Annotated in this window: 115 protein-coding genes, 2 pseudogenes and 2 riboswitches (2 of these 119 running past the window's edge); of the genes and pseudogenes, 37 read left to right on the top strand and 80 right to left on the bottom strand. The window is 51.3% G+C overall.

The window, feature by feature from the left end:
* From pyk to EDM56_RS10250, 8 genes are all read right to left on the bottom strand, one after another.
* Positions 1–79 carry the beginning of a pyruvate kinase gene (gene pyk, locus EDM56_RS10215; RefSeq protein ID WP_122917812.1) on the bottom strand. It extends 1676 nt beyond the left edge of the window, so only the first 79 of its 1755 coding nucleotides appear in the window; the start codon lies at positions 77–79; the stop codon falls past the left edge of the window.
* 115 nt (positions 80–194) lie between these two features.
* On the bottom strand, positions 195–1154 hold the full coding sequence (pfkA, locus tag EDM56_RS10220) for a 6-phosphofructokinase (RefSeq protein WP_122917813.1): 960 nt from the start codon (positions 1152–1154) through the stop codon (positions 195–197).
* A 231-nt stretch (positions 1155–1385) separates the two neighbouring features.
* Positions 1386–2345: an acetyl-CoA carboxylase carboxyl transferase subunit alpha gene (gene accA / locus EDM56_RS10225; RefSeq protein WP_122917814.1), complete on the bottom strand. Its 960-nt coding sequence runs from the start codon at positions 2343–2345 to the stop codon at positions 1386–1388.
* Between the two features lie 2 nt (positions 2346–2347).
* The gene (gene accD, locus EDM56_RS10230; protein WP_122917815.1) at positions 2348–3229 is read right to left on the bottom strand and encodes an acetyl-CoA carboxylase, carboxyltransferase subunit beta; all 882 of its coding nucleotides are present in this window, start codon (positions 3227–3229) and stop codon (positions 2348–2350) included.
* A gap of 16 nt (positions 3230–3245) precedes the next feature.
* Positions 3246–3431 carry a glutamate decarboxylase gene (locus EDM56_RS10235; protein ID WP_122917816.1) on the bottom strand — a complete coding sequence of 62 codons (186 nt, stop codon included), beginning with the start codon at positions 3429–3431 and terminating at the stop codon, positions 3246–3248.
* 86 nt (positions 3432–3517) lie between these two features.
* On the bottom strand, positions 3518–4189 hold the full coding sequence (locus tag EDM56_RS10240) for a FadR/GntR family transcriptional regulator (RefSeq protein WP_122917817.1): 672 nt from the start codon (positions 4187–4189) through the stop codon (positions 3518–3520).
* Between the two features lie 47 nt (positions 4190–4236).
* Complete coding sequence (gene ystJ / locus EDM56_RS10245) at positions 4237–5481, bottom strand: NADP-dependent malic enzyme (RefSeq protein ID WP_122917818.1); 1245 nt, start codon at positions 5479–5481, stop codon at positions 4237–4239.
* Positions 5482–5626: 145 nt separating this feature from the next.
* On the bottom strand, positions 5627–9091 hold the full coding sequence (locus EDM56_RS10250; RefSeq protein ID WP_122917819.1) for a DNA polymerase III subunit alpha: 3465 nt from the start codon (positions 9089–9091) through the stop codon (positions 5627–5629).
* Between the two features lie 133 nt (positions 9092–9224).
* Between EDM56_RS10250 and EDM56_RS10255 the strand changes: the two genes are divergently transcribed.
* The 4 genes from EDM56_RS10255 (at position 9225) to EDM56_RS10270 (ending at position 14398) form a co-directional block, all read left to right on the top strand.
* A complete protein-coding gene (locus EDM56_RS10255; protein WP_122917820.1) occupies positions 9225–10490 on the top strand; it encodes a S8 family peptidase in 1266 nt (421 codons plus the stop codon).
* Between the two features lie 154 nt (positions 10491–10644).
* The gene (locus tag EDM56_RS10260; protein ID WP_122917821.1) at positions 10645–12795 is read left to right on the top strand and encodes a YhgE/Pip domain-containing protein; all 2151 of its coding nucleotides are present in this window, start codon (positions 10645–10647) and stop codon (positions 12793–12795) included.
* An 81-nt stretch (positions 12796–12876) separates the two neighbouring features.
* Positions 12877–14004, top strand: a complete 1128-nt coding sequence (locus EDM56_RS10265) for a glycosyltransferase family protein (RefSeq protein WP_122917822.1) — start codon at positions 12877–12879, stop codon at positions 14002–14004.
* Positions 14005–14086: 82 nt separating this feature from the next.
* Positions 14087–14398 carry a YtpI family protein gene (locus EDM56_RS10270; RefSeq protein ID WP_122917823.1) on the top strand — a complete coding sequence of 104 codons (312 nt, stop codon included), beginning with the start codon at positions 14087–14089 and terminating at the stop codon, positions 14396–14398.
* Between the two features lie 99 nt (positions 14399–14497).
* On the opposite strand, the gene EDM56_RS10275 is transcribed toward EDM56_RS10270, so the two are convergent.
* The 7 genes from EDM56_RS10275 to EDM56_RS10305 all read right to left on the bottom strand — a co-directional run bounded on the left by EDM56_RS10275 (position 14498) and on the right by EDM56_RS10305 (position 20676).
* Positions 14498–15067: a DUF2087 domain-containing protein gene (locus EDM56_RS10275; RefSeq protein WP_122917824.1), complete on the bottom strand. Its 570-nt coding sequence runs from the start codon at positions 15065–15067 to the stop codon at positions 14498–14500.
* Positions 15068–15193: 126 nt separating this feature from the next.
* Positions 15194–15394, bottom strand: coding sequence for a copper chaperone CopZ (copZ, locus tag EDM56_RS10280; RefSeq protein ID WP_122917825.1), 201 nt, complete (start codon positions 15392–15394; stop codon positions 15194–15196).
* A gap of 26 nt (positions 15395–15420) precedes the next feature.
* Positions 15421–15741 (bottom strand): metal-sensitive transcriptional regulator, encoded by a 321-nt coding sequence (locus EDM56_RS10285; RefSeq protein ID WP_122917826.1) that lies wholly within the window; start codon positions 15739–15741, stop codon positions 15421–15423.
* 478 nt (positions 15742–16219) lie between these two features.
* Positions 16220–17530, bottom strand: coding sequence for a DRTGG domain-containing protein (locus EDM56_RS10290; RefSeq protein ID WP_122917827.1), 1311 nt, complete (start codon positions 17528–17530; stop codon positions 16220–16222).
* A 256-nt stretch (positions 17531–17786) separates the two neighbouring features.
* Positions 17787–18482, bottom strand: coding sequence for a metal-dependent hydrolase (locus EDM56_RS10295; RefSeq protein WP_122917828.1), 696 nt, complete (start codon positions 18480–18482; stop codon positions 17787–17789).
* 208 nt (positions 18483–18690) lie between these two features.
* The gene (locus EDM56_RS10300) at positions 18691–19446 is read right to left on the bottom strand and encodes a polysaccharide deacetylase family protein (protein WP_122917829.1); all 756 of its coding nucleotides are present in this window, start codon (positions 19444–19446) and stop codon (positions 18691–18693) included.
* A gap of 66 nt (positions 19447–19512) precedes the next feature.
* Positions 19513–20676 (bottom strand): DUF445 domain-containing protein, encoded by a 1164-nt coding sequence (locus EDM56_RS10305; RefSeq protein ID WP_342772386.1) that lies wholly within the window; start codon positions 20674–20676, stop codon positions 19513–19515.
* 78 nt (positions 20677–20754) lie between these two features.
* Between EDM56_RS10305 and EDM56_RS10310 the strand changes: the two genes are divergently transcribed.
* The 6 genes from EDM56_RS10310 (at position 20755) to EDM56_RS10335 (ending at position 27386) form a co-directional block, all read left to right on the top strand.
* Positions 20755–22194, top strand: coding sequence for a YheC/YheD family endospore coat-associated protein (locus tag EDM56_RS10310; protein ID WP_122917831.1), 1440 nt, complete (start codon positions 20755–20757; stop codon positions 22192–22194).
* Between the two features lie 6 nt (positions 22195–22200).
* Entirely contained in the window at positions 22201–23313 is a 1113-nt protein-coding gene (locus tag EDM56_RS10315) for a YheC/YheD family endospore coat-associated protein (RefSeq protein ID WP_122917832.1), read from the top strand.
* A 2-nt stretch (positions 23314–23315) separates the two neighbouring features.
* Positions 23316–24692: a YheC/YheD family endospore coat-associated protein gene (locus EDM56_RS10320; RefSeq protein ID WP_122917833.1), complete on the top strand. Its 1377-nt coding sequence runs from the start codon at positions 23316–23318 to the stop codon at positions 24690–24692.
* 38 nt (positions 24693–24730) lie between these two features.
* Complete coding sequence (locus EDM56_RS10325) at positions 24731–26041, top strand: YheC/YheD family endospore coat-associated protein (protein WP_122917834.1); 1311 nt, start codon at positions 24731–24733, stop codon at positions 26039–26041.
* 114 nt (positions 26042–26155) lie between these two features.
* On the top strand, positions 26156–26845 hold the full coding sequence (locus EDM56_RS10330) for a hypothetical protein (RefSeq protein ID WP_122917835.1): 690 nt from the start codon (positions 26156–26158) through the stop codon (positions 26843–26845).
* A 121-nt stretch (positions 26846–26966) separates the two neighbouring features.
* Positions 26967–27386 carry a hypothetical protein gene (locus tag EDM56_RS10335; RefSeq protein WP_122917836.1) on the top strand — a complete coding sequence of 140 codons (420 nt, stop codon included), beginning with the start codon at positions 26967–26969 and terminating at the stop codon, positions 27384–27386.
* Here EDM56_RS10335 and EDM56_RS10340 read toward each other — a convergent pair.
* The 11 genes from EDM56_RS10340 to EDM56_RS10390 all read right to left on the bottom strand — a co-directional run bounded on the left by EDM56_RS10340 (position 27378) and on the right by EDM56_RS10390 (position 38625).
* Positions 27378–27911, bottom strand: coding sequence for a hypothetical protein (locus tag EDM56_RS10340; protein ID WP_122917837.1), 534 nt, complete (start codon positions 27909–27911; stop codon positions 27378–27380). The genes EDM56_RS10335 and EDM56_RS10340 overlap by 9 nt on opposite strands.
* 14 nt (positions 27912–27925) lie before the next feature.
* Entirely contained in the window at positions 27926–29047 is a 1122-nt protein-coding gene (locus tag EDM56_RS10345) for an HD-GYP domain-containing protein (RefSeq protein ID WP_122917838.1), read from the bottom strand.
* Between the two features lie 55 nt (positions 29048–29102).
* Positions 29103–30209, bottom strand: a complete 1107-nt coding sequence (locus EDM56_RS10350; RefSeq protein ID WP_183192386.1) for an ATP-binding protein — start codon at positions 30207–30209, stop codon at positions 29103–29105.
* Positions 30210–30521: 312 nt separating this feature from the next.
* Entirely contained in the window at positions 30522–30959 is a 438-nt protein-coding gene (locus tag EDM56_RS10355) for a DUF350 domain-containing protein (protein ID WP_122917840.1), read from the bottom strand.
* A gap of 15 nt (positions 30960–30974) precedes the next feature.
* Positions 30975–32180: a glutathionylspermidine synthase family protein gene (locus tag EDM56_RS10360; RefSeq protein ID WP_122918258.1), complete on the bottom strand. Its 1206-nt coding sequence runs from the start codon at positions 32178–32180 to the stop codon at positions 30975–30977.
* A 49-nt stretch (positions 32181–32229) separates the two neighbouring features.
* Complete coding sequence (locus EDM56_RS10365; RefSeq protein ID WP_122917841.1) at positions 32230–32517, bottom strand: hypothetical protein; 288 nt, start codon at positions 32515–32517, stop codon at positions 32230–32232.
* A gap of 14 nt (positions 32518–32531) precedes the next feature.
* Positions 32532–32981: a hypothetical protein gene (locus EDM56_RS10370; RefSeq protein ID WP_122917842.1), complete on the bottom strand. Its 450-nt coding sequence runs from the start codon at positions 32979–32981 to the stop codon at positions 32532–32534.
* Positions 32982–33270: 289 nt separating this feature from the next.
* Positions 33271–34503 (bottom strand): imidazolonepropionase, encoded by a 1233-nt coding sequence (gene hutI, locus EDM56_RS10375; protein ID WP_221175978.1) that lies wholly within the window; start codon positions 34501–34503, stop codon positions 33271–33273.
* Positions 34504–34674: 171 nt separating this feature from the next.
* On the bottom strand, positions 34675–36339 hold the full coding sequence (hutU, locus tag EDM56_RS10380) for a urocanate hydratase (RefSeq protein WP_122917844.1): 1665 nt from the start codon (positions 36337–36339) through the stop codon (positions 34675–34677).
* A complete protein-coding gene (locus EDM56_RS10385) occupies positions 36336–37325 on the bottom strand; it encodes an agmatinase family protein (protein ID WP_122917845.1) in 990 nt (329 codons plus the stop codon). Before EDM56_RS10385 ends, hutU begins: the two co-directional genes overlap by 4 nt.
* 70 nt (positions 37326–37395) lie before the next feature.
* Complete coding sequence (locus tag EDM56_RS10390) at positions 37396–38625, bottom strand: helix-turn-helix domain-containing protein (RefSeq protein ID WP_122917846.1); 1230 nt, start codon at positions 38623–38625, stop codon at positions 37396–37398.
* A gap of 188 nt (positions 38626–38813) precedes the next feature.
* Between EDM56_RS10390 and EDM56_RS10395 the strand changes: the two genes are divergently transcribed.
* From EDM56_RS10395 to EDM56_RS10405, 3 genes are all read left to right on the top strand, one after another.
* On the top strand, positions 38814–39485 hold the full coding sequence (locus EDM56_RS10395) for a hypothetical protein (protein WP_148040377.1): 672 nt from the start codon (positions 38814–38816) through the stop codon (positions 39483–39485).
* 166 nt (positions 39486–39651) lie between these two features.
* A complete protein-coding gene (locus EDM56_RS10400) occupies positions 39652–40302 on the top strand; it encodes a phosphatase PAP2 family protein (protein ID WP_122917848.1) in 651 nt (216 codons plus the stop codon).
* A gap of 79 nt (positions 40303–40381) precedes the next feature.
* Positions 40382–41515, top strand: a complete 1134-nt coding sequence (locus EDM56_RS10405) for a glycosyltransferase family 4 protein (protein ID WP_122917849.1) — start codon at positions 40382–40384, stop codon at positions 41513–41515.
* Positions 41516–41546: 31 nt separating this feature from the next.
* Here the strand turns inward: EDM56_RS10405 and EDM56_RS10410 are convergent, their stop codons facing one another.
* The 4 genes from EDM56_RS10410 to EDM56_RS10425 form a co-directional block, all read right to left on the bottom strand.
* The gene (locus EDM56_RS10410) at positions 41547–42167 is read right to left on the bottom strand and encodes a DedA family protein (protein ID WP_246009337.1); all 621 of its coding nucleotides are present in this window, start codon (positions 42165–42167) and stop codon (positions 41547–41549) included.
* 30 nt (positions 42168–42197) lie between these two features.
* Entirely contained in the window at positions 42198–43139 is a 942-nt protein-coding gene (locus tag EDM56_RS10415) for an alkaline phosphatase family protein (protein ID WP_246009338.1), read from the bottom strand.
* A gap of 116 nt (positions 43140–43255) precedes the next feature.
* Complete coding sequence (locus tag EDM56_RS10420; protein WP_246009339.1) at positions 43256–44515, bottom strand: sensor histidine kinase; 1260 nt, start codon at positions 44513–44515, stop codon at positions 43256–43258.
* 31 nt (positions 44516–44546) lie between these two features.
* The gene (locus EDM56_RS10425; protein ID WP_122917851.1) at positions 44547–45224 is read right to left on the bottom strand and encodes a response regulator transcription factor; all 678 of its coding nucleotides are present in this window, start codon (positions 45222–45224) and stop codon (positions 44547–44549) included.
* Between the two features lie 266 nt (positions 45225–45490).
* On the opposite strand from EDM56_RS10425, the gene EDM56_RS10430 reads away from it, so the two are divergent.
* Positions 45491–46633: a glycosyltransferase family 4 protein gene (locus tag EDM56_RS10430; protein WP_122917852.1), complete on the top strand. Its 1143-nt coding sequence runs from the start codon at positions 45491–45493 to the stop codon at positions 46631–46633.
* Between the two features lie 82 nt (positions 46634–46715).
* Here the strand turns inward: EDM56_RS10430 and EDM56_RS10435 are convergent, their stop codons facing one another.
* From EDM56_RS10435 to ribD, 5 genes are all read right to left on the bottom strand, one after another.
* Positions 46716–47483 (bottom strand): DODA-type extradiol aromatic ring-opening family dioxygenase, encoded by a 768-nt coding sequence (locus tag EDM56_RS10435; protein ID WP_122917853.1) that lies wholly within the window; start codon positions 47481–47483, stop codon positions 46716–46718.
* Between the two features lie 387 nt (positions 47484–47870).
* A complete protein-coding gene (ribH, locus tag EDM56_RS10440; protein ID WP_122917854.1) occupies positions 47871–48338 on the bottom strand; it encodes a 6,7-dimethyl-8-ribityllumazine synthase in 468 nt (155 codons plus the stop codon).
* A gap of 6 nt (positions 48339–48344) precedes the next feature.
* Entirely contained in the window at positions 48345–49547 is a 1203-nt protein-coding gene (locus EDM56_RS10445; RefSeq protein ID WP_122917855.1) for a bifunctional 3,4-dihydroxy-2-butanone-4-phosphate synthase/GTP cyclohydrolase II, read from the bottom strand.
* Positions 49548–49594: 47 nt separating this feature from the next.
* A complete protein-coding gene (locus EDM56_RS10450; protein ID WP_122917856.1) occupies positions 49595–50251 on the bottom strand; it encodes a riboflavin synthase in 657 nt (218 codons plus the stop codon).
* A 27-nt stretch (positions 50252–50278) separates the two neighbouring features.
* Complete coding sequence (gene ribD, locus EDM56_RS10455) at positions 50279–51379, bottom strand: bifunctional diaminohydroxyphosphoribosylaminopyrimidine deaminase/5-amino-6-(5-phosphoribosylamino)uracil reductase RibD (RefSeq protein ID WP_122917857.1); 1101 nt, start codon at positions 51377–51379, stop codon at positions 50279–50281.
* 140 nt (positions 51380–51519) lie between these two features.
* Positions 51520–51667: riboswitch (FMN riboswitch) on the bottom strand.
* A 408-nt stretch (positions 51668–52075) separates the two neighbouring features.
* Here ribD and EDM56_RS10460 point away from each other — a divergent pair.
* The gene (locus tag EDM56_RS10460) at positions 52076–52621 is read left to right on the top strand and encodes a helix-turn-helix domain-containing protein (protein ID WP_122917858.1); all 546 of its coding nucleotides are present in this window, start codon (positions 52076–52078) and stop codon (positions 52619–52621) included.
* 88 nt (positions 52622–52709) lie between these two features.
* Here EDM56_RS10460 and EDM56_RS10465 read toward each other — a convergent pair whose 3' ends face one another.
* The 3 genes from EDM56_RS10465 to EDM56_RS10475 all read right to left on the bottom strand — a co-directional run bounded on the left by EDM56_RS10465 (position 52710) and on the right by EDM56_RS10475 (position 55420).
* A complete protein-coding gene (locus EDM56_RS10465; RefSeq protein WP_342772380.1) occupies positions 52710–53558 on the bottom strand; it encodes an alpha/beta hydrolase in 849 nt (282 codons plus the stop codon).
* Positions 53559–53982: 424 nt separating this feature from the next.
* Positions 53983–54381: a DoxX family protein gene (locus EDM56_RS10470; RefSeq protein ID WP_122917859.1), complete on the bottom strand. Its 399-nt coding sequence runs from the start codon at positions 54379–54381 to the stop codon at positions 53983–53985.
* Positions 54382–54481: 100 nt separating this feature from the next.
* The gene (locus EDM56_RS10475) at positions 54482–55420 is read right to left on the bottom strand and encodes a LysR family transcriptional regulator (RefSeq protein WP_122917860.1); all 939 of its coding nucleotides are present in this window, start codon (positions 55418–55420) and stop codon (positions 54482–54484) included.
* A 117-nt stretch (positions 55421–55537) separates the two neighbouring features.
* On the opposite strand from EDM56_RS10475, the gene EDM56_RS10480 reads away from it, so the two are divergent.
* From EDM56_RS10480 to EDM56_RS10495, 4 genes are all read left to right on the top strand, one after another.
* Positions 55538–56776: an MFS transporter gene (locus EDM56_RS10480; RefSeq protein WP_122917861.1), complete on the top strand. Its 1239-nt coding sequence runs from the start codon at positions 55538–55540 to the stop codon at positions 56774–56776.
* Positions 56777–56842: 66 nt separating this feature from the next.
* Positions 56843–57226, top strand: a complete 384-nt coding sequence (locus EDM56_RS10485; RefSeq protein WP_122917862.1) for a GntR family transcriptional regulator — start codon at positions 56843–56845, stop codon at positions 57224–57226.
* Complete coding sequence (locus tag EDM56_RS10490) at positions 57227–57940, top strand: ABC transporter ATP-binding protein (RefSeq protein ID WP_122917863.1); 714 nt, start codon at positions 57227–57229, stop codon at positions 57938–57940.
* Positions 57937–59580 carry a hypothetical protein gene (locus EDM56_RS10495; RefSeq protein WP_122917864.1) on the top strand — a complete coding sequence of 548 codons (1644 nt, stop codon included), beginning with the start codon at positions 57937–57939 and terminating at the stop codon, positions 59578–59580. Before EDM56_RS10490 ends, EDM56_RS10495 begins: the two co-directional genes overlap by 4 nt.
* 168 nt (positions 59581–59748) lie before the next feature.
* Here the strand turns inward: EDM56_RS10495 and EDM56_RS10500 are convergent, their stop codons facing one another.
* From EDM56_RS10500 to EDM56_RS10510, 3 genes are all read right to left on the bottom strand, one after another.
* Entirely contained in the window at positions 59749–60051 is a 303-nt protein-coding gene (locus EDM56_RS10500) for a hypothetical protein (RefSeq protein WP_122917865.1), read from the bottom strand.
* A 91-nt stretch (positions 60052–60142) separates the two neighbouring features.
* Positions 60143–60439: a hypothetical protein gene (locus EDM56_RS10505; RefSeq protein WP_122917866.1), complete on the bottom strand. Its 297-nt coding sequence runs from the start codon at positions 60437–60439 to the stop codon at positions 60143–60145.
* Positions 60440–60722: 283 nt separating this feature from the next.
* On the bottom strand, positions 60723–61517 hold the full coding sequence (locus EDM56_RS10510) for an alpha/beta fold hydrolase (RefSeq protein WP_122917867.1): 795 nt from the start codon (positions 61515–61517) through the stop codon (positions 60723–60725).
* 449 nt (positions 61518–61966) lie between these two features.
* Between EDM56_RS10510 and EDM56_RS10515 the strand changes: the two genes are divergently transcribed.
* Positions 61967–62419 (top strand): hypothetical protein, encoded by a 453-nt coding sequence (locus EDM56_RS10515; RefSeq protein WP_122917868.1) that lies wholly within the window; start codon positions 61967–61969, stop codon positions 62417–62419.
* A gap of 336 nt (positions 62420–62755) precedes the next feature.
* Positions 62756–63116, top strand: a pseudogene (locus EDM56_RS10520) (IS110 family transposase); the annotation flags it as partial.
* Between the two features lie 401 nt (positions 63117–63517).
* Here the strand turns inward: EDM56_RS10520 and EDM56_RS10525 are convergent.
* On the bottom strand, positions 63518–64288 hold the full coding sequence (locus EDM56_RS10525; protein WP_342772388.1) for a metallophosphoesterase family protein: 771 nt from the start codon (positions 64286–64288) through the stop codon (positions 63518–63520).
* 110 nt (positions 64289–64398) lie between these two features.
* On the opposite strand from EDM56_RS10525, the pseudogene EDM56_RS10530 reads away from it, so the two are divergent.
* The 7 genes and pseudogenes from EDM56_RS10530 to EDM56_RS10560 all read left to right on the top strand — a co-directional run.
* Positions 64399–65103, top strand: a pseudogene (locus EDM56_RS10530) (HAD-IA family hydrolase); the annotation flags it as partial.
* Between the two features lie 226 nt (positions 65104–65329).
* Complete coding sequence (locus EDM56_RS10535) at positions 65330–65611, top strand: ArsR/SmtB family transcription factor (RefSeq protein ID WP_122917870.1); 282 nt, start codon at positions 65330–65332, stop codon at positions 65609–65611.
* Between the two features lie 69 nt (positions 65612–65680).
* A complete protein-coding gene (locus tag EDM56_RS10540; RefSeq protein ID WP_122917871.1) occupies positions 65681–66877 on the top strand; it encodes an MFS transporter in 1197 nt (398 codons plus the stop codon).
* A gap of 383 nt (positions 66878–67260) precedes the next feature.
* Entirely contained in the window at positions 67261–67593 is a 333-nt protein-coding gene (locus tag EDM56_RS10545) for a hypothetical protein (protein WP_122917872.1), read from the top strand.
* Positions 67594–68059: 466 nt separating this feature from the next.
* Positions 68060–68254: a tautomerase family protein gene (locus EDM56_RS10550; protein ID WP_012685646.1), complete on the top strand. Its 195-nt coding sequence runs from the start codon at positions 68060–68062 to the stop codon at positions 68252–68254.
* Positions 68255–68373: 119 nt separating this feature from the next.
* The gene (locus EDM56_RS10555; protein ID WP_246009340.1) at positions 68374–68676 is read left to right on the top strand and encodes a hypothetical protein; all 303 of its coding nucleotides are present in this window, start codon (positions 68374–68376) and stop codon (positions 68674–68676) included.
* 171 nt (positions 68677–68847) lie between these two features.
* Complete coding sequence (locus EDM56_RS10560; RefSeq protein ID WP_122917873.1) at positions 68848–69369, top strand: dual specificity protein phosphatase family protein; 522 nt, start codon at positions 68848–68850, stop codon at positions 69367–69369.
* Positions 69370–69570: 201 nt separating this feature from the next.
* Here the strand turns inward: EDM56_RS10560 and EDM56_RS10565 are convergent, their stop codons facing one another.
* The 8 genes from EDM56_RS10565 to EDM56_RS10595 form a co-directional block, all read right to left on the bottom strand.
* A complete protein-coding gene (locus EDM56_RS10565) occupies positions 69571–69867 on the bottom strand; it encodes a barstar family protein (RefSeq protein ID WP_122917874.1) in 297 nt (98 codons plus the stop codon).
* A gap of 65 nt (positions 69868–69932) precedes the next feature.
* Positions 69933–70262, bottom strand: a complete 330-nt coding sequence (locus EDM56_RS10570; protein WP_122917875.1) for a hypothetical protein — start codon at positions 70260–70262, stop codon at positions 69933–69935.
* Positions 70246–70530: a hypothetical protein gene (locus EDM56_RS10575; protein ID WP_122917876.1), complete on the bottom strand. Its 285-nt coding sequence runs from the start codon at positions 70528–70530 to the stop codon at positions 70246–70248. Before EDM56_RS10575 ends, EDM56_RS10570 begins: the two co-directional genes overlap by 17 nt.
* A gap of 35 nt (positions 70531–70565) precedes the next feature.
* The gene (locus EDM56_RS10580) at positions 70566–70919 is read right to left on the bottom strand and encodes a hypothetical protein (RefSeq protein WP_122917877.1); all 354 of its coding nucleotides are present in this window, start codon (positions 70917–70919) and stop codon (positions 70566–70568) included.
* Between the two features lie 747 nt (positions 70920–71666).
* The gene (locus EDM56_RS10585; RefSeq protein ID WP_122917878.1) at positions 71667–71927 is read right to left on the bottom strand and encodes a hypothetical protein; all 261 of its coding nucleotides are present in this window, start codon (positions 71925–71927) and stop codon (positions 71667–71669) included.
* 282 nt (positions 71928–72209) lie between these two features.
* Positions 72210–73484: a DNA cytosine methyltransferase gene (locus EDM56_RS10590; protein ID WP_425456291.1), complete on the bottom strand. Its 1275-nt coding sequence runs from the start codon at positions 73482–73484 to the stop codon at positions 72210–72212.
* A gap of 27 nt (positions 73485–73511) precedes the next feature.
* Positions 73512–73832 (bottom strand): DNA cytosine methyltransferase, encoded by a 321-nt coding sequence (locus EDM56_RS32220; RefSeq protein WP_425456292.1) that lies wholly within the window; start codon positions 73830–73832, stop codon positions 73512–73514.
* A 123-nt stretch (positions 73833–73955) separates the two neighbouring features.
* Positions 73956–74696, bottom strand: a complete 741-nt coding sequence (locus EDM56_RS10595) for a class I SAM-dependent methyltransferase (RefSeq protein ID WP_122917879.1) — start codon at positions 74694–74696, stop codon at positions 73956–73958.
* Between the two features lie 540 nt (positions 74697–75236).
* Between EDM56_RS10595 and EDM56_RS10600 the strand changes: the two genes are divergently transcribed.
* Positions 75237–75767 (top strand): NAD(P)H-dependent oxidoreductase, encoded by a 531-nt coding sequence (locus tag EDM56_RS10600; protein WP_122917880.1) that lies wholly within the window; start codon positions 75237–75239, stop codon positions 75765–75767.
* 82 nt (positions 75768–75849) lie between these two features.
* Here EDM56_RS10600 and EDM56_RS10605 read toward each other — a convergent pair whose 3' ends face one another.
* Positions 75850–76209, bottom strand: coding sequence for a winged helix-turn-helix transcriptional regulator (locus EDM56_RS10605; RefSeq protein WP_122917881.1), 360 nt, complete (start codon positions 76207–76209; stop codon positions 75850–75852).
* Positions 76210–76699: 490 nt separating this feature from the next.
* Positions 76700–77329, bottom strand: coding sequence for a class I SAM-dependent methyltransferase (locus tag EDM56_RS10610; RefSeq protein ID WP_122917882.1), 630 nt, complete (start codon positions 77327–77329; stop codon positions 76700–76702).
* 1021 nt (positions 77330–78350) lie between these two features.
* Between EDM56_RS10610 and EDM56_RS10620 the strand changes: the two genes are divergently transcribed.
* The gene (locus EDM56_RS10620) at positions 78351–78722 is read left to right on the top strand and encodes a hypothetical protein (protein ID WP_122917884.1); all 372 of its coding nucleotides are present in this window, start codon (positions 78351–78353) and stop codon (positions 78720–78722) included.
* 62 nt (positions 78723–78784) lie between these two features.
* On the opposite strand, the gene EDM56_RS10625 is transcribed toward EDM56_RS10620, so the two are convergent.
* The 16 genes from EDM56_RS10625 to cobJ all read right to left on the bottom strand — a co-directional run bounded on the left by EDM56_RS10625 (position 78785) and on the right by cobJ (position 94271).
* Complete coding sequence (locus tag EDM56_RS10625; protein WP_122917885.1) at positions 78785–79672, bottom strand: energy-coupling factor ABC transporter ATP-binding protein; 888 nt, start codon at positions 79670–79672, stop codon at positions 78785–78787.
* Complete coding sequence (gene cbiQ / locus EDM56_RS10630; protein ID WP_246009361.1) at positions 79669–80454, bottom strand: cobalt ECF transporter T component CbiQ; 786 nt, start codon at positions 80452–80454, stop codon at positions 79669–79671. The genes EDM56_RS10625 and cbiQ overlap by 4 nt, the downstream gene beginning before the upstream one ends.
* Positions 80455–80456: 2 nt before the next feature.
* Complete coding sequence (locus EDM56_RS10635) at positions 80457–80762, bottom strand: energy-coupling factor ABC transporter substrate-binding protein (RefSeq protein WP_425456293.1); 306 nt, start codon at positions 80760–80762, stop codon at positions 80457–80459.
* 3 nt (positions 80763–80765) lie between these two features.
* A complete protein-coding gene (locus tag EDM56_RS10640) occupies positions 80766–81524 on the bottom strand; it encodes an energy-coupling factor ABC transporter permease (RefSeq protein ID WP_122917887.1) in 759 nt (252 codons plus the stop codon).
* A complete protein-coding gene (locus EDM56_RS10645; protein ID WP_122917888.1) occupies positions 81521–83044 on the bottom strand; it encodes a cobyric acid synthase in 1524 nt (507 codons plus the stop codon). Before EDM56_RS10645 ends, EDM56_RS10640 begins: the two co-directional genes overlap by 4 nt.
* 19 nt (positions 83045–83063) lie before the next feature.
* Complete coding sequence (locus tag EDM56_RS10650; RefSeq protein ID WP_246009341.1) at positions 83064–83621, bottom strand: cob(I)yrinic acid a,c-diamide adenosyltransferase; 558 nt, start codon at positions 83619–83621, stop codon at positions 83064–83066.
* On the bottom strand, positions 83621–85033 hold the full coding sequence (locus EDM56_RS10655) for a cobyrinic acid a,c-diamide synthase CobB (RefSeq protein ID WP_425456294.1): 1413 nt from the start codon (positions 85031–85033) through the stop codon (positions 83621–83623). The genes EDM56_RS10650 and EDM56_RS10655 overlap by 1 nt, the downstream gene beginning before the upstream one ends.
* Positions 85030–86082, bottom strand: coding sequence for a cobalt-precorrin 5A hydrolase (locus tag EDM56_RS10660; protein ID WP_122918265.1), 1053 nt, complete (start codon positions 86080–86082; stop codon positions 85030–85032). The genes EDM56_RS10655 and EDM56_RS10660 overlap by 4 nt, the downstream gene beginning before the upstream one ends.
* A 65-nt stretch (positions 86083–86147) precedes the next feature.
* Positions 86148–86942 (bottom strand): precorrin-4 C(11)-methyltransferase, encoded by a 795-nt coding sequence (gene cobM, locus EDM56_RS10665; RefSeq protein ID WP_122917890.1) that lies wholly within the window; start codon positions 86940–86942, stop codon positions 86148–86150.
* Positions 86942–87664, bottom strand: coding sequence for a precorrin-2 C(20)-methyltransferase (cobI, locus tag EDM56_RS10670; protein WP_122917891.1), 723 nt, complete (start codon positions 87662–87664; stop codon positions 86942–86944). The genes cobM and cobI overlap by 1 nt, the downstream gene beginning before the upstream one ends.
* Positions 87661–88911 (bottom strand): precorrin-6y C5,15-methyltransferase (decarboxylating) subunit CbiE, encoded by a 1251-nt coding sequence (gene cbiE / locus EDM56_RS10675; RefSeq protein WP_122918266.1) that lies wholly within the window; start codon positions 88909–88911, stop codon positions 87661–87663. The genes cobI and cbiE overlap by 4 nt, the downstream gene beginning before the upstream one ends.
* Positions 88877–90022 (bottom strand): cobalt-precorrin-5B (C(1))-methyltransferase, encoded by a 1146-nt coding sequence (locus tag EDM56_RS10680; RefSeq protein ID WP_122917892.1) that lies wholly within the window; start codon positions 90020–90022, stop codon positions 88877–88879. The genes cbiE and EDM56_RS10680 overlap by 35 nt, the downstream gene beginning before the upstream one ends.
* A gap of 2 nt (positions 90023–90024) precedes the next feature.
* The gene (locus EDM56_RS10685; protein WP_122917893.1) at positions 90025–90684 is read right to left on the bottom strand and encodes a precorrin-8X methylmutase; all 660 of its coding nucleotides are present in this window, start codon (positions 90682–90684) and stop codon (positions 90025–90027) included.
* A gap of 6 nt (positions 90685–90690) precedes the next feature.
* Complete coding sequence (gene cobK, locus EDM56_RS10690; protein ID WP_122917894.1) at positions 90691–91473, bottom strand: precorrin-6A reductase; 783 nt, start codon at positions 91471–91473, stop codon at positions 90691–90693.
* A complete protein-coding gene (locus EDM56_RS10695) occupies positions 91470–92501 on the bottom strand; it encodes a sirohydrochlorin chelatase (protein WP_122917895.1) in 1032 nt (343 codons plus the stop codon). Before EDM56_RS10695 ends, cobK begins: the two co-directional genes overlap by 4 nt.
* Positions 92502–92516: 15 nt before the next feature.
* Positions 92517–94271 carry a precorrin-3B C(17)-methyltransferase gene (gene cobJ, locus EDM56_RS10700; protein ID WP_122918267.1) on the bottom strand — a complete coding sequence of 585 codons (1755 nt, stop codon included), beginning with the start codon at positions 94269–94271 and terminating at the stop codon, positions 92517–92519.
* Between the two features lie 247 nt (positions 94272–94518).
* A riboswitch (cobalamin riboswitch) is annotated at positions 94519–94711 on the bottom strand.
* Positions 94712–94738: 27 nt separating this feature from the next.
* On the opposite strand from cobJ, the gene EDM56_RS31465 reads away from it, so the two are divergent.
* The 3 genes from EDM56_RS31465 to EDM56_RS10710 all read left to right on the top strand — a co-directional run bounded on the left by EDM56_RS31465 (position 94739) and on the right by EDM56_RS10710 (position 96128).
* Positions 94739–94912, top strand: a complete 174-nt coding sequence (locus EDM56_RS31465) for a hypothetical protein (protein ID WP_183192387.1) — start codon at positions 94739–94741, stop codon at positions 94910–94912.
* Between the two features lie 166 nt (positions 94913–95078).
* On the top strand, positions 95079–95798 hold the full coding sequence (locus tag EDM56_RS10705) for a type 1 glutamine amidotransferase (RefSeq protein WP_122917896.1): 720 nt from the start codon (positions 95079–95081) through the stop codon (positions 95796–95798).
* 18 nt (positions 95799–95816) lie between these two features.
* Positions 95817–96128, top strand: a complete 312-nt coding sequence (locus EDM56_RS10710) for a hypothetical protein (protein WP_122917897.1) — start codon at positions 95817–95819, stop codon at positions 96126–96128.
* 153 nt (positions 96129–96281) lie between these two features.
* Here the strand turns inward: EDM56_RS10710 and EDM56_RS10715 are convergent, their stop codons facing one another.
* From EDM56_RS10715 to EDM56_RS10755, 9 genes are all read right to left on the bottom strand, one after another.
* Entirely contained in the window at positions 96282–97682 is a 1401-nt protein-coding gene (locus tag EDM56_RS10715) for an MFS transporter (protein ID WP_122917898.1), read from the bottom strand.
* Positions 97683–97980: 298 nt separating this feature from the next.
* Positions 97981–99213, bottom strand: coding sequence for a hypothetical protein (locus EDM56_RS10720; protein ID WP_122917899.1), 1233 nt, complete (start codon positions 99211–99213; stop codon positions 97981–97983).
* 242 nt (positions 99214–99455) lie between these two features.
* Positions 99456–101105 carry a M20/M25/M40 family metallo-hydrolase gene (locus EDM56_RS10725; protein ID WP_122917900.1) on the bottom strand — a complete coding sequence of 550 codons (1650 nt, stop codon included), beginning with the start codon at positions 101103–101105 and terminating at the stop codon, positions 99456–99458.
* A gap of 17 nt (positions 101106–101122) precedes the next feature.
* Positions 101123–101845 (bottom strand): amino acid ABC transporter ATP-binding protein, encoded by a 723-nt coding sequence (locus tag EDM56_RS10730; RefSeq protein WP_122917901.1) that lies wholly within the window; start codon positions 101843–101845, stop codon positions 101123–101125.
* Positions 101842–102546, bottom strand: a complete 705-nt coding sequence (locus tag EDM56_RS10735) for an amino acid ABC transporter permease (protein ID WP_122917902.1) — start codon at positions 102544–102546, stop codon at positions 101842–101844. Before EDM56_RS10735 ends, EDM56_RS10730 begins: the two co-directional genes overlap by 4 nt.
* 95 nt (positions 102547–102641) lie before the next feature.
* Positions 102642–103535, bottom strand: a complete 894-nt coding sequence (locus EDM56_RS10740) for an ABC transporter substrate-binding protein (RefSeq protein WP_122917903.1) — start codon at positions 103533–103535, stop codon at positions 102642–102644.
* 207 nt (positions 103536–103742) lie between these two features.
* Positions 103743–105299, bottom strand: coding sequence for an aminomethyl-transferring glycine dehydrogenase subunit GcvPB (gcvPB, locus tag EDM56_RS10745; RefSeq protein ID WP_122917904.1), 1557 nt, complete (start codon positions 105297–105299; stop codon positions 103743–103745).
* Between the two features lie 32 nt (positions 105300–105331).
* Complete coding sequence (gene gcvPA / locus EDM56_RS10750) at positions 105332–106717, bottom strand: aminomethyl-transferring glycine dehydrogenase subunit GcvPA (protein WP_122917905.1); 1386 nt, start codon at positions 106715–106717, stop codon at positions 105332–105334.
* Positions 106718–106771: 54 nt separating this feature from the next.
* Complete coding sequence (locus EDM56_RS10755) at positions 106772–107554, bottom strand: SDR family NAD(P)-dependent oxidoreductase (RefSeq protein WP_122917906.1); 783 nt, start codon at positions 107552–107554, stop codon at positions 106772–106774.
* A gap of 382 nt (positions 107555–107936) precedes the next feature.
* Here EDM56_RS10755 and EDM56_RS10765 point away from each other — a divergent pair, with 382 nt between their 5' ends.
* Positions 107937–109679, top strand: a complete 1743-nt coding sequence (locus EDM56_RS10765; RefSeq protein ID WP_122917908.1) for a sigma-54 interaction domain-containing protein — start codon at positions 107937–107939, stop codon at positions 109677–109679.
* 139 nt (positions 109680–109818) lie between these two features.
* On the opposite strand, the gene EDM56_RS10770 is transcribed toward EDM56_RS10765, so the two are convergent.
* A complete protein-coding gene (locus EDM56_RS10770) occupies positions 109819–110697 on the bottom strand; it encodes a LysR family transcriptional regulator (protein ID WP_122917909.1) in 879 nt (292 codons plus the stop codon).
* A gap of 100 nt (positions 110698–110797) precedes the next feature.
* On the opposite strand from EDM56_RS10770, the gene EDM56_RS10775 reads away from it, so the two are divergent.
* Positions 110798–111721, top strand: coding sequence for a carbon-nitrogen hydrolase family protein (locus tag EDM56_RS10775; RefSeq protein ID WP_122917910.1), 924 nt, complete (start codon positions 110798–110800; stop codon positions 111719–111721).
* A 128-nt stretch (positions 111722–111849) separates the two neighbouring features.
* Here the strand turns inward: EDM56_RS10775 and EDM56_RS10780 are convergent, their stop codons facing one another.
* Positions 111850–112542, bottom strand: a complete 693-nt coding sequence (locus EDM56_RS10780; protein ID WP_122917911.1) for an aspartate/glutamate racemase family protein — start codon at positions 112540–112542, stop codon at positions 111850–111852.
* Between the two features lie 128 nt (positions 112543–112670).
* Here EDM56_RS10780 and EDM56_RS10785 point away from each other — a divergent pair, with 128 nt between their 5' ends.
* Both EDM56_RS10785 and EDM56_RS10790 read left to right on the top strand, forming a co-directional pair.
* The gene (locus EDM56_RS10785; protein ID WP_122917912.1) at positions 112671–113555 is read left to right on the top strand and encodes a LysR family transcriptional regulator; all 885 of its coding nucleotides are present in this window, start codon (positions 112671–112673) and stop codon (positions 113553–113555) included.
* Between the two features lie 40 nt (positions 113556–113595).
* Positions 113596–114225, top strand: a complete 630-nt coding sequence (locus EDM56_RS10790; RefSeq protein ID WP_122917913.1) for a LysE family translocator — start codon at positions 113596–113598, stop codon at positions 114223–114225.
* Between the two features lie 79 nt (positions 114226–114304).
* Here the strand turns inward: EDM56_RS10790 and EDM56_RS10795 are convergent, their stop codons facing one another.
* On the bottom strand, positions 114305–114950 hold the 3' portion of the coding sequence (locus EDM56_RS10795) for an EamA family transporter (RefSeq protein WP_122917914.1). Its footprint extends 272 nt past the window's final position; only the last 646 of its 918 coding nucleotides appear in the window; its start codon lies beyond the right edge, outside the window — the gene reads right to left on this strand; it ends in the stop codon at positions 114305–114307.

Consider the following 114950-nt stretch of genomic DNA (forward strand, 5'->3'; position numbering starts at 1 on the left):
CGTGGATCATTTTGACCAATGTGGAAACAGATTCACTGGCTGGCCCAATCGTACAGACAATCTTCGCTTTTCTTAGCAATGCAAGTCCCTCCTTGAAGTGTGAAGCTATGTAGTGCTGGCACGCAAACAACCTGAAACGCCGGAACAGGAGAGCATATGCCTCCCGTCCCGTGCCATTTCAGTGCCAAAAATGATTATATAGAGAGCGAACGAGCCAGGTCATAGATAGACAGATCCAGCTCATGTCGCTGTTGTAACGCCTCATTGAAATCGAAATCGACAATTTGATTATTCTGAATTGCCACCATCCGATCTTTCTTTCCTTCCAACAGCAGGTCTACGGCCGCTGCCCCCATCCGACTTGCCAGCATCCGGTCAAACGCTGTCGGCGAACCGCCGCGCTGGATATGGCCCAAAACGGTGACGCGTGTTTCCCAGCCTGTTTTTTCCTTAATCTGGTCTGCGAACGATGCCGCACTGCCGCATCCTTCGGCAACGATGATGATGGAATGCTTTTTGCCGCGGCTGCTCCCCGCATGCAGACGTTCCACGATGTCGTTTATGTCATGGTCCGCTTCCGGGATAATGACGGTTTCTGCCCCTGCTGCAAGACCTGCCCACAGTGCCAGGTCACCCGCATCGCGTCCCATCACTTCAATAATATAAGTGCGTTCATGAGAGGTGGCTGTATCGCGAATTTTATCGATCGCTTCTACGATGGTGTTCAATGCTGTATCGAAACCGATCGTAAAATCCGTGCACGGAATGTCATTGTCAATTGTACCCGGTACGCCAATCGTCGGAAAGCCTTTTTCTGTTAATTTTTGTGCGCCGCGAAACGATCCGTCTCCACCGATGACGATCAAGCCATCGATCTCGTGCTGGTTGAGCTGCTCTACTGCTTTTTGCTGCCCCGCTTCCGTGCGGAACTCCTCACTTCGTGCGGTGTACAGCGTCGTGCCGCCGCGGTGAATGATATCACCGACTGACCCCAGGGTCATTTCTTTAATATCTCCCCGAATCAGCCCATCATAACCGTGGTACACCCCGAAAATTTGCAGGCCGTGAAAAGCCGCCCGTCGTACCGCTGCCCGAACAGCTGCATTCATTCCCGGCGCATCGCCGCCGCTCGTCAACACTGCCAATCGTTTCATATCGCTCACCTCTTCACCCTTCTCCATGATTAGGATGGCTGCAAACGAAAAACAGTATGTACTATTCTTCACATGCGCCACCCTGTTATATACAACCTTACCTATCTGTTATACAAATTAACGACAATATGACATACTTATTCTTCGCATGTCGCTAACCTGCAATCCATTGGTACGAATACGATTGTAGCAGATTTAATCAGGAGAAAAAAGCAGAAAAAAGCCTCCGTTTTATGAAAGGGAGGCGTATTGACCAATCTGTTTGAATTTCACGTAACGATCCTGTATCAATTCTTCCGGCGTCATCTGAATGAGCTGTTCTAGTCCGGATACAAGCGTTGCTTTAAGCAGCTCTGCCTGTTTGACCATGTCGCGGTGTGCACCGCCGAACGGCTCCTCGATCATACCATCGATGATCCCCAGCTCCAGCAGATCCGGTGCGGTGATTTTCATCGTTTCGGCTGCCCTCTGTGCCAGGCCCGCGTCTTTCCAGAGCAATGCCGCAGCTCCTTCCGGCGAGATGACCGAGTAGGTGGAGTTTTCGAGCATATAGATCCGGTTGCCCAGACTGATTGCTAACGCTCCGCCGCTTCCGCCTTCCCCGATGACCACGCACAAGATCGGAACGCCGAAACCGGCCATTTCACGCAGATTGCGCGCGATCGCTTCGCTCTGGCCGCGCTCTTCCGCCGTCTTGCCTGGAAAAGCGCCTTGCGTGTTGATAAAGCAGATGATCGGACGCTTAAATTTGTTGGCTTGCTGCATCAGGCGCAATGCCTTCCGATACCCTTCCGGATGCGGGCTGGCAAAGTTGCGCGCGATGTTTTCTTTCGTGTCTTTTCCTTTTTGGTGGCCGATGACGGTAATTGGACGCCCATCCAAATATGCGATGCCGCCCACGATCGCCATATCGTCCCCAAACAGCCTGTCCCCATGGAATTCGATAAAATCCGTAAAAATATGATTGATGTAATCAAGGGTAGTGGGGCGCTGCGGATGACGCGAAAGCTGAACGCGTTGCCATGGTGTCAGTTGGCCGTAAATTTGCTCAGCCATCTCTTTTGCTTTGATTTCCAAACGCGCAACCTCGTCGGAGAAATCAATGCCCTTCTCCTCGGTGAATCTGCGCAGCTCTTTGATTTTATCTTGTAGCTCAATTAACGGTTTTTCAAAAGGAAGCTCGCCTGCCATCCCTACACTCCTTCCCGCACGGTGTGCATTTCCACGATTTTGCCCAATGTTTCGCGCATGTTTTTGCGGTGCACGACCATATCGAGCTGACCGTGTTTCAGCAGGAATTCAGCAGTCTGAAAATCTTTCGGCAACTCCTGGCGAATCGTCTGTTCAATGATCCTGCGTCCGGCAAAGCCGATCGTAGCACCCGGTTCGGCGATATTGATGTCGCCCAGCGATGCGAAGCTCGCGGACACGCCTCCCGTCGTCGGATGCGTCATGACGGAGATAAACAGCAGCCCTTCGCGATCCATCTGTGCGAGCGCAGCGCTCGTCTTGGCCATCTGCATCAAGCTAAGTGCGCCTTCCTGCATGCGTGCACCGCCCGAGGCAGCAAACAAAATCACCGGCAGCTTGCGTTCGAGCGCACGCTCAATCGCACGGGTGATTTTTTCGCCAACAACGGAACCCATGCTGCCCATGCGGAAACGCGAGTCCATGACGCCGATGACGATGCGATTGCCCATCAAAAGGCCTTCTCCCGTCACAATCGCCTCATTCAAATTGCTCAGTTCCTTGTCCTTTTCCAGCTTGTCCAAGTAACCAGGGAACCCAAGCGGATTCGCGCTCAGCATATCAACATCGAATTCTTCGGTGAGCACGCCGTCATCGAGCAAAGACGCGATCCGTTCAGGCGCGGAAAGCGAATAATGATGCTGGCAGCCTTTGCACACGCGAAGATTTTTTTCCAAGTCCTTGGAATAATGAATAGTGCCGCAATGAGGGCACTTGCTCATCAAGCCCTCCGGCACTTCTTTTTGCTCTATAGCAGGTGCGCGTTCGATTGGCTTTGTTGGGACTGTCGCGAACTTGCGCTTTTTCCCGAAAAGATCTTTTAGCACCGTAACACCTCATCTTTCATTCAGTGAAGGATCGAGCCAACACCTCTTGGACTTCATGAAGCTCGCTCTGGGGGACAAGGATTTCAAATTGCTTCGATACTCCTGCTTCCCGAACCTTTACCAGGAATCCTTCGTCTGTCAGCCGATGCTGAATGCGTTCTGCGATTCTGGCGCTGGGAGCGATATAGATGACCGTCCACATGATGGTTCCCTCCTCCAAACTCCGCTACAATATGTAACCTGACATATCATATCACAGCGCGGTTTATCGCCGCAAACTCCTGTTTCTCACAGTTTGCTGTTCTCCAGATGGCTCAGCATTTTTTCGACTGCCGACTGTTCGTCTCCCGATCGGATTGCTTCCATGATGCCGCGATGCTCATCGACCGCCGTGCGGGCACGTCCTTCGCGGGAAAGCGATTCGTTGCGCACGCTTTCGCTGTATTCGACCAGCGGTGCCCAAATACGGTGCAGGACGGAATTGCGGCTGGACCGACAGATGACACGGTGAAACTGGTAGTCTTCCTCTGTCGGCACTTTACCTTCTGCAATCCGTTCCTCCGCTTGCGCTAAAATACGCTCCATTTCCTCGAAATGTTTGCTGGTGGCCCGCTTGCAAGCCAGGCGCACCGCATCGATTTCGAGAATTTTGCGCATCTCGACCAAATCTTTCTTGGTCTTGACATCGCGTAAAACAAACATGCCCAAGATGTCAATCAGCCGGTTGTGGCGATAATGCTTCAAAAATGTACCCTCGCCCCTGCGCGTCTCGATCAACCCCAAAAGCTCCAATGCTCTGAGTGCCTCGCGCACGGAGGAGCGCCCAGCGTTCAACGTTTCGGACAGATCCCGCTCCGAGGGCAATTTGTCACCCGGTCTCAGGTTGTTTTGCTGCACGATATCATGGAGCTGCAGCAGAATTTCTTCGTATACTTTGCGTTCTGTCTCGGAATGGAGCACGCCTATTCTCCTCTCGTGTGAAAGTCATTTGGTCTAGGGAGTGGAGATTATGCTTTTTGCAAAGCCGCTTGTGTCAGCTGGAACGTTTTTTCTTTAACCGCTTCAGGATCAACCGTTTTGCGCGCTACGCCCGTTTCCATCGCTGCTTTGGCAACAGCTGCCGCTACATTCGGTGCCACGCGTGGATCGAACGGAGCCGGAATCACTTTATCAACGGACAGCTCTTCAGGAGCGATTAGGCTTGCGATCGCATGAACCGCTGCCAGCTTCATCTCTTCATTGATGCCTGTCGCATGCACGTCCAGAGCGCCACGGAAAATGCCTGGGAATGCCAGCACGTTGTTCACTTGGTTCGGGAAGTCGGAACGTCCGGTACCGATAACAGCCGCGCCCGCTTTTTTCGCTTCTTCCGGCATGATTTCCGGAACAGGGTTCGCCATTGCGAAAATAATCGCATCGCGGTTCATCGTCGAAACCATCTCAGGTGTGAGCGCGCCTGCTACGGAAACACCGACGAATACGTCTGCACCCTTCATCGCATCTTCAAGCGTGCCTTGAAGCATGCTGCGGTTCGTGATTTTCGCCATTTCTTCCTTCACGGCGTTCATGCCGAACGGACGGCCTTCATAGACGATCCCTTTCGTGTCGCACATGATGACTTCTTTAACGCCCATGCTGATCAAAAGCTTCATGATCGCGATGCCCGCTGCGCCTGCACCGTTTGCAACCACGCGGATTTCTTCAAGCTTTTTGCCGACCACTTTCAGCGCGTTGAGCAAACCTGCAGCCGTTACAATTGCAGTACCGTGCTGGTCATCATGGAAAACAGGGATGTTGCACTCTTTTTTCAAGCGCTCTTCGATTTCGAAGCATGCAGGTGCCGCGATGTCTTCCAAATTCACGCCGCCAAAGGATGGTTGAAGCAATTTGACTGTTTCTACAATTTTGTCAATATCATTAGTTTGCAAGCAGATCGGGAATGCGTCCACGCCCGCAAAAGATTTAAACAAGACCGCTTTTCCTTCCATAACCGGCATAGCCGCTTCTGGACCGATGTTACCGAGGCCAAGCACAGCCGTACCGTCGCTTACTACCGCCACCGTGTTACCCTTCATCGTGTAATCATACACTTTGGATACATCATCGAAAATCTCTTTGCACGGCTCCGCAACACCCGGGGAGTAGGCCAAGCTCAGGTCGTATGCGTTACGCACTGGCACCTTCGTAACGGTTTCCAATTTCCCTTGGTATTTTCTATGCAGTTCCAATGCTTCTTCACGTAAGTTAGACATCCCGTCATTCACTCCTATCTCACCTATCAGGTCTCTGGTAGTACGCTTGGAAGTGGTCAGACCACTTTTTAAACTATGTACTCATTATATCAAAACACTTTCATCTGTAAACCTACGGAAAAATAGAAAAAAGGGAGGTTAACAATCATCCTCCCCAGTTTATGGTCATTTCTTTCAAGATTACGCTGCTATGTCCAACAATATCTCGCGCTTTCGCCAAAAATAGCTCGTCTGCATCGATCCGAATCGTCTCCGGCAGGCGAATTGACTGCTTTTTGGCTTCGTAATAAAGCACGATAGGAATCGTTCCCTTTTTTCCGACAAAAAGCTCCTGAAGCTTCGGCAATGTCGAATCATGCTCTTGCTCGGCGGTGATTTTGATGAACAGAACAGGCGCCGCGGCAGGCTTGGGCAGCGTCTCAAGGTCCCACATCCGGGACAGCATAAGCTTCGGCATATCCTCCTGTATGTCCACGCGTCCTTCTGCCAGTACCATCCGCTCCTTGCCAACGAGATCGCCATACTTGGCGAACACTTGCGGGAAAGCGACCGCCTCCACGAGCGCGGTTTTGTCCTCCAGCGTCAAAAAGGCCATCGGGTCGCCCTTTTTCGTCTGGATGCGCTTGAAGTCCAAGATCATCCCAACGACTTTCACCTGCTGGTCCTTCTTACCTTCATACATGGAAGCAACACTTGCGACCTCGGGCCGACTCATCACGTGCGCGTATTGGTCGAGCGGATGCCCGGACAGGTAGAGACCGAGCAGCTCCCGCTCTTCCTTCAACTGCTGCATCCGGTTGAACGGCGGCACTTCCGGATAGCCGTTGGCATCGGTCATCGTCTTGCCGACGGCATCCTGCGCCCTTGGCTCCTCTTCTTCCAGCGAGGCGAACAGATTCAATTGGGAGCCGCTCCGCTCCTGGCGCTTGGAGACAGCTTTGCCCATCGCCTCATCGAGCAAGACGAGCTGTTGAGCGCGGTGGCCCGGCAGGCTCTCCAATGCTCCAGCCAAAATCAGCGATTCCACAACACGTCTATTGACCAAGCGTCCATCCACACGCGTGCAGAAATCGAACAGGTCGCGGAAATGCTCCCCTTCCCGTTCGGTGGTGATCTGGTCGATTGCACCGTAGCCGACGTTTTTGATTGCGGCGAGGCCAAAGCGGATACCGCCCTCCTCAGGGATAAACCCGGCCTCGCTACGATTGACATCAGGCGGGAGCATGGCAATTCCGAGCCGTTTTGCTTCTTCCGCATATTCCGCGATTCTCGTCTGGCTGCCGATCGACAGCGACAGCAGGGCGGCCATGAAGGCGAGCGGGTAGTTTGCCTTGAGATACGCCATTTGGTACGCGATGACGGCATAGGCGACCGAATGGGCTTTGTTAAAGCCGTAATCGGCGAATTTGACGATCAGGTCATAAATTTGGTTGGCGAGCGCCTCGTCGTAGCCTTGGCGGACGCTGCCTGCCACGAATTTGGCTCGCTGCTCGGCCAAGAGCTCCCGTTTTTTCTTGCCCACCGCCCGTCGCAAAATGTCGGACTCGCCAAGACTGAAGCCTGCCATTTTCGACGAAATCTGCATGATTTGCTCCTGATAGATCATGCAGCCGTACGTTTCTTGTAAGATCGGCTCAAGGTCGGGATGGGCGTACTGGACTTTTGTCAACCCATGTTTGGCTCGGATGTAGTCAGGAATGATCTCCATCGGGCCGGGGCGGTACAGTGCCACTACGGCGATGATATCGGTAAACGCGGTCGGTTTCAGCTCACGCAGCACATTGCGCACGCCTGCCGACTCCAGCTGGAAGATCCCGGTTGTCTCGCCTCGCGTCAGCATGCGAAACGTCTTTTCATCATCGGTCGGCAAATTGTCCAAGTCGAGATAGATCTCTTGGTGCGCGAGATGGCGAAGCGTTTCCTGAATGATCGTCAGGTTGCGCAGCCCGAGAAAGTCCATTTTCAAAAGACCAACCGCCTCCAGCACCTCCATCGGGTATTGGGTCAGCGCCAGTCCCTCGTTGCCCTGCTGTAGAGGGACATACTCGGTCAGCGGCTCGCGTGAGATGACGACGCCCGCCGCATGTGTGGAGGCATGGCGCGGTAGTCCCTCGAGCCCCCGCGCAGCTTCGATCAAGCGGGCTACCTCCGCGTTTTGGAGCGCCAGCTTGCCGATCTCAGGGTTGAGCGCCATCGCTTTTTCCAGCGTCATCCCCGGCGATTGCGGGATCATTTTCGCCACACGGTCCACGATCCCGTGCGACAATCCAAGCGAACGGCCCACATCCCGCACTGCCGCCCGCGCTGCCAATGTTCCGAACGTGATGATTTGGGCGACGCGGTCACGACCGTATTTTTCGGCCACATACTGAATGACCTCATCGCGACGCTCCACAGAAAAGTCGATATCGATATCCGGCATCGTCACACGTTCCGGATTGAGAAAACGCTCGAACAGCAGGTGGTAGCGCAGCGGATCGACATTCGTGATGCGAAGCACATACGAGACAAGGCTGCCAGCTGCTGATCCGCGCCCTGGACCTGTCGGAATCCCCTTTTCATGCGCATACTTCATAAAGTCCCAAACAATGAGAAAATAATGGGTAAATCCCGTCCGCGTGATAATCGCCAGTTCGTGCATGAGCCGCTCGCGAATCTGTGGCGTGATTTCTCCGTATCGATCCTGGCAGCCTTGCTCGCACAGCTCTCGCAGGTAAGCATCGGCATCCGATCCCGGCGACAAAGGATACTGTGGCAAAATATGCTGGTCAAAAGCAAGCTCCACGGAGCAGCGAGCGGCAATGGCATCCGTATTGGCAAGCGCTTGGGGAGCGAAAGCAAACAAGCGCTCCATCTCGTCGCCGCTTTTCAAATAAAACTCTTCCGATTCGTAGCGCAGTCGATCTTTGTCTTCGATTGTTTTGCTCTCGCCGATTGCCAGGAGAATATCGTGCAGGGCAGCATCCTGCTTTTTCACATAATGAACGTTATTCGTTGCGACCAGCGGAATGCCGGTTTGCTGGTGCAGCCGCAACAGACGCTGATTCAGTCGGCGTTCCGTCTCCAGCCCGTGGTCCATCAGCTCCAAATAAAAGCGTTCCGGTCCAAAGGTTGTTTGGTACCACATAGCCGCTTCACGCGCGCGATCGGCATCGCCTGCTAGCAGGTGGGTGCCCACCTCGCCTCGCTGGCAGCCGGATAAGGCGATCAGCCCTTGGCTATGAGCTTTTAGCCATTCTTTATTGATACGCGGCAGCATCTGGTACCCTTTCGTGGCAGCCAACGTCGCCAGCTTCAAGAGATTTTGGTAACCGGCATTGGTTTCAGCCAGCAATGTCAAATGGTAGGGAGCGACCGCCTGATTGCGCGGCTTGATTTCCTGCAGGTCGCCATCGATCACGTACATCTCCATCCCGATGATCGGCTTGATCCCCGCTCCCACACAAGCCCGGTAAAACGGGACCGCTCCATATAAATTCGCATGGTCGGTAATCGCCAAGGCCGGCATGCCAAGCGCTGCGGCCCGTGCGATCAGCTCGTCGATACGCGCCGCGCCGTCAAGCAAGCTGAATTCGGTGTGTATATGCAAATGAACGAAAGACATGTCCATAAATCCTCCAGGCGATTATTTGTTCTCCTCCATTATAACGCAGCTTTCTCTTTTTTCACGTATGTGGGTATTCAAACACGCTCTTTTTCGCTGCTAGCCATAACGTAGTGTATTCGTAAGGGAGGTGCGAACCATGGCCCTGTATACCACCGACTGGATAAGGCAGCACAAGCACTTGCTTGATCTCCCCTTGCGTAAGGGATTGCGGCGGGCATCCCCTCAAACGAAAAAAGAAAACGCACGCTATCCAGTGATTGTCCAATTCAAAAAAAAGACCCTTCCGTCAACGATCCAATCGTGCAAAAAACAGTGGGGGCCCTCATCGTTCATCGCGGCCCGCCGCTTAGGCATCATAAAAGCTATCTCGGGAACCGCTACGCTTTCCTGTCTGCAGAAAATGTGCGAATCCAAGCATGTGGAACGCATTTATTTGAATCAAAAGGCAAAAATGTCGCTTGATGTCGCGGCACCGAGCGTCGGTCTAACTAAATCGACAACAAATCGTTTCACAGGAAAGGGGGTGACCATCGCTATCCTCGATACGGGAATTTACCCCCACCCCGACCTGAAAGGAAGGATCATCGCATTCCGCGATATCATCCGAAAGCGCACGAAGCCTTACGATGACAACGGGCACGGGACGCATGTCGCCGGATGTGCAGCTGGGTATGGCAACAACTCCAAAGGAAAAGTAGCCCGCCGGTTCATAGGTGCCGCTCCTCATGCCAAACTCGTCGGTGTTAAAGTACTGGCTAAGGACGGGCAAGGAAATTTTGATGACATTATTGCCGGTGTGCAATGGTGCATCCGCAATCGCAAAAAATACGGCATTCGCGTGCTCAACCTCTCGCTGGGGGCTGAACCGTTGTCTCACAACAAAAACGATCCGCTCTGCCAAGCGGTTGCCCGTGCCGTCCGCGTCGGTTTGGTCACCGTCGTCTGCGCCGGTAACAACGGGCCCAACCGCCGCACGATTTACACGCCGGGAATCTGTCCTACAGCGATTACGGTCGGAGCGACGGATGACCGAAACAAGCTGAAACAGACCGCTCACAAGATCGCCCGCTTCTCCAGCCGTGGCCCCAGCATTTACGGCCAGCTCAAGCCTGATTTGGTCGCGCCTGGGGTCAATATCACCTCGTTGCGCGCGCCCGGCTCCTTTTTGGACCGCGAGCTGGTGCGTCATCGCGTCGGTCGCTGGTATTTCACGCTGTCCGGCTGCAGTATGTCGACACCGCTGGTCGCCGGAACCGTCGCCTGCATGCTGGAGGAAAATACCAAACTGACGCCACGGCAGGTGAAATCCCGCTTGCTGCAGCATACCGTCCATCTGGTCAAAACCAACCGCTACGCGCAAGGAAACGGAGAGCTGAACGCCAGGTTCCTAAAGAAAAAATGAATACCAGCCAAAATGGCACCGGAAGAACGGCCGAAATGGGCGTTCTTTTTTCACTAGGCGTTTTTTCTTTTCTGCACATGTTTGGAAAGTTTTGAGGCATGGTAAAATATACAAAAACCTGCGTGGCCGGCGTGTGAACAGGAGAGAAGCTGCTATGAACAAAATCGGAACCATTTACTGGACAGACCTGAAAAAAATCGCCACCAACTGGGCTGCGGCAGTCGTCATTCTTGGACTGGTCTTTTTGCCGTCACTGTACGCCTGGTTTAACATCAAGGCATCCTGGGACCCGTACAGCCAGACGAGCGGAATCGCCATCGCTGTCGCCAACAACGACACCGGCTCTGCCATCCGTGACAAACAGATCAATTTGGGAAATGAAATCGTAAACTCCCTAAAGGACAACAAGAAAATCGGCTGGACGTTCGTATCCGAGGAAGAGGCGATCAAAGGGGTGCAGGAAGGCGACTATTACGCCAGCATCGTCATCCCCGCCGATTTTTCCGCCAAAATTGCAACAATCATGACCAATAATCCGCAAAAAGCCGAAATCATTTACACCGTCAATGAAAAAATCAACGCGATCTCCCCGAAGATTACCGCCAAAGGCGCAAGCGGCGTGATCGAGGAAGTGAACCAAAATTTCATCAAGACCGCTAACGGCACGATCTTTCGGATCTTTAATGAAATCGGCGTTGAGCTACAAAATCAGCTGCCCACCATCGAAAAGCTGAAAGCACTGGTTTTTCGCCTCGAAGGCATGTTCCCCGAGATCAACCAGGCGGTGGGGCGCGGGCTGACTGACGTCGAGCGAGCAGCGCAAATCGCCGCGAAGGTTCAGCAGGATTTGCCGCTCGTCGCCCAACTGGGCAAAGACGGCACCGACTTTTCCAATCGGCTTGGCGATTTTCTTACCAAAAGCGAGGATGCCCTGATCAGCGTATCCCCCACGATCAAAGCGGACTTGGCGCTGTTGCAGCAAGCAGCGGCGGCAGCGGAGCAATTGGCTGTTGTTCTGCAGGAGAACAAGCCTGACCCCGCCGTCGCAAAAGCGTTGATCGACCAGACGATCAAGCGGCTTACGGTGGCTGCTTCCGTGACCGACAAGCTAAAGCAAGCGCTGACGCGTCTGGAGGACATCTCCGACGGCACCAGGCTGATGCCCGCCATCAACAAGCTGGGACAGGCCCAAAGCAGATTCCAGGAGCAGGTCGCGACGTTAACCAAAATCAAGAACGCCATCGACAAGGGCGAGCAGCCTGCCGCAGAGCTGGTCGACCACATGCACAAGCTGGCTGCTGAGACGAATGCGATAGTCGGCGATATTCTCGGACGCTACGATAGCGAAATCCAGCCGTCCGTTTTGAACGCAATTGAGCAGGCGAAAAAGGCGAATCAGCGGGTCGGTGCCGTCTTGACCGACGCGGTGCAGAAGCTGCCCGAGGTGACACGCGTCGTACAAGATGTCGCCAAGGCATTCGCTACCGGAAAAAAAGAACTGCAAACCATCCAGCAAAACTTGCCCACTTATGAAGCCCAGCTAAAAGCGCTTGCCACCAAAATGCGCGCTTTAGACAAAGAGGCCAATCTGCGGGAAATCATCGACCTGCTGCGTCATGACGCGCAAAAAGAAAGCGAATTTTTTGCAGAGCCTGTCGTGTTGAAGGAAAATCGACTTTTTCCGATTCCTAACTACGGCTCAGCCATGTCGCCATTTTTTACGACGCTTTCGCTTTGGGTCGGGGCGCTATTGCTCGTATCGCTGCTCACGGTCGAGGTACATCATCCTGAGACGTCTTACCGTAGCTACCAGATTTATTTCGGCCGATTCTTCACCTTTCTCACGATCGCCTTGCTGCAGTCCTTGTTCGTCACGCTCGGTGACATCTATCTACTGGGCACGTATGTATGCAACAAGCTGTGGTTCGTCCTGTTCGGGCTGGTGCTGAGTGCCGTTTTCATGCTGATCGTCTATACGCTCGTCTCCGTATTCGGCAACATCGGGAAAGCTCTGGCGATCGTGCTGCTCGTGCTTCAGTTGGCAGGCTCTGGCGGGACGTTTCCGATCCAGGTGACGCCACCGTTTTTCCAGGCGATCCACCCGTTCCTCCCCTTCACCTATGCAATCAGCATGATGCGTGAGGCGGTCGGCGGCATTTTGTGGCATGTAGTGACACGCGATCTGATGATGCTAGCCGTCTATGTCGGCATTTTCCTTTTGCTCGGCCTTGCTTTAAAAAAGGTCATCAACCGCGCAAGTACCGGTTTTATCCAGAAAGCGAAGGAAAGCAAGCTGATCCATTGACGCTCTAATGGACAGACACCTTTTAGGCTCTCTTTGCCATATCATGGGTTATAGTTTACGTGATCAAAGGGAGCGAACCCGATGAAAATATGCTTTTCGTGCAATCTGGAGAAATACAAGCCAAAAGGTAATGTGCTGCAGTTTCTCGGCATGCTCAAGGCGTTTGACCATGAAGTGAGCAAGCTGCCAAGCAAAAAGCGAAAGAAATTCGTTGTCGACTGCGTGCTGCCCTTCGAATTCCAAAACGGCCACGACGGGTTCAAATTTCATCACGTGCGTTTCCATAAAGCAGACGATCTGACGGACAAAATCGTCAAGCAGGATGAAAAAAAGGACTACGACTTCATTTTCATCCGCGGGCGAGACCAGGCGCTCGATCTGGTAAAGAAGAAGCGTTCACTTGGCGACAAGCTCCTGTTTCTGTCGATCAACTACAACCTTCATGATCCGCGCATCATGAAGGAAGTCAATTTTTTGCTGCGCCATACCCGAATCATCTTTTTTCAGTCTGTACCGATCGCCGAGCGGTTTAAAGCATATTTGCGCCGAAAAAAATGGGGGGAAGATCGCATCGAGCGCCAGATCAAGGTGCTGCCGCAGTTCGTCGAAGCAATGTCGGAAGAGAAAATGCTCCGGATTCACCGCGCCACTCCTCCCCAGCTCATCAATTGCGGTGTGATCCGTCCGCGTTATGGCTTGCCAGTAGCCGTCAAAGCGATCCACCTAATCCGGAAGCGCGTCCCGGAGGCGAAGCTGAACCTGCTCTACCCATCGATTGTCAACGCCTACCGACCGACTGCGGAAAAGCTGTTGAAAAAGCCGGGTGTCGTCAATCACGGACAAAAAAACGTCTGGGAAACAAAGAAAATGATCGTGAAAGCAGGAATCGGGATGGCCCTGATTTATGACAACACGCCCGATTTGACCCCGTCCCATGCTTATTTGTCCCGCGTCCTCGAATATATGGCGCTTGGCGTGCCAGTGCTGACGACCCGCACCTTTGGCAATATTCATCTCTTGGGCGACAATTACCCGCTATTCGTCCATGATGAGCACGATATCGCACGCTGTTACCACAAGCTCAATGAACCAGCATACTATGCGGAAATGAGCGAATATGTCAGGGAAAGGGGCAGGGCATATCTTGGCGAAAATGCGATTAAAGATTTTTGGAAGGTGCTGACGACGGAATTGGGGATGCCTGCTTAGGCATCCCTTTTGACTGTTCCGGAATTATTTTGGTACGATGGAAGTGTATGGCTTGTACGATAATTGAGGGGTTGGTTTTTCAGTGTGGTTTGCAATTTATTTGACAGGATTTGTCGGGTCGCTTGTGCTCGCGCTTTATTTCAGCATCATGGCGCGTCAACGCGGCATTCATCCGCTCGTATCGCGCATGACACTGGGGAAAATGAACATGGCGATCGGCGTCCTGTTTACGCTGATGGCGCTGAACCAGTTTACGTTTGAAGATTTGACAGGGGTACGCATCGGCGTCGCACTTGTGCTGCTTTTGGTCGGGCTGGTCAATTTGATTTTTGGTACTCGCAATTATATCCAATACCGCCGTGGTTGGATCATGGAGCTAAAGAAAAACGGTTGATCCCGTAATCCGCTTCACAAACGGCTCGGAAATGAAAAGAAGGAGCTCAGTTCCCATTACTTCCGGGAAACGGCTCCTTTTTTCGTTTTCGCGCAAACATCATTCCGGTTGTGCCCACATTTCCTGCGGATTCAGCTCGTAAATGTTGTTCTCGCGGTACATGTAGTGATTCATGATGAACTCGCGGCGAATCGTGGCAAAGTCTTCATGAAACCGGCTGATGTATTCGTTGATTTCCTTTTCCGTATACTTGCGTCCCACTTCCAGTCCGGAAACGATGTGCTCGAAAACGTAGAGCTTCTTTTTCCGTTGAACAGGAATCGACTTCAGCTTGCCATCGACATTGAAGAAATTTTTGATGACTTTTTCCTTCTCGTTTCCATCCACGCTGCTCTCTCCCCCCCGTACAACATCCAAAATCGCTTGTGCATCACGACGCAAATGATCGGCATCCAAATAAAAGTAAATCGTGTTTTTGTCCCGTCGCTCATAAACAATGCCGACCTCGCGAAGCTTTGCCATATGGTGCGTAATCGTCGGCGGCGTCAATCCGAGCTTGCCTGCGATCGCCTGACCGTGCAGAGGGCCTTTGGATAACAGGGTCAAAATCCGTATCCGAGTCGGGTCTCCCATCGCCTTGTGAAAATTAACCAAATGCTGTAGCTGCATCTAGTTCCTCTCCTTTCCTCATGTAATTCGACATTTATGTAATTAGATAATAATTTAATTACCTGGAAATAGCAAGCAGGCACATGACTATTCCATGTGCCTGCTTGCTTCCTACTTATGTTTCTTTTACTTTACATCGTAACCTTGATCTTCGATCGCTTCTTTGATCGCTTCAAGACTTACCTTGCTTTCGTCGAAAGACACATCGACCGTTTTGCTGGCCAAGTCCACTTTTCCACTGGCACCGATATTTTTCAGCGTACCTTCCACAGCATTGACACAATGATTACAGGACATGCCCTCGACTTGCAGCGTAATGTTTTGCATCTCTCCCGCTCCCTTTCATACAATCGTTATTTCATCAGCTTGTTAACGGTAACTAACAGCTCATCGATAACATCGTGATCGCCCGATTGGATGCGATCGATCACACAGCTTTTCATATGGCCTTCTAGCAGCAGTCTGCCGACGCTGTTCAGCGCGGATTGAATCGCCGCGATTTGATTCAATACATCGTCGCAGTACGTGTCTTTTTCGATCAGTCCTTTGACGCCGCGAATCTGCCCCTCTATGCGATTCAATCTGGTAATCAGATTGCTCTTCATTTTGTCTGAGTGGTGACTCTTCCGTTCCTCACCTTGGGCACAATGGTTCATTTGATCTTCGTGGTCCATTTGTTTCCCTCCTCTTACTTTAAATATACAATACCCCCCTATACTATGTAAAGAGGTTTTGCTTCTATTCGCCTCACAAACTATTATACATCATAGTCATATGCAGAATCGCCGTCTCGTCTGACAAGTTCGTGTGGCTGTGGTGATTATGCGCATTTTCCAACCTAGGTTCGTGGAGGCGAGGGGCCTCGCGAAAAAAGCGCTCCGGCTCCGCTCTGACAGCGCTCGCTGGGGGTTAGACTGTCCGGCTCCGTGTAAAAAGCGGGACCGCGCCCCAAAGCCACACGCTGCGCGGCGGGTGCTTCTCAACGACGATGTGAGGCGCGAAAGATGTCCCGCTTTTTACACTGCGCCTGTGTTGGCGTTGCCAAGGCTCCGCGGCCCGCTTTTTTCGCGAGGCCCTGGCTTCAGCAATTCCATCGTTTTGGAAAAAAAGAACGATACATAACGATAAAAAAACAGCCCTCCGGCTGTTTTTTTATCGTTCTACGATTTGTGCGGTTACTAGGGCTTTGCAGACTAGCTGGTCCTGGTGGTATACGGCTACCTCTACTTTGCCGAATCGGCGGCTGATATCGAGCAGCTGTGGCTTGATTTCAATGCGGCTTTCGATTTGGACGGGCTTGAAGAAGTAGACCACGATGTTTTCCGGCACCATATCCCCACGGCGGTGTAGGCGCAGTAGGTTGCAGGCCGATTCGACCATGACGGTGGTCATGACGCCGGAAGCAACGGTTCCTAAGTGGTTGGTCATCTGCGGCGTGATGTCACCTTGGTAGACCAAGGTGTCCGCGATTTTCTCCTCGCGGAAGCGGCTCATGATCTGGGTCGGGAATGTCTCGCCCATCTGCGGCTGCTTTTGCATGTATTGGAGCGCTTTGAGCACGTCTTGGCGGCTCAATACACCCACAAGCCTTTTATGATTGTCGACGACCGGCAATAGCTCGATGCCCTCCCACACCATTAAGTGAGCGGAAGATGCAACCGAGACACGCGGCGATGTGGTGATCGGATTTTTCGTCATGACCTTGTCCATCGTCACCCAGCTGTCGTGCCCGATGATGTCTTTCGATGTCACGATCCCCACCAGTCGCATCTGGTCATCGACGACGGGAAAACGGGTATCATGGTGGTCTTGCGTATACTGGTGCCACACATCCACCGTATCATAGGTGTGCAGCATTGGTGTCTCTTCGATCGGTTTGAGCACATCTTCGACCATAACGATCTCTTTTTTGATCAGCTGGTCATAAATAGCCCGGTTGATCAACGATGCGACGGAGAATGTATCATAGCTCGATGAAATGATTGGCAGTGCCAGCTTATCTGCGAGCTGCTTGACCTCATCGCTGGTGTCAAATCCGCCCGTAATCAGCACTGCAGCGCCTTGCTGCAGCGACAGCTTGTGCGCTTGGGTCCGGTTCCCCACGATCAAGAGGTTGCCCGCGTCGACGTAGCGCATCATGGCATCTAGCTGCATGGCGCCGATCACGAATTTGTTCAGCGTCTTATGCAGCCCTTCACGTCCGCCCAGGACATGGCCATCCACGATATTGACCACCTCGGCAAACGTAAGGCGCTCAATGTTTTCCTTCTGCTTCTTTTCAATCCGCACGGTCCCTACACGCTCGATCGTGCTCACATACCCTTGTGATTCTGCTTCTTTGATCGCTCGATATGCCGTTCCTTCGCTCACATCCAGATCCTTGGCGATCTGGCGCACCGAAATCTTGGAACCAACGGGTAAATTATCAATATATTGTAAAATTTGTTCATGTTTTGTCATCATTCGCAAAACACCTTCCCTTTTGCTCAACAGTTATCGGGATCGCATCGACCAATCAATGCAGCAAAACAAATGAAGTGGGAGAATTCCGTATCCCTCCCACGACAACTATAACCGAATCTGTAGCAAAAAAAAAGAGTGCAGCCAGTGCTACACCTTCAAAAGTATATACATTAAGGGGGTTTTCATCGTGCTTTTATCTTACCCCGCAAATATTACAGGAGTATTACAACGGGATTACATTTTGTTTTCATTTTGATTAGGCAATTGTGTAGCTCTCGCCGGGCGTAAGTGCGCTGCCGCCAATACCTTTTTCCTGCAACTGTCTTATATAAGCGTCTCCATCCTGTGCCAACAGCGGGAACGTATTGTAATGAATTGGCACCACGGCACGAGCTTGCAAGAACTGTGCGGCGATGAGCGCATCTTCCGGTCCCATCGTATAATTGTCGCCGATTGGCAAGAACGCCAAATCGATCGTATTGAGTTCACCGATCAGCTTCATATCCCCAAACAGACCGGTGTCGCCAGCATGATAGAGCGTTTTGTCACCTAAATAGAGCAAAATACCAGCCGGGAAGCCGAGGAACTGGAATGTAGACGACCCTGGCAACAGCTCACCTGCGCCATGAAAGGCTAGCGTAAACTTGACTTTCCCGAACGGAAATTGAAACGATCCGCCAATGCCAAGCGAATGAACTTTGCAGCCTTGGCTTTCCATGTACATCGCCAATTCATACGTTGCGATGATCGTAGCGTCGTTTGCCTTGGCAATCTCCACAGCATCCTGGATATGGTCGTTGTGACCATGCGTCAGCAGCACGTAATCCACCTTGATGTCCTGCGCTTTCGCTTTTGCAACAGGATTGCCCGTCAAAAACGGGTCGATGATCAAACGGTGTTCGTTGTATGCGATTTCTACTGTGCTGTGTCCATGATACGTAACTTGAATCATGTCATGTCCTCCTTTTTCGTACAAACGTTATCATCCCTTATGTACTTTCATGCAGGAAGCGAGAAATCGCCAGAGTGCCCGCAACCTGATTGATTTGCGGTCCGCCTATTATTATACCAGACTCTGCCACAGGTTCGCGCGCTAGCAATGTGCTTTCCATGCAAAAGAGACCTGCCCAGCATGCTACTGGCACAAGCCTCTTTTTGCGCTACTTCCCGTTTACCCGTACCTTGCTCAATGTCAAAAGCTCCGACACGGTTACAAAGCGGTACCCTTCCTTCTGCAACGTGGGAAGAATTTCCTCGATAGCATGAACGGTCTGGTCGCGCGCGCCCCCGTAATCATGAAACAGGACAATGTCGCCGTTCCTTGCATTTTTCAGCACCTTTGCCACAATCTTGTTGGTCCCCGGATCAGTCCAGTCCTTCGTGTCTTGATGCCACGACCAGAGAACGACCAGGAAACCAGCTTTTCTCAGGCTATCCACGAGCGACTCGTCATAATAGCCGCCAGGCGGCCGGAACAGCACAGGCTTTTTGCCGGTTGCATCATAAATTGCCTTCTGCGTTTGTTCGACCTCCCGTTGCAGTCGAGCAGGAGACAGACGTCGCATATTGGGATGACTAAACGTATGATTGGCCAATTCATGCCCGTCGTCCGCTAACTGCCGAACAACGCTCGGGTTTTGCTTTACGCGGGACCCTACTACAAAAAACGTTGCCTTCGCATCGTACTTCCGCAGCAGATCGGCGATCTGCGACGTGAACACCGCATCCGGGCCATCGTCAAACGTGAGCGCCATCACTTTTTGTCCGGAAGGGACCTCCCACACAATTTCCCCCCGTTTTTCATAGTAAGCGCGCCCTTTTCCATCCTTTTTGGCGACAGCCGACGAACTGAGTGGAAGTACGGCCAGAATCATGACCGTTAACAGTGCAATTAAGGTTCGAGTACGTTTTCTCATACGCTTACTCTCCCATGAATGTAGGAAAATTAGTCATGCGCCTGAGATAAAAAGGGCGAATAAATCTTATACGAAAAGGGTAAGCATGCCTTGAACGAGGCCAATGATGGCACCCAACACGAAACCGAGCACCGTGATCATCCGAAACTCTTTCCCCGAAATGCCGATGATCATCTCCTCGACACGTTGAAGCGGAAAGCCTTCGACCTGCCGCGCAACGATATCTTTGATCGGCAGTTTGCCGAACAAGACATCCACATGAGTCTGAAGCGAGTTCACCGCCCATGTTGACAGGCGAGGAATCCAGCCGCCAAGCACCTGCTCGTGAAGCGGTGCCGTCAGATCGCAGATGCGCTTGTCCAGCACCTTTGCTCCTTCCGCTGCAAGACGAACAAACGCCTGCTCACGCCACGCATGGATTTGGTCCTCGCCGATCCACCGCTGCAGCTCAGAAAACGGCTTGTCCAAAAGAGTGTCGCATTCGCGCTTCAACACCCCGCTCACACGGTTTGCCAAATCTTCTCGGCGCAGCAGTTCGTCCAGATGCGGCAGCAGCATAGCCGTGAGTTTTTCCTCATTCAAAAACATGCCGACAAGCCCGCCAAGCATCCCTCCGCCACCTGCGAGAACACCTTTGATCATGCCCGATAGATTCTCCTGGCCTTCCGGGCTGTTCACGTGATCCCGCAAGCGGGCAAACAGCGACCTGGTGAGACTTTCAATTTCCCGTTCCAGCTTTTCTTCACCCGCAGGTGGCAAAAATGAGCGCAGCGGCTTATCCGCCATCTGTCCCTGCCAACGGTCTACCCCATTGTTCCACACCTGGCGTAGAGGCTCTTTCACCGCCTCTCCGAAACTGCCATCCTCAGCGATCAGTGCGGGCAGGTACGTCCGCAGCCAGTCCCGCAGCGTCGTCTCCTGCCCAAGCTGGGCAAGCGCCACGTTGGACAGCCAAACGCGCAGTGTCCCTTCCAAATCGCTTTTGGCAAGCGCGCGTTTTACCCCTTCGGGCGTCAACAGATGCTCCTGCACCAAACGCCCCATTTGAATCCCGATCTCATCTCTGCGCCGGGGGATCAGCCCTGGTGTAAACGGCACTCGGACGCCGCCTATTTTCCAAGGATGATAAGGGCGAAACAACATCCTGATAGCTAGTTCATTCGTTACTCCACCAATGACGGAGCCGATTATTACATTGACCGCAATCATTCCAATACCCAAGCCTAACACCCCTCTGTACGATGTAACCAAAGAACTTCACTGCTCATAAGATAAGACTAACCTAAAGCCTCCTGGAAGGGGATAGCCATGTCATATGTACGTACGATGATCCAGGCACTTGAACCCCGAACAGCCGAACAATGCGACGTTGCCATTCCCCAGTCCTTCATACGCCAGCTATCCATCCCTGCCGATTCCGTCGTCATTCAATTCGGCTCCCAGACGCACAGGGCTCAAGTGAAAGGGAGAGAGGCAGGCCGAGTGGTTCAAATGACCCCTACACTCGCCCGTTCACTGCTTCTCCCCGGAGGTGTGCCGCTTTTGATGCGCTATGATGCTAATTCAATGCGCCTCATTTTTGGCCCCTATATCGGTGTTCTGGTTTCTGCCTATGGCAAAGACCCACAAGTTCCGTTCGGTTCCTTCACCCCGTTTTTCAATGAGCTTGTCGACATCAGTAGACAGCATGCGGGCGTCGTCAGCGTTTTTACGTTCCACGATGTCGATTGGGAAACGAAGACCGTTCGCGGCATGATCCGGAGAAACGGCAACTGGCAACTGCGCACGCTCCCACTCCCACAAAGCATTTATAACCGTCTCGCATCACGCCAGCGCGAACGGTCAGAAAGTGTGGAGATGATGATCAAACGCTTCCGCGAGCATGACATTGCTTTTTTTAATGAACACTTTCTCAATAAGTGGCACGTGCACAAGGCGCTCTCTTCCGTGCCAGAAGCAACCGAATTTTTGCCCAAAACCATTTGTCTGGGCGACCTGAACGATATGAAAGATATGCTAGATCAGCATCGTTTCCTTTACGCGAAACCAGCAAACGGCAGCATGGGAAAAGGCGTCTATCGCATTCGTCGCGGACCTTCCGGCTATCAGCTAGCAAGCAGCTACTCGGCCAAAACACATAAAGACCTGCCCTCTCTTCACCGCGCCTTAAAAAAGATTGGGCAAGGCAAAAACTATTTGCTTCAACAAGGGCTGAAGCTGATCCGCAGTGGAGGTAGAACCGCTGATTTCCGCGTTCTCGTCCAAAAAAACGGCAATGGCGAATGGGCCGTCACTTCCATGGTGGCACGGATTGGCGCGGGCAGCGTCGTTTCCAACGTAGCGCGCGGCGGCACCATGATGCAGGTAAAACAAGCGCTCGCCGTCTGCGGTCCATGGGCCACAAACATGAAGCCCTCACCTCAAACGCTGCAAAGGACGGCACTCTCTGTTGCCGAGATGCTCGAAACCTCGATGGGCGGGCAATATGCTGAATTCGGCATCGATCTAGGAGTAGATATCCACGGCCACATTTGGCTGCTGGAAGTCAACAGCAAACCCTCCAAGGCGACGACTTCCCTCAATATCCCCGAGGGCCAGGAAGAAGTGCCCAGACGAGCTCGCCCATCGGTACGCCGTTTGTATGATTACGCAAAGTTTCTGGGTGGCTTTCCTAAGATAAAACCGACACCTAAAAAACGACGAAAACCATTGGCTACCAAGTCATTGAAGAAACGCAATCGTAGGTGACCATTCATGAAAAGTAAAATAACGAAACCAAAAGAGTGGTATAACTTAGGAATCATTGCGTATTGCAACGGGCCTACCTTTACCGAAAAAGATTATTATCGGAACTTGACGTTAGTCGGACGCAAGGTGGGCATCCGTGTCTTTGTTTTTTCTCCGCGCCAGGTAGACTTCGATTCGCGCACAACAATCGGGTATGAATTTAAAAACGGCGTCTGGCAAACGCACACGTTCCCGCTGCCTCCGCTCATTTATGACCGATGCTTTATGGGGCCTGCTTATCGAAACTATAAACCATTTATCGAGAAGTTGCAAAATGACCCCAAAATCATGTTCATGGGCCGTGGGCTGTCAGGAAAGTGGGAGGTTTACAAGATGCTAGAATGCCTTCCCGAGATCACCAAATGGCTTCCGGACACAAAGCCGCTCGCCATTTCTGAGATGATGGAACGCCTGAAATCCAACGAGACAGTCGTGATCAAACCGATGTCTGGAACGCACGGTTATGGTGTCGTGCGTTTCGCAAAAGGAGGCAACGGCTATGAAGCGACAGGACGCGCTCGCCGCACCAATGTACCGTTTCGCCGTTCGTTCAAGTCGCTTGCCCAGGTGAGGCAGTTTGTCACAAGCTTCACGGCAGGCCTCAACTTTATCATTCAGCCTTACCTGTCACTATCTACTCGAAACGGTGTTCCGTTCGACGTTCGGGTGCTGGTGCAAAAAAACGGGTCTGGCGAATGGCAAACGACCGGAAAAGCGGTTCGGCTCGGCAACAAGGAAAGCATCACCTCCAACTTGCATGGAGGCGGGCATGCCGCCCCGTTATCCAGCTTTCTTGCCGCTAATTTCTCATCTTCCCAGACAGCCATGATCGAAACGGAAATCAACGCTCTCGTTTCTGTCTTGCCCCCTGCTCTGGAAAAACACCATGGCTCATTGTTTGAGTTAGGAATCGATATCGGTGTCGATCAACAAGGCAGGGTATGGCTGATCGAGGTCAACAGCAGACCGGGTCGCGCCGTATTTCGCATGATCGACGACAGCACCGCTCGGCTTCGTGCTGTGACCCAGCCCATTTCGTATGCCAACTATCTTATGAAAGAGCGTGTAGGAGGTTACTAAGCATGGATTCAATCACCGTGCGGCTGCGCTTTCTCTCCTATCCCCAATTGGCAGGGATTGTCTTGCCGCCTTCGATTTGCCAGCAATTACAGCTCCGTCCTCGTCAGCAAATCACCTTATCACTTGGAAAACGCGAGACGATGGCAACGGTATTCCAGGACAAAAAAGCAGGAGAAAACAGCAACGTCGTCAAATTGACCAGCTCCCTTAAAGAAGAGCTTGGTGTCCCCCATGGCGGACTGATTCACCTGAAGCGCGACGGCGACACATTACGCATCGGTCCAGCCATCGGGATCGTCACAACTGGCGTGCAAAACAACGCCATCAAACCGATCGGGCCGCGCAGCTCATTTTTCCACAAATTGCTGCTAGCCCAGAAAGGAAAAGGCGTCTTTTACTTTATCTTCTCTCCAGCTGACGTCAATTGGGAACGAAACACGGTTTCCGCATGGTTTCTACGTCCCAAGAAGCAAGGCGGCTACGAATGGAAAAAGCTTTTGACCGCACTGCCTGATGTGGTATATGACCGCATTCCTTCGCGTGGGGCCGAGAAGCTGCCGCATGTGCAGCAGTTTAAGTTGCGCTTAGCCAACTTGAGCAACCTGCCTATGTTCAACCAAGGCTTTTTCAATAAATGGGGAGTCCATCAGCTGCTTTACCCCAATCCCGAGGTCAACGAGCATATACCGGAGACGTACACGACGCCGAGTCTGCAGCTGATGCGCACGATGCTGCGTCAGTACCCGATCGTCTATTTGAAGCCGAAAAACGGAAGCCTTGGGTACGGCATCATCAAGGTAACCCGGGCCACGGGAGGCTACGATGTCTCCTACCACAACGGCAGCGGCAATGTGAAGCGCCACTTCAAATCGATCTCGGCGCTGTTCCAGCACATCTTCCGCACGCGTCGCCAAAGTGCTTACCTGATCCAGCAAGGAATCAATTTGTGCACGTACCAAAACCGCCCGTTTGATTTCCGCGTTCACCTGCACAAAAACCAGGAGAACGAGTGGGTCGTATCCTGCATGGCCGCCAAAGTCGCCGGGGCCGGCAGCGTCACCACCCACGTGCGAACCGGAGGGATGGTCATCCCCGGTGAAGAATTGCTCAGCCATCTGTTCCGGAAACAAAAAAGCCTGATTGAGGAGCGTATCCGTGAGGCCTCCATCCGTCTGGCTTCCGCCATTGAAGACGCCAAGGGCGTCTATTTAGGTGAACTGGGACTTGATATGGGCATTGATTTGCAAGGAAATGTCTGGATGTTTGAGGCGAATTCCAAACCAGGTCGGTCCATCTTCAAGCACGCCAGGTTGAAGGAAGCCGATGCCGTCTCCCGCAATTTGATTGTCGACTACAGCCGCTATCTGGCCAACTTTTAAGCCCGCCATGAAGTGTCGAGCTGGAAGGAGGAATCCCCATGTCCCAAATAAACTCCGGTTGGCTGACTATTCTTCCCTCGGGCAGATGGTATCTGCAAGACACGCGGCTGAAACCTTATCGGCGAAACGGTAAGCGAATCATGCTTAACCTGGGTCCGTGCAATGTTCACAAGCCGTTGTTCATCGGCCTTCCGGCGCAGGCACCCGGTCGCATTCGCACGCGTATCCGATGGAAGTGGTCAAACGATAACATCAAGATGGGTCCGCTGATCGGCATCTTGACCGTCGGTTACGGGTCAACGTTCCGGGGCAATCGGGAAAATTTTAAAGACATTTTTCTCGCTGGTAAAAAGCTGGGTGCCTTGGTTTATGTGTTTACACCTGCAAGCATCGACTGGGAAAAAAACTGTGTCCGTGGTTTCGTATATGATGAAAAGCAGGGGGTCTGGGCAGAGTCTGAATTTCCCTTTCCACACGTTGTCTACAACCGTGTGCCTACACGCAAGGAAGAAATGAAGGAAGAAGTTAGCTCTGCCCTGACGAAAATTTCGTCAATGCCGGGGGTTACCCTTTTCAACATGCATTTCTTCAACAAGCAGGCGCTCTTCGCTACACTCGGGCGCTTGGAGCAAACCCATCATTTCTTGCCGGAAACGCGCAAGCTCGATACGCTGACTCGCTTGCGTTCATTCTGCTCCCGCTATCCCTTGGTCTATCTGAAGCCGGTGACGGGCAAAGCCGGTAAAGGCATCATGCGCCTCGAGCAAATCAACAACCGCTGGCAGCTGCGCCGCGTCTACGCCCGCACGTCCATCACCAAGCACTTCGCTTCCATCGATGCTGTCTGGGAGCACATCGAACAGACTGTGAAGAAGAAAAAATATATCATCCAGCAAGGAATTAACTTGGCCCGGTATAAAGGAAGGCCGTTTGACATACGGGTTCTGGTGCAGAAGAATGGCAATGGTGAATGGGGAATTACGGGCATCGGCATCCGTCAAGCGGGGGCACACAGCATCACCACGCATGTGCCACGCGGTGGCAGCATCCAATCACCTGCACGGGTGTTCAACCATCTGTACGGTGAAAGGGCTGTCAGCATCTTCGCCAAAATCGAGGATGCGGCCATGATCGTGGCCCGTTCACTCGCTGACGAGATCAACTGCCTTGCAGAAATGTCCATGGACCTCGGGCTCACGACGGACGGCATGCTCTGGTTCTTCGAGGCCAATGCCAAGCCGGAGAAATTCGATGAGCCGGCGATCCGCCAATCCTCACTCAAAACCTTGATCCAATACGCGCAGCATGTTTCCAGCTTGCATCCGAAACTAAATATACAAGTCGGGTAACGAAAGTTCCCGGCTTGTTTGTTCTTGTCAGTTAAATGAGAAAGTTACTTTTTTTGGTATCCGTGCATGGATAAGGCACCTCCTGCGCACAATTAAGTCAGGAGGTGGACATCCATGAATTATCAAAATCAAAGTCCCTTTGCACAATCTCAAATGTCCTATCAGCCAGTATCTGCATTAGGTAGCGCAAACGCCATTTTCCAACCGGGTTTTGCTGGCACGAATGTGCAAGAAGTGCGTCATTTGAACAGCAGTTACGCTGCTCCTGCGCTTTCCACTGGTTACACCGCTACATACGGAACAGGGCTCTCCAACAACATCGGAATCGGTACTCCGGTTCAAGCGATCTTCCAGCCTGGCTTCGCGAACACGAATGTTCAAGAAGTGCGCCACTTGAATCAAGGCGGCTATCTGCAACAGCAAGGTCTCGGTGCGTATGGTACCGGTATGCAAGCTGGTATGCAAACAGGCATGCAAGCTGGTATGCAAGCACCTTCTTTCCCTGCGACTGCCCAAGCGATCTTCCAGCCTGGATTTGCTGGCACCAATGTCAATGATGTGCGCGCTCGCAATGCGGGCGGCAACTACATCGGCCAAAACGCTTACACAGCGCTTCATGCCATTCCATCCCAAGGCATGCACACCCAAGCGTACATTCCAGTGCAGTCCTATGGACATACGGCACAATCTGTATTCCAACCAGGATTCGCGGGTACTAACGTGGCTGAAGTGCACCAAGATTACGCACTGGCCCAAAACACCCAACCACAACCGCAACCATACGTGCCATACCGCACATTCTAATTTTGCTTCCAGTATGGGAGCGAGGGGTCAGTCATTGTCTGCCAAATGTGCGGCTACTGACTTGGTTTCCAAAAACAAAACCGCCTTTCGGGGCGGTTTTGGCTGTTTATGAGGTGATTGGATGCGAACATACGGCAATTATGAAAAATTGTACAAGGAGCTCAGCCGCTATGGCGCTTCCCATGCGACTGTGAGCAACGTGAGGGACCTTTCCGACATTCACGCGATCTGGGCATTTTACGACAAACTGCCAGCTGAAGACTTGCGGCTGATTTATGCCGCCATCAAAAAAACGGAAGTGCAGCTGGGCTACATTCCGCTTTGCTTTACATCGGTTCCTTTTATTTTTCTGGTCTTCTCAAGCAAGCTGGCCAACTTGCTGGAGGAAAGCATCCCGGCGCTTCTTTGCGTCATCACGATTTTATGCGTGGTTGCCCTCTATTTGATTCATCGCCATTTTACATCCAAGGCGCAAAATGCGCTTCACCTGCACATCGTCGAACAAGTCTTGGCGCGCAAACAAAACAACCCATCAGGATGAGGACGGCCGCTGGTCCATGATCGCGTCATATAATCGCTTTAGCGACTGCACGCTTTGCTCATCTACCGAATAGGGAGTTCCGTCAAACCAATAGCGGTCGTCCGTCACGCATGCCATCTCCTCTCCGCATCGGACAAATTGCTCGGTAACACAGCTCTCCGTATTATCGACAATCTTTCGGATGCGCAGATGAAGCTCAAGATCATCATGAAACCGTTTGCGGATTTCCCCAAACGCTTCCTTTTGATCAGATTCTGCGAGCCGGTATAAGGCAAGATCGATCTGTAGCCAGCAAGTAAGGTAAAAATGAAATTCCTGAAAAAGAATGATCAGCTCGCTGACCAGACGCTCGCTTACACCGCTAGCCAGCATCTCTTCTCTCGCCAGCTCCACATCCCGCTTCTTCTCCTGAATGAACGGATAATGCTCGATCGCCGCCCGGGCAAACTTGCGAACCACCTGAAGCAGCATATCCGGCGTGCGCCGCGGAAGCCCTTGATAGCGATTGGCGATGTCTCGAACCATATGCTCCATCCCCTTTACCCTTCCAGAACTTCATCTCGATAGGCTTCCTTGATCGCGAGGAATTCATCCGTGTGATCCAAAAGCAGATCAACAAGCACCGGATCAAAATGTTCGCCACGCTCCTGTTTAAACAGGTCGATGACACGGTCAAAATCCCAAGCCCGCTTGTAGACCCGATCGCTTGCTAGGGCATCCAGCACGTCGGCTACCGCCGTGATCCGCCCATACAAGTGAATCTGCTCGCCACTGAGCCCTTGAGGGTATCCTTTCCCGTTCCATTTTTCATGGTGCTGATAGGCAATGATAGCCGCGGCTTTCAAGATGCGCCGGTTTGAATTTTTCAGCAAACGATATCCGATGTATGTATGAGTTTTCATGATTTCGAATTCTTCTTCGGTTAGTTTGCCAGGTTTTTTTAAGATCTCGTCGGGAATGGCCACTTTCCCGATATCATGCATGGGTGAAGCCATTTTGATCAATTCGGCTTCCTCAGGGCTCATCCCATACAAGTTGGCCAACAAAAACGAATACTCGGCTACCCGCTTCACATGGTTGCCGGTTTCTTTGGAGCGGCTTTCTCCAATCTCACCCATGCGGAAAATGATTTCCTTTTGGGTTTCCTCGATCTCCTGATACAAGAGCGCAGATTCCAGCGACTTGCCGGAATATGCAGAGGCAAGCGTCAGGTATTCCAAATCTTTCTCCGAAAAGACCTGGGCTTCCGTCATCTTGTTGATCGCCTGATAAGCGCCAATGATCCTGCCCTCATTGTCGCGGATCGGCGTTACCAAAACCGCCTTCGTTCGATAGCCTGTCTGCTTGTCTACCGTCTGGTTGAATCGCCTGTCGCCGTATGCATCCTCGATAATGATAGGCTCGCCACTCTGAATGGCGCTGCCCACCAATCCGCTGTCAGCCGGAATCCGAATTTCCTTGACGCCATGTGCCACTCGCGTCCACAGCTGATGGTTGCTTTCATCCAGCAACCATAATGTGCATCTGTCTGCAACAATCAGTTCTCGCCCCATATCAGCCATCAGCATAAGCAAACGGTCGAGGCATTTTTCATTGGCGATCTTAGCCGTGTATGTAAAGATGATTTTCAGCAATTCTTCCGGTTGTAAATCTTCACGCATTCTGGGTGCTATCACCAAGTCCCCGTCGCCCTCCACACCGAGTCACTCGCTTTCCTTACGATATTGGCAGCTCGACCAATATTTTCGTACCTTTGTTCAATTGGCTCTCAATCCGAATGGAGCCTTGATGCTGTCGAATAATTTTTTCGCTCATCATGAAGCCGAGACCTGTGCCAAAATGCTTGGTCGTGAAAAACGGCTCACCCAGCTTCTCAAGCTGCGCCTCCGGTATGCCGCACCCTTGATCGCTAAAAACAATCCGGTAGCTGGTATCTTCAGGCGCACAAAGATGAATGAAAATTTCTCCGCCATCGGGCATCGCTTCGATCCCGTTTTTAATAAAGTTGATAAATGCTTGTTTTAATTGATTCTCATCACAATGGATGACGGCTGTTTTCACTTCATAAGCAGCCTTGATCACCACGTTGTTTAAGATGGCTTTCGTCTCCAGAAGCGTCACCACATGCTTTAAAAGCTCTACGAGATCGCTCTCCTTGAACTGCACGGAAGCCGGTTTGGCGAGCGACAGCATTTCCCCGACGATGCCCTCGATCCGATTCAGCTCGGAAGACATGATTTGGAAATATTCGCGTTTTCCGGTTCCATGTGCCTGCATCAGCTGCAAAAAGCCTTTCAGCGACGTTAGTGGATTGCGGATTTCGTGGGCAATACCGGCGGCAAGCTGTCCCGCTAGCGACAATTTTTCCTGGTTGCGCAGTAGCTGTTGCGTCGCCTTCTGCTCCGTGATATCCCTTACCAGCACATGGATGGCAGGCCGTCGGTTATAGGAGGTAAGCGTTCCCTTCAACTCGATCTCCTTCATCCGCCCGTCTAGCCCGATCACTTTTCCTTCCACCAGGCCGATATTTTGACCTGTCTCAACCTTTCGAAAATGTTCAAGCGCATGTTCACGATGGTCAGGATGGTAAAACTCGCAGGCATGTCTACCGATCAGCTGTTCACAGCCGCTCGCCCCGAGAAGATCGAGCGCTTCCTGATTCACATAAACGATCGTGCCGCCATCCAAACAGATCAGCACAGGATCGGGGGACTGATCGACAAGGCGCCGAAATCCTTCTTCCATCTGCAGCAAATGATCGTGCGCATGCTGTCGCCGAGCCGTCGTGCTTCGCTTCAATTCGGTCTTGATAACATCGCTCATCGTTTTTGCGCACCCAACCCCTCTTTGCTTTTTACGCCATTGTTTCATGCGACTAAACATTCTTTGTTGTCTCACGCGAGAAAGCCAAGATGTTCCACCAAATAGACTGAATGTTATTAATTATACTGTGAAAATAAGGAACTGTAATCCACTATTTTATGTGACAGCGGTTCACAGACTGAACCGCGCATCATGTCAGATCATCTGTTTTCGCAAATCTCCCTGTCGAAATGCGGCAGACAAAAGAAAAACCCGCGCCCCTTTTTCCGGAAGCTGCGCGAGTTTTTGCTGATATAAAGGTGGTTCCTGATTTTAATAGCTGATCAATGCAGCTAAAAGTAAGCCAGCCGCCACGCTCAAGCGCGATGAGAAAATCCCAACCGCAACGTTCCCTTTGGGAATTTCCGATAGGACTCGAAATGGCGTCAAAAGCTCGAACAAATAAAAAACAATCACTTGGAAGATGATGCCGATCCCGCCCCAAACAACCAAATCGACCAGATTGACGGAATGATAGATGGCCGAGGCCAGCACGATCACCAAACCAAGTATCTTGCCGCCTAGGTCATGAGCCGCCGCTTTTGCCGCGTTTATTTTGGTCGGATCGCTCGTATCTGCGCCCTGTTTGATCAAGTCATACTCTTTATAGGGAGTTGTCACTAAAAAAACGAATATGCCCACGGCCAAAAGAGGCAGCGTCACCGCCAGATAGGTTAAAAAATTTAGTATGTATGCCCATTGGGTTATCATGTATCTCACTCCTTCTCAATTCTTATTGCCTCTTACTCCGACTGGCAGAAAGTACGACATGTTGTTCGTGATGCGCCCACCCACTCTTGCGACGAGCGCCGATGGTTCGCCGCCAATGAAGAACGATCCCCACAAAAGGTGGCCTGAAAACAATCCGCCAAGCGTTTCTACTTGAATCGCAGGCAGCTGGGCCATCTCTTGATAAATCATCTGCTGATCCCAATATTCGCTTTCCTGGTCGCGTTCAAGCTCCTGCCCGTCTGCACGGTACAAGGTCACGCCGCCTCCTTCGCGCCCAAAAATCGGCTTGGTCACATAGGCACGCCTACCGTGAAATTCATTGGTAAAATAGGTCGGAAGCATATAGGTGCGGATCGCCTCCTGCTCGTCATCGTCGAAAAACTCGCCTGCTTCGTGCAACCCCCAAATCAATGCTTGCAGCGCTTTTGTCTGTGCGATAAACGCCGAAGGTGGATTGATGATCCCTACTTTGCGGCCAGCGGTCAACGCGAGCAGCTGCGCACCGGAAGGGAACCCCTCCTCATCCGTCTCAAACGCAAGCTTTTCGAGCGCATGCAGCCGGTACAGCAAGTCGATCGAGCAAATCTCCTCCCCCACTGCAGCATAGACGCCTTCATCGGTGACACGCAGATCAGCGAGCGGTATAAACGAACCAGGCAATCCGGATTGCTGCAAAAGATAGCGGGTCGTTCCGGCGTCCTCTTCATGCCAGTCCAGTGCGCTGAACCAGATTCGCTCGGTCGGGTAGCCAAGCTCGCGGTAACGCTGTACGATCCGGGCGAATGCCTGGTGGATGTGCCGTTCCATGCCTGCATTCGGGTTTTTCACCTGAAAACGGCTGCATACCTCCCCATTCACATAAAAAGCCTCAACAATACCGGTCGGCGTATCGCTGTTGCACTCCAGCATTTTTAGCCCTTGTGGCGTTTGGGCGAAATCAAAGCGGCCGATTACGGTTGGGCATTCCGGCATAATCGCGAGCCGTACCGCTTCCACGGCAGCTTCCGGTACGCCCAGCTCGAGTAGCAATTGTTCATCCGCTTGTTGTACCACCGGCACCGTCTTAGCAAAAATTCGCGCGAGCACGGCTGTCGCAGCCGTCAATTCCTCGCGAAACGAATCGGTGATGAGGTGAACGGATGCGAGTGCATATTCTTCCCCGTACATTTCATCCCACGTGAAGATCCCTTCTTCCCGCATGTGTCCATATAGCTGTTGTCTGCGCTGCGCATAGGTCAGTCCATGTAAGTCATCCACCAAAAAATCCCCCCGAGCTACCGATTCCGCTCTTAGCCCCGGAGGAAATTCCCGAGCTTGTGCCCTTCACTTTTGTGCCACCGCTCCCACCATAGTAGTACCCGCCTGACGAGCCACCACCCGAATAGCTCGATGAGCCATCGTCGCAATACCCGTCGTTATTACTGTCGTTGCAGTCATCGTCTGGTGAGCTGCAGCCCGCCGTTGCGGTGGTTGCAACCAGAGACGCTACCAAAAACATGCGGATCAACGCAGTAGATTTTGTTTTCGGCGAAACCATAAAGAAAAACCCTCCTATCCTGATACGATTGCATAGTACACGTATACCATGCGGTCCTCATCGATTTCCGTTGAGCTTTTCGCCCACTCGCGCCCATTCAAATAGAGATAATCGCTTTGCAAATGGAGCAGAGCATCGTCGTCATCGTGGAATCGGTATGTGCCGATGACCGGATAACTGGAGTAGTCTTCGTGAAACTCCCTCACTTCCATGACGATATCTCGCTCATGAGCGGCTGATTTGGCATTTGGAACGTAGGCATCTTCATCATCGGCCGGTTTCACGTAGATGACATACGTGTTTTCTTCGATCGCACAGGACGTTTTTTCAAACACTTTGCGATCCTTCACCAAATAATCGCAAGCAAAGCGCAGCGAAACCTCATCCTTGTCGATCATGGGGTAATAATACAGAACGGGAAAATGGCGGTGCTCATCAAGCAAGCGGTATTCCAAACAGGCCACCTTGTTCACTCCTCCTTACATGAAGCCATCAACATTTCACTATATAAGTAATACAGAATGTCGCAAGAGAAGTTTCAGGAAATTGTTGTTTTCATCTGAAATTTTGGTTTATAAAGGAAGTAATGTCAAATCCAATAAATACCTGATTAGAAAACTTGGCTGCGCCAAGCCTTTGGCGTAGCCTTAGTTGCACTTATACTGGATAAGAATTGTTATAAATTCTTATTTGTATACCAAAAAAGCAAAAGCCCCGCCACCGAATGGCGAAGCTTTTGCTTTTTTTCTTCCTTTAAACAAGCCGTCCTTCCGCCACAACCACCCGGCCACGCTTCACGACCGTGTTTACATGATTGATGCCGAAATGATAGGGCAGATAGGCGAGATTATTCGCATTGAAGATAACGAGGTCCGCCTGTTTGCCAACTTCCAGACTACCGACCGTATTTGCCTTGCCGATCGCATGGGCTGCATTGACCGTGATGGCCGTCATCACTTCCTCCGGCGTCAGGCCCAGATTCAAGCAGCCGAGCGTCATCACCAATTGAATCGACTCGGTAGGCGAGCTACCTGGGTTGTAATCGGTAGAAATGGCGACCGGCACGCCCATCTCGATCATTCGCCGTGCGCGCGCATGTGTTTTCAGTCGCAGATTGAACGATGTCGCTGGTAGGCAGACCGCTACAGTACCCGCTTGCTGCATCGCAGCGAAACCTTCATCCGTTGCAGCGAGCAGATGCTCGGCGGAAATGCAGCCCAGCTCTCCTGCCAGCTGCGCTCCGCCCATCGGTTCGATCTCGTCCGCATGAATCTTGATACCAAACCCTAGCTCTTTGGCCGCGGTTAAAATTTTGCGCGATTGCTCTACGGTAAACACGCCATGCTCGCAAAAAACGTCACAAAACTGAGCCAAGCCTTGGCGCTTCACTTCCGGCAGCATCACGTTGATGACGAGATCTACATATTCATCGGCACGGCCTTTGTATTCTTCCGGTACTGCATGGGCGCCCATAAACGTGGAAACAAGCTCGACTGGATGCGTCTCGTTCAAACTCCGCGCTACCGTAAGCTGCTTCAATTCATCCTCCAGCGTAAGTCCGTAGCCGCTCTTGGCCTCGACGGTGGTCATCCCTTGCAGCAGCATGATATCGAGGCTTCTTCGCGCTTTGTCGTACAACTCCTGTTCGGTCGCTTTGCGCGTGGAACGAACCGTGCTCAAGATGCCGCCGCCGCTCGCCAAAATGTCCAAGTAGGAAACGCCCTTCAGCTTGAGGTCCAGCTCATGCTCGCGGGAGCCTCCGTGCACGAGGTGCGTATGTGCATCGATCAAGCCCGGCGTAACCAGCCTGCCTTCCGCGTCCAGCTCTTGCGCCACATTCATGCCTGCGATTTTGGCCCGGACCTCGTCCTCGCTGCCGACCGCATAAATGGTCCCATCCACAATCGCCACAGCGCCTTTGCTGATTTCTCCGACCTGTGCCATGGCATTGCCCGTGCGTGGGCCCGCCTCTCCTTGACCTTGCATGGTCACCAATCGGCCGATGTTGTGCACAAGCAAATCAATCTTGTTTTCCAACTTCTTTCACCTCGAAAAGGAAGTGCCCGAAAAACGCTTCGGACACCTCGCCAATTTTTATTCTGCACAAACTACACCGTGCTGTATGAATAATACGCTTATATTATAGAAGCTTTACGATTAAATACCTTGCATCGGCACGCGCACGCCGCGCTCTTTTGCCGTCTCGATCGCGATTTCATAGCCTGCATCGGCGTGGCGGATTACCCCCATGCCAGGGTCGGTGTTGAGTACGCGTCCCAAGCGCTCTTCCGCATCTTGGGAACCGTCTGCCACGACAACCATGCCTGCATGCAGTGAGTAACCCATACCGACACCGCCACCGTGGTGCACGGATACCCAGCTTGCGCCTGAAGCCGTGTTCACCAGCGCATTCAAGATTGCCCAGTCGCCAATGACATCGGAGCCATCTTTCATCGCTTCGGTCTCCCGGTTCGGGGAAGCTACCGAGCCGCAGTCCAAATGGTCGCGTCCGATAACGATCGGCGCTTTCAGTTCGCCTTTGCGTACCATTTCGTTGATTGCCAGACCCATTTTCACACGCTCGCCATAGCCGAGCCAGCAGATACGTGCTGGCAAGCCTTGGAATGCCACTTTCTCACGTGCCATTTTGATCCAACGGTGGAGATGCTCATTTTCCGGGAACAGCTTGAGCACCAGCTCATCGGTTTTGTAAATGTCCTCTGGATCGCCGGAGAGCGCTGCCCAGCGGAACGGCCCTTTTCCTTCGCAGAACAGTGGGCGGATGTAAGCCGGAACAAAGCCAGGGAAGTTGAACGCATCTTTGACCCCTTCATCGAGAGCCACCTGACGAATATTATTGCCATAGTCGAACACGACGGAGCCCAGTTTTTGTAGATCGAGCATCGCTTGCACGTGAGCTGCCATCGACTGCTTGGAAAGCTTCACATATTGTTTCGGATCGTTTTTGCGCAGCTCTGCGGCCGCTTCGAGCGTGAATCCAGCTGGCACGTAGCCGTTGAGCGGATCGTGTGCCGATGTTTGGTCGGTGACGAAATCCGGCTTGATACCGCGTTTCACGAACTCTGGGAAAATCTCGGCGGCATTGCCGACCAGACCGATTGCGAGCGGTTTTTGCTCCGCCTGTGCTTCTCGTGCCAGACGCAGAGCTTCGTCCAGATCGTATACCATCACATCGCAATAACGTGTATCGATGCGGCGTTGGATGCGGGTCGGATCGACGTCGACACCGATGACCACACCGTCGTTCATCGTCACGGCCAGTGGCTGAGCGCCGCCCATGCCGCCGAGACCGGCGGTTAGCGTCAGGGTGCCACGGAGCGTGCCATTGGCATGCTGGCGAGCCGCTTCTGCAAACGTCTCATACGTTCCTTGCAAAATGCCTTGCGTGCCGATGTAAATCCAGCTGCCCGCTGTCATTTGCCCGTACATCATCAGCCCTTTTTTGTCCAGCTCGTGGAATGTATCCCAGTTGGCGAAAGCCGGTACGAGCACGGAGTTGGAAAGCAGCACGCGTGGGGCTTGCTTATGCGTTTTGAACAGGCCAACCGGTTTGCCTGACTGGACCAGCAGCGTTTCGTCCGCTTCCAGATCTTTTAAGCATTCGACAATTTTGTCAAAGGACTCCCAGTTGCGCGCTGCTTTACCGATGCCGCCGTAGACGACCAAATCTTCGGGACGCTCAGCCACTTCCGGGTCGAGGTTGTTCATCAGCATGCGGAGCACCGCTTCCTGCTCCCAGCCTTTTGCACTCAATTCGGTACCGCGCGGAGCGCGGACTACGCGTTTTACGGATTCTGTCATTGTTTCGTCTCTCCTTTATCATTTCGTTTCATGTAGCCTGCCAGGAAATTTAAAATGACGTGCAGTGTAGTTCTTACTGTCGCTCTGCGTGGGTCCTGCATCGGATCGACGCATACGATGTCAAAGCCTTTTACTTTTGGATGTTGACCGAGCAGGAATGCGGCATCGATCAGCTGCCAGGAAGTCATGCCAGCAGGGACCATCGCTGGTACACCCGGCGCATAGGCCTGGTCGAGCACATCCATGTCGATCGTGACATAGATCGCGTCGGTTCCTTCGCCTGCAATCTCCAGCGCTTTTGCCACAAGTGGCTCAATTCCTTCGCGCGCTACCTGTCTCGCGGTGAACTGGGTGATTCCTTTGGATACCGCATAATCACGGTACGGCTTGGAGTTGGCAAAGCTGTGGATGCCGATCTGGGCAATATGCTTGCCTTCCACCGTGCCCGATTCAATTAGTCCTCGGATCGGTGTCCCGTTGGATGGCCCACCATCTTCGAGATTGCGCACATCCATATGGGAGTCAATTTGTACAATTCCGACTTTTCCGCCTATTTTTTGTTTAAACGCTTTGACCGATGGACAAGTGATCGAATGGTCACCGCCTGCAATGATCGGGAACATGTTGGGCAACGCCTCGTACACATTTTTCATGCCCTGCTCGATATTGGCATGGCAGCGCAGCAAATCGGTCACATGCATTTGTATGTCGCCCAGGTCATAAGCTGCCAGCTCCTGCAAATCCACATCATGATCGATGCTGTACGTGGTAACGTTTGCAAAAAGCTCGCGCAGCGCATTCGGCGTCATGGAGGCGCCGGAAATGCTGATGGAGGTTTTGGACAGCGGCAGGCCGATAAAGCCGATTTCCGGTGCGGTTTCCCCATCCCAAGGCGTCAGCCACTGCGATACCTTCGTTTCATAGCGATCCCGCCAGTTTGACCTGCGGATAAGCTCCGGCGGGTTCAGCAAATCGATTTGTTTCAATTTGCATGTCTCCTTTGCAGTTGCTGTTTGGTTGTTATCCTTATCTTAGCGAAAGTTCAGCCTTTTTCATCTAGCTGAACTTGTTTGAATCTAGCACAATCTTGCGCGAACGATACTCGGACGGGCTCAATTGATGTACCTTTTTGAACATCCTGCTGAAGTAATTGGCATCTTGAAACCCGACCTGGCTGGCGATCTGCTGCATCGTCCAGTCGGTCGTTTCCAAATAATACTTGGCTTTTTCCAGCCGCAGCTTGTTGATGAAATCCACGACGCTCAGTCCCACTTCCCGCTTGAACAGATGACTGAGATGATATTTGCTTAAGCAACAATATTGTGCTACTTCTTCCAGCATGATGCGTTCGTTCAACTGTTCTTTGATGAACCGGATCGCCTGCCGAATTAGCGGGGACACTTCCAGCATCTGCGTCAGCGCAACCTGTTCCGTCAATTGGCGTACGTACGTGCACACTTTCTGAACAAACTTGTCGTAGCGAATCGTCCGGTACAGCTCCTGAATGAAGTGCGCGTTCTCCGTCAAAATCGTTTCCGCGTTGAATCCGGCCTCCAGCACAAGCCGCGATACCATCATCACCAGATCGACCACCTCGGATTGAAACCGGCTCACATGGTATTGATTCGCTTGTGCCACCTTCTCCAGCAACGTCGGCAACACAGCGATCGCACCTTCGACGTCGCCGATATGGACCCGTGCCAGGAGATCAATTCGCTCATTCTCGATCATTTCTTTATAGGCGGACATCGTTTCGCGTGCGGCCGCGTCCGCCTGTTTCTTTTTCATATATGAAAAAATCAGCCGGTTGCCCTGAAAGAAGCGATCGACCATCGATTGCATCGCTTCGCGATACGAATGCTGCAGCATCGCCGGATCGTCATAGTGCGTGCCGATGCCGATCGAGACGGAAATCCGCTCCGCATCGGTCGCCTTTTGCATGTCCTTCGCGATTTGCAGCGCATTCAGGCCCGGGGGCAGTTGTTCCGTCTGCGCCAGCAGCTCCAGCAGAAGCGCCACCACTCCCTCTTCGATCCAGAGCCACGTGAACGGAACGCTCACCGTCTTGCAGATCGCCTTCATCAGCGTCTGTCCCAGCTCTACTTTCCACTCGATATCTTTCCCCATGATTAAATCGGGATAGCGATCTACGGAAACGAGCATGACGAGCGACGGATTGATCGTGACGCCGTACGCCTTTTGCAGCTGATCGTAGGTGTATTCATGCACATAGGTTCCCGTAAGCAGCAAGTGCGAAAAAGCCGCATGCTGAGGATGCTGGTTCATAGGCTCAATCTCCTCTTTTTGCATCAAGTCATCGCTTATCCTGCCTCTATTGTAGCGTGAATGGCCCGTCCATTCCAAATCGGGAATGGGAGGAAGAAGAAAGCATTATTAAAAAAAGCAGTAACATTTTGGCACGATGATCCGTCTAATTCGGTAGTCAACGTTTTGTGTCCAGAGGAAAGGAAGTTGTGAAAGTGGTAAGGCTAACGAGAAAAGCTCTGATCGGAGCTGCAGCGGCAGCATTATTGTTCATAAGCGGAATGATGTCAGGTGAAACGGTTTTTGCCAAAGCGACCCAAGCATTCAAAGGCGATCTGTCAGCGATGCTGGGCATCGGGCAGCCTCCTGCCCGCAACGATTCCCCGACTCAGGCGCCGAACGAACACGCGGAAGGATTCGATAACAGCGTTCAAGCTGCCAAAGCCGATCCGACTGTCATGGAAGATCATGCCAGCTATGCGCTGAATGCGCTCTATTATTTGCCGATTGGGCAAGATGTCGTGATGCAGGTGCTCACTCATAAAACGATCCCGATTCCCAAAAAAACGAATGGAAGCTTAACCCCGGTGAGCCGAATCGTCCATGACAATCTCTTTTTCATGGCGGAATCCGTCGCTGTAAACGGACGCTCGAAGGCTTCTATCAATTGCTACCAGCTAGACAGGGCAAATGACACGATCAGCTTGCTGTTTTCCCAACCCGTCCTCGACATTGCGGAAGGGACAGCGTACAGCTTCACATATAACGAAGCAGCCCAGCAATTAACCGTGAATCAGTACAAAGACGCCAAGCTATCGGCTGTCACGAATTACGTATTGGTAGACCATGCTTTCCTAAAAAAAGAAGAGCTGGTCAAATAAGCGGCGAACTTCGATGCCTCACCGAAAAAGACCGAAACCTGCAACAAACGATCCGTTGTTGCGGTTTCGGTCTTTTTTCATCGAGAAAGCTGCGTTTCCTCCCCTACTAACAAGACTCTCGTTTGGATAGACTTGATAAAAGTTGATCGTATGGGAGGATGCCACCATGAGTGCCAAAACGTTATCAAAGTCGATTCTACTCTCAATCGTGTCGGTGATCGGCTTCATTTTTCTCGCGAGCCTTGTCTCTCGGCACGCTCTTTCTCATTTTGACAGCGCGATCTCCGCATTCGTACAAGGATTTGAATTCCCGGCTATCACCACTGTGATGAAATTCCTGTCGTTTATCGGTTCACCCATTCCGATGGTGATTCTATCCGCTATCGTGTTACTTCTCTTGTATAGACATTATCCAAAACGCGCGGAAGTTTACCTATTTGTTTCGGTCATGTTCTTGACCATTCTCTCAAATTGGCTGCTGAAGAATGCTTTTAAGCGCGCGCGTCCCGATTTACACCAACTTGTGCATGAGACAGGCTACAGCTTCCCCAGCGGGCATTCGATGACGGCCTTTTCTTTTTATGGCATTCTCGCTTTTCTTTTGTGGCACCAAAGCGATCTGCCTTCTGTTCGTTTGGCCATCATTTTGGTGAGCACCATCATGATTGCAGGCATCGGCATCAGTCGCATTTATCTTGGCGTCCATTATCCGAGCGATGTGGTCGGGAGCTATTTTTTTAGCGGATTTGTGCTTGCGGTTGGAATCTGGTTCTATCAACGCTACCAAGAAAGGCATTATCTGCGTTCGGAACGGTAAATGATTCAATTGTCTAGAGAACTCCACTGATCCCTCACATATACTGTATGGCCCAGCATACTGACAGGGGGAATCTGTTTTGCGCATCCTGGTTATCGCACCAGAGCAATTACCCATCCCGCCCATTAAGGGAGGATCAGTGGAAACCGTCATTTACGAAATTTTTCGGCGGGTGAGCCGGAAGCACTCGGTTGTCCTTGTCAGCCGTTCTCATCCGAGATTGCCTTCCGTGAGCAAGCAAAATGGCGGACGGCTAAAAATCGTTCGTGTATCCGCTCCGAATCGCTACAGTTACATCAAGAAGGCGCTGCAAAACGTAAAAGGTCAAAAATTCAATGTCATTCAAGTAGAAAACCGTCCCACGTTCGTCCCCCATGTGCGTCGTGTATTCAAAGGCACTCCCATCATGCTGTCGCTTCACTCGCTCACGTTCATGTCCCACCTTTCCCAAAAGCGCGCCCAAGCCATTTTGAAGCAAACGAACGGCGTCACGTCGGTCAGCAAATTTTTGAAACATGCAATGAAGCGCCGCTTCCGAAAGCATGCCAAAAAGTTTCGAACAGCCCAATTGGGTGTAAACACGGACAGATTTCGCCCACGTTCCCCACAGTTTAAACAGCAGCTGCGCAATCAATGGGGCGTTTCTGGCACATACAACGTTTTGTTCGTCGGGCGAATGGTTCACGGCAAAGGACTGCACACGTTAGTCAAAGCGGTTGCCCTGTTGAAAAAACATTCCCCCAAAGTCCGTCTGATCGCCATTGGCTCGTCGTGGCCAGGCGTACGTGCCCAAAGCCCGTATATGAAGCGGGTTCGTCAATTGTCAAATTCATTAGGCGTTCCCATCCGATTCACCGGGTACATTCCCCCAGCTCGAGTAGCCAAGTTGTATCATTTGGGTGATGTACTTGTTTGTCCATCCATTTATCGCGAGGGCTTTGCTATGGTCAACACGGAAGCCATGGCGTCGGGAATTCCGGTGGTTGCATCCCGACGTGGCGGCATCACAAAGATCATAACGCATGGCAAGAGCGGCTTTTTGGTATCTGCGTATACGAGTCCGAAAGCTTTCGCCAGTCGACTCATCCAATTGAAAGGGTCCCCAACGTTAGCAAAAAAGCTGGCCGCTGGGGGGCGCCGTCGGGTCGTTCAATCGTTCAGCTGGTCAAAGACCGTGAAGAGACTTCTCAAGCACTATCGGAAAATACGCTGATGATTCCAAACAAATAGACGCCGGCACGTTTTTATCGCGAAGGCGTCTTCTTTACGTTTCGAAAAAGAAAGATCAACACCGCCAGCACAAGCCCGCCGAGAATGGCGTAGCTGATCGGTTTCATCCACGGCTCGATCTGGCTCCAATTTTCCCCTAAACGGTAGCCGCCGTAGGTCAGCAGCAAATTCCACGGGATGGATCCAAGGCTTGTCAAAATGACAAATCGATCAAATCGCATTCCGCTCACGCCCGCCGGAAGCGAGATGAATGTCCGCACCACCGGCAAGCAGCGGCAAAAAAAGACAGTCCCCCCGCCATACTTGGCAAACCAGGCGTCCGCTTTGGCGATATGGTTCTGCCGGATGAACACATACTTCCCGTAGCGCTCCAGAAGAGTTCTGCCGCCTTTTCGCCCGAACCAGTAGATGATGATGGAACCCACGATATTTCCTATGGTGCCCGCTGCAAATATCGCCCAAAAGCTTGCCTTGCCGATGGAAACGAGATAACCGCCAAATAGCATAATCACCTCGCTCGGCAGCGGAATGCAGGCGCTTTCGAGCACCATGCCGATAAATACGCCCAGATAACCAAAGGAATTGATCATGCTGGTCACGACCATGTCGAGCCAAACGCTGATAGCATGTAACAAAGCTGTAGACACCCTCCTCCTGCCCGATCGTTATTTCCAAACGTCCTTAATCGGGTTTGCCTTCGCACTTTCCCCCAGATGACCCAAATGGTACATATCTTCGATCGTGCGCAAGACGTTATAGTGGTTGATTGTCTCAGAATAGGTCCCGGGTTTGACCATGGGGCCGACAAACAATGTCGGGATATGGTTTTTCGGAGAAAAGTCGTCTTCATCCCAGGTGACGATCAGCAAGCTGTTGTGTTTTTTGGCCCATGTGACATAAGGGTCGATATGCTGCTTCAACCACTGATCCGCTTGCGCCACGGTCCCATCATGCATGTCGTCCATATGGTTGGGGATGATGAATGAAACGGTCGGAAGCTTTGCAAAGTCGCTTGGCAAGCTAGTAAGCGGCATATTTACCCCGGCCGGTACATTCGTGAAGTTGACCCATGGGTTATGCTTTCGTCCATACCCTTTCGAAGAGCAACCCGTAAACCCTACCTTCGGCATATCTTCTGAATATCCCCCGAACGACAGATGCGCACCCATCAATTCTGTCGCCAGGTTCGGTGTTGAAAAGGAGTGAGGACAGGAATCATCCTTCACGTTTTGCGCGGAACCTGAGAAAAGCGCCAAGTAATTCGGCTGACTCGGATGACGGATGCCAAAGGAGTTGCTGAACAGCGCCCCCTCCTTGACCAAGCTGTTCAAGTACGGTGCTGCGTTTTTACCAATGATTTGGCCAAACGAATGATTTTCCTCCACGAGGATGACCACGTGTTCGACATTCGCCGGTTTCGGCTTAGGTGTTGATCCCGCTATGGCAGACGGCGTAGAGGTTACCGATTGAGTGGCAGCAACCGGCTTTGCCGCAATATTATTGGTTGTCACATTCTGCATATCTGCAGGTGAAGGCTTGTACAGCATCACACCGAAAAGCACGGACAGGCAAAGCAAGCTGAAAGAAAGCATACGTATTCGTTTCATGCAAAAACCCTTTCGTAGCAGATGGCGTTTTTCCTTCAAAGATACCATCCGATTATGAAAACCACATGAAAAGACCGCAAAAGAGACGCCAATGCCGATCATCACTCTCGGCTATATTACTTTAGCGGCAGAAGAACTGTGAAAGAGCTCCCAACGCCAGGCACGCTTTCGACGTGAATGGTCCCGCGGTGAGCGTCGATAATCCATTTGGCTATGGCAAGGCCCAACCCTGTCCCCCCTGATTGTCGGGACCGATTTTTATCGGCACGATAAAACCGGTGAAAAATGTGTGCAAGCTGGTCGGGCTCAATCCCGATCCCCGTATCTGCAACCATGATGCATAGCTTGGGCTTGTGGTCGACTATCGTTGTCTTGGTGGTTAGCGTAATTTCCCCTTGTTCCGGCGTGTATTTCACCGCATTGTCCAGCAATATATACAAGAGCTGCTTGATCTTTTCCTGATCGGCATGCAGCATGATCGCGTCCTGCCCATGTAGAAGCAGTCGGATTTGCCGTGATTGGGCAAACCCTTGAATTGAACGGATCACTTGCTCCGCCATTACGGAAAAATCAAAGGTGTCCATCGATATTTCCTGCACACCGGAATCGGTACGCGCGAGCAGCAACAGATCACCCACCATTTTCGCCGCACTCTTCGCTTCTTTTTGCAAGTCTCGCAAGAGCTCATGCGAGAATGCCGAAAGCTTGTCGCCATCTTCCATCCCTATCACATCAAGCCCAGATTTCAAAATGCTGATCGGCGTTCTCAGCTCATGGGAAGCATCCGCCAAAAAATCTCGCTGCAATTCGTAGGACCGCAAAATCGGCTTCATGGCGCGCCTCGTCAAAAACTGGCCCGTCACAATGGCAACCCCCATGAAGAGCACGGTCATCCCGAGCAACACGACCAACAGCCACTCAAACATGCTCCACAAATACGAAACGTCTTTACCAAAGTAAACCGTGCCCAACATGCGGCCATTTTGAGAAACAGTTTGCGCAGCAATCAAAAGGTGCGACTCTTCTTGGTTCTGGCTTCCGATTGCTTTGTATTTGATTTCAACCGTATTCGGCTTCCACCCCTTCACGTATTCCATGATCACTTGTCGCATTTCGGGGGCAAATTCGTCACCCACCACCAGTTCTCCATTTTCTTTCACGAAGTAATTGAAATACATCCCTTGATTGGCAGCAAACGCATTATCGGGCTTCGTTACACCTGGAGCACTCGTCTTGGTCTCCTCTACCTCTTGCTGGGTAAGCGCTTTTAGGTCCAGTTTTTGTTCGTTATAAAAAATAGATAAGAGCAAACCGAACGTACCGATGATAAAGAGCAAAAGGAAGACCATCAGCATCGCGCTATTGGTGATCGTCAACCGTTTCCTCGTGTCCCGAAAAAGCTCTATATTATGATTTTTCAATGACGTACCCCACTCCCCTGATACTGCGGATCAGCGTTTTTTGGTTCGGCGCATCGATTTTTTTGCGCAGCATCGTAATGTAGACATCCACTGAATTGCTGGCAAGCTCTATGTCGCCGCCCCAAATTCGCTCGAGGATCAAGTCGCGGGTCAGCACGGTTCCTCGGTTCCGCACCAACAGATCGAGCAAGGCAAATTCCCTTCCTGTCAATTGGATCTCCTCGCCATCGCGCGTGATGGATTGCTTGGAACGATTCAGCCTGATTCCATCCACCTCGATGATGTCCTCCTGGATCGGGGCAAAATTCCGACGTGACAGCGCACGCAAACGGGCGAGCAGCTCGTCGTGCTCGAACGGCTTGACCAAATAATCGTCAGCCCCAGCATCGAGTCCTTCGATCCGTTCCTCCAGCGTATCCTTGGCCGTAAGCAGCAGAATCGCACCTGAATACCCTTGTTCGCGCAATTCTTTGCATAAGGTGACACCGTCTTTTTGCGGCATCATCCAATCCAGGACAAGCACATCGTAATAGGAGTCGATGATCAGGTTGTAGGCCTCTTGACCATCCGTTACCCAAGTGACGTCATGGCCGCCCCTTTGCTTCAGCATATGGGCAATGATTTTGCCAAGGACGAGCTGATCTTCTGCAAGTAAGACTCGCATACCCGTCCCTCCTTCCTCTCCTATTTTCATGCAAGGAGGGACCTTGAGGTAAAAGGTCCCTTGTACGTATCTTGAACAATCTCCACCTTTTTTAGCCTATCGCAAAGATGTGAGAATTCAAGAGGATTTACAAGCTTACGATTGAGTGGTCACCTTAACTGTACATGACAAAAATTAAAAGTGAATGAAATAGATTCGTGTCCGTGGACTTCCCTTCTTCCTCTTCATAAACTGCATGATTGAGATTGCAACAGGGGGAGTCAGTTATGCGTATCTTAGTTATCGCTCCAGAACAACTGCCTGTCCCTCCCATAAAGGGAGGCTCAGTAGAAACCGTCATCTACGAAATCGTTCGACGATTGAGTCTGCATCATCAAGTCGTCCTGATCAGCCGGTCCCATCCAAGCTTGCCATCCGTCAGCCGATTACAGGGAGGCAGGCTGACGATTATTCGTCTGCCCGTTTCGGGGCGTTATGCCTTCATTCAAGCAGCATTGCGTCGAGTAAAAGGATCCCGCTTCAATCTGATCCAAATCGAAAATCGCCCTACGTTCGTTCCGCATGTCCGGAAAGCATTCCCGCACACGCCGATCATGTTGCAGCTTCACTCGCTTACCTTTATGTCGATGCTATCAAAAGAACGTGCCTCTTCGATTTTGCGGCAAACGAACGGAATCACTTCGGTCAGTTCCTTTCTTACAGCGGTCATGAAATCGCGCTTTCCTGCCCACGCGCATAAATTCAGCACGGCACGGCTTGGGGTGGACACGGTCAAGTTTCGTCCTCGCTCCCCAGCGTTCAAACAACAATTGCGGGCAAGATGGGGCGTATCTGGGACGTACAACATTTTGTTCGTCGGTCGAGTTGTTTATGGAAAGGGACTGCATACGCTGATCAAGGCCGTCGCTCTTCTCAAACGCCGCTATGCCAATGTTCGATTGATTGTCATCGGATCTTCTTGGCCAGGCGTTGCTGCCCAAAGCCCTTATATCCGACGCGTGCGCCTGCTGTCACAAACATTGGGAGTGCCTATCAGATTCACCGGCTACATTCGGCCCACGCGTATCGCCGAGCTTTACCACTTGGGCGATGTATTTGTATGTCCCTCACAATATCGAGAAGGGTTTGCCATGGTCAATACCGAGGCGATGGCCTCCGGCATACCGGTAATCGCTTCGCGCCGTGGGGGAATTACGCAGATCATCGAGCATGGCAAAAGCGGCTTATTGGTATCAGCTTTCACAAGCCCTGTCGCTTTTGCAAAACATATGATGGCAGTGAAAGCATCGTCGTCTTTCGCAGGGCGGCTGTCGATTGGTGGCCGCCGTCGAGCAGTGGAAAAGTACAGCTGGGCCCATACCGTACAGGCATTGCTCAGACATTATCAACGATTATCGGTTCGAAAATAGTAGCAGACCATTCCGCAGCAGAAGCAAAAAGGCCCCAGGTATCGGGGCCTTTTGATCGCATTCCAGTAAGTAGAGCGCCTATTTAAAATGCAAAGCTGAGATAGCTTAACGTCCCATAGTCATAGCTGCGATGAATGATTTGCGCTTTTGTGTCCGGATTTCCGCTTCCCATCGCGATAAAGAGAGGAACGAAATGTTCTGCGCGTGGCACAGCCATTCGTGCATGTGGAGCCTGGTTTTCGTAATCAGCGAGCGAATCTACATCATGGTTTTGAATGTGCGAAATCAACCAATCGTCAAATTCTGTGGCCCACGCATCCGGGTGCTGTTGGCCAAATTTCAACATGCGCAAATTATGAACGGTAACACCACTGCCAATGATCATAATGTCTTCCTTCCCAAGGCCTTGGAGCGCTTCACCAATTTTGATCTGCTCACCGACAGCAAGGTATGGGTTCACTGAGATTTGGACAACGGGAATGTCTGCGTTTGGATACATGCGGTACAGCAGTGTCCAGGACCCATGATCCAACCCGCGCGCCGTGTCTCTTCTGACTGCGATTCCGGCTTGCTTAAACTTGGCCTCTACCATTTCGGCGACTGGTTCCGAGCCTTTTGCAGGATACTTGATTTGGTACAACTCATCAGGAAAACCGCCGAAATCGTAAATGGTATCGTAAGCATCATTCGAAAACGAAATGGTGAGAACGTCCGTTTCCCAATGGGCGGTAAAAATGACGATCGCTTTCGGCTTGATTTGCTGTCCAAGGTTTTCAAGAAATTGGCTGTATCCAGTATCTTCAATGGCAAGCATGGGCGAACCATGCGCTAAAAATAATGATGGTACCATGTTTCCACCTTCTTTTCAGAGTGATAGGAGTCGCGTAGCAATCATGTATGCTCATTATGTCTTTCACTAAAAAGTTTTATCATACAAAACAAATATTTTTATTAACAAATTTATCGTAACAGAGCTGCTCGATTCAGTCAAGTAAACGAATTGTTGACTCTTACGAATTGTAATGATATTTATAATGGATAGGAACTTTCGTTTCTATATATATTCTCCAGTACAGGAGGTGTTCAAGCATGGCAAAACAATGCGCTTGTGGAAAGACCCAAAATGCGCAAGGCAATTGCGACGGGTCCCACAACAATAAGTAAGCCGATGATGGGCACCTTTCGCCCAGGCAAAAAGCCCTTCTCGAACGTTTGCGTCCGAGAAGGGCTTTCCCATTTACAAAGAGAGTTGTCTGTTCAAATTGGCCATTTCAATCGCTGCAGCTGCCGCTTCCCAGCCTTTGTTGCCCGCTTTCGTTCCTGCGCGCTCGATCGCTTGCTCGATGTTGTCGGTGGTCAGCACCCCGAAAATCGTCGGAACGCCCGTTGCCAGCGAAATCGACGCCACGCCTTTTGCGCATTCGTTGCAGACGTAGTCAAAGTGAGGCGTGGACCCGCGAATGACTGCCCCGAGGGTCACAACCGCATCATATTTGCCGGATTCCGCCATTTTTCTGGCGATCAACGGGATTTCGAATGCCCCCGGCACCCATGCCAGCGACACATCGTCCTCAGCTACACCGTGACGCTTCAGCGCGTCGAGCGCCCCGCCTACCAGCTTGCTCACAATCAACTCATTAAAGCGGCCTGCAACAATCGCGACGCGCAAGCCTGTTCCGACTAAATGTCCCTCAAATACTTTCATTGTCCATTACTCCTTTATCAGACTGAGCATATGGCCCAGTTTGTCATGTTTGGTTTGCAAATATTTTTCGTTGTGGCGATGTGTCGGCATTTGGATGGGCACACGCTCCACCACTTCCAGGCCGTAGCCGCTCATCCCGCGTATTTTCCGCGGATTGTTTGTCAGCAAGCGGATTTTGCATGCTTGCAAATCTTTGAGGATTTGCGCACCGATACCGTAATCGCGCAGATCAGCCGGATAGCCCAGCTTTTCATTCGCTTCCACCGTATCCAAGCCTTCCTCCTGTAGCTTATATGCGCGCAGCTTGTTGATCAGGCCGATGCCTCGTCCCTCCTGGCGCATGTACAACAGCACACCTTTTCCCTCTTCCTCAATCTGTTCGAGCGCAGCATGCAGCTGCGGGCCGCAATCGCAGCGATGCGAGCCGAACACATCACCAGTCAGACATTCGGAATGAACGCGGACCAATACCGGTTCATCGGGGTGAATGTCCCCTTTGATCAATGCGACGTGTTCCTTGTCATCCACCAGATTGGAGTAGGCTACGATGCGGAAATCACCAAATGCCGTCGGCAGCTGCGCTTCCGCTTCTCGCTTAACCAAGCAATCCTTCCTGGTTCGGTAGCGAATCAGCTCTTCGATCGAAATCAGCTTCAGGTCAAAACGCTTAGCGATCTCGATCAGCTGTGGCAAGCGGGCCATCGTTCCGTCCTCATTCATAATTTCGCAAATCACGCCAGCCGGATAGCTCCCCGCCAGCACAGCCAGATCGACAGCCGCTTCAGTATGGCCAGAACGGCGCAGAACGCCGCCTTTTTTGGCGATGAGCGGAAACATATGGCCCGGTCTGCGGAAAGCGTCCGCCCCTTTCTTCTCATCGATCAGCGCCAGCGCTGTCTTCGAGCGCTCCTGGGCAGAAATGCCGGTATGCGTCGTGATTTCGTCGATGGAAACGGTGAATGCTGTTCCTTGTTTGTCCGTATTCACGTCCACCATCGTTTTCAGCTGCAAGGCTTGCGCGCGTTCTTCCGTAATCGGCACGCAAACTAATCCTCTGCCGTGTGTCACCATGAAGTTGATCATTTCAGGCGTCGCCGCTTCCGCCAAGCAAACGAAATCGCCCTCATTCTCGCGGTCTTCATCATCCACGACGATAATGGCTTTCCCCATGCGCAAATCTTGCAATGCTTCTTCTATCGAATGGAACATGCTGCTCCTCCTTTTGCACTCCTTTTTGCCGATCCTCTCCCGATGAGTCAGAAACCGTGTTCACGCAAAAATTCAGCCGTCAGCCCCGTGCTTTTGTCCTGCCCGGGCTTTTCGGTACGCACGCCCAGCAGCCGTTCGACATACTTGCCAATCAGATCGCATTCGAGATTGACCTGATCGCCAGCCTGTTTTTGCCTCAGACACGTCATTTCCAACGTATGAGGAATAATCGATACGCTAAAATCTTGGTCGTTCACCTCTGTAATCGTCAAGCTGATGCCGTCGATCGTGATTGAACCGCGCGGAATCATGTAGCGCAGCAAATCATCGGATGCTGCGACGCGAAAGAGCACCGCGTTGGCATTTTGCAAACGGCTGACAATCCGGCCGGTGCCGTCCACATGACCCGAAACGAGATGCCCGCCGAGCCTGCTGCCCACTGCAAGCGCGCGCTCCAGATTAACCGGTGCGCCTGTCCCCAGCCCACCCAAATTGGTATGCTTGAGCGTTTCCGGCATCACGTCCACCGTAAAGCGTGTATCTTGAAATGAGGTTACCGTCAGGCAGACGCCATTGACCGCGATGCTGTCGCCCAAGTGAACGTCAGCAAGCACGGTCTGGGCCCGAATCGTCAGGGTGCTTGCCCGGGAGCCGCCGGCGACCCGCTCGATGCTGCCCACTTCCTCGATAATTCCGGTAAACATTCCACACACCTCACTCACACTTCTTGTTTATTGTTCCATGACCCACCGTGGATAGCCGCTGATTCGCAAATCGTGGCGATCCACCTGTCGGACCTCAATGTCATCGAGCCAAACCGCTTCATGCATGTATGCGATCCCGCCGCCGCCAAACGGAACAGGTGCGGCTGCTCCGCCAATGAGCTTGCATGCCAGATAGCTGATTAGCTTCTGGATAGCCCGCGCGTCAAAAAAAGCGCCGTTCACCCCGGTGCCTCCCTCTACCAAGAGCGAGGTAATACCTGCTTGCCCGAGCGTATTGAGCAGCATGCCGATTTCGATCACCTGTGCGTCCAGCACGAGTACCTGCACGCCCAACCGTCTGATCGCTTCTATCTTGTCCAGTGGAGCACGCCTTGTCGTAAACACCCATGTCGGCGCTTTTCCGTCCGTCACGACCCGCGCGTTTAGCGGCATCCGAAGCGTGCTGTCCAAAATCACACGAACCGGCTGGCGCTCCGTCTGATACAAGCGTGCAGTCAGTTCCGGATCGTCCGCGATCACCGTATTGATGCCCACCAGTATGGCATCGTGCCGATGCCGCAGCTGATGCACCTCTCTGCGAGCAGCCTCCCCCGTGATCCATTGGCTGTGGCCTGTTTTGGCGGCGATTTTGCCATCCAGCGTCATCGCCGTCTTGACGGTCACAAACGGACGTCCCGTGCTGATGTAATGGAAGAACACCTCGTTTAGCTTGCGGGCTTCCTCTTCCAGCACCCCGACTGTCACCTCGATGCCAGCCGCTTTTAGCTTGCCCACGCCTCGCCCTGCCACCAACGGGTTCGGATCGAGTGAGGCGATGACGGCACGCGAAATGCCTGCCGCCACGATGGCATCGGCACACGGCGGTGTTCGCCCATGATGGCTGCACGGCTCCAGCGTCACATAGATCGTGGCGCCATCGGCTTTTTCCCCTGACATACGCAGCGCATGTACCTCTGCATGCGGCTCGCCCGCCTTCAGATGGGCGCCCATCCCGACGATCTCACCGTTTTTCACCACGACGCTGCCCACCATCGGATTGGGGCTGGTTTGTCCCGCTGCGCCTTTTGCCATATCCAGCGCTAAGCGCATAAAGACTTCGTCTTGCATGTAACTCCCCTTCCATCCTGCTTAACCTGTCAGTTGCAAAAAAAGAATGCCCCAGCTTCTTGTAGAAGAAACCAGGGCATAGGGAAATAAGCGTTTACACGCAGGTTTTTTGAAAAAAAAGCCCCTGCTTGTAAACGCTCTGCAACCTTCTTCCATCCGGACTGTAACCGTCGGCCTTGGATTTTCACCAAGTCAGTCCCCGCTCTTAGGCGTACGGGGAGTCGCGGGCTCGGGCATTCTCATGCCATCACCGCCGGTCAGGAATTTCACCCTGCCCTGAAGGTTAGTATTGGATTGAGATGAGTATAGCATAGTTGGGGTGGACTAGAAACCTTTTGATGTTTTTGCTACCATAAAGGCAGGCTCGCTCATTGGTGGAGGTTCGGGGATTTTCGAAAAAAAGCTCCACAAAAGCGGTGGCAATGCCTGCTGGGGGTCGGGGGGAACGGCGGAAGCGAAAAAACGGAAACTGCGCCCCAAAGCCACACGCTGCGCGGCGGGTGTATCTCAACGAAGTAGATGTGGCGCAAAGCGTTTCCGTTTTTTCGCTTCCGCCTGGTGGGCATTGCCAAAGCTTTCGTTGCGCTTTTTTTCGAAAATCCCTGAGCTGCCAGAAATTTACAACCGCTAGTAATCCTCTGGGGTAAAATGATTTCATGTAATACAAAATATATTTAGATACAGGTGGCTAGACGTATGGATATCGGCTCGACCATTCGCGCGATTCGCAAGCGCAAAGGCATTACCATCGCACAGTTGTGTGAAGGGACCGGGTTGTCCAAAGGCTTCATGAGTCATGTGGAAAACAACAAGACGTCTCCTTCGATCGCGACGTTGGAAAGTATCGCTAACTTTCTCAATGTTCCGCTTCCGTATTTGCTCCTGGCAAAAGAGGAGCGGATGAATATTGTTCGCAAAAATGAGCGGACCTTTAGCACCTATGGAAAAGATAGAATTACGGTTGAACATTTGAGCACGGAAGGCGGGCTGCGGCTTAGCCTGATCGAAATTCCTGTCGGCTACCCCCGTGAAAACGATATGAGCATGCACCCGGGGGAGGAATGCCACTTTGTTCTGAAAGGAAAAGTGTTGGCACAGCAAGGCGAGGATGAAGCGGTGCTGGAAGAAGGCGATACGTTTTCCTGGCAATCCTGCGTCCCGCACATCGTTAAAAATATCGGGGAATCGCCCGCAGTCCTGTTGATCGCAAGCTATTCTGAGGATCGGAAGCGCATGTTATAGACACGTCCATTTGCAAAAAGAAAAAGGCATTGGCACCCATTCGTTCGTGGTGTGCCATGCCTTTTTTCTTTTCGTACGGATGCTTTCCCTACATGCAACCGAACAATGGCGTCTGGTATTCGTGCTCGCGTTCAAACACTGTCCGCTGCTGTTGCTTGAGCACCGATGCCAGCCATCTGCGCGTGTGATGGATCAATTGGTTGACACCGTCGATTGACGAGAACGTATGATCAGCCCCGAAAATGATCTCCTTGTCGCTTCTGCCCCGCTTGCGCAGTTTGAACGCGCTGTGGTACAGGAAGCTGTATTTCGCTGGAATCGCTTCGTCATTTGTCCCGTGAACCAGCAGAACGTCGCCTGTATAGTTTTGCACTTCTTCAAACGGCTTGTAGCCAGCAAGTGATCGGAAGAAGCGGTTGGTCAACGCAAAGCCTTCATGGTCGATATACGGCAGGTAGAAGGAATTGCTGTACTCCGTCTCGCCAACGATGCGAACGATGTCTTGGAACGGTTGTCCGACTGCAGCCCACATCACCAGTTTGTGGATACGCGTGTCGCGAATCGCCGACAGCAGCGCGACGGCCCCACCCAGACTGTGTCCGACCAAGATGACCCGGCTCGGATCGATTCCTTCCAGTCCGAATGCGAAATCAAGCACGTGCTGCGTCTGCACAAGCAGATGATCAAAACCGCCGGTTCCATAGTCGCCCTCACTCTCGCCGCAACCGGCATAGTCGAACCGGAGCACGTTGAAGCCGTCTTTGGCAAATTCGCGTGCTGCTTTGACAAACAGGCGGTTCACACCTGTTTTGCTGCCCACAAAGCCATGGCAGATGATAATCAACGGACGCTTTCCTTTGTAATTTTCTTCGTTTGTATGATAAATCGCTGCAAGTTTCGTTTCTCCAGCAGGAATGGTGATCGTTTTTTCCATCATGATCATTACCTCCAAAATCTTGGATTTTCGTAACGGTCTGTTTTTTTATATTGTAATCTATATTATTCCTACCTGTAAACTATGAATTTAGAAAATGGGGGAGGGGATATTGGTGGAGACTCGAGGATTTTCGGTAAAAGGCTCCACGGAAGCGGGTTACAATGCCTGCTGGGGGTCGGAGAGAACGGCGGAAGCAAAAAAATGAGAACTGCGCCCCAATGCCACACGCTGCGCGGCGGGTGTATCTCAACGATGATATGTGGCGCAAAAGCGTTCTCATTTTTTTGCTTCCGCCTGGTAGGCATTGTAAAAGCTTCCGTTCCGCCTTTTTCCGAAAATCCCTGAGCATCCGCAATAATTGAAAAAGGCAAAATAAAAAAGAAAGCCCCAATCCGGGGCTTTCTTATGCGTCGCATCAACTTTATTATGATTGCTTTTTACCAAACATGCGGTCTACCGGGCCTTTTACGCCTGCGATGATGAAATACACAACCGCTGCCAGCAGTGCCAGGTCGAGTTCATAGCCAGGTCCTTGGTCGCCGCCCAGCAAACCGTTTGCTAGCTTGACCTTGAAGATCGCGCCGAGCATCACGATCGCGAGCAGAATGGACACGTAGCGCACGCCCAATCCGATAATCAGGGCAGCGCCGCCGAGCAATTCAATAAATGCTACCGCGTAGCCGAGGAAACCAGGCAGTCCCATGCTGCCGAACCATCCTGCCACGTTGTCCAGCCCCATCTGCAGTTTTGCCAAGCCGTGCACGAAAAAAATAATCCCCAGCACGACATGCAGTACGGTATTTGCTACTTGTTGCTTGTTCATTTTGTCAAAATCCCCTCTCTATTTTATTCCTTATAGAAATAATTGTTTTCTATTTGACAAAAATATCGTAGCATCACCAGGACAATCGGTCAATTGTAAATTATTTGGATTGCACATTTTCATCGATTGAAAGCTGCGAGGAGCCGCTTGTTTCTTCCGCCAAAACCTGTTCCAGCATACAAATGAATCGTGCAGCAGCTGGTGATCTTTCCTCCCCTTTTCTCACACAGAGTGTAATTGGCCGTTCCATGCTCACTCCCTCGACGTGTACGCGCGCTACCTTGCCAGCAGCAATCGGCTCGCGTGCTACCAGCGACGGAACGAGCATGGCCCCGTATCCGGCGATCACCGCCTGCAGCCCTTCATGAATTCCTTGGAACATCAGCCCTGCCTGTGGCGGTTCCACCCGATGGGCCGCGCAAAGCGACAGCAGCATGTTGCGAGTAGAGCTTCCTTGCTCACGAAACAAAAACGGCTCGCGCATCAGCCTCTCAATCGTCGTACAGGTACCTGCCAGCTCATGGCCAGCTGGCACAATGAACCACAGCTCATCACCGCCGATCACGCGCCGCTTGATCCCCGCTTCCTCCCATCCGCCCGCCATCAGGGCAAGCTCAACCTCACCGCGCAGGAGTTGGTCGAAAACCAGCCGGGAATTACCCGTATGCATCTCGATGTCTACATGCGGATGCTTCTTCTTGAACTGAGCCACCCATCCGGGGACCAAGTAGTTGGCTGGAAACAGTGTCGCGCCGATGCGCAGCCTCCCTTGCTCCCCTTCTTGCAATTTTGCGATCAGCTGCTCGATTTCCCACTCATGCGCAAACAAGCGTACCGCTTGCGCATACAGCAATTCGCCATAGGCGGTAAGCTTGATGCCGCGGCCTTCCGGTTCAACTAGGCGAAGTCTGGTCTCTTGCTCCAGCTTGCGCAATTGCGCCGTGATCGCCGGCTGACTGATCAGCAGCTGTTCCGCCGCTTTTGTCACGCTTCCCAGCTTGCCTACTTCAACAAAAATTCGCAACGCATGCAAATTCATCTCAAACACCCATTCATCAATATAATTTATGAGTTGCACATTTCTTTCTATTTTATTTTTTGTTCGAACCAGCGTACAGTGGGAAACAAATCACGATAAAGAGGAGCGTTTCCTACAATGAACGAACAGCCAAATCCGGTCCGAGCCATCGCCGTCATCACGGCGTTTTGCCTCATGGGCGATTCCATGCTGTATGTCCTGTTGCCATTCTATTGGCAGGAGGCCGGGCTTCATTCCTTATTTGAGGCGGGGATTCTCCTGTCGATCAATCGTCTGATTCGCTTGCCGCTCGCCCCCTTCATCGGTCGGCTGCTACAAAAAATCCCCTTCAGGCTGGCATTGCTTTTCGCAGTCACGCTCGCTGCCTGCACAACCGTCGCCTATGGGTATGCCAACGGCTTTTGGGCATGGTTCGTTTTGCGTGCGCTGTGGGGTTTTACATGGTCCCTACTGCGGCTTGGTGCCCTGTATGCCATCGCGGATGCCTCACTCCCAAATGAGCACGGTAAAAACACGGGCATCTACAACGGTCTTTACCGGCTCGGCAGTCTGGCAGGGATGCTCTTTGGCGGCATTATTGCGCAAGCATGGGGCTTTACCGCCACGTCGTTATTATTTGGGGCGCTGGCATCGCTATCGCTGCTGTTGCTGCCAGCGATAGCCACCGCGACCGACTCAGACAAACGCACTTTTTTCAGTATGCCCGCCCAACAGGGTCAGAAAAGCACATGCTTGGCTACTCGCGCCTATGCCTCGCCACAGCTCTTGCTGGTTCTCGGTTCCGGTGCCGTGATCGCCATGCTGTTTCAAGGGATTTTCACCTCGACGCTGAGCCATGTTGTCGATACCCACTTTCATGAAGGAATGCGGCTTGGTCCGTCCTTGCTCGGCGCCGTCACCTTGGCAGGCTTCCTCTCGGCGATTCGGTGGGGATGGGAGCCGTTTCTCGCTCCGCTTGTCGGAAGAACGGCAGACCGGCTGAAAAAAAACGATGTGCTCCTCATGCTGAGCCTCCTTACAGCAGCTCCGCTGTTCGCACTCGTCCCCTTACCGCTAACATCGATTTTGTGGCTTGTGCTGATCGTCGCCGTTCAGCTGTCTGCGACTGCCTTGACCACGCTGTGCGACGCTGCTGCCACGCGCACTTCCTCTGGCATGCCTAGTGGAAAGGCTTTTTTGACACTGTATTCGATCCTGCAGGATGTGGGCGCCGCGCTCGGACCGTTGCTGGGGTATCTCGTTTTGACGAACTGGCTCTATTTGGGTAGTGCGGTCATGCTGCTTTGTCTTGCGATTTGCTGGTATACAGTGACAAGTAAACCAACTGGAAAAAGATTGAAAATAACTTCTCTATAAGGTAAACTTTTCCATAGTGTATGGTGTGCATCCATACACGACACACAGTGAGGTGGTGACCGCAGCATGGACCCGCTCTGGAAGGTGGAGCATTTCCACATCGATCCCTCCCGACCGCTTTACGAACAGTTTGTCGACCAGATTCGCTCCTATATCGCCCGCGGCATGCTTGCTCCAGCGACACGTCTCCCTTCCGTGCGGGACTTGGCGCAAGCACTGCGTGTCAACCCAACTACCATCATGCGTACGTATCAGGAGCTGGATCGGGAAAAACTGATCGTCACCCACCGCGGACTCGGAACGTTCGTTACCGACAACCTTGAAATCATAGAAGCAAGCAAACGGACTATCGCCATCGCAGCTGTCCAAAAATTACGGGAAATCGCCGAATCGCTTGGCTTGACGATCCATGAAATGATCGCACTGTCGGAAAAGAAGGAGGAGACATGAATGCTACACGAAATTCAGGCCGTTCTCGCCATTGAATGCAAAAACGTGAGCATGTCGATCCGCAAGAAAACAATCGTACAACATGCCAGCTTTTCCATCGCCAAAGGCAAAATTGCCGGTTTGCTGGGACCAAATGGCGCGGGAAAATCGACGCTTTTGCGCATCCTGACCGGGATGACACAGCCTACCAGCGGTTATGTCCGCCTCTTTGGCGAGCGCACCAGCGTTTCGACCTTGAGCCGCCTCTCCTTTTTGCCGGATCGCGGCAAGCTGCCGGCCTGGCTGACCGCCCGCGAATGGCTGCAATTTGCAAGCGACATCTATCCCGATTGGGATGCTGAGCGTGCGGGACAGCTGTCTGTCTCCCTTGCGATCAAGCTGGACACGCGCATCTCTTCGCTATCGCGAGGCGAGGAAGCGCGTCTGCAGCTATTGACCTGCTTGGCCCGAACCACGCCACTGGTGATCTTGGATGAGCCGTTCACCGGCGTCGATCTGCTTTCCCGGGAGCAAATCGCCTCGACGGTCGTTGCCGATTTGGCGGACGGAGAGCGCACGTTCCTCATCGCAACGCACGACATCAAAGAGATGGAAAACCTGTTTGATACCATCGTCCTGATCGGTGACGGCCATATCCATGCCGTCGATGATGTCGAAGGTCTCCGCTGCGCAGGCAAATCGGTGGAATCTCGCTATCGGGAAGTGTTCGCATGAGAAGGCTCACTGCGTTGGGGAATTTGGAAGCGAGCTATTTTTGCCCGTGGATGCTCGGAAACGCACATACCCGCTATTGGCAGATTGCCGGATTTTTGACGGTTTTGATAATGGGCAGCCTATTGTTGTTCCACGATTCGGAACAGATGGGCATGTTTTTGATCAGGGGAGTCGGCTTCACGTGGCTCGGGCTTTTTTACCTGGTGATTGTGCGAGTCACCTTCAGCATTCAAGGCGGTCAGCTGGAATGGTGGCTAACACTGCCTTATCCGCGGTTTTCGCTCGTCGCAGGAAAAGCCGTCGGCCTGCTCTATGTCGGCATGCAGTTCATCCTTTACATGCTCGCCGTCATGATTGCGCATTGCCTTATCGCAAGCGGTTCGGGCTGGATGCAGCCGTTTGCGCTGCAGGATTTGGTCCAAGCTGCTTCGCTTCATCTTTTGTACGGATTTGCTGGGCTGCCGTGTGCGGTAGCGTTCGGTATCCTCTCGCTCGCATGCCAGGTCGGCTTTTCACGGATTTGGCTTGCACTCTTGTTTTTTGCGGCGCCCATGATGACGACCAGTTGGATGTTCCTCAGCTTCATCCATGATCCGTATGAGATTTACGCTTCGATGGCGTTGCGGATTATGCTGATCGGGTGGCCTCTGTCGCTCTTCTTCCTATGGCTAGTTGCTTCCGTGGGGCTAAAGCGGCTCGGCAATGCCGCGTATGCAGGTGCAGGCGTTTCCAGCTGGCAAACCGGAACCGGAGGCCCAAGGGCAGGACGAGGCGTATTCAGCCGAAAGTACGCGACGTCCTCCTCATCACTACAAACGACTCCCCCAACAGCTCCGTTACCTAAGTCGTCCGGACAAAAAATGGCCGGAAAGCGGCGTCATCCATTCTGGTCACTGGTATCGCTGGAACGAACACGTTATCGCTGCATCGGGCTCCGGGCATCGTTTCGAGCCAAAAGCGTCGCGTACCCGATTCTCTTGCTCCTCTTCATCGCGGGATATTGGAGCGGCGGAGCGTTCGAAAGCATTCTACTTCTTTGGGAAATGCTGCTCATGGCCCTGTATACGTCTGTGAGCATGTATGGCCTGACCGGGCTTCATGCTGACATGCACAAGGGGCAGGCGGAATGGTGGCTTGCGTTTCCCCATTCTCGCTTGACGCTTTTGGGCAGCCGACTGTATGCCTATTTCACCTCGATGTTCAGCTACTTTTGCCTGGCATTGCTCATCGCAGGGACGGGCGTGCTGCTCCGTATCCTCCATTCGCCGCTTCCTGCAGAAAACTGGAGCTTGCTTGGCGGGCACGTCTTTTATTCGGTAGTGCCGACCTTGCTTGCCGTAATCGTTACGGTTTCCCTGTTTCAAATCATGCCGCTCACTTACAAAGACAGCCGCATGCACCTTGTCGTTCTCCCGGTCTACCTGAGCTATTATTTCGGGATACGCTACCTTCGCGACTGGTTTTATCCCGATTTCCCAGACGAACGGACAGGGCTGTTACCTCCGCATGATTACTGGTCCCATCTGTCTCTGTTGACCGGCATCGGCCTGCCGCTTGGGGCAGTGTGCATTTTTCTTGGAGCAAAGTATTTGAACCATTTTGTGAATGCCAGCAGGACTACATGGGGGAAGCGTCTGTGATAGCTCCAGCGGCATCACCCGATGGATACAACCTGAAAAGCCGCTTCCCCGATGGGCAGCGGCTTTCTACTTGGATGTAATCTCACCTCATGCGGGATTACGTGAAAACCTGGGTAACATTGCAGATGATTGAATCAATTTGTTAATAGATTTCTCATCAAGGTAAGGCTACTGAAACTCCATATCGAAACTTGCAGTATAGCTAGCAACTTGTGTAAATCTTTTCGTTGTTTCGTTAAATTCAAGTACGATGATTTTTCCAAAAGTTCGAGATCCATTTCTAGTATCAACAAACGCAATTTTGTTTTTATCCAATTGAATGACGGAAGCGTTTGAAGAATCGGGTATATCAGGAATCGTAATAGCCGGGGAGTTGTAGGAAAATGAGGGATCTGGTTTTTGAGCAATCACGATAAAACATATCAGAATACCTAGCAAGAAGATTCCCTTTATCTTTTCGTAAAATGACACAGTACACCCATCCTTTTCCAAATGCATTTCGTTTATGATATCACATCCATAAATGTTGGGTAGTTTTTATACAATAGGTAATCCGACCACTTCAGTGAATTCCCTCCTCAATAGAGATATCATTTTTATTAAACTCAATTAAAAATGATTTGCTTTTTCCATAACCGCCAAGCACTGCATCAAGTCGAACTTTATAGGTTCCATATTGAGGAAGCGAGATTGGTTCAGACAGTTTCTTTATCGTACCAATTGTAAGGTAATCATCGAATAATGACTTTGATGATGTCAGAGAGAACGTTTCATGGCTATCTGAATAGAACTCAAACTTCAAATTATTTTCTAACCACCTGCCTACCTTCTCTTCCATGGCCTCTGGTGGAAAGGGCATGCCTTTGGTAAACCGCCTTTCCACAATTCCAACATAAGCCGGCGCTATAAATTGAAGTACAATATCTTCAGAAATCCACGCATTCTCGCCTCGGATCTTTTGGGTAGCACGTATGGGAGATTAATCCTTTTTGGTTGTTGCACCAGCCTGCGGAAAAAGGCAGCCAATTGTGGATGGGTGGCTGCCTACTTGCTTTATAATGATGGAAAAAGATATTCTGTTAGTCAATTATGCTGCCGTTTTTTTCGTGAAAAAAGAGTCGCCGAGGCAGCTCCTTTAAATTTTACTTGGAGAAAAATTCAGTCAAAACAGGAGCGAGGAAATCCGGAGCCACGTTATGATCCTGACCTTCCAGGACGTGGCACTTTGCATTGGGAAGTCTGTCTTCGAGCGCTTTTACCGCATTTTGCTGGTATTCAGGACTTGTCCCTCCACCCACCACGAGCGTAGGGATCGAGACGGAAGACCACCGCTCGGCTGGCAATGGGTTGCCCGACATGGTGTCACCCATGATGGTGCCATCATAGACCAATGTATGCGCTACATCTTCCATTGCTGGCCAGAATGGCGCTCTTCGCATCGGAGTAACGAAATCGGCAGGAACGCCTGCTGCTTTCGTCAAGAAATACTCGACTGCGTCGCCTCGGCGACCCGATGTTGTCAGCTCTTTGAGCTGCTTTAAATAATCCTCCGGCAGAGGATGACGCGAATTGTCAACGATGAACGGTGGCTCGTACAATGCCAGCTTCGTGATAGCAAGCTTGCGAGCTGCTTCGAGGGCAAGAACCCCACCGGAAGACATGCCGAATACGAATGCTGATCCACCAGCCTCGTTGATGAGAGTTTCGATATCTTCGACTTCGCGCTCAACCGCGTACGGTGCCGTGTCGCCGCTATCACCTCGCCCCCGACGATCGTAGTTGAATACGGTAAAGTGGGGTGAAAGAAGCGAAACAAGCTGCGTCATCATCTGGTCCGAACGAGTTTGGAATGCAGCGCAAACCAGGATGATCGCCGGTCCATTCCCGAATTTATCAAACGCAATGGTGGTTCCGTCTTTCGAAAGTACTTTTTTCAATGTATTTGCCTCCTGAAATTTGGAATTAACATCTGAACAACCATTAGTCCGTTTCCAAAACCTCCCCCTTTCTTTAAAGGTAGCTGTTTACCGGTGTAAGTAGTATAAAACGTGACGTCGCGTTAGGCGCAAGAGGGTTTAAAATTAGTTGTTCAGTGATAATAAAGTTTTAGACCGGAACCCCTTATGTTACAAGGAGTCCCGGTCTTCTTAGTCACCAGGTATTTGAAAATTAATTTTAGACTATACGTCAGAATGAAGCTATCCACGAATCTAAACTGAATAATAGAGTTGTAGACTGCCTCATTGAACTCTCGTACCCGTTAGTCACTCATGCAGCGCTGCTGCACCAAATTTGATATCATCTCACCGATAAACATGCACCAAAGCATTACAAGAACAGTACTCTATATACGAAATGAAATCGATTTTATTAACGGAGGAGAATAATGATGGCCAATATACCTGTTCCATCAATATGGGGCATAAATTCTACTGCTGCGGGCAGACCCGCTATTTGGGGAACTCTAACCATGGATACAATATCAAATAACAGGATCACAGGAACGATTAATTTTCGAGGCACACCTATTCCGATTCTCGGCTATTGGGATGAAAAAACTAATCAAATTATGTTGGAATCACCTTATGCTACTTTTTCAGGTGAGTTAGATTTATTTGATAATAAGACGATCGGGATTCTACATTATGTTCTACAGGGACGGCTCTTGATGAAACCCACTTCCTCACAAGCAGGCGAATATGGAAGTTGGATTGCAACAACTGATGTTTGCTTGAAAGATCTTCCTCATGGTGGTGGTGCTATTTCTTACAGTGGAAGCCAGTTACCTCCTGTGGGTGTTTTTGTAACATCGGCAAATCAAGCGAATATTTGTAGATAGCAGCAACATATTAGAAATAAAAAGACAAGTTCATACTTTTAATAAATGTTCAGTGATAATAAAGTTTTAAATCTGAACCCCTTATGATACAAGGAGTCCCGGTCTTCTTAGTCACCTAGTATTTGAATATAAGTTTTAGACTTTACGTCAGAATGAAGCTATCCGTGGATCTAAACTAAATAATAATGTTGTAGACTGCATCATTGAACTAACGATCCCCGTTAGAATTCCTGTAAAACGAAAAATTTGGCGTTTGAACAAAAACGAGCGCCTCGGTACGATGGGGTTGCACACGAGGTCAAAGCCTCAAAAAGCCCATCAGGAGGTCGCTCTACTATGAGGTTAAAGGCACAGGAAAAGCAAAAATGAAAACATTACCATTCATCATCTAGTCGTCGGCGTAGACATCGCTCAGGAGGTTCATGTTGCTCGTGCAGTCAGCTTTCGAGGTATTGCACTAGGTACACCGCTAGACTTTGGCAGCCACAGTGAAGGTTTTGAGTTGTTTCGTCGCTGGATTCAAGATCTACTTCAAACCTACAAGCTTAATAAAGTCATTGTGGGCATGGAGCCTACAGGCCACTACTGGCTGAGCTTAGCTCGCTGGCTTTCCTCGCAAGGCATTGAAGCTGTTCTCGTTAATCCGCATCTCGTCAAAAAGAACAAGGAAAACCGAGACAATACCCCATCCAATTCGATCCTGCTTAATCCTCGTATAAAAAGTTGGTTTGGTCCTGATAAAACCAAATGGTTTTAAAGATAAAGCAAGCCTTTTTTTATAAGTTCACTTACTTTTTTCTCTGTTGCTTTATCCACGGATTTATCACTCACCTTAATATCATGTCATTGCTACCAAGTTGTAACTGGTAACCATATTAAGCAGTTATTTCCATACCTAATTATCATTATCCTGCCTGTTAACTTAACTCAGCTGCCAGTCTACAACTTTATTATTTAGTCTAAAACTTTATTATCTCTGGACACTTGAAACATTTTTCATCTGAAAACGTAAAGTCGAATATGCTTCGGATTTTTGCCATGCAAACAAACATACAAACCAGTCAACACGATCATGACGTGTTTGACTGGTTTTCGTGTCTAGACTATATTTTCAACCATCCGATCAATCACTACAATCATTTCAGCAACCGTCGGTACCCTGACCACATTTTCCTCCGCGAACTCTTTAGCCTGCGGATCGGTAGTCCTCAAGATCTCTTCCGCAGCAGCTTCCACATCATACGATGTCCGCCGGAACTCGCACCCGTCCGGACTGAGCAGCAGCCAATATGCCCCCGGCTGGTCGGCATAAGCCATGCCCACACTTCCCGCATTGATGATGCGGATGTTCCCGATCGAACGTTCAAACATGATATGCGTGTGTCCGCAAACGACGATGCTCTGCTGAACTCCCTCGAACAGGGGAAGGAGTTGAGCTGTATCCGTATTCGGTGTAAAGATCGCCTCGTCACTATACGGCGCAGCATGACAGAAGAGCACGTCGCCTAGCCCCTCGATCGATTGCGTAAATTGCAGTGGCAATTGGGACAAAAAATCTCGTTGAGTGCGTGTCAATTGGCTCGCGACCCACTCTGTCCTCTCACGGACCTTGTCTGACATGTCAGGACGAAGCGGAACACCGTCAAAAGCCATGACAACTTCCCGGTCACAGTTGCCGCGGATGAATTGGACCTGCGTGTCTAGCTGGAAGAGTCGTTCGAGCGTCTGCGAGGGCATCGGACCATATATGATATCTCCACCAATGACGATGAGGTCCGGGCGCACGTCTTCGAGTTCATCCAGTAGGGCGTTCAGGGCGGGCAGGTTTCCATGAATATCATAAAGCGCCGCAATTTTCATATTCATCATCTCCTTCAATAGTAGCTCAGGGTCGACCAGTATCAGCTTACCAAAAAATACCTTTTGATTCTGTCGAAATATGCAAACATCAGCTTATTTTGTGTGTTGATTTGGATGATATGTTGTTGTGGGACGAGCGCAGTATGAAGGAAGCGTTTCACGCGACTTGCGTTTAGGCGGCCACGCATTTTGAGATAGAAACGGAGCTTTTGGAAAATGCGGTTCGCAGCGAAGCGCGTGCCTTGTACGAATCTTTCGAGACATTCCCGTTTATAAAGAAGATCGGGATCAATCCGTTCGAGGGCCAATGGGCTCACTTTACGGAAGGCAAGCAAGAGGAGTTCCGCAAGCTCCAATCGCTTGCACAGTTGTATCGGAGGGAACCGTGGACACGCGGTTTGCGGTCCCTAGGTATCGAGAACGAAGAACTAGGCAGCAAGCTTTGGGACATGTTCGCGGCGGAGAGGAGAAACCGCCCGATTGTTTATGAAGAAACATTCGAAGTGCTGGACCAATTGAAGGGGAAATACAAACTTCTACTTCTCACCAACGGATCGCCTGATCTGCAAAAAGAAAAGCTGGCCGGCGTACCGAGCCTCGCTTCTTATTTCGATCATATCGTTATTTCAGGAGATTTCAGTCATGGCAAGCCTTCCGAATCGATTTTCGAACACGCCATGAGCTTGCTGAACTTCACGGCTGAAGAAGGCGTGATGATTGGAGACAAGCTGGCGACGGACATCCTGGGCTCGAATTTGTTCGGCATGCGCAATATGTGGATCAATCGGCACGGAATGACCCATGAGAATGAAATCGTACCTGCCATGCTAATGGCGTTTGTTTTTGTCGGTTTCAGTGGTTGGGTTTCAGTGTTTGGGCTTCTTTGTGTGTTGTTCTTCTGGGTTTTCTTGGTTGAATGTATTGTATCATGTCACATACCCGAGGCGAGTCGCCCAATTTACAGTTCTCATATTTACTTTGTTGGAAGCGTATGGTACTTTATATTTCGACGAATATAGAAACAAGACACTGGCAAAGGTGAGGGTACAGATGGTCGAAGAGAACGCGGATCTACGTGAAGCCGTCAAAGTATACAAAGCACTTGGGGAACCAACGCGGTTAAAAATCGCCCGTTTGCTTACCACGGAGCAGAATTTGTGTTGCTCAGATATCGGGAGCAAGCTGGAATCCGTCGCCGGTTCGACACTGTCTCATCATCTGAAGCAACTGACGGATTGCGGCCTCTTGAATATGCGCAAAGACGGAACGTTCATCTACTACAGCGTGAACCGCGAACTCGCTCAAAAGTATGCTCCCTATTTGCTGGAGTAATTTTTCGGTCTTTATTTCTATGTTTCTAGAAATATAAAATTATCGGAGTGGAGAAAGGAGCATACGAACTTGTCATACGCTTGGAAGATTTACTTGTTGGCTGTCGTCAGTTTCTTGGTCGGGACGTCAGAGTTTATCATTGCAGGCATTTTGGATAAAGTTGCGCATGATATTGGGGTCTCTGTGTCTGCGGCCGGTCAGCTCATTACGGTATTCTCGCTCGCCTACGCTTTCGGAACGCCCTTCCTTATGGCTGTAACAGCCCGCATGGAGAGGAGAAAGTTACTCCTCTACTCTCTCGGCGTTTTTGTGCTCGGCAACGGTATTGCAGTCGCTTTGCCGGGATTTGGCTTCCTCGTCGCATCGCGGATCATCTTGGCGTTAAGCACCGGTGTATTCGTAGTAACAGCACTGACCGTTGCTTCCAAGATGGCTCCCCCGGAAAAACAAGGGAGCGCCATCGCTACGCTGATCATGGGATTCAGTACAGCACTCATCGTCGGAGTTCCGATTGGCAGAATCGTCGCTTCCGCTTACGACTGGCAGATGATCTTCGGGGGAATTGGTGTTTTGGGACTGGTGGCGATGTTCTTGATCTCCTTTGTTATCCCGCAAACTGTCGGTGAAGAACCAGTGCCCCTCCGTCAGCAGTTGGCTTTGCTGAAGCAGCCGAAAATTGCCATCGCTCTGTCGGTGACCTTCTTCTGGATCGGCGGGTATTCCATCGCCTACACCTACATTTCTCCGTTTCTCCTTACCGTTACGCAAATGGGTGAACAGTCAGTGAGCGCAGGGTTGTTCGCATTTGGCATCGCTAGCTTGATCGGCTCGAAGTTCGGGGGCTACAGCACCGACAAATGGGGCTTCCCACGCACGCTCATGGGAGGAATGCTGCTTCACTCTGCTGCTCTTGTTCTTCTGTCACTCTCGGCCCATTCTCCAGCTATTGTGTTTGTCTTGCTCATGCTGTGGTCGTTTGCGGCTTGGTCGTCTGGACCTACTCAGCAGTATCATTTGATCACGCTGGCTCCTGAGGCTTCCGGCATTATGCTTAGCCTGAACACCTCAGTAGTGCAGCTAGCGATGGCAGCTGGGGCGGGAATTGGGGGTGTCGTCGTGGAGCATGTGTCGCTTGCAGCTATTAGTTGGATTGGGGCAGCAGCGGTGGCTGTTGCTGTGGGAGCTGTTGCTGCTTCTCTCGGGGTATCTCGTTCGCGGATCGTCAGGAAAGTCGATGAGCGCCAAATGCAGAAGGCGGAAGTGTGAATTCCGGAGACTCACTTACTTTAATTACTTTATTTATCTCTGGACACATAAGTAAAGTTCTTACTGTTCAGAGAAGATAAAGTATTAGACTGATGTTGATGATTTGGCGCTATTTCTGTCTAAGAAAAGCTCTTTACCTTAGAAAAATAGGTATTAGACTATTCAATCCTTCCATACAAAAAGGCCAGTCAAAACACGAAAATAAAGTGTTAGACTGGCCTAGTTTATGAGCTATCGTATACGATAGCTCAATAAATTAACGTAGCACCTTTTATTATAGCGTTCCTGATTTAACAAAACGTGTGTTTTGTAAAGCTATCTATTCCCTCTTTAGTCTCGTCGTCAATACATTGATATTGATATAATTACAGCGAGGTGATCAGATGACGTTGAGCAAAAAAGGTACCAGAAAAATCGTCTTGGGACAGGAAAGTTATAGATGGACAATCTTCCTCGCTACTAAAGGTCATCTAGTGTTTACTTCCGAACATACGAACTACAAAGGACAAATTATCAGGGTCTTTATCGAATCAGATGTAAATGAGTATTGGGTCGATTTTCCTCATGTTGAAAAACTAAATGTAAGGATCATTAAACCTGCTGACGTTTCGGAAATTATTTCTCAAGCGATTTCTTTAGGTTGGGATCCAAAAAGAAAAGGTCAGCCATTAACTTTTAACCTGATTGGAACTCATTTAAAATTAAGAAGTACTTAATTCGATTACCAATTTGTTAATTTAACCCATATTTCACTTCTGTGATACAATTTTTAAAAACTGAAATAGCGGGTGATTTTTTGATTACTTTACTTAAAGCCTTTGTTTTTTCATTTGTCATACACTTTCTTTTCTTATGGGCTTACTATACATGGGACTTGTATGAACAGAATCAACAGTATCAAGAACTTTTTCAAATTATGCAAAAGGAATTGACTGAAAATCCAGGTTCAGGATTTTCAGTAGCCTATTGGTCTACTAACTCGTATGAAACCTTATTCTGGTACGGATGTGTAACATTCCCTCTTTTAATGGCTGCCTATGTTTTTTATAAGAATAGGTTTTCAACAAAATAACTATTTAGTTAAATGTTTTCCAGTCATCAAATTTGTTGAAAGTTTATTGAAACGATCACTTACCTTGTTCGTCTATGCTAGTAAATAATCTTGAATGGAGATGTGAACCAATGCCATATATCAACCTCCAGATAACCAAAGGTGCAACCCGTGATCAGAAAGCTCAGATTGTGAAAGAGTTCACCGAAACACTTGTTAACGTTCTTGGCAAAAAGCCGGAACATACTCACATCGTTATTGAAGAGATTGACGATGAAAACTGGGGGTATGCGGGCATTCTCACTGACGATTTCAGAAAACTTTAAGCGTGTTTCGTAAAAGTTCCAGTTTGATTCTGGGACTTTTTTTATTACACATTTTGTAAAAAAAGGATAGCCATCATCAAAACAGAACTTCTTATCTTAATCAGAAAGGTGGTCTAGCAGTGGAAAAACGGATTTATAAACCATTGGATACTTTAACTGATGAAGAGATTAAGAAGATCCTAGCAAGTGGCAGCTTTGATGAATTAGCCATGCTACCACTTTCTGTTGGAATGCACCATGCAAACTGGAAAATAGCACAAACTCTCTGCGTTAAACTAGCTGGCCACACTGATGAAAGAATTAGAGCAAATGCTATTTTAGGTTTAGCTTATATCGCAATGACTAAAGGGAAATTGGAGAAACATATTGTAAAACCTTTACTATTAAGAGAGTTACGAACTAACGTGGAATACAAATGGTGAATAATCGATTCAATCAACGATATTAACCAATTTTTGAATTGGAAGATTGGCGTCAAACCGCTTCATAATGAACCGTAGATTAGCACTAGAACTAACTTAATGAGCACTAAGTAAATTTCATACACCGACAACTGATATAATTGACTGAAATATCTTGAATGAGGTGTACTCATGATTCATCAACCACCCGATTGGGATAGTAAGTTTGGTTACTCTGAAATATTGAAGGAACAACTTTACATTGGTGGGGAAGACGACATTGATGAACTGCTTTACGGGACCATTGAGTCGCGAAATCTAAATGGTAAAGGATCTTTTTTTGAATCACCGATGCCTCAGATTGATACTTGGATCGATTTACGCGACCACCGTCCAAATAATCGCAAGATATACATACCAACAGAAGTCGAATATTTCTCTTTGCCATTCGCTGACGGCTCTTACATAGAAGCTGAACAAATTCTTCCTAAGGCTAAAGAAGTACTTACGAACAAGCTGAATAATGGAAATCGGGTATTAGTAACTTGTCATCAAGGTAGATCAAGATCAGCTTTGTTGGTACTCTGGTATCTTGCTGAAACCTTAGGAAGCTACAGTGAAGCATTTAAGGTATTAAAGGATAAAAGATATATTATTAAACCGGATAGGAATTTTTCTCCTTTCTTAGAAGAGTGGAAAAGGATTTATTTATAAGCTAACTTGCTAGTAACCACGCTCCATTTAACATAATTGAGATTGTGTTAAATTCGTTCATTTCTTCATCTATCCTCACCGTTACCTAAACTGAAAAAACAGATGCAACAGCATCCGTTTTCTTTCACTATCGAGCCCGTTAGTTCAATAAGTTTTATGAACCACCCACAGCTTAACACATGAAATATTGTGTTAAATGATTCACTTATATATGACATTACATGTGTGATGATCGGGGTAATAATCGTTGTAATCTTCAAAGGTTTTTTCTATAGATTGTGCGACATCAGGTAATAGTTCCTTCAATGTGTTCCACCCCAAAAAAGTAAGATTACTTGGCATTTCAACTAAGCCAGTTATTGCATCCCAAAATGCAGACAGATTCATACCATAAAAATCCGGGAATTTTAAGGAGCTCTTTAACACTAAATGCAGTTCCTCTTTACTTCTTACACCCGAAACATCAATTGTGATGTGAAATACCCTTTCAGAGCTCATTTTTTCCCCTCCAAATAGTTCATACTGACATTGTTATTCAAAGAATAATCACAATTTCTCTTTTGTTAAGCCAGCATCTCCCGCTCCAAATCAGACATGAAACGCTCGACGTCCTCAAAGTTGTTGTTTTCCGCAAATTTCCGCAGCCGGTTCCAGTAGTTAACCCATTTTTCATTCAACGTTTCAGCATGCTCAATACAGTACGGCAAAGCTGTTCGTGATTCAGCGATAAATTCCGCATCGTTTTTATTTGCATGACCAATCCAGCAGTCACCTATTTTCACACTCAAACCTACAACTGTATGTTGGAGTCTCCAATCGCCGGATGTAGCCCGTTGGCACATCTCCAGATCAGCCACTGCATCGCGCTTGTCCAGCTCACGTCCTGCTTGCATCCCGTTCCCTCCATTCCCTCTGTTTCTCATAGCCCTTCAGGCAAGAAACAGATTCGCTCTCTTCCGGATCAACATAATCGATTAAATCGTCGCACCATTGGCAGTACAGCCTTTTCATGCCGTTACCGAATCGGATGAACAATCGGAGCGGTAAGATATTGACTTCCACAACGCCGTAGCCGTATTTCTGCCGACAATCATGAAACTGAATTCCGAGACACCATTTTGATAGATCAAAGCCTGCAGCAAACGGCTTCCAATCTTTCATCCCGATCGCTTACCTTCTCACAAGTAATTGATTTGTTAAATCACCTGTTTTGCTTCCAGCGCTTTCGCTTCATCAAACAGAGGTTGAAGTATCTCTTTCAGCTTCCCGTACTCCTCTCTTGTCAAACGATGCGACTTCAAGTTCATTGCCCAAGTCCAAAGGTTATCTCTGACACGAATGATCAGCTCACGTTGCCGCGTGTTCTCGTCCACTAAATGAAAATACTCCCCGTAAACCTCTACTTGTTTGTAGCAAGGGCCGACTGTAAATGCGCCAACCGGATCGCTTTGTTGCCATGCCTGGCTAATAGCTTGCATCATAAACCCATACCCTAGATGACTGTTGTTTTTCACGAACTCTCTAAATTCACGCTCTCCCGGAAACTCCACGTTCTACCCCTCCATTTATCAAATCGTGTGATGTGTTGCAAATGAAGCCACCTTAAAGCAATCTAGAATTTATCTCATTTTTTTGCTTATTATGGGATTTTCGAAAGATATTGTGCGATAATACCTCTTGGGGAAATAAGTAAATTCCAAAAGAGGAGGAAAGAGATTTTACAATTGATGGAACGCCGTGTGCGATGAAAGTCGCCCGCACGGTGTAGGCTCGTTATAAAACCAACAGATAGAAAAAGGTTAAGACGAGAATAGCAATGTATTAAACGGTACGATCGGATTAGGTGAAAACAAAACAGTTGGAAGCATTACTGTTCCAAATGGAAGTAACCTCTTACGAGTTGAAGCGCTTTTTGGAAGTATAGATAGTGATTATTTTCCTGATTTGTATTTGATATCTCCTTCTAGCCAACAAATTCATCCGATTGATTTCATTGAAAATCCTGAATTCATAGAGGTTAATAATCCAGAAGCTGGTGTTTGGCAAATTGGGATCGTTAATTCATCTGAAATCTCTACCACATACTCTGTAACAGCTAACTTGCCTATTAATTAAAACTGGTAACTTTAACCTCACCATTTTTGGTGGGGTTTTTTCTTTTTCAAGCAGTTTTTCCTGAGGATTTATTCTTTTACCGATTTGTTAAATCAGGCCGAATTCTTTTCGCAGCTCATCTTTCGCCGCATCGACGCACAGATCAACGAACTTCCTTGTCGGTACAGAAGAAAGTGTGTCAGTCAATTGCTCCAAAAGTACGGCCGCTTCCTCACGCTTCGGGCTTCTCCATTCAGCCGCTGCCGATCAAACTCCCGTTTGGCCCACCCCTTCATCGTGGAGAGCGCGCATGTCTTTTCGGCACCTTCTTTGCCTCCTGGCAAGATCGGAGCGTACACAACTTCCTCCCAGCTGCCGTACCGATTCGGCCTCATTTCGATCCCTTTTACTTTCCGGATAAGCCCTTTGCTGTTTTGATAATACTTGCCAGCCTGGATATTCATCTTGTTTCCCTCCCTAACTATTTTGATAAGTTTTTCAATCGAAACAAGATTTAATGTTGAGACGCATTTCAAGTAAAAACAAAAAATGTAAGAGGTGCTTTTTCATGTCGAGCATTGGTATCCCTGGATTAATGCTGTTAGCTACGTTTTTTGTTGTTGTTGTTGTACCAATTATTATTGTGATCAAGTTGTTGAAGCAAAAATAATTGTATTCATGCATCTAAATACACAATTTGATAAATCAGCCCGATTACTTGCCCAACAGCTAAAATGGTTGTCTTCTTAAATCGACAGAGCCTGCTGCCCGACCGGTTGCTCCTTGTATCGCTCGAATGTGGCCACGTTACCGGTGCTAGCGCAATGCTCAGGAAGGTTCGCCCGAACCAGCGCATTCGCAAATGGTGGCGGCACTGAGTTACCGCATCGTGCGACCTGCTCTGACTTGGGATAGGACTTGCCATCAGCGTCTTGTTTGATGATGTAACTGTTCGGGAATCCCTGAGCTGCGAACAACTCGTGCGGCTCCAGCATGCGCATGCCAATGTCAACGATCTGATAGTCTTGTCCGTGGATAGTGACTAGGCCGAACCGGTCCTTTGTCGGAATCGTGTGCAAAGGCTCACTGCACTCCTGACCTATCCCGGCGCCGTAGTATTTCATTAGGAAGGCCCGAACCTCACCAAAGTGATTGCCGCCTGCCGTCACTGTTTGTAAAGGCCCGGTGACCGGCTGACCGATGTTTGTTCCTCGCATTTTAATCAGGTTGGATGTTACCAATGCATACCGGTTGGATGTGTCCAGTGTCAGTATGGGCCTGTCCATCGTCTGCCCTCGTGCCTCGTGGCTGGCTGTTTCGCTGTGATACTGAGCAAGGAAAGCTGCTACGAGCTGACTTTTTCCCATGCCACCTGCAGTTATTGTCCCGAGTGGTTCTTCTGCCGAATGACCTGTCGATTGTCCGAACTGCCGGCCGATAAATGCTGTCACCAAGCCCATCGCGTGAGCTGCCCCTGCGGGCCGTTTGCTTCCAGCCCCCGATGTGATTGTGTGCAAAGGCTCCGTTACTGGATGACCAGTTGCTCCTGTCCGGAATTTCGTGACGAATGAAACGCTTCCGCTAATTGGTGCAAGGAAGGGATCGGGATTGTCGATGATAAATTTCTGAACGCCCCTCGCGATTCGCCTCTGTGTATTTTCAGCCAGAGGTTTTTTCCTCTCGAAAATCGATGGGCAAGGAAGCGACCAATCGATTATTTCGGCTGCTGTCCGCCATGGTTTCAATTTGCCGCTTTTTACTTCCGGGCTGTTCGGGTCTCCATGCGTCGGTTCCGGCCATACGATCGGGCGACCGTCGCGGCGTGCAATCAGAAAGAATCTTTTGCGAATTGTCGGCGCGCCGTAATCGCAAGCCCGCAGCTCTCGCCACTCCACCTGGTATCCCTGCCGCTTGAGCGCATTTACAAAGGCCTGAAAGGTTCGCCCTTTCTTGTCAGGGTCCGGCATCCCGTCCTTTAGCAGCGGCCCCCACGTTTTAAATTCCTCCACGTTCTCCAGCATGATTACCCGCGGCTTTACCGTTGCGGCCTATCGCACAGCTACCCATGCCAGCCCACGAATACTTTTTTCCTTTGGTTTTCCGCCTTTCGCCTTGCTAAAATGCTTGCAGTCTGGACTGAGCCAACATAGAGCGACCGGCCGGCCATGTGTTACCTCGCGCGGATCAACGTCCCACACTGATTCGCAGTAATGCTCCGTGTCCGGGTGATTTGCGCGGTGCATGGCGATCGCTGCCGGATCGTGGTTGATGGCAATATCTACAGAACGACCAGTTGCCAGCTCTATGCCGGTGCTTGCTCCGCCTCCGCCCGCAAAGTTGTCTACGATAATTTCATGTGCATATGGCATGTTTTCACCGCCCGTTTAACTTAATTGAGATTGTGTTAAATTCGTTCATTTCTCATCTATCCTCACCGTTACCTAAACTGAAAAAACGGATGCAACAGCATCCGTTTTCTTTACTATCGAACCCTATAGTTTTCTTGCTTTGACTACAAAAGTTACAGGCAGCATCTTTGCTTTTTTTGCAAAATCGCTGTTATCGTCCCGCGATTGCATAATTTCATCATCAGATTGCTCAATCATTTGCTCAATTACAAATCCCGCTTTTGCCAACGCATTCACATAGGTTGATAGTTTGCGGTCCGATAATGTTAGAGTGCCTTCACCAAGAGATACCGAATACCAAGATTCATCGAAATAACATTTTTTAAAAGCAAGCCTATTATTTTCTGCAACAACGCATTTGTGTATAGGGTGAGACCAACTGAAAATGAATACACCGTCTTTTTTAAGGTAAGATGCGATCCGGCAAAAAGTACCATCAAGGTCGCTGGTCCAGCCTATGGCATAAATCGAATAAACAAAGTCAAAATAATCCACTGGTACGCCACATTCTTCTTCCATGGGAGAACAGATCAATTTTGCTGATAGACCGCATGACTTCAAATGTTGCGCTGCCTTTTCGATTTGTTTTTCTGATATATCCATAGCCCAAAGTTCAGATGCTTTGCGTTCTCCATGATATTGCAAGGATTGACCGTTTCCACAGCCGATCTCCAGCATCTTTTTCCCCGAGACGTCGCCAAAAAGCTGGCATTTTTCTTCTGAGACAAATGCTCCATAAAAAGGAAGCACAATTGCTCCTAAGAAGTCATTTCCTTTTGTATCCCAATAGAAACTGTTTGTTTTATAAACAGAATTCTTATCCATGCCGGCCCTCCCCAAATATTGTTCGATGGCTTGACCACTTATAACCATATTTTAACATAAGTAATTGAAGAAAACTGCCCGTTAGTTGAGAAAAGGCAGCGAATCTCCTGATCGGTTGCCTTTGTTTATTGAACTATTGATCCCGTTAGTTACCCTCCCTTTGGAAGCATAAAAAACCCATCACCTACAAAGAGGCGTTAGGTTCGACCTTCGCAGTACCACTCTTCTTTTAATTAGCATCAAAATTCACGTATTCTTTGGACCTCACAGAGGGTAATCCTATCCTTTTAAAGGATAAAATCATTGAATCATTCAACGGGGTATTGACCGCCACGTTCATATCTGTTGAATATTCGATCATTCTTGAACGGAAGCAACTATTACGAATTTTTAGTATAAAAATAACAAGTACAACCCGAAAACTCGGGGTGATACTCACCTTTATGTAAGTACCTGTACTAAAAGTGCATACTTACATATTTGCAGTGTAATCTTTACACTCAAGAACAGAAATAAATAAAACTTCCGGAGGACAATTCTTTGAAATCTCTAGTTATCGTAACACACCCAAGCACAGAAACATCCATCATTAATAAGCGATGGATAGAAGAACTCAAAAAATATCCGAAAAAGTATACTGTTCACGAATTGTATAAGGTTTATCCTGATGGAAACATAGACGTGGAAAAAGAACAAAAATTGGTTGAATCGCATGGTAATCTTGTTATGCAGTTCCCTATATATTGGTTTAACTGTCCGCCTCTCCTTAAAAAATGGCTTGACGATGTTTTCGCTTATGGTTGGGCTTATGGTTCAAATGGAGGCGATAAATTAAAGAACCGCAAAATTGCTCTAGCTGTATCTGCCGGAATTAATAAAGAAGACTATAGTGAAGAGGGAAGATATCGCTATACACTTGAACATTTATTATCTCCTTTTGAAACTACCTTCCTATACTGCAATGCAGATTACCGTTCGTTCTTTGCGTTTTATGGTACAGAATATAACCCATCTGCAAGCGACTTGGAAAAAAGCGTACAAGATTATTTGAATTTTGTTGACAACCTATAATAGGGACCTTCATTAAAGCAAAAAAAGAAGTATTTCCTTGTTCAGGAGATACTTCTTTATTATTTAAACAAAAAAACTTTGCCTACCGCTCTACAGCCTCCAGAGCTGGCAAACTGTTTTTCTCTCCCCACTCGCACATCATATTTAACACTGGAATGAGAGAAAGACCACGTTCAGATAATGAATATTCAACTTTTGGAGGTATTTGAGGAAATTCCTGGCGTATAATAAGGCCATCTGCCTCCAGCTCTTTTAACATGATGCTCAGCGTTTTAAAAGAAATGGTACCGATACTTCGCTGCAGCGAATTAAACCGCATAACCTTATTTTCAGACAGCCAATACATAATGATCATTTTATATTTACCGCCTATTAAAGACAACGTGTATCCAAAGCCAGTGTCTTTTAGTTTCACTTCATGTGGAACACAGGTTCCGCGCACAAGTTACACTCTCCTTTTGATAAGTATAGGATATAAATATGCTTACTTGACAATAGATCATTTTGCATCTTATTGAAAGGATGTAAACCACTTAATTTGCTCGTACGAACGATGTTTAAGTCGAAGGAGGTTAACGAAATTGTCCGGTCCAGTCTACGCGTCGTATACGCCGATGCCATCAAATCCTGATTGCTCGCGGATATAGGACGGGAACGCTGGCAAACACTCTGCGTCCTAGCTGTGTACGCGAACGTGGAGGGGAGTGTTGACTGAAACAGAAAACGGTTGCCTAAGCGCTTGGCGTAACTCGTGAGGCGGCGAAGGTATATTACGTTAAACTGGCCTTTAGCTTACTCAGCTGCCAGTCACGATGCGGCACCCCGTCATTCAGGCTGTCTTGCAGGTTCCGTTAGCGGATTGCACGTTTGCTCAGCACGAATAAGAAAACCTCTTGCGACTGCGATTCAGATACGATAGCAAAAGGGAGCGATTACTGCTCGCTTCCTCCCTCTTTCACGCACACTGCGATTCCGATGAAATACCGGACGCCATCTCGCGGCTTTTCAAAAGTGACGCCTCTCTGATAATAAATCTCTGTCTCGGCAAAATCGACGAACAGCTCCTCGAATTCCTCTGGCGTCAGCTGGTGCACATGGAACGGCTCGCTGGTCGGCATCCCCCGCCCGCGTCCAAAGGGGCTGGATAAGACGAGAATGCCGCCCGGCCTCAGCATCCGGTAAAGATTTTCCATTACGGCGCGGTCATCTTCCACGTGCTCTATCGTTTCAAAGCAGAGAATCGTATCGAACTCCCCCAACCGATCAGGCAGCGTGCGGTCCGTCACATCCCCTTGCACATACTCGATTTTTTGATGGTTGTATTCCACATTGGCATAATCCAAGGTTTCCTGATCCAAGTCTACGGCCACGATCTGCGTCACTTCCCGCTTCCGCTCCTTCGCCGTCATATGGCTACCGTAACCGGTGCCGCAGGCAATATCGAGCACTCTCCCCTTTACGTAGGGTGTCGCGAAATAATAGCGGGCGAGATGCTCAAGCAGCATTCCGTTTGTGGCTTTCAACTGCTTTGGTATGATTCGCTCACCCGTCCATTCAAGCATTCTGTTCACTCTTTCCTGTCATGACTTCACTTGCAAGCTTAGTGTTCAGTGATAGTAAAGTTTTAGAGCTGGACCCCTTAATTTGAACGATTTCTTTATCGTAATAATGATGGGTACCACTAGTTAGATAATCATCTATAACGCGATGATTAGGACGATATCCAGAAAACACTGGTCTCGTTCTGGCGCTCGTTCATATACTCCTCACCCTTTACGCAGATGAAATTTTACAAACATATTTTAACATAACACATTAAAGTGTACTGCCCGTTAGATAAGCAAGGGCTGCCGGTAGTTTTTAGTTTGAGCTATGAAGCACTAAGAAAACTAATTTTCAAATACCTGGTCTAAAACTTTATTATCACTGAACAATAATCTCCAAATTTCAACACCAGCAATTATTATTTCAAAAATAACAGGCAATGGTGATCGAGAAGAATCGAAGGAAAACGTGGGGTTATCCAATTCTTAGAACAAGAAATTGAAACGTGAAATTTACACTGGTTCAAGGATGACATTGCTGGATGGTTGGAGCTAGCTTCTGAGGTAGAATACCTTTTTGGACCAATGATAAATGACCCAAAGTTTATCCTGGGACTGGAGAAAAAAATACTTGAACACTGTGCGTTCTGTGTTCGTGAAAATGATGGGCTACCTGGATCGCGTTTACTCGGTGGTGTATGGTTTTCATAATCAGATGCCTCTTACTACAAGATTGGGTGGCTATCCGTTTCGTCCCAAGTGAGAAACAGAGGATCGCGACAGCGCTGCTTCGGCATATTTTGAAGAGAGTTGCTTCTCCTGCAGAGGTTTCTGTCAACGCCAAAAATTTAAGCCAATGATTCCGTAGAAGAATTAATATCTTAATAGTTAAATAGTGGCGCTTGTTTTTTGCAAATAAATCCCCGTGAGTTAAACTAAGGCTGCCTTAAAAGATTTACGGAAATCTTTATGCTAGCGGGCAAGGGGGAATTCACCTAGTGAGTAAAATCTCGGAAATCTCTCAAAGCGAGGAAATGCTATGACGTCATTTGGATTCAGACCATATGTAAGTCTAATAGGATTTTGTTTATTTATTTTCACCATGTTGGTTAATATCGCTTTTAGGTCAACATCAGACCCAGGTTCAAAAATGCTTTTATCAACGATTGGTGCAATCTTTTTAGTGTTTACCTTAATGTGGGGGCTGGTCGGTGTTATCGAGTTTATTACATTAGTTAGAAAAACAAACAAGATGAAAACAGATTTAAAAAATGTGCTAATTGATAGAGAAGAATATCGTAAAAAATCAAAAAGTCTTAAAAGATGTTACCTGGTAAATGTAAGCTATCTTGTCATTGTTTCGATTCAACTTTGGTATGTAATCAGTAATTGGAACGCTTTAAATTTATAAACCTCACAATATACATGCAACGAACGGATACGTTAAAGCAAAAACAAAAACCCGGCCCTCCCCTACCGCTTCAGGAGATAACCAGGTTTTTCATCCTTCCTACTGTCAAACATAGCAAGCCGTGCCCGCCATTCGTCAATACTGCGGGGAATATCACGATTCGTCATCTGCTCTTTCCATCTAACCGGCAATGCCTGCCATAATGCCACCATCTGCGGCAGTCCGAGCTGCAGCGCCTCCAGCTCCTCCGCTGAGACCAATACTTCATGCGGCTCTCCTTGCATGACCAGCCGCCCGTTTTCCATCACGAATACCCAGTCCGCCCAGCTCCAAGCCAACTCGAGGTCGTGAGTCGCCATCAAGATAGCGGTGCCTGCCTGATGGATTTGTTCGAGCTCTTCGATCAAGCGCCGCGTCTGTGACGGATCGAGGTAGGCGGTCGGCTCGTCGAGCAGCAGCAGCTGCGGGGAGAGCACCATTACGCCGGCTAATGAGACGCGTTTTTTTTGCCCAAGGCTTAGCTGATGCAGCGGTCGGTCCGCAAGCTCGGTCAGCTGAAACCGTTCAAGTGCTGCCTGCACCTTTTCCTTCACTTCCCGATCCGGCAGCCCTTGGTTGCACAGGCCGTACGATATGTCCTCGGCAACAGTCCCGGCGACCAGCTGCTGCTCCGGATCTTGCAGCACCAGCCCTACGTCCCGGCGCAATGCCAGAAGCGAACGTCTGTCATAGGTTACGGGCTTGCCTTGCCAAAAAACAGTTCCCTCGTCAGGACGGCATAAGCCGTTCGCCGTAAGGAACAGTGTCGACTTGCCGCAGCCGTTGCGTCCGAGCAGTACGCTTTTTTTGCCTGCCGGGACCGAGAGTGTTAAATCGCGGATCGCCGGCTCTTTTGCCCCTGGATACGTATAATGCAGGCCTGTTGCTTGCAGCAACGTTGTCGTTGTCATAAATAGCCCCCCATCCATAGTTCCATCCCTGCCAGCAATACGATTCCCAGTACGGCCTCCGCTTCATGGCGGGCCGACCGTTTGTAGTGCGTCAATGACAGGACGCGTAAATCTCCCTGAAACCCGCGCGCCGCAAGCCCGATGGACAGCTGCCGGTAACGCTGCATTGTACGGACGAACAGCATTCGCACGAGCATGCCAGCATCTTTCAGTCCGGCACGGATGCCGTTGTAGCCGCCCCGCGCCTGTTGCCCGACATAGAGCTGCGCCGCTGCTTCCCAAATCACGAAAACAAACCGGTACATGACCATCAGCAGCTCGCAGATTAGCGTCGGGACGCGCAATCGTTTGAGGACTTGCATCATTTCCGCAAACGGGACCGTCAACAAGATGAACGACAGGCAGGCAAACGAAGCGATCGAGCGCGAAAAGAGAATGACTGCTTTTTCCAGCCCGGCCTTGCTCAGATAGACGGCCCATGCCGAAACATGGATCGCATAAAGCGAATTCGCTGGAAGATGGCTCGCAGCTGTTATTTCGATCAGGAGGGCTGGCAAGCTGGCAAAGAGAAATAAGGATGCGACCGCTACCATCTTCGCATAAAACGAAAACGGGATGTTGGCATAAGCCACGATCCACAAGCTAATCCAAGCCGTAATCGACCATTGAACAAGCGGTTGTCCTGCCAGCACAAGCACAAGCAGCACACAGGCGAACAGCACTTTTTGTCCAGGTGGCAGGTGTCTCAGCCGATTGCCATACGCCAGAGTGTCAATCTGCATGCTCACATGCTTTTCTCCTCAACGGCAGCCTGCTTGCGCGAACGCCCCCGGTACAACCCGACCGCATAGCCGACGATTCCTGCACCGATCGCGGCTTGCACAGCAAACAGCAAGCTTTCTGTTTCCCCGCCCGGCGGTTCAATGAGCGGCTGGAACCATGGCTCATAGTTCGGATTGATTTCCTGGATGGCCTCTTCCGCCTTGCCGTCAGCCCCGCCAAATTCGGAGTTTTTGACAAAAAGCAAAGGAAGCACAACCAATGCGACCACAATGAGGAATAAAAGGAGATTCATTTTTGCCATTTTCATCGATTATCCCTCCTGTTTGACCAGTTTCAACTGTTTTAACTCATGCGCATTGTACGCTTTCAGGAAGTTCCACACGATGACAGTCAGAAGCCCTTCGCTGATTGCAAGCGGCACCTGTGTGATCGCAAAAATCCCGGCGAATTTCAAAAAGGATGCCATGACACCGCCCGTCTCAGCAGGGAACGCCAATGCCAGTTGGATCGAGGTCACGATATAGGTGGCCAGGTCGGCTAGCGCTGCAGCCAAAAAGATACCCAAGCGCTCACCGCCGCCCATGCGCGTGTTCAAGCGGAAAATACCATACGCCACAAAAGGTCCGACGATGGCCATGGAAACCGCGTTCGCTCCAAGCGTCGTCAGGCCGCCATGTGCCAAGAGCAGCGCCTGAAATAACAGGACAAAGCTGCCTAAAACGGTCATGGCTGTCGGGCCGAACAGCACCGCTCCAAGTCCCGTTCCGGTCGGATGGGAGCTGCTTCCTGTCACCGACGGCATCTTTAATGCAGAAAGGACAAACGTGAACGCGCCGGACAAACCGAGCAACAGCTTGAGCTCCGGATTTTCCTTGACGATCTTGCTGATCGACCGCAATCCATATAGGAAGAACGGCAAAAAGACAACCCACCAAAAAATCGCCCAGCCCGCTGGCAAAAATCCTTCCATGATGTGCATGGCGTAGCTCGTTTCCGGTACGTTCAGCGTGAAATAAAGCGTAAATGCGGCAACAAGCAGCCCTGTTGCGATCAGCCGATTTTTGTTCATACTCTCACTCCCCCATTTTCTTTGACATTGAGCAACTGGTACACCTTCTCCATGTCCATATGCTCCACTACATGTCGGGCAAGCCCCTCGTACGCTTCCTCCCGCCGATCTGCTTCCGTCAACACGTTGCGGTCCAGCGGGTCAAGCCCTTTTTTCACACGCAACCGATTGCAAAGCTCCCGTGTAAACGAACGGTTGTGGAACAACCCGTGCAAGTACGTGCCGAAGACTTGCCCATCCACCGACACCGCGCCATCCAAACGGCCATCCGCCAATTGCAGGAACGGTTGTGCAGAGCCTGTCATGGTGGAGATGCCGAGATGAATTTCGTAGCCTTCCAGCTCGAGTGCATCTTCCCATGCAGCTATCAGTCTGCCAGTCATCTGCACTGTTTTCTTTTCCGCCTGAAACACGGTATCGATCGGCAAAAAGCCCAAGCCTGCCGCCTCCGATTGGCCATTTTCCACGCCATCCGGATCAAACAGCCGCTCACCCAGCATCTGATAACCGCCACATATCCCGATGATTTGCGTCCCTTTTGCACGCAGCGAACGAATCGGTTGTTCAAAACCCGCCCCACGTAGCCAATTGAGGTCATCGAGCGTGTTTTTGGTGCCCGGGATGATCAGAAGGTCTGGCGTCCCCAGCTCGCCTACGTGCCGCACATAGCGGACACCAGCCTCCGGCTCATCGAACAGCGGGTCAAAGTCGGTAAAGTTGGATATGCGTGGCAAACGCAAAATTGCGATGTCGATGGAAAACTCGTCAGATCGTGGCCTCTTGAAGCGAAGCGAGGCGAGCGCGAGGGAATCCTCCGCATCGATCCCGACATCGAAATAAGGAAGGACTGCCAGCACCGGTATGCCGGTCTCACGCTCCAGCCACTCGACGCCATCGTCTAAAAGCTCGCGGCGCCCGCGGAATTTGTTGATCACAAAGCCTTTGATCCGCTTGCGCTCGCTTTCCGTCAAAAGCGCCAGCGTGCCGATGATGCTCGCAAATACGCCGCCGCGTTCAATGTCAGCTACCAAAATGACCGCCGCGTCCGCCAGCTCGGCGATCCGCATGTTGGCGATATCCCGGTCGCGCAGGTTGATTTCGGCTGGGCTGCCCGCTCCCTCGATGACCAGCACATCGTACTCGGCTGCCAGTCTGTCGTACGATTCGCTGACGAATGGCATCGCCTGCCGCACGTAGCTTGCTCGATAATCACTGGCATCAAGATCGGCAAAACGCTTGCCGTGCACGATCATCTCCGCCACCATATCCTGTTTCGGCTTGAGCAAAATCGGGTTCATATCGGTCGTCGGCTCAATCCGCGCCGCTTCCGCCTGCACGCCCTGCGCCCGGCCGATCTCTCCGCCTGATTTCGTGACATAAGAATTGAGCGCCATGTTTTGCGACTTGAATGGCGCCACCTTAAAGCCTTGATTGGCAAAAATGCGGCATAACGCAGTAGCGAGCATGCTTTTTCCTGCGTCGGATGACGTTCCTTGCACCATGATGGCGCGAGCTTTCATAGTCGTATCCTCCTTTCCGCTAGAATTCCAGCCCTTTGACCGCTCCAATGCCTTCCTCGTAATAATGCTTGGTCGGCTCGATCGTCGAGATCAAATCGGACAGTGCCAACAGCTCTTCGTTTGCGCTACGCCCTGTCACCACCAGATGCATGTGTGCCGGACGATTGCGGATCGCCTCGACCACTTCGGCGAGCGGCAGGACATCATCGATAGGAAATTTGGAGATGGCGAGCGCATTGTTCAGCTCATCGAGCACCAAGAGGTCGAGTGCCGGATCAGCAAGCGCCTCCTTGGCAATTTGCCAGGCGCGCTCCAATGCCGCGCGATGCTCCTCTGGCGTTTTCGTCCAGGTGAAGCCGATGCCCAATTGCTCCATCTCCACGCCCAAACGTTTCAGCGCCAACGCCTCCCCGTAGGTGCGCTCCGGCGATTTGATGAACTGCAAAATCCGCACGTTCATCCCCCGTCCGATCGCCCGTAGGGTTACCCCGAGCGAAGCGGTCGTTTTCCCTTTGCCGTCTCCGGTGTATACCAAAAACAATCCTCTTCTGCCTGCTTTCCCTTCGCTTGCGCTCATCAAGTCACACTCTCCTCTCGCGTCCGTTTCCATTCGCGACAATGGCTGAGCCAGCGCTGGACCATTCCAGGATTGGAGGCAAAATGCAAATGCGTATAGCCTGCCAGCACGTTGCCTTGTGCAAAGCCTTCTTTTTTGCGTCCCCGCAGACCACTCACCTCATAGGCATGATCGTGTTCCAGCTCATGAACCAACGACGAGTAATGGAACTCATGACCGCGTGCCGTCTCTCCAGCCGCAAGCAAGATGCTGTCAGCCAGAGCAACTGCCTCGCGATAGCCGAGTGCCGCCAGCTTCGTTTGCATTTTGACCTCGTTATTGACGATGCCGAGCATTTCGTACCGATTGCCCGCGCGGTCGTGGATCGCCTCGCATAAAAACATGTAGCCGCCGCATTCCGCGAACGTTGGCAAACCGCCTTCGATCATCGATTTCAGCACGTGCCGGACGTTTACTTGCTCCTCTAGCCGTGCGGCAAACTCCTCGGGAAACCCGCCGCCGATGTACAAGCCGTCGGCATCAGCCGGAGGCAATTCGCCTGCGAGCGGGCTGAAAAAATGCAGCTTTGCGCCATACGCTTCCAACAGTTCAAAATTTTCCTGGTAGTAAAAATGAAAGGCCGAGTCGCGCGCAACCGCAATTGTCACCGGCTCTAAGCCCTCATTATCGCGTTTCGTAAACAAGATCGGTTCCGGTTTGTCAAAGGAAGCATGCTGCTCGGTTATGGTCAGCAGCTGGTCCAGATCGACCGTCGCCGCGACTTTTTCCGCCAGCAAGTCAAGCCACGGCTGCAATTCGCCCCGCTCAACCGCAGGGACCAGGCCCAGATGCCGTTCCGGTGCCGTTATCGCCGGATCATGCGGCAAATAGCCGATGACCGGCACGCCGCACTCTTGCTCGATCGCGGTTTTCACCAGTTGAAAATGGTTGGCGCTCCCCGCGCGGTTGGCGATTACTCCGGCGATGTTGACGGCCGGCTCGAGCAGCTGGAAGCCTTTGACGATCGCAGCCGCACTGCGCGCCATCGCCTTGATGTCGACGATCAAAATGACCGGCGCATCCAGCAGCATCCCGATCTCTGCTGTGCTGCCGCGGTTGCTTTTTGGGTCTTTGCCGTCGTAGAAGCCCATCACGCCCTCGATCAGGCTGATGTCCGCTCCCTCGCTTGCCCGCCAAAAAATCTCCTTCATCGACGATGGTTCCATCATCCACGTATCGAGATTACGCGAAATGCGTCCCGTCGCGGCTGTGTGAAACGTCGGATCGATGTAATCTGGACCAACCTTGAAGCCCTGCACCGACATGCCGCGTTTGGCCAGCGCCGCCATCAGTCCGACGGTGAGCGTCGTTTTTCCCGCACCGCTGCTGGTGCCGCCCAGCACGAGGCGGGGACGTGTCGTAGCCATACTCATCGTGTCCCCTCCCCTTGCCAGATCGCGAGCGAGATCGTTACATTGCCCGATTTTTTCTTGGTCAAAAGCGGCTTGTCGGCTTGTGCCGCACGTAATGCAGCAGGCTCACTTACCCCATAAGCGCCGGTGAAGCGGAACACCGTATCCGATTTTTCGCTCATCGGCATTTCATTCAGCTCGTCAGGCGTATAGGTTTCAAGCGGCCAGCCGTATTTTTCACACACGGCCAAAAGGCCTTCCTCATCCGCTTTGATGTTGATCGTCGCCAGCGTGCGGACGCTTTTGATAGAGAGTTTTTGCTCCAGTAAGGTTTCCGTAATGACCGATTCGATCTCGGCTGCAGACGTGCCTCGGTTGCAGCCGATGCCGATGACGATCGTTTTCGGGCGGTACACGACGCCGTTTCCAAGGAAACGCACCGTTTCCTCCGGTGTGAGCAAGCGGTGCGTCACAACCAGCGCCGCCTGGAACGTCGCATCCCACGCTGCCGCAAACGAATCGTAGCTTTTGATTTGCGGCGGGATCGGTTTGTCGGGATACTGCCACCAGTTGCGCTCCCCGACCTCCTGGATCACGGCGATTTCTTCCTCATTGACCACGCTGGCGCTGACCGGCGTCGCTTTTTCAAACGAATCCAGCTCCCAGCCAAAGGAACGGCCAAACAGATCGACGGGAATTGTTTGCTGTACATCCGAAGCTGTGGTGATCACTGGATTGGCGCCGATCAGGCGGGCAACCTCGCGGGTCAGCTCATTCGCCCCGCCGAGATGGCCGGAAAGCACGCTGATCGCATGGTCCCCCCGGTCATCGATAACGACAACGGCCGGATCGACCTTTTTGTCTTTCAAAACCGGGGCGATCATCCGCACGACGGCACCGAGCGAGATGAAGACGATCAACCCTGTATATTCGCGGAAAAAGTCAGGAAACAAAAGGCGCACCGAGCCTTCAAAAGTGCGGATTCCCTTTTCTTCCTCATCTCCCTGCGTAAATTTGCTCATGTAGTACAAGTCGCTGCCAGGCAGATCGCGCAGCAGCTTACGCGCCATCTCGACGCCATGCTTGGTGATGGCAATGATCGCGTATGGCTTCTTTTTCGGATTGGCGACGACGCTCACGACTGTTTCACTCCCTTGCGGAAACGATGGGTGAACTCCTTATCGTAGAGCTTGGAGCGGTGCTCCGAGGTGTCATGCAGTGTCGGATCAAGTGCCCAGCCCGCCAAAATCATCGCGTGGTTGCGGATGCCGTTGGCTGCCATATCGGCGTCGAGAGACTTCAAGGTCGTGCGCACGATTTTTTCATCTGGCCAGGACGCACGCTGTACCACCGCAACAGGCGTGTCCTCACTCCATCCTGCGGACAAGAGCTCGTTTACCACCTTTTTGGTCAAGGTCGCGCTCAAATACAGCGCAATGGTCGCGTGATGGCTCGCCAGATCAGCCAGCTTTTCCCGATCCGGCACCGGTGTTCTGCCTTCCGCACGAGTCAAAATCAGCGTCTGGGTCAATTCGGGCACGGTCAGCTCGGCCTGCAAGGCTGCTGCTGCCGCAAAGACCGAGCTAACGCCCGGAATGATCGTGAACGCGACTTTTGCCTGCTTCAGCAGCACCATTTGCTCCAAAATCGCTCCATACACCGATGGATCACCTGTATGAACGCGTGCGACGCTTTTGCCAGCCTGCACGCGGTCGACCATTGTCTCCACCATTTCGTCGAGCGCCATGCCAGCGCTTTTCAGCACCTCGGCATCCGGGCGTGCCCTCGCGATCAGCTCGTCATTGACCAGTGAGTCGGTATAGATGACGACATCGGCCGTTTGCAAAATGCGCAAGCCTTTGACAGTGATCAAATCCGGGTCGCCCGGTCCAGCCCCGACGATATAGACTTGCGGCAGCAGTTTTTCCATTAAGCTACGCCCCCTTTGCGCACGACCATCAAGGTCAAGTATTCCAGCTCCTGGCCTTTCAAACGTCGCACATCGCGCCAAATCGACTCTTCGCCTGACGTGACCTTGGTGACAACGGACGCCGCATCGACGAGCTCTAGCTCATGAAGCAGCTCGAGCACCATATCGAGCACCTTCGCCACTTTGAGGAAAATCACCGTGTCATTAGCTTCCAGCACTTGACGCATCGCATCCCGGTCATCGGTGGCAGGCACAATCGCCACCTGCTCGTCACCGTCTGCCAGTGGCACGCCCAATTGCGCCGCAGCGCCGAGCACCGAAGAGATGCCTGGCACAGTCACGATCTGTACCTCGGGATGAAGCGCGTTCATCTGGCGTGCCATATGGATAAACGTGCTGTACAGATTCGGGTCGCCCTCAGTGACGAACACGACGTTTTTGCCAGCTGCCAGCTTGGCGTACACCTGCTCGACCGTTTTCGTCCATTGCTTGTTCAAGACGGACGCGTCTCTTGTCATCGGGAAAATCAAACCGAGCATCTCTTTGCCAAGACCGTTCGTGTACTGCTCGACGATGGACAGCGCGTAGCTTTTCGCTCCGGACCGCTTGCTCGGATACGCGATCACATCCGCCTCTTTCATCAGGCGGAACGCTTTCACCGTAATTAGCTCGGGATCTCCAGGCCCAATTCCTACTCCGTATAACGTACCTGTTGCACTCATGCTTGGTCGCCCTCTCTTTCCGCCTCCACCGGAATTTTTCCGGTTATCACATAAACAGGGTTAAGCCCCTCTAGTCTCGTCAAATGCAAAATCGGCTTGCTGCGCGAAACTTGCAGCATCGTCACCGAAGTCTCGAAGCCTGCCTCCTTCAATGCCTGCATCGCCTCATACAAATTCTCGATCGTGACCGCATTCAGCACGAATCGGCCGTTCGGACGCAACCGCTCGCGACACAGCTGGATCAACTCAACCAGCTCGCCGCCGCTTCCACCGACAAACACTGCGTCCGGGTCCGGAAATTGCTCCAAACCTTGCGGCGCTTTCGCGTGTACGAGCGTGATGTCCGTACGGAATTTTTTTGCATTGGCAATCGCATTTTCCAGATCTGGCTCGTTTTTTTCCACGGCAAACACTTGGCCATTGCGTGCAATTCGCGCCGCCTCAATCGCCACAGATCCTGTCGCCGTGCCGATATCCCAGACGATGCTGTCTGACTTCAGATTCATTTCCGCCAGACTGACCACGCGCACTTCTTTTTTCGTGATCAGGCCTTTGTCCGGCTTACGCTGCTGGAACTGATCGTCCTCGATGCCAAGCCCCCAATGCGGCGGATTGGCCCCTGCACGCTGACGCAAAATCAGCACGTTAAGCGGGTCGCACTCGGTCTCGGCCAAATCCGCGAGCGAAAACCAACGGCAGCGCTCATCCGGATTGCCCAGCCTCTCGGCAACAAATGCTTCATACTCATCCATGCCGTAATCGAGCAAGTATTGCGCCACGCGTGCCGGCGTATTCTCCTTGTCGGTCAAAAGCGCAACCTTTGCCTTGCCATCCAACCGTTGGGCAAGCCCTGTGATCGGTCTGCCATGAACGCTATCGATATGCGCATCCTGGCTGCTTTCCTTCATGCGTGAAAACGCAAGCTGCACGCTGCTAAAATGCGGGATGATCCGCACTGCGTCCGCTCCCAGCTTTTTCGCCAGGAGACCGCCGATTCCGTAGAACAGCGGGTCGCCGGATGCCAGCACGACGACGCGCAGCCCGGCCTCCTGCTGCTTGCGAATCTCTTCAATCGCCCACAGCACGCCTGTTTTGAGCGGCATTTTTTCGGCACGAGACTCAGGGAAAAACGAAAGATGTCGCTCCCCGCCTACCAAAAGATCCGCCGCGGAAATGCTCTCCACCGCCTGCGGAAACAGCCCTGCCGCTCCGTCATCCCCGATCCCGATCACTGTCACCGGAGTCATTTCCATCGTACATAGCCCTCCCCAAAATCGCGCCCTGCATGGTTGTCAGGATCGTCTCAATCTCGATTTCTCCACCTACATGGCGGTGTACCTCACGACTGCAGCATGCTGCGAGCAAGTCAAAAAACTGCGGCAATCCCGCTGCCGTCATCAGCTCGCCAGCATGTGTCGCGGTATTGGCGGTGCGAACCTGCTCTTGCAGCGCTTCATCCGCACCTGCATCTGCCGCGACCGCCGCGAGGAAGTTAAAGTCTACCGGGGCGCTTTTGGAATGAACCATCATCACGCCCTGCGCGACTTTTGACAGCTTCCCCATCATGCCGACCACCGACAGACGACGAAAGCCTTGCTTTTTCCCATGAAGCGCGCTGAACCCGACGAAATCGCCCATCTGGATGAACGCCTCCTCGGGCCACTCCGGGTACAGCTCTATCGCTGTCTTTTCCGACCGTCCGCCCGTTGTTAGGGCGAGTGCCTGGCATCCCGACGCTTTCGCCACCTTGATCGCCTGCACGACGGACGCTTTATACGCTGCCGTGGAGAAAGGCACCACGATGCCTCGCGTACCCAGGATAGAAATGCCGCCTAAGATGCCTAGTCGCTCGTTCAGCGTCTTTTTGGCGATTTCCTCACCCTGTGGCACGGAGATCGTCACTTTCACGCCACGGTCCATCAGTTCATACTGGTTCAACACTTCCTGCACGGTTGTGCGCAGCATTTTGCGCGGGACGGGATTGATGGCAGGCTCACCGACCGGAACGGCCAAGCCAGGCTTCGTCACCCGTCCAACGCCAACCCCACCGTCGAGAACGATACCCGGTTCCTCCTGCCATTCCACCCGCGCTAAAATCAGCGCTCCATGCGTGGCATCCGGATCGTCACCGCCATCCTTGATCACGCCGGATTCGACCCAATTGTCACCGGTTTCTTGACTGACAATCGTAAACGTGACCCGCTCCCCAATCGGCAGCAAAATCTCCGATAAGGTGACCGGCTCCCCGGTGATCAGTCGTACGAGAGATGCCTTTGCGGCCGCCGTCGCGTTCGAGCCGGTGGTGTAGCCGTGCCGGAGCGGTTTGTCGCTCTCCGCTTCCGTCGACGTTTTCGCCATGCTTACTCGCCTCGCTCCGTCGCCAGCAGCGACAAGGCATTAATCATCGATACCGCTACAGGGCTGCCGCCTTTGCGGCCGATGTTAGTGATGAACGGTACATCCAGCTTGAGCAGCTCTTCTTTGGACTCAGCCGCCGAAACGAAGCCGACTGGCACGCCTACGATCAGAGACGGCTTCGCAATGCCTTCCTTCACCAAGCGAATCAGCTCCAAGAGTGCGGTCGGGGCGTTCCCGATCGCATAAATGCCGCCCTCTACTTCGCGCACCGCTTTGCGGATCGAAATGATCGCACGCGTGGTATTCTCTTTTTTCGCTTCCGCCATGACGTCCTTGTCGGAAATGTAGACGCGGACATCGCCGCCGAACGCTTCCAGACGCGGCTTGCTAATGCCGACCTGCACCATCTGCACATCCGCCAAAATTGGTTCTCCGGCACGAATCGCCGCGATACCCGATTCGATCGCACGCGGATGGAATTGCACGCTTCTGCCCAGTTCGAAGTCAGCTGTCGCGTGGATCACGCGCTGCACGATACGGAATTGCTCAGGCGAATAATCGTGCGGCCCCAGTTCCTCCGTGATGATTTCAAAGCTTTTTTCTTCGATTTCTTGCGGTTGCACGGTCAAAGGCTGGAATTCGGTATGGAAGGATGAAGACATTTGGAATTACCCCCTCGATGGAATTGGATATTTATCGATCAGATGGACGAGCACGTCGTCAAAGCTGCTGTAAGAAGCACCGTAGGCCAATTTCGGCCGATCGATCATGATCGTGAAAATGTTCATTTCAAGCGCAGCCTCCAGCTTTTCGTCCACCGCGCCGACCTGTCCGCTCTCTTTGGTGATCATGACATCGACGCCGTAATGCTGATACAGCGCTGCATTCAATTCTTTGGAAAACGGGCCTTGCATCGCCACTATGTTTTTTTGCGGTACGCCCAATGCCTCGCATTTTTCCATATTGTCCAGCCGGGGCAGCATGCGTGCCACCAGGCGAATGTCGGGATCGCCCAGCAAATGCTTTGTGAAGACGCCCAACGTTTTGCTGCCGGTAGTCAGCATGATGACACCTTTGCGCTCTTTAGCAGCAAGTGCAGCTGCCTCGTAGTCCGGCACAATTTGCACCAGCGGATGATTGATGTAATCCCGCGTTTCCCGTTCATAGCGCAAGTACGGGACGCCAAGCTGCTCGGCTGCGGCCATCGCATTTTTGGACGCTTCCTCGGCAAACGGGTGCGTAGCATCGACGATTACCGCGACGCCAAGCTCCTGGGAGTAGCTGACCATCTCATCAAGCGGCAGCCGCCCGACCCGTGTCTCGATCTCTTGTTCGCGCAGACTTGTGGCAGCTGAATCGGTCACGACCGTGGCGACGAGCGGATAGCCTTTTTCTTTCAGCAGCACCGCCAGCTCGCGTGCGTCGCTCGTCCCTGCCAGAAACAAAATCATGACGACGCCCCCTCTTTTTTGCCGGAAGGATTGTGGTGGTCATGATCATGGTGATAATCGTGATCATGGTGATGATCATGGTCGTGGTGGTGATCGTGATCGTGATCATGATCATGGTCGTGATGATGGTGATGGTCGAATACGACCATTTTGCGGAACGCGCACATGTCGCAGTTTGCGACCGCTTTTCCTTCCAGCGCCTCGATCGCCCGCTCTGCCACCAGGTCGGTCAAATGATCATGGAAGCCGAGGAACTCAGCCAGCTCCACCCGGACATCGGGCCGGCTTGCGCGGAAGGCGGCGAGCAAATCGTTCAGGCGATTCATCAAGACGCCGGTAAACAGCAAGTAAGGCAGCACGTACACCGTCTTGGCGCCGCCCTGCAGACAACGCTCCAAGCCTTCCTCCGGCGTCGGACGCGTCACGCCCATATAGGCTAACTCCAAATCAGCCACGCCGGATGCTTCCCAGAGCAAGCGCCCGATCTTGTACAGCTCGCTGTTTGCATCCGCGTCGCTAGAACCGCGTCCGACCAGCAAAATCGCCGTTTCAGAAAGCGGATGACCCTGCTCCTTGAGCGCGGACTGATTCACGACGGACAGCAGGGAGGCAGTGCCGGCAACAGAGGTCGCCGCCTGCTCCAACACCGCTTCACCTTGCGCGTTCTTAAGGCGGTCCAGCAAAATTTCGATAATATTTTCATGCACGCCGATCGGTCGGCCATAGGTGAAAGTCACATTCGGGTATTTTTCGCGCGCCTCGTCTAATTCGTGCGGAATGTGCAGCTTGGCATGCCCGGCAGAAAACAGCATGATCGGCACTGCAGCGATGCGAGTCGCACCCTGCTCCACGCAGCGGCGAATACCCGTCGCGATCGTCGGCACCGTCAGCTCCAGAAAACAGGACTCAAAAATCGGCACGTCTGTGCGCTGGCGAAGAACCTCCTCCACCTTTTTCGTGAAGGCGAGCAACTGCTCGTTGCCCGCCTGTTCTCTACTGCCATGCCCGATAAATAAAATCGCATCCATCTATATGTGCCTCCTTTAATCGCCGCAAGCCGACTCGATTACGAGTGGTGCAACGTACTCTTCATGCTTATAGCCAGCTACGACACCCACGCGCTTGAAAAACTTGTGGAACCTTTCATCCACATGCGCTCTCGCTTTGTACTCGGCAACGATTTGCTCGACAACCTCCACGATGCGCTCCGGTGCGATTCCTTCCTCGACTCGTTGGCCCGGATGCGCGCTGCGGCTGATTTTCTTGCCGCCCAAGAACAGATCGAACGCGCCTCTGCGGTAAATCAGCCCGATATCCTCCATGACCGCTCCATAGCAGGCCATCCCGCAGCCGTTGAAGCCGATCTTCAATTCTTTCGGCATGGCCACGCCATCGAGCGAACGTCCCAGCATTTCGGCGTATGGGATCGACTCGTCTTTTTCCAGATTGCAAAAATCGCACGCCTTGACCTGTGCCACCTGCCCGATCGGGAAGAGAAGGAATCCCGCTTCTTCCAGCATCGCGACCACTTCATCCGGTGCAACATTCGGTAGTTTCAGATGAATCTGATGATCCGGGGTGTAGTACATCTCACCGCCGTCCTCGGTCAGATCGGCGAGCAGCCGCATTTGCTGCGAAGTGAAGCGCTTGTCTGCTACTCCGGTCGAAACGCCCACCTCAAAAATTTCCACCAGTCCGGTCGACGGTGCCATCTGCAAGGATGTGTTTGCGTGATGGACAGCCACCTGCGGGTCGAGGCAAGCGAGCGCCTCTAAAGCGAGCGATAGCACATCTGACTTATTTGTCACTTGCTCTGCGTCACGTTCCAGCACGGAAAGCGCCGTTCTGCTCTGCATGAGCGGCTCCCCGATTCCTCTACTCCCTATCGTTTGCTGCGGATTCGGACGAATCGGTTCGTCCCACTCTTCCTCATCGCTGTCATCGTCAGCCATACCCATCATGCTGTCGAGCGCCCACGGCTCTGCCTCTGCCTGCAAGCGTTGATGCGGCTTAAGCGGCTGCTCGTCGCGAACCAATGTATATTTGCGCTGATAGCCACGCGGGGTAATCATTTTTCCGTCATAGACAAATGTCGTTGAGTTGCCAATGATGACCGTTGTCAGCATCCCGATGTCATGCTCGAGCATGTCGGCAAGACGTGTCAGCACGACATGCTGCCGATCGCGGTACGCGCTTTTTACCAGTCCGACAGGCGTATCCGGCGAGCGGTGCTGCAGCAAAATTCGCTGCGTCTCGACGATTTGCCGCGTGCGCCGACCACTGCGCGGGTTGTACAGCGCAATGACAAAATCGGCCGATGCTGCCGCTTCCACACGCTTGGCGATCGTCGCCCACGGCGTCAAATGGTCGCTCAAGCTGATCGTGCAGGCATCGTGCATGACAGGTGCTCCCAGCAGGGAAGCGCACGATTGGATCGCCGAAATGCCGGGAATGACCTCTACATCGATCCCGGTTTCTGCCCGCCATCCTTTTTCCACCAACACTTCATAGATCAGCCCCGCCATCCCGTACACACCGGCGTCTCCGCTGGAAATGACCGCGACGGTGCGGCCCGCTTCCGCTTGGCGAACCGCCTCTTGCGCCCGGCTCACCTCTTCGGTCATGCCGGTCCGCACAATCTCCTGATCGGTCAACAGCCCGCGGATCAAATCCACATACGTGTTGTAGCCGATGATGCTGTCGCTCTCCTCAATCGCCTGACGCGCCCGAAAGGTAAGATGATCATAATGGCCCGGTCCAAAGCCGATCAGCAAAATTTTCCCTTTCTTTCTGTCCACGTTGTTCACGCTGCGCTCCTCCTTTTTTGCCTGCGCCCTTTATTCTCGCAAAGCCATAGAACGGTAAGCCTACAGACAGCCTTGTAAAACAAAAAAACACTTTCCTTTTGCCGTAAGCAAAAAAGAAAGTGTTTGTTATGAACGCAAAAAAATTGCAAATTGTCCAACAGATGCAAACTCTCATCGCTGCGTTTCCCAAGAAGTTGGAACAACCCTCATAACACCTTCCTATCGCTCGTAGGTCAAACAGTGCCGTTAGAATAAGGCGGGTATCCTGACTTTTGGATCAACGCAAATCGCTCCTGGCCTTCCCAGATGATATCATCCAGTGACCGATGGAGTGCTCCCCAATTACAGTGGCGGGACCGCGCCGGATTCTCACCGGCTTCCCCTACATGATCTATACGCAGACAGATCAGTCCTTATCCCCTTGCATATATAATTGTTTCCATCATAAAGGAGTCTTGTTGCCGCTGTCCATCTTTTTCTCGTTGCCGATGCGCTGGGAGACGCCTCGTTTCACACAGCATTTCAACGGTAAAAATCCAAGTGTTGGCAATGCTTCCGGACAAACCGTGCTGCCAAATCCCTTGCGGATGGGCAGTACCGTTGGCTTTTTTTATACAGATAAGAATTTTTAAAAATTCTTATCCAGTATAAGTGCAGCCGCGACTCCGCCAAAAAGCATGGCGTAGCCAGGTTTTCTAATCGGAAATCGCCAGCGCATCCAAGCTAGAAACCAACACCATCGCGCGATACAATGAAGATAGTTGAACATGTCGATTGCGGAAAGGGACAAGGAGTACCATGAGAATTCATTGTCTGCAAAACGATCCGCTGGTTGATCCCGGCTTCATCGCCGACTGGGCCAGTGAAAAAAACTACCCTCTATCAGTTACGCGCGTTTATGCGAACGATCCGTTTCCAACGAATGAATCGTTTGATCTTTTGATCATCCTGGGCGGTTCCATGGGCGCGTATGAGGAAGATCTGCACCCGTGGCTCGCGAAAGAAAAAGCGTTTATCCGCGAGACGATCGCGCAAAACGCATTCGTGCTGGGGATATGCCTCGGCATCCAGCTGATGGCGGAAGCGCTCGGCGGCCGGGCGTACCGCCATGCCCATAAAGAAATCGGCTGGTGGTCAGTTCAGCTTGCAGAGAAAGCAAGATACGAACCGCTGCTGCAAGACTTACCGGAAGCCTTCCCGATTTTTCAATGGCACGGCGATACATTCGACTTGCCTCCGGGTGCAGTCCCTCTGGCCACAAGCTCGGCCTGCGCCAATCAGGCGTTCCGCTATGGTGAACGCGCGCTGGGTATCCAGTTCCATCCCGAATCGACCGGCTCCGGCATCTCCCTGTGGGTGAAAAAGTTCGCGGCTGACCTGAAACCAGGCGGTTACATCCAATCGGCTGCCGACATGATGGCGCAAACCGCGAAGCTTGAACAAGGCAAATCTGTGATGTACACCTTGCTCGATAATTTTGAACGCAGTTTTCAAGAACAACATGCGGTAAAGCAATGACAGCTGGAGGTGACCCCGATGGGCAAAACGATCATGGACGGCCTCGAAATCGTCCTTGCAAACTGGAAACGGATGCAGTCAAGCGATCTGGACGAGGCAGGAGACGATGCCGAGCAGTTCGAGGCATCGTTTTACAGATGGATCGATCAGCTGCGGACCTGGTATCGTGGCCTCGATCACAAGCCTGCTGATTTGGACGAGGCGCTCGCCATAACCGAGATTGCCGCGATTACTGAGCGCTTGCCGACGACGCTGTACTTGAATTTCGAGACCGAGCTGGAGCTGATTATCGAAGGCCAGGAACGCGACGACGATGCGCGGTACGATTGACGTTGCACCAAATTAGAAAACCTGGCTACGCCAATCTTTTTGGCGGAGCCGCGGTTGCCCTTATACTGGATAAGAATTTTATAAATTCTTATCTGTACAAGAAACCATGCAAGCATGCCATTGCGGCGTACGTGCATGGTTTTTTTCGTGTATTTACTCGCCCGAGAGTCCGACATTCATCCTGCGCGCACGCGCCTGCTTCATGAAGTGATAGCCGATCGAGCACAGAATGGCCAAGACGGCGACCGCGGTCATGCCCCAGAAAATCTCCGCGTACACATCTGTCAGCGCGATCCCTTTTTGCGAGGCAAGTGTGCTGCCGGTCACCGCGACGCTAAATGCGCCGCTGAAAAACTGAGTCAGCTGGAACAAGCCCATTCCCGCGCCAACTTCCTCTTTGTGCAAAATGCGAGCCATCTCATTGGACACGCTCGTCGTTAACGCGGAAAACCCGATGCTGAGCAGCATGTAGCTGACCATGATCGCGTAGAAGGACCACCCAACCAACAGCGCAAACGTCGCAGCTGCCACCAGGAGCAAAAGCGGCGCATAGCGTAGCAGCAAATCGTTTCCGTAGCGGTCGATCATTTTGCCGATCCAGTTCGATGCCACCATCGAGATGATCGCGCCAGGGAAAATGATCAGCCCGGACTCGCCCGGCGTCAGTGCGAACATATGCGCCAGCACCTGCGGTAGCAAAAACAGCGTCGCAAAATTGTTGATGTACGAAACGATACCGAGCGAGCTCAACATCAAATACGGCTTATTGCGGAACAGTGCCGGCGATACGAACGGATTTCGCGCCCGGTGGATGCGCACCCAGAACGACAGAAGTGCTACAAGCCCGACTGCGAGCATGAGCCAGGAGCGGCTGGTCAAATACAGCAGCAATCCGGTTGTCCCGACACCGATGAACACGGCGCCGACAAAGTCGAACGTCCCCGCCTGCGCTTTTTCCTGTGGCAGAAGGCGGTAGAAAAACGGAATGAGGAGAAGCGAAATGCCTGTTACGAGAAACAAGCTGTTCCAGCCTAAAAACTGAGTGATCGAGCCGCCGATGACAGGTCCGAGACCCAACCCGAGCGAGCTTGCCGACATGATAATCGACATCGCCCTGCCGTTGCGGGTAATCGGAATAAACCGCGTCACCAGCACGATGGCCAACCCAGGAACCGCAGCCGCGCCTGAAGCTTGCAGTAAACGTGCGCAGAGCAGCATGAGAAAATTGTGGCTGAAAAAGCCGAGGATCGACGCTGCGCCCAAACACGCAAGTCCGATGGTGAACAGCTTGCGGATCGGCACGAAATCAGACAGCCGCGTATAGGTGATCGCGGAGATCGCAAACACGATCGAGTAGCCCGTCACAATCCATGACGCTCCAATCGAAGTCAACCCGAATTCCTGGGTGATTTTGGGCAGTGCCAAATTGAACATCATCGTATTCATGACGATGATGATGACCGTAAATCCCAACAGACCGATGACCAATCCTTCTTTCATCGCTGCTCCCTGCTTGGCGGTGGCCGCCTGCGGAAGTGTGTCTTCTTTACTCATAATGCCTCCTTTTTATGTTGAGCTGTCCTAGCCTTTGTTGACGGCTGCCAGACAGCAGATTGATGGTGCCGGAATCGTGTTATCGCTATAGTTCGATAACATTAGAACAATAGAATAATAACACGGCAGTTAGCTTCCATCAATTGTTAATTCACTTAAAGAAAGCATTTGAGCATTAGAAAACCTGGCTACGCCATGTTTTTTGTCGGAGCCGCGACTGGATAAGAATTTTATAAATTCTTATCTGTATAAAAAACAGGCCCGTGCTTTACACGAGCCTGCTCTTCTTTTCCATTCCTTATTTCTTTACAACGACCGCTTCCGTCCCCAAAAGCAGCGTCTGATTGTCTTTCCAACCAAGCGTCCGTGCCTCTGCCGTTTTACGCTCCAGCACGACGGCGCCGTTGGCCGTTTTCGCAACGAATGTCACATAAGCGCCCGTTTCCGGATTCACCATGCTGACCGCTGCCAAACTGCCGTCCGGCGACAGGCTGAACGATTGCGGTGCCAGGTATTCGTTGCGTAGGCTGGTCACCAGCAAGTTTTTCTTGATGTTTTGCACCGGATTGAGACTGATCATCGAGAAGGCATACTGATTACCCAATTTGACCGTTTCGCCGAATACAGGCTGCTTGGAAGATGTCATCCCCAGATATTGCTGGTCATAGGTCTGAACTGAGCCGTAAATGGCACGCGGAACTTCCAGTATCCGGCTTGTTTTCCAGTTTACCAAGTGGACGCGGTCCGTGCCCATGAAGCCCAGGTCATAACGCGAATTGCCGACCTCCAACAGCGCATAATCTGGCAATCCTTGCAAAACCTTCATGTTTTTCACTTGGAACGTCGTTTTGGCATAGCTTGCGTGGAAATTTTTATTGACCATGTCGACCGTGTAAAAGTTGCCCTTACGCCCATCGAGCAGCAGAACGTTGTTAGCGTCAATCCAGTCGGCATGCCATTTATGGAGCATTCCGACGACGCTTTCCGCATAGGTCGCGCGCGCGCGGATCATGCCGAAAATCGGTTCGAATACGTGTTTATCCGGTGTAATGACACCGATCACGCCTTCATGGTTTTGCGCATTTTCAGCCATATAGAACGCTTTTTTGCCATCTGGCGACCATTTCAAGGTGTATGCGCCAAAGCCCTGCTGCGGCATGTTGGTCACTTCTGCAAAGGTGCCGTTGGCATTGAGGACGAGAATGTGATCGGTCAATGTGTTTCCGACCTGTTCCTCAAACCAGATCAGGTACCGCTCTGGTTGTCCGGGCACCGGGTAAACATGCGGTGTCAAGAGCACGCCCATTTTGGCCGTGTACAGCACCGTCAGCTTGTTGTCTTTGGTCATGATCATTTGCTTCATGTTGCCATTGCGGTATACATGCGTTTTGCCGCTGATGTCACCGATGTAGCTCGCTTCCGACCAATCTGTGCTGACAGGCGTGGCCGCTACCGGATTTGCGTGTATGAGTCCCGCAGGTGAAACTGCGAGCAAACAGATGGTCATTAATGCTGGAACCAGGCGTTTCATGTTGATCCTCTCCTTTACGCTGATGCAACTATGGTTTTGTCCTTCATGGTACCACAATTACCCAGAAACAAATATTCTTGATTTTCAGCCACAAGAATGGCTATTTCCTCCCTGTTTGACGATGTAGGATTGGAAAACGTTACATGATCGTGCTGATCTTGCCAAAAAGGACTGCCCGCCAGCGTAGGAGGCACAAAAAAACCGGCCCCCCAATGGAAGGACCGGTGTTTCCTATCATGCCTTTATCCCAGCAATCGTTTGATGATTTCGTTTGTCACATTTGGCACGACCTCGGCCGAGAACTGGATCTCCATGCGCTCGTAACGGTTATGGGCATCGTAGCCGTACGGGCCGATGTTGATGCACGGAACGTTGATGTCGCGGATATCCTGATATTCCACGTAATGCTTGGTACCCCAGCTTGGGTTGTTGTCCTCGATGGCGAGAATTCCCTCCTCATCATCGCTCAGTGCCACACAGCTCATGTCGCAGACGTACGGGAAGAAGTTGCGCATGACGATCGGGTGCGGATAGTGTGGCTGGACGACCTCCACGGCTTGCTCCAGCGCATGGATCAGGTTTTGCTCCCGCTCGTCCTTACCAACCAACTCGATACGCGGCGAATACAGCGACGAATAGAACAGGATGATCGCCGGGCTCTTGTCTTTCATCCACTTCCATTCCTCTTCCACCACACGGGCCGAGAACATGCGCACATCAAGGCTCTTGTCCTTCAATAGCTCGTCCTTAAATGCTTTCATGTGAGTCAAGAAACGGTCGCCGTGCTCTTCAACCAGCTGTTTTTTCATGTCCTCATAGATCAGCACACGCGTTTTCCACGGCAGCTCTTTCCACGTTTGTCCGCTCCGCTCACAGAAGATGCGATGGCGCTCGCGCAGCAAGGAAAGAGCATTTTCAAAGGCAATTTCCGCCTGCTCCTTCAATATCCCCAGCGCTTTTTTCGGTGACCACGTATGAATGAAAAAGTTGTAGTATACATAAGCGGACAGCGCCGTCTGAATCGTATAGGTCGGCTTGAAATCGGTCTGCTTCAGCGAAACCGGCGGCACCGGCGTCTCGCCGTACGCCTCGTCGCACAAATCGGGATTGTAGCAGATTTGTCGCGTCAGCTCCGCTGCGATGAAGTTGGGATCGAGTCCTTCAAAGGCAGAACCGGCGTGCGTTTCATAGCCAGTGATCAAAAAGGATGGCAGCAGCTTGCCCACGGTGCCTTTATAGATGTAGCGGTTCGGGTCGCCATCAAAGCGCGGCGCCACGAAATCGGAGTTGATCAGCGCGATATAGTCGAAACCATGCTCCTCGCGCCATTTTTTCAAATCTTTGAGCGAGGAGAGCACGCCGTGTGAGCTGTCTTCCTCGTCGCATTCGGCCAGGAGCACCAGATTGCCCACCAGCTCTTCAGGATGCTCGGCGTAATATTTCAGCAAAAAGACGTGGCTTGCCACCCCAGCTTTCATGTCACAGGTTCCGCGGCCAAAATGCCATTCGCCTGAGTCGAGCTGCTGCTTGACCAATGCAGGCAACGGCTCGTTTTGCAGCGCCTTCATCAGCTCCTGCGGATGGCAGGCGACTTCCTTCAAATGATTGTAGTCATCGATGCCGACCGTGTCCGTATGCCCCATCAAAATCACGGTTTTGTCACTCGGCTGTTTGGTCCCTTTGACGAAGGCGAGCACGTTGTAACGCTCTACCTCGTCGTTTACCGTGCGGGACATGATCAGTTGATCGGGATGCTCCATAAAATATGGGAATGATTGCAAATGTTTGTACAGGTGTGTCGATACGGCGATTTCGCCTTCTGTATTTACGACGCTTTCCACTTTTACCAGCTCATCTGTCACGCGCATGATTTCTTCGCGACTGTTCAACATTCCTAACACCCCATCATCTATAAAATTTGCTGCAAAAACCGCCGTGTCCGTTCATGCTTGGGATTGCTGAAAAAGTCCTTCGGATGGCCTTCCTCCACCATCTCGCCATCTGCCAGCATGATGACCCGGTCCGCCACTTCGCGGGCAAAGCCCATCTCATGCGTGACAACCACCATCGTCATGCCGTCGCGGGCCAAATCTTTCATCGTGGCCAGCACCTCGCCGACCAGCTCGGGATCGAGCGCCGAGGTCGGCTCGTCGAACAGCATGACATCTGGCTCCATCGCCAGCGCCCTCGCAATCGCCACACGCTGCTTTTGCCCGCCGGACAGCTGCTCCGGATAAAAGTCTGCCTTGTCGGTCAATCCGACGCGCTGCAAGAGCTCCCGCGCTTTCTTCTCCACTTCCGCCTTGCTCCGCTTCTTTACATGAACCGGCGCTTCCATCACGTTTTGCAGGACGGTCATGTGCGGAAACAGGTTGAAATGCTGGAATACCATCCCGACATGCTCGCGCACCTTGTTCAGATTCGTATGTTTGACATCGATCAGCTGCCCACCGATCTCAATATCCCCGCTGTCCTTCATTTCCAAAAAGTTCAGGCAACGGAGCAGCGTGCTTTTCCCCGAACCGCTGGCCCCGATCAAGACGACCACTTCCGATTTTTTGATTTCCAAATCGATGCTTTTCAAAACTTGCAGGTTGCCAAAAGACTTGGCCAATTTGCGCACCTTGATCATACCGATACCTCCGTTTGCTTGGCTTGGCGCCGCGCTCGCACTTTGGTCGTGTCCAGCCGTTTTTCCAGCCTGTTTAGAAGCAGGGAGAAGATCGCGACAAGCGCGAGGTAGTACATCCCGACGACAAAGTACGTCTCAAACGGCATGTAGTTTTCCGCTTGCGCAGACAGCGCGTGGTTGAACAGCTCGGTGACGGCGATGTACGCGACGAGCGACGAATCCTTCAGCCCGATGATGAATTGGTTGCCAAGCGGCGGGATCGCCCGCTTGAACGCCTGTGGCAAAATGACCTTGCGCATCGCGAGCCCGTAAGGCATGCCGAGCGAGCGCGCCGCTTCCATCTGGCCGCGGTCGATCGATTGGATGGACCCGCGAAAAATCTCGGCGATGTACGCGCCCGAGTGGATGCCGAGCGCCAGCGCGCCAGCCGTGAAATCGTTCAAAACGATTACGCTTGAAATACCATAATACAGGAACATGACTTGCACGATCAACGGCATGCCGCGCACGATGAAAATGTACGTATCGGCAATCTTTTGCAGTACAACGATACCCGAAACTTTGAAAAAAGCAAAGATAAGGCCGATCACCGATGCCATTGCCAATGAGACAGCCGTAAGCGTAATAGTCGTCCAGGCCGCCTTCAAAAACTCTAGGCCATGGGTGAGGAAAATGTCCGCAATGCTTTGGAAAAAGGCCATCTGCCCAGCACCTCCAGCGAGAATGAAATTCAGATCGGGGGTGTTACAGTACGTAAGGTGCGCCCCATAAGGAAGCGCACCGATTGTTCGGAGGTTTACTTCAGGAGATTGGCACCGAACCATTTCATGCTGATTGTTTCATACGTGCCGTCATCTACCATCGACTTGATCGCCTCGTTGATCTTTTTCGTCAACACCGGATTGTCCTTGTTGACAGCGATCGCGATGTTTTCCTTGTTGAGTACGTCACCGATCGGCTTGATTTTCAGCCCCTGCTCCTTGATGGCAGACGTTCCGACGACACGGTCCGTGATAACGGCGTCGACGCGGCCTGGCGCCAAGTCTTGCAAGGCGTAGATGTCGCTTGGGTATCCTTTCACCTTCTCTTTGTCCGTCAAGGTGACCGCGGCTTCCTTGTGCGTGGACGCTTGTACAACACCGATGATTTTGCCTTTCAGATCATCTTTAGACTTGATCGTGTCGTTCGTATCCTTGACGAAAATCTGTCCGCCCGAGATGTAGTAGGGATCAGTGAAGTCCACCTGTTTCGCGCGCTCCTCCGTGTGGGTCATGCTGCCGATGATTGCGTCGTATTTTTTCCCTTTGAGTCCTTGCAGGATGGTTTCCCATGGGTTGGTCACCGGATTCGGTTCAAGACCTACGCGCTTTGCAATCTCTTTGCCGATCTCAACGTCAAAGCCGGTCAGCTGTCCGTTGGTATCTTTGTAGTTCAGCGGTTTGATCAATCCGCTCATCGCAAAGGTCAGCTTGCCATCTGCAACCAGCTCCATCTTTTCTTCTGCTGCGGGCTGGGCAGGTGCGCTTGTCCCGCTGCTGCTCGTGCCTTCCGTCGACGGCGCAGGTGTCGCTGGGGCAGAAGAGTTGCCTCCGGAAGAGGCTGGCGCCGCATTGGAGCCGCAACCGCTTACAATTGTGAGTACCAAGGAACAGGCTAACAGCACGACAGGTAAAAACTTCCTTTTTTTCATTCTGATCCCCCTAGCGATTTTGTGATATAATTATATATTTGTGTCTCATATTACATCGTTTTCTCTTGAATAAAAAGTACAAATTTTCAGCTATTTCTATAAAATATTTTTACTCTATAAACTTACCTCGCTCCACGCCAGACGAACAAACGGAGCTAGACTGGGCTATGGAGAGCATTGCCCTCTCCATGCCCAGTCTGATGCTACCTAGTTTTGTACAGTCTTTTTCAAATAGGCCCGCCATGTAATCGCCCATTGCGACGGATCATCCAGCACGGATTCCTCGATCCGGTGGCATGTGCTGTTATGCGGCGCCGTTTTGACGATCTGCGGATTCGTATACGCCTCGTCGGAGATGTGAGCGAGCGCATTTACGTATTCGTCAATCTCCGCTTTGGAATACGACTCGGTCGGCTCCAGCGTGAACGGCTCCGGCACATAGTACGGATGATGGCTGGTCCAGTAATGGTGGGCGAAATCCGCCATGCGGCGCTGCACGTCATACGTGTTGACGCCGGTTTCCTGCTTCAGCTGCTCCCAGCTGTAGCGCACCTGCTCCAGACGGCGACCGTTAACAAACGGTGCGCTGGCGCCGCGGATTTGCAGCACTTTGTGATACAGATAGTTGTTGTTCAGGCAGGCGATTTTGGCAACCTCGACGAGTCCTTCTGCGCCCAGTGCGCGAACCCAGGCATAGGCACGCAATACCGCTGGTGGTACGCCGTAAAAGCTGCGGACTTTACCGATCGAGTTTTTCAGATCACGCTTGTAGAAATAACGCTCCCCGTCGAATGCGACAACCGGCCCCGGCAAAAATTCCTCCAGCTCCTTCACCACGCCGATCGCGCCTGTCGCGGGTCCGCCGCATGCGTGTGGAATCGAGAACGTTTTGTGCAGGTTGAAGAAGCACATGTCGAATCCGGCTTCTTTGGCGCGGGTGATCCCCAAGAGGCCATTGGCGTTCGCCTGATCATAGCAGCACAATCCGCCTGCCGCATGGACGATGTCAGTGAATTCTTTGATGCGGGAATTGTAGATGCCCGTATCTTCTGGATTGGCGACCGCAAAGGCAGCCGTGCGCTCGGAAACAAGCTCCTTGAGCTTTTCGATATCAGGGTAACCATTCTCATCTGCAGGGCAATAGATGATCTTGAAGCCTTTGACAGCCGCTGTCGCCGCTTGCGACGGGTGGGAGAAGTTGGTCGTAATGTATTCGTTCCGCTGATGCTCGCCGCGCGACTCAAAATATTTGCGTACGATCGATGCCTGCGTGAACAACGCCTGGGTGCCGCTTCCCGGGTTGAAAGAAAAAGCATCCATGCCGGAGATTTCGCGCAGATCGAGATCTAGCTTGTAGGTCATTTCCATCATACCCTGCACCGTAGACTCATCCTGCAACGGGTGCAGCTCTGCCATTTTCGGCGAACGGGCAAACCGCTCGTTGATTTTAGGCGAATACTTCATCGTGCACGTACCTTGCCCCATCTCGACGTTAAAGTCAGCACCAAGCACTTCCTGAGAAATGCGGAAATAGTGACGGATGACGCGCATTTGGCTAATTTCCGGCAGGTTAGGCAGCTTTTTACGGGCAAGCCCTGCCGGGATTTGCGAGATACCATCGCCGACTTCGTCGATGATCCCTCGCTCGACGAGCGGAACCTCCACACCACGCTCGCCTGGCTGGCTCAATTCGAAAATGACCGGCTCATCCCATTTTGCCTGATGAAAACGTCTCACTCTATGTTCACGGGGAATTCGTTTCATATATTCATCGTCTCCTTCGCTCTTCTTTCGCTTTACAGCACGCTTTTCACAGCTGCAACGAGGGTGTCGATCTCGTCTTTGCTATGCACCTCTGTCACACAGTAGAGGGCCGTCTGGCCAAGCTCCGGATAATGGGCGGACATGTCAACGCCGCCAAAAATACCGTTTGCCAGCAGTGCCTCATTGATCTCTTTGACGGTTTTGCCCGTTTGCGTGAAATCAACGACGAACTCTTTGAAAAACGGCGCATTGAATTTCACGCCGACGCCCGGCAGCTCCGCTAGCTTTTTGGCCGCGTACTGGGAACGCTGCATGATGCCTTGCCCCACCTCTTGCATGCCGTATGGCCCCATCGTTGCGAGATAGACGCCTGCGGTGATGCCCCAAAGCGCCGTCTGTGTGCCGACGGATTCCTTGCCTTTTTCCCGTTTGGCAAAAGACGTGCGGTCGTACGCCACGTCACCGAAGCCGTATTCTCCTTCTACCTCAGTCGGCGCGATTCCGAACAGGCGGGACGGGTATTCCATGACAAACGTCGGGTCATCATGCGTCGCGATGAAGCCGGACTGTCCGCCGCCGTAATGCATGTGGACGCCGAGCGGCTGCAAATCGCCGCAAACGATGTCGGCTCCATAATTGGCCGGCGATTCGAGTACGCCGAGCGAGATCGGATCGACGCCCACTACGCAAAGCGCGCCTGCCGCGTGTGCCAGATCAGCGATCTCTTGCCCGTTCATCTCCAATGTCCCGAGGAAAGTCGGATTTTCGAAGTAGACAGCAGCTACGTTGTCATTTAGCGCCGCCTTCAGATCGTCGAGGCACAGCGCGCCCGTCTCATCCTGATAATCGACCAATGTCACCTTCAGATCAGGAGACGTGTAGTTTTTGATGATCAACAGCTTGTCGGGATTGATGTTGCGCGCAACCAACAGCTCCGTGCGCTGCGTGATTCGCGCCGCCATCCGCAGCGAGGTGGACGCCGCTTGCGCCCAGTCAAAGGTCGGTACGTTGACGACATCCATATCGACCAGCTCTGCCACCAAGCTTTGGTACTCGAACAGCGCCTGGAAGCGCCCGTGGTCCTCGTACGGCTCACCAGCGTACGCGGTCAAAAATTCCGAGCGGGAGTTCACCTCGTCGCACACGGCTGGAATGAAATGCGGCCAGCAGCCTGCTCCCAGAAATGAAATGTTTTCCTTCGTCGTGATGTTTTTGTTCATGAGCTTGGTGACGTGGCGCTCCAGCTCATATTCCGTCATCGCATCCGGTATGTTCATCGCTTCCTTGAGCCGCAGCTCAGCGGGAATGTCCGCGTAAATCTCTTCAATATCAGTAAGGCCAATCTCGCGCAGCATCTGTTCTTTCACTTCCGGCGCAGAGTTGGGGATATACGGGTGTGCAAAATGTTTTTGGCTCATCTTTTCATTACCTCCAATTTGCAAACATTCAGGAATATTTGAAAGCAAGCTCCCTTACGCCAATCCGCCGCCATCGACGACCAACACCGAGCCGGTCACCCATGCGGACAGATCGCTGGCGAAAAACAGCACGGCATTCGCGATGTCGCGCGGCGTGCCCAGCCGCTCAAGCGGCCTTCCCTGCGCAGACGATACAAGAAAGGAGCTTTCATCTTTATTCAATTGGCGCGCTTCCTCACGCAACAGCGGCGTATCGGTATCGCCCGGGGAGACACAATTGACGCGAATGTTTTCCGGGCCGTGGTCGATCGCCATCGCACGGGTCAGGTTGACGACGCCCGCTTTTGCTGCACAATAGGCAGCCGCCTTGTCCCCGCCTTTGATTCCCCAGCCGGAGCCCGTATTGATGATGCTGCCCCCGCCGTTTTTGGCCATGATCGGGATGACGAATTTGGACAGGTTGTATGCTCCTTTTAGCGAAACATCAATGACCAGGTCCCAATCCGCTTCCTCCAGCTCGACGACGGTTTTGCGGCGGATGACACCCGCGTTGTTGAACAAAATATCGATGCGGCCCGCCTGGTCTTCAATCGCTTTGGCGACCCGGCTGCACTCTTCCTGCGACACCACATTGCAACGGTGGAATGTTGCTTTACCACCCTTCGCTTCAATTTCGGCGGCTGCTTTTTCCCCAAGCTCTTCATTGATGTCCAGCAGCATGACATGAACGCCGAATTCGGCCAGCCGCGCGGCAGTGGCGAATCCGATCCCGGACGCCCCCCCTGTCACCAGCGCAACCTTTCCTTCCAATTGAAAAACATCATTCGTGCTTAGCATGGTCGATTGCAACCTCCCCTAGATGAGCTAACGTAAGCTTTTTTATTGGGTCTCGCTGTCTGCCTGATTCATAATGCAAACGTCATGCCAACATGTGCGAGCGATGCTCGAACTGATGCGGACCGCTGACAGCGAGGCTTCTCTTTTGTATTTTCACACGCCAGTACTGCTACAGCCACAAATTGCGCCGTTTTTCTTTGCCATTCGTGTCATGACAGTTGCCATTTTTGACAAACCTGTCCTTGCCACCAGAAAGTCATTTGACAAAACTGACAATTCGTTTGTCATTTTTCGCAATGTTATATAAACTAAAAGCAATGCGGGAGCTTGCAAATAGCCCCGTTTCAATTGGGTGGGTTCCGTATGAGAGCGAGGGATAGAAATGGTTTCGCTTGATCTTTTCAAACCTGCGATTGAAAAAGTGATAACTGGCTTTTCCGACATTTTGAATGTGGACGCTGCCGTGATTAATGGAAACGGCCAGCTTGTCACCAGCACCGAGCGCTATCTGAAGCAGAAAGGCGCCCTCGTCCACGTTCCTTCTATTGAATTGGTGTTGTCACAAGGGCAGTATTTGGTGGACAAACCAGGGGCGATGGATATGTGCACAGGCTGCCGATTCAGCACGCATTGCCCTGCCAAAGTAGAGCTGCTTAGCTCGATCAAGGTGGCCAATCAGCCGATCGGCGTCGTCTCCCTTACCTCCTTTACAAAGGAAGGGCAGAACCGCCTGTCTAAAAACACCGAAAAATATCAGCAAATTCTGACGGAAATCACTGAAATGATCACCACGATCATTCATCTCGAACGATCGCCGTCAAGCCGAGAGCCTTACTCCCTGCTGTTAGAAGAAACGCTGCATGCCGCTTGCGATGCGTATTTGACGTTTGACCGGAACGGCAAGCTCGCATTTCACAATGCCGCTGCCGACTCATACCTGCGCAAGCATCATCTGCAGCCCGATGACCTTTCGCGGATGTTTTCACCGTCACTCGCGGTCGAAGGAGACGGACCGCTACCGATTGCAAACTGTCTTGGCGACAAGCTCGGCGCCCCAATCGAGGCATCGCCGATTATCGTGGATAACCAGTTTGTGGGTGGCGTGCTCAAAATCGTGGCCGACCGCCCCCAAGCGGTGCCAGCGGCGTTCCCTCGTCCTGCATTACCGAACAGGGGCAGTCTGGATAAGATCATCGGCACAAGTCCTGCCGTCAATGCCTTGAAGCAAAAGACGGAAAAGATTAAAAACAGCTCCTCGACCGTGCTCATTACCGGGGAAACCGGCACGGGAAAAGGGCATCTCGCTCGAGCGATCCACGAAGCAAGTAATCGGGCATACCAGCCGTTTGTCGCGATCAACTGCGCCAGTATCCCGGAAAACTTGTTCGAAAGCGAATTGTTCGGCTATGAAGAAGGAGCGTTTACCGGAGCGAAAAAGGGTGGCAAACCCGGCCGCTTCGAGCTGGCTCACGGTGGCACGCTGTTTCTCGATGAGATCGGCGACATGCCGCTTGCCATCCAGCCCAAGCTGCTGCGCGTCCTACAGGAAATGACGCTGGAACGCGTCGGTGGCACCCGCTCGATTCCAATCGACGTGCGCATCATCGCCGCGACCAATCACGATTTGGAAGAACTGGTGGCTCAGAAAAAATTCCGCGCCGACCTGTATTATCGACTGGGCGTCATCCCGATCGCGATCCCCTCGTTGAGGGAGCGACTGGAAGATGTCCCGCTTTTGGCCGAATCGTTCCTGCACAAGTGCGTTGGCAAGACAGGTAAGGCGATCCATGCGATCTCGCATGAGGCGCTCGAACGACTGCAGCGGTATACATGGCCTGGCAATGTGCGCGAGCTGGAGAATGCAATCGAGTATGCGATGAACATGGAAAGCGAAGACGTACTGACCGCCGACAGCCTGCCCGACCGCATCCGCATGCAGCAGACCGTCCCAGCAGTCCAAGCTTCGCCGATCAAGGCCAAGCTCGCGGATGTGCAGATCGAGGCCATCCGGCAGGCGTTGCAAAAGCATGGCAGCGATTTAAAAGGGAAGCAGGAAGTGGCGCGGGAGCTTGGGATCGGGATTCGGACGCTGTATCGCAAGCTGAAGGCGTATCAATTGACGTGAGAGCCTCTCGCCAACAATAAAAGACATGTTGTTGTTCAAGGAAAATAAGAATTAGAACTATTCAATCCTGCCGTACGAAAAAAGCCAGTCTAACCCTCTAATAAAGGGTTAGACTGGCTGGGTTCATTGAACGAGAAACTTACTTGTATACATCCGACACTATTTTCAAAAAAGCCTGCAACGCATGTGTTTTATAAGCATTTTTCTTCACAACGATACCAATTTTCCATGGGATATACTGACTGCTGATCTCTTTTACACAAAGATTCTGCCCGCCCATTTCGATTAATGGACTTGGAACAATAGCCACTCCTAGTTCTTTACGAATTAATTCCATTAACAAATCCCACTGCGTTGTACTATATGCAATACTCGGTACGAACTGCTCCTTACGGCAACTATCCAGAACCACCTGACGCAAAGCAAATGTATGATCAAACATTATCCAGTCGTCTTGTTTCAGTTGTTCAAGTGAAATCTGCTGTTCATCTTTTAACACATGATTTATTGGCAAACAGGCGACAAACGATGCCTCAAAAATAAGCTTTTCTTCTAGTTCATTGCTTTGTGTAGGGATCACGACAAAAGCTACATCGACTTCCCCCTTTTCAACGAGCTTTTCTATACTCAATCCCCCTTCTTCAACAATTTCAAGTGTTACCTCTGTATACTTCTTTGAGAAAACTTTCGCCACTTGTGGAAAGAAAAAGGTACCAATAATTTGTGGCAGTCCAATTTTTAAATGCCCTTTTACATGCTCGTTCATATCTTCAAGCTGTATTTTTAACTCTCTCATTCGCTGCAACATTGTAACCGCGGTTTCATAGAAAAGCTGACCTTCATCAGTTAAACGAATAATTCGATTAGTACGCTCAAAGAGTGTTACGCCAAGCTTTTTTTCCAACCTTTGAATTGTTTTCGTTAGGGCTGGTTGTGCGATAAATAGCTGCTCACTAGCTTTAGAAAAGCTTCCACTTTCAACAATTGTTTTAAATACCTCAAAGTCTCTTACATTCATCGGTTTTCGCCATCATTCCTTTTGGGCATATTCAATATGATTATTATATATTTCATATTATAGACGATTCCTCTTAAAATTAGGAAAAGGAGGGATCCAGATGACAACGTGTAAAGTTGCTGTCGTTCAGGCCGGTTCAATCGTTATGAATAAAGAGAAATGTATCACCAAGGCAATAGCGCTTATCCAAGAAGCTGGGGAACAAGGAGCGAATATTATTGTTTTTCCAGAAGCATTTATTCCAGCTTATCCACGTGGAATGAACTTTGGAGCTGTAGTAGGAAGCCGTTCTGACAGCGGACGCAATGATTTTTTACGCTACGCAAAAAATTCCATAACTGTACCGGGACCTGAAATGGATGAACTAGGCGAAGCAGTGAAAAAAGCAGGTGCCTATACGGTTATTGGCGTAATTGAACGCGATCAAGAAACAAGCGGAGGCACACTTTATTGCACAGTTATTTTCTTCGGTCCAGATGGAAAACTGCTGGGTAAACATCGAAAACTAAAGCCAACAGGTAGTGAACGTCTCATTTGGGGTGAAGGGGATGGCAGTACACTCCCCGTTTTTGATACACCCTATGGCAAAATTGGTTCTCTGATTTGTTGGGAAAACTATATGCCTCTAGCACGTACTGCTATGTATGAAAAAGGTATACAGATCTATATTGCACCTACTGCTGACTCACGTGATACTTGGTTTTCTTCTATGCAGCATATTGCGATTGAGGGACGTTGTTTTGTTTTATCATGCAATCAATATTGTACGAAAGATATGTATGAAGAGGATTTACTAGAAAAAGAGGAAATGCAAAAAATGCCTTATGAAATCACGCGTGGTGGAAGTTGCATCATAAATCCACTTGGGAAATTTTTAGTAGATCCTGTATTTGGAAAAGAAGAAATCCTGTATGCGACTCTAGATTTAGACGACATCACACGTGGTCAATTTGATTTTGATGTAGTTGGACACTATAGTCGAAAAGACGTGTTTCAACTAATCGTTAATGAAGAAAAGCAATAGTATTCCTTATTAGATATTGCAAGAATCTATCGCGAACGATCATTTTTGTGAAAATTACAAATAAAGCCGATTTCCAGCATATTGGAATCGGCTTTTCCATGTAAAAATCAACGAAAAGAATAGCGTTTTTAGCCTTCCAACGCGAACCGGATCGCCTCTTCCGCATGCAAATACGTCGTATCGAAAATCGGCACCACGACATCATCCTGTGATACCAAAAGCGTTATTTCGGTACAGCCGAAAATCATGCCTTCCGCTCCACGATCAACCAGCTTTTGCATGATACGACGGTATTGCTCGCGGGACGATTCCTTGATCTGGCCTGCGCACAATTCGCCGAAAATGATGTTGTGAACAGTCGCGCGGTCGTCTGCTTCCGGCACGATCACTTCGATGCCATGCTGCTTCATCCGCTCGATGTAAAAGTCCTGCTCCATTGTGTATTGGGTCGCGACCATGCCGACTGTGCGCTTTCCTTGCGCCAAAATTTTGGCCGCGGTGACATCCGCAATATGCAGCAACGGAATGTTGACAGCGCTTGCCACCTCGTCGGCGATTTTGTGCATCGTATTGGTGCAGATGAGAATGCAGTCCGCCCCTGCGCGCTCGAGCCCTTGGGCTGATTCCGCCAAAATGGCAGCTGCCCGCTCCCAATCTCCCGCCTTCTGACAATCGACAACCTCTTGGAAATTGACGCTGTGCAACAAACAGCGTGCGGAATGCAAATCTCCTAGTTTTTCGCGCACCAGCTCATTTATAATACGGTAATAGACCGCTGTAGACTCCCAGCTCATTCCGCCGATCAGACCAATTGTTTTCATCATCGTCCCTCTTTTCGTCGCACTTGTTTCTTTTACATTATCGCGGGTCTATCTATCGGTCAAATGATCGTTTCACATAGTTTACATGAGCAAAACATCATGTATCTTCGACAGAAAGGGCGCTTCCAATGACACTGCTTCAGCTACAAGTTTTTCTCTGCGTTGTGGAAACCGGCAGCTTTACCAAGGCGGCGGAACGGCTCAGCATGACACAGTCCGGGATCAGCCATATGATCTCCGGTCTCGAAGAAGAGCTGGGTGTCGCGCTGCTTTCCCGCAGCCGCAAAGGCAGCAAAATGACCGAGGCCGGTGAAAAGCTGTGGGCCCATGCGCGAGCGATCATGCAGCATGTCGACCAGATTCAAGACGAGATGTTCGCTTTTCGCGGTCTGGAGCGGGGGACCCTGCGCATCGGTACGTTCCCCAGCGTTTCGGCACGTTTTTTACCGAGCTTGATGGCCCTATTCCAAGTCCGCTATCCCGGCATCGAGCTGATTTTGTTCGAGGGGACCAATCAGGAGGTACGCAACTGGATTCATACTGGCGCCGTCAACGTCGGCTTCGTTTCATTGCCGGATCAAGAATTCGACACGACGCCGGTGATGAAAGACGAGATGCTGCTGCTCTTGCCTGCAGACCACGAGCTCGCCGGTCAGGCGGCGGTTCCCGTCAGCCAGATTGCCCATGACCCGTTCATCCTGACACGAGCTGGCTGCGAAGGCCTGGTGCTGTCGATGTTCCGCCCTGCTGTGCCGCAGGTGAAATATGAAGTGCAGGATACAGCGACGATTTTGGCGATGGTCAAGCAAGGCTTGGGCATCACGATCCTGCCGCAGATGGCACTGCCCGATGACAGGAAAGGCATCAGCGCCGTTCGTCTCGACCCGCCTGTCTACCGGCACCTCGGACTCGCTGTCCAGTCGAGTGCCGCCGCCTCGCCGGCCGTTCGGACGTTTATCCGAGAAGCGGAGACGTTCGGATGTTCCTTGATGGCAGTGACTGCGCAAAAATAAGACTTCACGTGCAAAACACATTGGAAAGGGGGAACCGCTCTTGGTCAGCCTTGGCACGTTGCTCACATTCGCGTTTGTTTCGCTCGGCATGGTTTGCTCACCCGGCCCCAACATGATTTACTTGCTGTCCCGCTCGATTTCGCAAGGCCGCACAGCTGGCTTCATCTCGCTTTTAGGCGTTGTGCTGGGTTTCTTCGTATACGTCATCGCCACTATGCTTGGCTTGTCCGCCCTATTCGTAACCGTCCCTTATGTTTATGAAGCAATCAAATGGGCAGGGGCGCTCTATCTGCTCTGGCTCGCATGGAATGCGGTCAAGCCAGGGGCGGGCTCCATCTTGCAGCCACGACCGCTGGCGGTTGAGCCGCCAAAAAAGTTGTTTTTGATGGGCTTCATGACGAATTTGCTGAACCCCAAAATCGCAATTCTGTATGTGTCGCTTTTGCCCCAGTTCGTCGATCCTGACAAAGGGTCTGTACTCTTGCAAAGCGCAACGCTCGGCCTGATCCAAATCGCCGTCAGCTTTACGGTTAACCTGATGATCGTATTGGTGGCGAGCAGGATCGCCGATTGGTTCGGCATGCGGCCGACATGGCTGCGCCTGCAGCGCTGGATCATGGCCGGCGTGCTGACTGGACTTGCTGCGCGCCTTGCATTCGATCGCAGATAGGTGGGCAGCCACCGCACCACTTGCAAAATAAAACAGCCAGCCACCTACAATGGTGACTGGCTATCCGTCGTTCTTCTATTTAAAGCGGTTGACCGTCCGAAACGCGAAACGGAACCGTTTTTCTTTTCTTCAGCTTCAAACGGGTTGCACCGATACCACCCAGGATGATCGCATTCCCCACCCACTGAACAGGCGTCACAGTTTCCTGCAGCATGATCCAGGACAAAAATACCGTGGCCGGGAGTTCAACCGAACCGAGAATACCTGCCAGAGCTGACCCGATCTTGGGCGTCCCGGCTGCAAAGCATAGGTTGGGAATCAATACCGAACAGCATGCAATGATGAGTCCCCAGTACCACAGACCACCTACAAAGGCACCATCGGTAAATGGTGTCGGGCGAAACAATACCCAAACCAGCAGTGTCGCGCTGCTGTTCATAGTCAAGCTGCGCATCCACGGATTGACCTGCACCGCGATGCGTCCGCTCGCCGCAATGACGCCGCTATACGTAACGGCTGACGAGAGACCGAATGCCACACCATATAAGGACAAGCCTGAGAGGCCCACTTTGACCACATTGCTCGCCATCGCAGTCCCGATCAGCAGAAGCACCACCGAGATGATTGTTTCCGGAGCAGGCCGCTTCCGTTCGATCAGACATTCGATGAGTACGCCAATCCAGATGAATTGAAAGATTAGCACAATGGCGATGGAGGCAGGCACG

Source organism: Brevibacillus fluminis, assembly GCF_003710825.1.
Taxonomy (GTDB): Bacteria; Bacillota; Bacilli; order Brevibacillales; family Brevibacillaceae; genus Brevibacillus_D; species Brevibacillus_D fluminis.

Bases quoted from the DNA above. Each gene is read 5' to 3' on its own strand.
- pfkA (WP_122917813.1), bottom strand. From the start codon at position 1,154: ATGAAACGATTGGCAGTGTTGACGAGCGGCGGCGATGCGCCGGGAATG.
- accA (WP_122917814.1), bottom strand. From the start codon at position 2,345: ATGGCAGGCGAGCTTCCTTTTGAAAAACCGTTAATTGAGCTACAAGAT.
- EDM56_RS10235 (WP_122917816.1), bottom strand. From the start codon at position 3,431: ATGTGGACGGTCATCTATATCGCTCCCAGCGCCAGAATCGCAGAACGC.
- ystJ (WP_122917818.1), bottom strand. From the start codon at position 5,481: ATGTCTAACTTACGTGAAGAAGCATTGGAACTGCATAGAAAATACCAA.
- EDM56_RS10250 (WP_122917819.1), bottom strand. From the start codon at position 9,091: ATGGACATGTCTTTCGTTCATTTGCATATACACACCGAATTCAGCTTG.
- EDM56_RS10255 (WP_122917820.1), top strand. From the start codon at position 9,225: ATGGCCCTGTATACCACCGACTGGATAAGGCAGCACAAGCACTTGCTT.
- EDM56_RS10260 (WP_122917821.1), top strand. From the start codon at position 10,645: ATGAACAAAATCGGAACCATTTACTGGACAGACCTGAAAAAAATCGCC.
- EDM56_RS10265 (WP_122917822.1), top strand. From the start codon at position 12,877: ATGAAAATATGCTTTTCGTGCAATCTGGAGAAATACAAGCCAAAAGGT.
- EDM56_RS10275 (WP_122917824.1), bottom strand. From the start codon at position 15,067: ATGCAGCTACAGCATTTGGTTAATTTTCACAAGGCGATGGGAGACCCG.
- copZ (WP_122917825.1), bottom strand. From the start codon at position 15,394: ATGCAAAACATTACGCTGCAAGTCGAGGGCATGTCCTGTAATCATTGT.
- EDM56_RS10285 (WP_122917826.1), bottom strand. From the start codon at position 15,741: ATGGACCACGAAGATCAAATGAACCATTGTGCCCAAGGTGAGGAACGG.
- EDM56_RS10290 (WP_122917827.1), bottom strand. From the start codon at position 17,530: ATGATGACAAAACATGAACAAATTTTACAATATATTGATAATTTACCC.
- EDM56_RS10295 (WP_122917828.1), bottom strand. From the start codon at position 18,482: ATGATTCAAGTTACGTATCATGGACACAGCACAGTAGAAATCGCATAC.
- EDM56_RS10300 (WP_122917829.1), bottom strand. From the start codon at position 19,446: ATGAGAAAACGTACTCGAACCTTAATTGCACTGTTAACGGTCATGATT.
- EDM56_RS10310 (WP_122917831.1), top strand. From the start codon at position 20,755: ATGTCATATGTACGTACGATGATCCAGGCACTTGAACCCCGAACAGCC.
- EDM56_RS10315 (WP_122917832.1), top strand. From the start codon at position 22,201: ATGAAAAGTAAAATAACGAAACCAAAAGAGTGGTATAACTTAGGAATC.
- EDM56_RS10320 (WP_122917833.1), top strand. From the start codon at position 23,316: ATGGATTCAATCACCGTGCGGCTGCGCTTTCTCTCCTATCCCCAATTG.
- EDM56_RS10325 (WP_122917834.1), top strand. From the start codon at position 24,731: ATGTCCCAAATAAACTCCGGTTGGCTGACTATTCTTCCCTCGGGCAGA.
- EDM56_RS10330 (WP_122917835.1), top strand. From the start codon at position 26,156: ATGAATTATCAAAATCAAAGTCCCTTTGCACAATCTCAAATGTCCTAT.
- EDM56_RS10335 (WP_122917836.1), top strand. From the start codon at position 26,967: ATGCGAACATACGGCAATTATGAAAAATTGTACAAGGAGCTCAGCCGC.
- EDM56_RS10340 (WP_122917837.1), bottom strand. From the start codon at position 27,911: ATGGTTCGAGACATCGCCAATCGCTATCAAGGGCTTCCGCGGCGCACG.
- EDM56_RS10345 (WP_122917838.1), bottom strand. From the start codon at position 29,047: ATGCGTGAAGATTTACAACCGGAAGAATTGCTGAAAATCATCTTTACA.
- EDM56_RS10350 (WP_183192386.1), bottom strand. From the start codon at position 30,209: ATGAGCGATGTTATCAAGACCGAATTGAAGCGAAGCACGACGGCTCGG.
- EDM56_RS10355 (WP_122917840.1), bottom strand. From the start codon at position 30,959: ATGATAACCCAATGGGCATACATACTAAATTTTTTAACCTATCTGGCG.
- EDM56_RS10360 (WP_122918258.1), bottom strand. From the start codon at position 32,180: ATGCGGGAAGAAGGGATCTTCACGTGGGATGAAATGTACGGGGAAGAA.
- EDM56_RS10365 (WP_122917841.1), bottom strand. From the start codon at position 32,517: ATGGTTTCGCCGAAAACAAAATCTACTGCGTTGATCCGCATGTTTTTG.
- hutI (WP_221175978.1), bottom strand. From the start codon at position 34,503: ATGCAAGGTCAAGGAGAGGCGGGCCCACGCACGGGCAATGCCATGGCA.
- hutU (WP_122917844.1), bottom strand. From the start codon at position 36,339: ATGACAGAATCCGTAAAACGCGTAGTCCGCGCTCCGCGCGGTACCGAA.
- EDM56_RS10390 (WP_122917846.1), bottom strand. From the start codon at position 38,625: ATGAACCAGCATCCTCAGCATGCGGCTTTTTCGCACTTGCTGCTTACG.
- EDM56_RS10400 (WP_122917848.1), top strand. From the start codon at position 39,652: ATGAGTGCCAAAACGTTATCAAAGTCGATTCTACTCTCAATCGTGTCG.
- EDM56_RS10415 (WP_246009338.1), bottom strand. From the start codon at position 43,139: ATGAAACGAATACGTATGCTTTCTTTCAGCTTGCTTTGCCTGTCCGTG.
- EDM56_RS10425 (WP_122917851.1), bottom strand. From the start codon at position 45,224: ATGCGAGTCTTACTTGCAGAAGATCAGCTCGTCCTTGGCAAAATCATT.
- EDM56_RS10430 (WP_122917852.1), top strand. From the start codon at position 45,491: ATGCGTATCTTAGTTATCGCTCCAGAACAACTGCCTGTCCCTCCCATA.
- EDM56_RS10435 (WP_122917853.1), bottom strand. From the start codon at position 47,483: ATGGTACCATCATTATTTTTAGCGCATGGTTCGCCCATGCTTGCCATT.
- ribH (WP_122917854.1), bottom strand. From the start codon at position 48,338: ATGAAAGTATTTGAGGGACATTTAGTCGGAACAGGCTTGCGCGTCGCG.
- EDM56_RS10445 (WP_122917855.1), bottom strand. From the start codon at position 49,547: ATGTTCCATTCGATAGAAGAAGCATTGCAAGATTTGCGCATGGGGAAA.
- EDM56_RS10450 (WP_122917856.1), bottom strand. From the start codon at position 50,251: ATGTTTACCGGAATTATCGAGGAAGTGGGCAGCATCGAGCGGGTCGCC.
- ribD (WP_122917857.1), bottom strand. From the start codon at position 51,379: ATGCAAGACGAAGTCTTTATGCGCTTAGCGCTGGATATGGCAAAAGGC.
- EDM56_RS10460 (WP_122917858.1), top strand. From the start codon at position 52,076: ATGGATATCGGCTCGACCATTCGCGCGATTCGCAAGCGCAAAGGCATT.
- EDM56_RS10465 (WP_342772380.1), bottom strand. From the start codon at position 53,558: ATGATGGAAAAAACGATCACCATTCCTGCTGGAGAAACGAAACTTGCA.
- EDM56_RS10470 (WP_122917859.1), bottom strand. From the start codon at position 54,381: ATGAACAAGCAACAAGTAGCAAATACCGTACTGCATGTCGTGCTGGGG.
- EDM56_RS10475 (WP_122917860.1), bottom strand. From the start codon at position 55,420: ATGAATTTGCATGCGTTGCGAATTTTTGTTGAAGTAGGCAAGCTGGGA.
- EDM56_RS10480 (WP_122917861.1), top strand. From the start codon at position 55,538: ATGAACGAACAGCCAAATCCGGTCCGAGCCATCGCCGTCATCACGGCG.
- EDM56_RS10485 (WP_122917862.1), top strand. From the start codon at position 56,843: ATGGACCCGCTCTGGAAGGTGGAGCATTTCCACATCGATCCCTCCCGA.
- EDM56_RS10490 (WP_122917863.1), top strand. From the start codon at position 57,227: ATGCTACACGAAATTCAGGCCGTTCTCGCCATTGAATGCAAAAACGTG.
- EDM56_RS10495 (WP_122917864.1), top strand. From the start codon at position 57,937: ATGAGAAGGCTCACTGCGTTGGGGAATTTGGAAGCGAGCTATTTTTGC.
- EDM56_RS10505 (WP_122917866.1), bottom strand. From the start codon at position 60,439: ATGCCCTTTCCACCAGAGGCCATGGAAGAGAAGGTAGGCAGGTGGTTA.
- EDM56_RS10515 (WP_122917868.1), top strand. From the start codon at position 61,967: ATGATGGCCAATATACCTGTTCCATCAATATGGGGCATAAATTCTACT.
- EDM56_RS10525 (WP_342772388.1), bottom strand. From the start codon at position 64,288: ATGATGAATATGAAAATTGCGGCGCTTTATGATATTCATGGAAACCTG.
- EDM56_RS10535 (WP_122917870.1), top strand. From the start codon at position 65,330: ATGGTCGAAGAGAACGCGGATCTACGTGAAGCCGTCAAAGTATACAAA.
- EDM56_RS10545 (WP_122917872.1), top strand. From the start codon at position 67,261: ATGACGTTGAGCAAAAAAGGTACCAGAAAAATCGTCTTGGGACAGGAA.
- EDM56_RS10550 (WP_012685646.1), top strand. From the start codon at position 68,060: ATGCCATATATCAACCTCCAGATAACCAAAGGTGCAACCCGTGATCAG.
- EDM56_RS10560 (WP_122917873.1), top strand. From the start codon at position 68,848: ATGATTCATCAACCACCCGATTGGGATAGTAAGTTTGGTTACTCTGAA.
- EDM56_RS10565 (WP_122917874.1), bottom strand. From the start codon at position 69,867: ATGAGCTCTGAAAGGGTATTTCACATCACAATTGATGTTTCGGGTGTA.
- EDM56_RS10570 (WP_122917875.1), bottom strand. From the start codon at position 70,262: ATGCAAGCAGGACGTGAGCTGGACAAGCGCGATGCAGTGGCTGATCTG.
- EDM56_RS10575 (WP_122917876.1), bottom strand. From the start codon at position 70,530: ATGAAAGATTGGAAGCCGTTTGCTGCAGGCTTTGATCTATCAAAATGG.
- EDM56_RS10585 (WP_122917878.1), bottom strand. From the start codon at position 71,927: ATGAATATCCAGGCTGGCAAGTATTATCAAAACAGCAAAGGGCTTATC.
- EDM56_RS10590 (WP_425456291.1), bottom strand. From the start codon at position 73,484: ATGCTGGAGAACGTGGAGGAATTTAAAACGTGGGGGCCGCTGCTAAAG.
- EDM56_RS32220 (WP_425456292.1), bottom strand. From the start codon at position 73,832: ATGCCATATGCACATGAAATTATCGTAGACAACTTTGCGGGCGGAGGC.
- EDM56_RS10595 (WP_122917879.1), bottom strand. From the start codon at position 74,696: ATGGATAAGAATTCTGTTTATAAAACAAACAGTTTCTATTGGGATACA.
- EDM56_RS10610 (WP_122917882.1), bottom strand. From the start codon at position 77,329: ATGCTTGAATGGACGGGTGAGCGAATCATACCAAAGCAGTTGAAAGCC.
- EDM56_RS10620 (WP_122917884.1), top strand. From the start codon at position 78,351: ATGACGTCATTTGGATTCAGACCATATGTAAGTCTAATAGGATTTTGT.
- EDM56_RS10625 (WP_122917885.1), bottom strand. From the start codon at position 79,672: ATGACAACGACAACGTTGCTGCAAGCAACAGGCCTGCATTATACGTAT.
- cbiQ (WP_246009361.1), bottom strand. From the start codon at position 80,454: ATGCAGATTGACACTCTGGCGTATGGCAATCGGCTGAGACACCTGCCA.
- EDM56_RS10635 (WP_425456293.1), bottom strand. From the start codon at position 80,762: ATGAAAATGGCAAAAATGAATCTCCTTTTATTCCTCATTGTGGTCGCA.
- EDM56_RS10640 (WP_122917887.1), bottom strand. From the start codon at position 81,524: ATGAACAAAAATCGGCTGATCGCAACAGGGCTGCTTGTTGCCGCATTT.
- EDM56_RS10645 (WP_122917888.1), bottom strand. From the start codon at position 83,044: ATGAAAGCTCGCGCCATCATGGTGCAAGGAACGTCATCCGACGCAGGA.
- EDM56_RS10650 (WP_246009341.1), bottom strand. From the start codon at position 83,621: ATGAGCGCAAGCGAAGGGAAAGCAGGCAGAAGAGGATTGTTTTTGGTA.
- EDM56_RS10655 (WP_425456294.1), bottom strand. From the start codon at position 85,033: ATGAGTATGGCTACGACACGTCCCCGCCTCGTGCTGGGCGGCACCAGC.
- EDM56_RS10660 (WP_122918265.1), bottom strand. From the start codon at position 86,082: ATGGCGCGTAAGCTGCTGCGCGATCTGCCTGGCAGCGACTTGTACTAC.
- cobM (WP_122917890.1), bottom strand. From the start codon at position 86,942: ATGGAAAAACTGCTGCCGCAAGTCTATATCGTCGGGGCTGGACCGGGC.
- cobI (WP_122917891.1), bottom strand. From the start codon at position 87,664: ATGAGTGCAACAGGTACGTTATACGGAGTAGGAATTGGGCCTGGAGAT.
- cbiE (WP_122918266.1), bottom strand. From the start codon at position 88,911: ATGACTCCGGTGACAGTGATCGGGATCGGGGATGACGGAGCGGCAGGG.
- EDM56_RS10680 (WP_122917892.1), bottom strand. From the start codon at position 90,022: ATGGCGAAAACGTCGACGGAAGCGGAGAGCGACAAACCGCTCCGGCAC.
- EDM56_RS10685 (WP_122917893.1), bottom strand. From the start codon at position 90,684: ATGTCTTCATCCTTCCATACCGAATTCCAGCCTTTGACCGTGCAACCG.
- cobK (WP_122917894.1), bottom strand. From the start codon at position 91,473: ATGATTTTGTTTCTGGCAGGGACGAGCGACGCACGCGAGCTGGCGGTG.
- EDM56_RS10695 (WP_122917895.1), bottom strand. From the start codon at position 92,501: ATGGATGCGATTTTATTTATCGGGCATGGCAGTAGAGAACAGGCGGGC.
- EDM56_RS10705 (WP_122917896.1), top strand. From the start codon at position 95,079: ATGAGAATTCATTGTCTGCAAAACGATCCGCTGGTTGATCCCGGCTTC.
- EDM56_RS10710 (WP_122917897.1), top strand. From the start codon at position 95,817: ATGGGCAAAACGATCATGGACGGCCTCGAAATCGTCCTTGCAAACTGG.
- EDM56_RS10715 (WP_122917898.1), bottom strand. From the start codon at position 97,682: ATGAGTAAAGAAGACACACTTCCGCAGGCGGCCACCGCCAAGCAGGGA.
- EDM56_RS10720 (WP_122917899.1), bottom strand. From the start codon at position 99,213: ATGAAACGCCTGGTTCCAGCATTAATGACCATCTGTTTGCTCGCAGTT.
- EDM56_RS10725 (WP_122917900.1), bottom strand. From the start codon at position 101,105: ATGTTGAACAGTCGCGAAGAAATCATGCGCGTGACAGATGAGCTGGTA.
- EDM56_RS10730 (WP_122917901.1), bottom strand. From the start codon at position 101,845: ATGATCAAGGTGCGCAAATTGGCCAAGTCTTTTGGCAACCTGCAAGTT.
- EDM56_RS10735 (WP_122917902.1), bottom strand. From the start codon at position 102,546: ATGGCCTTTTTCCAAAGCATTGCGGACATTTTCCTCACCCATGGCCTA.
- EDM56_RS10740 (WP_122917903.1), bottom strand. From the start codon at position 103,535: ATGAAAAAAAGGAAGTTTTTACCTGTCGTGCTGTTAGCCTGTTCCTTG.
- gcvPB (WP_122917904.1), bottom strand. From the start codon at position 105,299: ATGAAACGAATTCCCCGTGAACATAGAGTGAGACGTTTTCATCAGGCA.
- gcvPA (WP_122917905.1), bottom strand. From the start codon at position 106,717: ATGAGCCAAAAACATTTTGCACACCCGTATATCCCCAACTCTGCGCCG.
- EDM56_RS10755 (WP_122917906.1), bottom strand. From the start codon at position 107,554: ATGCTAAGCACGAATGATGTTTTTCAATTGGAAGGAAAGGTTGCGCTG.
- EDM56_RS10765 (WP_122917908.1), top strand. From the start codon at position 107,937: ATGGTTTCGCTTGATCTTTTCAAACCTGCGATTGAAAAAGTGATAACT.
- EDM56_RS10770 (WP_122917909.1), bottom strand. From the start codon at position 110,697: ATGAATGTAAGAGACTTTGAGGTATTTAAAACAATTGTTGAAAGTGGA.
- EDM56_RS10775 (WP_122917910.1), top strand. From the start codon at position 110,798: ATGACAACGTGTAAAGTTGCTGTCGTTCAGGCCGGTTCAATCGTTATG.
- EDM56_RS10780 (WP_122917911.1), bottom strand. From the start codon at position 112,542: ATGAAAACAATTGGTCTGATCGGCGGAATGAGCTGGGAGTCTACAGCG.
- EDM56_RS10785 (WP_122917912.1), top strand. From the start codon at position 112,671: ATGACACTGCTTCAGCTACAAGTTTTTCTCTGCGTTGTGGAAACCGGC.